Below are 108799 nucleotides of genomic sequence, written 5' to 3' on the forward strand. Positions count from 1 at the left end.
GGACCCGTCGTCCGCCGTCCGGGGGCGGCGCCCCCGGCAGACCCGGCGCGGCTGGAGGTCGCGCTGCGTGAGCGGGTCGACGGGGAGGTCCGGTTCGACGCCGGGAGCCGGGCGGCGTACTCCACGGACGCCTCGAACTTCCGGCAGACGCCGATCGGGGTGGTCGTGCCGCGCAGCCCCGAGGCGGCCGCCGAGGCGGTGGCCGTCGCGCGCGAGCACGGCGCGCCCGTGCTGTCCCGGGGCGGCGGGACCAGTCTGGCCGGGCAGTGCACCAACACGGCCGTGGTGATCGACTGGTCGAAGTACTGCAACCGCGTCGAGTCCGTCGACGCGGACGCCCGCACCTGCGTCGTCCAGCCCGGCATCGTCCTCGACGACCTCAACCGGCAGCTCGCGCCCACCGGTCTGCGGTACGGCCCCGAGCCCGCCACGCACGCCAACTGCACGATCGGCGGGATGATCGGCAACAACTCCTGCGGGGCGACCGCCCAGGCGTACGGGAAGGTCGTGGACAACGTCGCCCGTCTGGAGGTGCTGCTGTACGACGGCACCCGGTTCTGGTGCGGCGAGACGAGCGACGAGGAGTACGCCGAGATCGAGCGGCAGGGCGATCTGCGCGCCGCCGTCTACCGGCGGCTGCGCGCCCTGCGCGACGCCTGCGCGGACGAGGTGCGCCGCCGGTTCCCGGACATCCCGCGCCGGGTCTCCGGCTACAACCTGGACTCGCTGCTGCCGGAGCACGGCTTCGACGTGGCGGGGCTGCTGGTGGGCAGCGAGTCGACGCTCGTCACGGTGCTGCGGGCCGAGCTGGAGCTGGTGCCGGTGGTGCCGGAACGCGCGCTCGTGGTGCTCGGCTTCCCCGGCATCGACCGCGCCGGCGACGCCGTGCCGACGATCCTGCCGTACGAGCCGATCGCGCTGGAGGGCGTCGACGAGCGGCTGGTCCGCGACGAGCGGATCAAGCGCCTCAACCCCAAGGCGCTGGCGCAACTCCCGTCCGGGCGGGCTTACTTGATGGTGCAGTTCGGTGCGGACACCCTCGCGGAGGCGGAGGACCGGGCACACCGCATGCTGGCCGGGCTGCACGAGTCCGAGCACGATGCCGAGGTCGCCTTCCTGGACGACCCCTCCCACGAGGAGGAGTTGTGGCAGGTGCGGGAGGCCGGGCTCGGTGCGACCGCGCACACCCCGGGGCGGGCGGACACGTTCGAGGGGTGGGAGGACTCGGCGGTGCCGCCCGCGCGGCTGGGCGAATACCTGCGCCGACTGCGCGGCCTGTTCGCGGAGTTCGGGTACCAGAGCGACACCGGGCCCAGCCTGTACGGCCACTTCGGGCAGGGCTGTGTGCACACCCGCATCCCGTTCGACCTCTACAGCGCCGACGGGGTGGCGGCCTACCGGCGGTTCATGGAGCGCGCGGCCGACCTGGTGGCCGAGTTCGGCGGGTCCTTCTCCGGCGAGCACGGCGACGGGCAGAGCCGGGGCGAGCTGCTGCCGCGGATGTTCGGCGAGGAACTGGTGGAGGCGTTCGGGCGGCTCAAGGCCGTCTTCGACCCCGGTGACCGGATGAACCCGGGAAAGGTCGTGGCGCCGTACCGGCTGGACGAGAACCTGCGGCTGGGCGGCGACTGGGCCCCGCACGACCCGCGTGACCTGCACTTCCGCTTCCCGCACGACGGCGGGTCGTTCGCTCAGGCCGCCAACCGGTGCGTGGGCGTGGGCAAGTGCCGGCAGCTCACGAACCAGGGCGGTTCGGTGATGTGCCCGTCGTACCAGGTGACGCGGGAGGAGGAGCACTCCACGCGGGGGCGGGCCCGGCTGCTGTTCGAGATGCTCGACGGGCACGGGGACAGCGCGCTGTCGGACGGCTGGCGGTCGGACGCGGTCAGGGACGCGCTCGACCTGTGCCTCGCCTGCAAGGGGTGCAAGAAGGACTGTCCCGCCGACGTGGACATGGCCACGTACAAGGCGGAGTTCCTGTCGCACCATTACCGCGGGCGGCCGTGGCGCAGGCCCCGCTCCGACCTGTCCCTGGGCTGGCTGCCGGTCGTCGCCCGGCTGGTCGGCCGGGCGCGGCTCGGGCCGGCCGTCAACGCGCTCACGCACACGCCTCCGCTGTCGAAGGCGGCCGCCGCCGTGGCGGGGATCGAGGACCGGGAGGTGCCGCTGTTCGCGGACCGGACGCTGCGGCAGTGGTTCGCGGGCCGCCGCGAGCGGTACGGCGACGGCTCGCGCGGCAGCGTGCTGCTGTGGCCGGACACGTTCACGAACTTCTTCCACCCGCATATCGGGCAGGCCGCGGTGGACCTGCTGGAGCACGCGGGCTGGCGGGTGGAGATGCCGCGGGAACCGCTGTGCTGCGGGCTGACATGGATCTCCACCGGGCAGCTCGGCGTCGCCGAGCGCGTGCTGGCCCGCACCGTGCGCCGGCTCGCCGGGCACGTCCGGGCGGGCGGGCTGGTCGTCGGCCTCGAACCGAGCTGCACCACCGTCTTCCGCTCCGACCTGGGCGAGTTGTTCCCCGGCGACCAGGACGCGCGCAGGCTGACGGATCGGACGGTGACGCTCGCCGAGCTGCTCACCGAGCACAGTCCCGGCTACGAGCCGCCCCAGGTGCCGGAGCGGTCGGCGCGGGCGCTGGCCCAGGTGCACTGCCATCAGCACGCCGTACTGGGCTGGGACGCCGACCAGGAGCTGCTGCGCCGGGCCGGGGTGGACGCCGAGCGCCTGGAGTCCGGCTGCTGCGGGCTGGCCGGCAACTTCGGCTTCGAGCGCGGCCACCTGGACGTCAGCACCGCGTGCGCGGAGCGGGTGCTGCTGCCCCGGCTGCGGGAGGCCGACGCGCAGACCGTCGCCCTCGCCGACGGCTTCAGCTGCCGCACCCAGATCCACGAACTGGACAGCGGCGGGCACGAGGCCGTGCACGTGGCCGAGTTGCTGGCCTCGGCGCTGCCCGCCGACGCCCACGGCAGCGCCTACGGCGTCGCCCCCGGCGCCCGCCCCGTTCCCCCGGGCCGCCGCACCAAGGCCGCCGCGCTCGCCGCCGCGGGCCTGACCGGCGCCGGAATCGCCGCGGCGGGGGTAAGGGTGGGGGTGCGACTGGGCGTGCGGCGCTGAGCCCAGGCCGCGGTGCGCCGTGCGCCATGCCCTGGCCGCCGTGCGCCGGCCGCGGTGCGCCGTGCGCCGGCCGCCGTCCGACATGGTCACCACGCCGTCCGGCACGCGCACCCGCGCGCCGGACGGCGGCGCGCTGTGCGTCGGCGGCACGCTGTGCGTGGGCGACACGCTCTGCGCCGCCGGCGCCATCCAAGCTGCGGCCGGCGGCTGGCGGGCGGCGGGCGACCGGCGACCAGCGCTGACGGCCCGCCACTGAGGCGCAGAACGCGCCCGAACGCGCCCAACTCACCCGAAGGGGACGGCGGGTGACGGCAAGTGGGCGGTGGGAGGCGGCGGGACACCCGGCAGCCCTTCACAGGTAACCCGAACATCCCCCGGACAAGGGGTAACCGGCGGTAAGTTCTGCCCTGCGCAGTTCTGTCATGTCCCCAACTATCACCGCTCCAGGAGACTCCCCATGCGCAGACTCCTCGCCTGCCTGGCGACGGCAGCCGCCGTCCTCAGCGGGTTCACCGCGGCCGCCCCCTCCGCGGCGGCCGCCGACGGGGGCGCCTTCAGCGTCCTCAGCTACAACGTGGCCGGCCTGCCCGAGAGCCTGTCCAGCGCGCCGACTCCCCGCGAGCCGAGCACCACCGAGATCGGCAAGCGCATCGCGCCGTACGACATCGTCCACGTGCAGGAGGACTTCAACTACCACGCCGCCCTCTACGCCGGCGACACCTCGCACGCCTACCGCACCCCCACCAGCGGCGGCGCGGGCATCGGCAGCGGACTCAACACCCTCTCCAAGATCCCCTACGACGTCGACGACTTCGAGCGGGTGCGCTGGAACTCCTGCCAGTACGACTCCGGCGACTGCCTCACCCCCAAGGGCTTCACGTTCATGCGCGTGCGCCTCGCCGAGGGCGTCTACGTGGACTTCTACAACATCCACACCAACGCCGGCACCAACGACGGCGACCTCGCCTCCCGCGCCGACAACCTCAACCAGCTCAGCGGCTTCATCGCGACCCACTCCGCCGGCAACGCGGTCGTGGTGATGGGCGACACCAACACCCGTTACACGCGCACCGGCGACACGATCGCCGAGTTCGCCGCCGCCAACGGCCTCACCGACGCCTGGGTCCAGCTGGTCCGCGGCGGCACCCCACCCGCCAAGGGCAGCGACGCCCTGGTGTGCGACCAGTCCCAGCCGACGGTGCCCGACACCTGCGAGGTCGTGGACAAGGTCCTCTACCGCGGCAGCAGGCTCGTCTCGCTGAACGCCACCTCCTACGGCAACAAGCACGCCGGTTTCCTCACCGACGACGGGCTCATGCTCTCCGACCACGACCCGATCGCGGTGGGCTTCTCCTGGGCGCGCAACTCCGCCTACCAGCTGAGCGACCAGTTCGGCGGCCCGCACGGCGACTACTTCACCGACATCGACAAGGTTCCGGCGGGCGCCCGCGCCACCGCCGTCGGCCTGCGCGCCGGCTCCCGCGTCGACCAGCTGAACGTCACCCTGAGCGGCGGCACCACACTCGCCCACGGCGGCACCGGCGGCACCGCGTCCTCCCTCACACTGGGCAGCGGCGAATACGTGACCACCGCCTACCTGTGCCAGGGCGTGAAGGACGGCCACACCAGGATCTTCTACGCCAAGTTCACCACCAACCTCGGCCGCACCCTGGCCGGCGGATCGACCACCTCCGACTGCGTCACCCGCACCGCCCCCTCCGGCTGGCAGATCGCCGGGTTCCACGGCCGGACCGGCGACGAGGTCGACAAGATCGGCTTCATCTACACACAGCGGTAGGGGAGTTGACGGGCGTGGCCAGTGAGCGCGGAAATCACCTGAGACGGCTCAAGTGATTGACGCGCACATGGCCACGCCCTACCTTCTGACCGATCACCCGAACTCCGTTCGGTATATCGATCACAGCTAGCTGTCCAGCTGTCCTGCAGTCCTCAAGGGCCCCCCGCACACCCCCAGGAGCACGCATGGCAACGTCCCGCCGCCACTTCCTCGGCCTGGCGGCCACCACTCCCGTGGCCGTGTCCGGCGCGCTGAGCCTCGGCGCCGGTACCGCGCACGCCGCCGGCTCGGCGTACGTGATGTCCTACTTCACCGAGTCGACCAGCCTCGGCGACGGCACCGACTACGGTCTCCACCTGGCCGTCAGCACCGACGCGCTGAACTGGACGCCGCTGAACCAGAACAACCCGGTCGTCACGCCCACCGAGGGCGCGCTCGGGCTGCGCGACCCCTTCGTCCTGCGCAAGCAGGACGGCACCTTCGTCGTCCTGGCCACGGACCTCAAGGGCACCGACTGGAGCTACGTCAGCCAGTACGTCCACGTCTGGAACTCCACCGACCTGCGCACCTTCACCGGCTACCACCGGCTGAAACTGCACGACATGAACACGCACTGCTGGGCGCCCGAGGCGTTCTGGGACGCGGGCCGGGGCCAGTACGCCCTCATCTACTCCGCGGTGAACTCCAGCGGCCACAACGTGATCATGGTCAACCACACCACCGACTTCGTCACCGCCTCGGCGCCCCAGGTCTTCTTCGACCCCGGCTACGACGTCATCGACGGCGACATGGCCGTCGGCGTGAACGGGGTCAACTACCTCTACTTCAAGAAGAACCAGACCCTGGTGGGCGCGCGGTCCACCTCCCTGGACCCCGGGAGCTTCACGGAGTTCAGCACCCCGGCCGCCCACGGCGGCACCGAGGCCCCGACCCTCGTCAAGTCCCTCACGTCGAACACCTGGTACCTCTGGGGCGACACCTACACACCGAACGGCGTCTTCTACGCCTGGCAGTCCACCGACCTCGCGTCGGGCACCTGGACCGCGCTCGACCAGCGGACCTACACCCAGCCGGTCAACTCCAAGCACTGCGGCATCACGGCCATCAGCACGGCCGAGTACGACAACCTGGTCGCCGCGTGGGGCACGCCTGCCTGGAACCGCCTCAAGTCCTACAACTACCCGGCGCGTTACGTCCGCCACTCCAACTGGGTGGGCCGGATCGACGAGTACCCGATCGACCCGTACAAGGACACCCTGTGGAAGCTCGTCCCGGGCCTCGCGGACGCCTCCGGGGTCTCCTTCCAGTCGGTCAACTACCCGACCCGGTACCTGCGTCACTACGACTACCAGCTCCGGCTGGACGTCAACGACGGCACGTCGACGTTCGCCGCGGACGCCACCTTCCACCGCACGGCGGGCCTCGCGGACGCGGCCTGGACGTCGTTCCGCTCGCACAACTACCCCACCCGCTACATCCGGCACTCCGACTACGTCCTGCGCATCGACCCCGTCTCCACGGCCGCCGAGTCGCAGGACGCCACCTTCCGCGTCGGGTACTGACGCCCGCGGCCCCCGGGACGCGATGGCGTCCCGGGGGCCGGCGCACCCGAGGATGCGGCACGCGGAACGGATCAGGCGTACGGGAGGTGCAGCACGGAGCGGCTGCCCGTGCCCAGGGTGCTGGACTTGACGCCGATGGCGCTCCAGACCTTGGCCTGGACCGTGCCGCCGCGCAGGTCGCAGGCGGTGCCGGTGGCGGAGGCGAGCCCCGTGCTCTCGGTGTAGTGCTCCCAGCCGGGAATCGGGTCGGTGGCGAAGTAGCGGTAGGTCTCGGTGCGGTCCCAGGTGCCGTCGCCGGTGCAGTCGTAGGAGAGCTGCAACTGGACGGCGTTGCCCACCACGTTGTCGGCGTCGACCGCCAGGTCGAACGAGGTGTTGCCCGCGCCGCGCGTCAGGTCCAGTCCGGTGGCGGTGAAGGTGACCGGCTTGTACGGGGTGCCGTCGTGGTTGCTGCCGTCCGCTGAGGGCACCGTGACGCTGCCGGAGTCGCCCTGGGCCGCGGTCAGTTCACCGCCGGCCTGGAGGTACAGGGTCGGTGAGGATCCGCCGCCGGGGGGCGTGCTGGAGCCGGTGGGCGACGGCGAGTCGGTGGGCGTGGCCGAGCCGGTGGGGGACGGGGAGCCGGTGGGGGACGGGGAGCCGGTGGGGGAAGGCGAGTCGGTCGGGGAGGGGCTGCCGCCGCCCGTGGCGTTTCCTCCGCTCCATTTCTGGGCCCCGGTGGCGACGGTCCGGCCGGCGGGCACCTGGACCGCGGTGCCGTCGGAGAAGTGCACGGTCGCGTCCTGGCTCGTGACGTTGGCGGCGACGTAGGTGCGCTTGCCGTCCTTCACGAAGGCGGCCGCCAGCGGGCTGTCGGCCGTGACCGAGGTGTCGACGGTCCCCAGGGCGGCGAGGTTGCGGACCCAGTGGAAGGTGTGCGCCTTGCTCTCGCCCTCCTCGGAGGTGAAGGAGTTGTCGGCGCGGAAGGCGGAGAGTGCGGCGTCGCCGTCGCCGAGGGCCAGGTACTCGTACCAGATGTCGGTCCAGATGGTGGGCCGTGTCTTGCCGCTCTGGTCCAGCATCTCCTGGTAGTTGGCCTTGACGTAGTCCGGGTCGGCGCCGAGGTAGAGATGGCCGCCGGTCACCGGCAGCAGGTTGATGCCCTGGATCTGCTCGGGCGCGCTGGAGAACCAGGTGGAGTAGGCGCCGCCGTTGCCCCAGACCATGCCGACTTCCTTGTGCTTGAAGTCGGCGGGGTAGACGTCGTTCTTCGTGTCGAACCAGTAGTCCTGAATCGCGGCGGCCTGCGTGGTGTACATGTAGATGCCGGCGTCGCGGACGGTCTTGTTCCCGGTGGCGATGCCCCACTGGATCAGCGCGTTGTCGAAGTTCATGCCCTCCGACGACGACTCCTGGTTGTTGCCCGCGGCGAACGAGCCGTGGCCCGAGGCCCAGTCGTGGCCGCTGTAGATGTCGAAGTCACGCAGGTAGGGGAAGCGCTTGTCGGAGCGGTCGTAGTTGTTCGCGTCGCGGATGAGCAGGTCGACCATGCCGCCGTACTGGGCGGAGGCGGCCCAGGCCGGGTCGAACTTGGCGAGCGTCGCGGCGGCCGCGATGTAGTAGCCGTAGTGGAAGTGGTGGTCGTTGAGTTCCTGGTCGGAGCCGTAGGAGGCCGGGTAGCCGATCAGGGTGCCCCACTTGTCGTCGTAGTAGAACAGGTGCCCCGTCTCGTTCTGCGAGGCGGTGAACCAGTCCGTGAGTTTCGACTTGATGGTGGCCAGGGCCGCGTCGCGGACCTCGGTGTTGCCGGTCTGGTCGGCGATCTCCGCCAGGCGCGCGGCCCGTCCGAGCCCCTTGCCGGTCCAGTAGGTGTCGTCGCTCTGCTGCCGGGCCGGGTCGGCCTTCTCGGCGTTCAGGTAGTTCTGCAGGGTGGTGGCGTCGGCGCCGGAGCTGTCGGCGACCGCCGGGACCTCGGGCAGGACGCCGTGGAAGACCATGGAGGTGGTGAACGACCCGATGCCCGCGAGGATCTTGAGGGGGCCGCGGGAGGAGACGTAACTCTGCGGCAGGGGGCTGCCGGAGGCCAGGTTGCGCCACTGGTGCGGCAGCAGCGCGGCGACCGTGCCGGTCTCCGAGCCTTCCAGCGCGGTCGTGGTGTAGCGGTACTTCGTGGTGACCGTGGCGGTGGCCTCGTCGTAGCTGTAGGAGACGGCGGTGCCGGTCACGTGGTCGTACGCGTACTTCGCGAACTCGGCGGCGAGGGCGGCCCGGTCGGAGTCCGAGGTGGACGACGTGGTCGGCAGCACCGCGACGGAGAAGTAGTCCTTGCCGGCCAGCGAGGAGGTGAGGGTGGAGCCGCTCACGGACCAGGTGCCGCCGGTCGGCGCGAAGGCCGCGTAGTCATGGCCGTTGACCCGGTAGCCGATCATCTCGCCCGAGTGGGACCACACGCTGACGTCCGCCCCGGAGGCGGCCTGGATGCGGGCGTCGCCGCCGGTGGCGCGGAAGTAGGCGAACGGCAGCCCGGACCCGATGGTGGCCCGCAGCGTGTGGGCTCCGTCGGTGAGCAGCGGGCTGACGGTCCAGTCGGTCCAGTCGTCGACCTTCACCTCGGGGGCCGCGAGACCCGCGACGCCGACGGTGAAGTCCTCGGCGTAGTTGTAGTGGTACTCGCCGACGCCCTTGGCGCTGCCGGAGATCGCCGGGGTGGTGCTGTAGGAGACGCCGAGGCCGGCGGACTGGGCCCGGTAGCCGAGGGGCTGGGCGAACAGCGGCTCGCCGTATGCGCAGTTGGTGCGCTTCCACAGGATCGACGACCACCAGTCGTTGGTGGGCACGGCTCCGGAGGGCGCGTTCGAGGTCACCCAGTGGCGGGGGTTGGTCGACAGGTCCGAGCAGCCGGAGGGCAGCGGGCCCGGCGGCTGGGTGGTGTAGCTGCCCTGACCGACCGTGCCGGCGCTGGCGGCGTGCGGGGTGAGCACGGTCAGGACGGCGGCGAGCAGGGCGATCACGACCCCGGTCACCGTGGCGCGCGGATGGCGGAACACCCGCCGGGGACCCGGACTTCCCAGCGTTCTCAGCAGTCTCAGGGTTCTCAGCGGCGGGGCACTGTCTCTCAACATGCGGCATCTCCTGCGGGTGGACCGCCGGCGCGCGCGGCACGCGACGGTGACGGGGAGTCGTGCACGTGCGGGGAACAGCCGAGTGCGGAGGACGGCCGGAAACGGTGGTCGTGAGGCCGGGAGAACGGTCCGCACTCGTTTTTGAGAGCGCTCTCAAGACGGGGAGGCTAGGGACCGCCGCCGTCACGTGTCAACACTCCGCGCATCCCTCGTCCGCCTGGACGTCGGTCGGGCTTGAAGGCTCTCTGCGCAGAGACTCCGTCCACGACGCCCTCGCACCCTGCTCGGGCCAGGCAGCGGCGCCGCGCCTTCCGGAGCACGTCTAGAAGTGTCGACAAAAACGATTGCTGCCGGTGACAATAAATGCAAATCTGGCAGTATTGTCGACACTGACCTTCATGGAGTGCTGATGATGTCACTTCCCCCACAGGCCTGGGCCCATCGCCAGGGCCGGCTCGCGATGCGCGGACTACAGCGGGCCGACTTCGGCCCGGAGGCTCTGGCGGCGCGGGCCGGAATCGCGGACGCGTTCTACCGTTTCGGCATCGCGTACGACGAGGCGCAGATCGATGTGATCGCCGGCTGCTTCACCGAAGATGCGGTCTTCGAGGTGGCCGAGGGGCGGGCCGAGCCGTTCACCCGGTTCGAGGGGCGCGTCGAGATACACGATCGACTGGACCGGATCATCGCCGAGCAGGGCGACCAGCGACGGCATCTGATCAGCAACATCCTCGTCGACGAGCTCGACCTCGCCACGGGGGTCGCCGCGGCCATCGCCTACGGCGTGGTGACCGTGGCCGCCGACGGTCTCCGCCTGGGCGCCAGCGTCGTCTACGACGCCCGGCTGCGGCGCGAACAGGACGGATGCTGGCGCTTCTCGGCATTCTTCATCGGCATGGACGCTTACGAAGGCGTCAAGCCGGCCTCGGCCGCGGAGTGACCCCGTGCCTCCTCACAACCACCCGACCCGCCGGCGCCGCCAGGTCGGCGACGGTGAGCAGGCGACCCTCGCGGGCCGCCATCCGGCGGGCCTGCGGCAGCGCCTCGTCGACTTGAGCGTGCGCGAGGTCGAGACCAAGTGCCGACAGTTTGCCGGTGAGCGTATGTCCGCCGCCGCAGGGGCCGGCTGCTCCTCGACGATCGATGCCTCGATGCTGCCTCCCACATCCACGGTAAGGAAGGGGCATCGTAGGCCCCACTGGCCGATATGGCGGCCCCGACCAACTAGACCACTTGACACCCACAATGTGTCGACACTAGCGTCCATTTTCAGCCGGTGACGGTGCCCCCTGGCGCCCTCGTCCTGACAGCCGAAGGAGCCATCCTCATGACGAACAGCCGGATACTGCGTCGCTGCAAGCCAGTCGCAGCCACCCTGACCTACCGGTGGTGACCAACCTGGTGGCGGCGCCGCTGCCGCACTTCTGGTCCCGAGGCCGGCTGCCGCGCCGTCGTCGGCGCGAGGAAGTACGCCGGCTGATCGAGCAGTACGGGATCAAGACCGCGACGGTCGACCAGCCTCTGTCGTCACTGTCCGGGGCAACCAGCCCAACCGCATGACCATCAGGGACGCGTACGAGGCAGCCGACATGACATCCAGCGGACCTTGCGGGGATCGCCGGCAGTGGCTCGAAGAGCGCTGCGGCGGCTGACCAGGCTCCACAGAAGCAGACGACGCCGGTGGCGTCTTCGCACCCGAGGAAGAACCCATGACAAATGATCACCCGTCGGCCCTCAGGCGCTCCGCCGTGCTGGCGGTCGCCCCGTTCGATGTGCTCACCCGTGTGGCCCAGGACCTGGAGCGGCGCGGCGCCCACCGAATCTGGACCACCGAGCTTCCCGGCCGTGACGCCGTTCTACGGGCCATGCACATCGGCGCCGCGACGAGCACGGTGCACCTCGGCACCGGCATCGCTTACGCACCGACCCGCCACCCGGTGCTCGCTGCATCGTCGGCCCACGAGGCGAACCTGGCGACCGGCGGGCGGTTCACCCTCGGCATCGGCACCGGGGCGACGCCCGTCCGGCAGGCGATCGGGGCTGAGTTCGATCACCCCGGAGTGCGGCTCGCCGAGTACGTAGCGCTGGTCAAGGCCGCGCTGACGGCCCGCGACGGCCTGGAGTTCAAGGGTCGCTTCTACAACGTATCGTTCCCCGAGCTGCGCCTGGGCACGATCGGCGAGCCGCCGAAGGTGATCGCCTCGGGACTCAACCCCGCCGCCCTCAAGGCGGTCGCGCGGACCGCCGACGGCATCGCCCTGCACCCGCTCGCCCTGCTACAGCCCTACCTGGACGACGTGGTGCTGCCCGCCGTGGCCTCCGGACAGGGCGCCAACACCCCGGAACTGCTGGCCTGGTGCGTCACATCGGTCGACCACGACCGCGCCGCCGCCCGGGAGCGCGCCCGGGCCCGACTGGCGTTGTACCTCGCGAACCCGGGTTTCGCCCGACTACTCGTCGGCCACCGCTGGGAATCGGCGGGTGAGCGCATCCGGGCCGCCGCCGCGGCCGGCCACCGTCCGGACTGGAGTGACATATCCGGACTCGTACCGGACGACCTGCTCGACGAGCTGGCGCTCTCGGGCTCGCCCGACGAGGTGCGCGATCAGTTGACCGCCATGGAATCGAGGCTGGCCGGCCGAGGCATCACCGAAATCGCCCTGCAGGTGCCGGGTATGGGCGAGTCTCCCGCCGAACTCGACGATCAGCTGGGCGGGATCGGAGACGTCCTCGCGAGGCCCGCCTAGAGTGCCCCGGTCGAGGAGAAACCCTCAAGAGCCTGACCGGTGTGCCGACGGCGAGGCAGTTCATCACCGCACTGCCGGCAGCTCGGCCTCACCCGTATCCCTGAAAGGGATGCCTCCGGCCAGCGCGAGGATCGTGGTCGGCGTCGCCGGTACGCACTTCGGCATCCGGCATCATGCTTCACGGTGGCGTGACACGGGCACGAACCGGCCCCCAGGTGACCGCGTCCCGGGGACAGATGTCGATTGCCCGCACGTCAGGTGTCGACAGCCGGTTTGCGGACACTGCGGAGAACCGGCCTGCCCTAGGGTAGTGTCGACAGCGTTCGGACAGTTGTGAGACTGAGACGGTACGAAAACAGGGGGCGCGGCGAATGTCGGATCAGGAGACGCACCTGGTGCTGGATCGGCTGCTACGGCTCCGGGACCGCCGGGAGCCGCTGGTCGCACAGATCGCGGAGTGGGTGGGGTCCGGCATCATCGAGGGCCGGCTGGAGCCCGGCCAGGACCTCAACAGCGTCGACCTCTCTCGCAGATTCGACACCAGCCGCACGCCCGTACGCGAGGCCCTGATGCTCCTTGAGCAGGAGGGCCTGGTCGAGATGAAGGCGCGCCGCCGCCCCCGGGTAGCCGCTCCCTCCCTCGCCGACATCAGGGACATCTACCAGGTGCGCAGGCAACTGCTGTCCATGCTCGCGGGGCTTCTGGTCGAACGAGCCACCGAAGACCAGCTCGCCGAGCTGCGCACCCGGGTGGAGGCGATGCGCAAGCTCGCGGACGCCGGGGACGTGGACGCGTATTTCTGGAGCCACGTCCTGCTCCAGGAGCGGATGACCGAGATCGTAGGGAACGCCACCCTGAAGCAGATCCTCGACTCGCTCGCACTGCGCACCCTGATGCTGCGGCACCTGAGCCTGACCCGCCCGGGGCGGCTGGCCTACAGCATCGACGACCAGGAACGGCTGATCCAGGCCTGCGAGGAACGGGACGGTGAGCTCGCGTCCGCCCTGATCGCGGGGGCCACCGTGCGGGCACTGCGGGCGGTGGAGGACCAGATCGAACAGGACACCGCGGACAGCCGCAAGACGGCGCGCAAGCGCCGCTCCACGAGCTGACCCGCACGGGTTCCCGGCCGGCCCATCTACTTGGCGGGCACTCCGCCGTCCACAGGCAGGTTTCCGCCGTCCGCCACCCGCGCCGACTCGTCGGACACCAGGCAGACGGTGCACCGGAACGACGTCCTCCGGGCGGCCCGCCCCGCCCAACGAGGTGCGGCGAGCAGCGCCTGGTGGGCCGCCCGGGTCGGCACACGCCGACTCGGTGGCGGGCGTGCGCACCATGCCCGGCACAATGATGTGGGCGCGGATGCCAGGCGGGCCCCGTCCACGGCGAGCTGACGGGTCATTCCGAGCACGGCGGCCCGGACCGCGCAGAACGCGACGCTGTTCAGCCCGCGGCCGGGCCACGACGTGCGGCCGTGGGCCGGCGGTCCGTACCGCACGCCCCCCGTGTCCGCGAGACCGACATCCTGGCCGTGGCCGCCGTATGGGACTGCGACTTCCAGCGGTACGTGCACGGAACGACGGGCCTGGCCGCCCGACTCACGGACGCAGACGGGCGTGCCCTGCTGCGCCGGACCATGACGGGCGGGCCCGCTCAGCCGAGCGGCACGACCGGGTCCGCGTCGAGCAGCCGGCAGTCGATCGCGCCCAGGGGACCGCCATCCAGCCGGACGCGGTCACCAGGCTTCAGCCACGGGTACTGCTCCTGGCTGAACCGCGCGGACAGGTCCGCGATGCAACCGGTCCCCACCGTGCCGCTGCCGATGATGTCCCCGGGCCGGACCTCCGTACCGCGGGAGGCGTAACTGATCATCTGTCCGAAGGTCCAGTGGATGTCGCGGAGGCGGCCCTCGCTGTAGGGCCGTCCGTTGACGGCTGCGGTCAGCGTAACGTCCGGCGTCCGCGCCCCCGGTGCGACCGGCAGTTCGTCCGCCGTGACGAAGAACGGCCCGAATGAGGTCGCCCAGTCCTTGCCCTTGGCGGGGCCCAACCCGACCGGGCGTTCCTTGCGCTGCAGGTCGCGCGCGCTCCAGTCACACATGAGCAGATAACCGGCGATCGACTCCTGCCCCTGCTCCGGGGTGAGGTTGCGGCCCGGCCGGCCGATCACGGCCGCGAGCTCGAGTTCGTAGTCGAGCTGGGCTGCGCCCGGCGCGGCCCGGACATCGGTGTACGGCCCCATGACCGCGGCTGGATTGGTGAAGTAGAACGCCGGGATCTCGTACCACGCGGGGTCGATGGTCGCACCGCGTGCGGCCAGGATCGGCTTGAGGTGTTCCTCGAACGCCATGAAGTCACGGATGGACGGCGGCACCGGGATGGGAGCCTCGAGCGTCAGGTCTGTCAGCCGCCACCGCCGGCCGACGGACATGGCCTCGTCGGCCGCCGCCACGAGGCGGGAGCCGTCGGCGTCAAGGAGGTCGAGCAGGCGGCGGGCGGACGGGCATTCGGCGATCTGGTCTCCGTCGAGAACGCCGATGCGTGGCGTTGCGTCCATCGGGGACTCGTAAGCGGTCCAGCGCATGTGGACTCCTTCAGTTGTCAGGCGCGGTGGAGGTCAGCAGAGAAGACCGGCTGCCCAGCAGACGCCGCGCATTGTCGGTACGGATGGCTTCGCGGTCGGCGTCGTCGAGTCCCTGGACTTCGGCGAGGAACCTCTCCGGTTCGTCGACCCCCATGTCGAACGGGTAGTCGGTTCCGACGACCAGACGGTCGGCCCCGACGGAGTCGATGAGGGCGCGAGCACCGGCCGGGGAGTGGATCACGGTGTCGAACCACATCCGGCGCAGGTACCAGCTCGGCGGGTGCGCCATCGAGTGGCTGTCCGGCCGCACCCGGTAGGCGTGCTCGCTGCGGCCCGGGCAGGTGGGCAGGTAGCCGCCGCCGTGCGCGGCGCAGATGCGCAGACGCGGATGGCGGTCGAGGACGCCGGTGAAGATCAGGTGCGAGAGGGCGATCGTGGTCTCGACCGGCTGGCCGATGATGTTGTTCAGATAGGAGGGAGCGAGTCGGTCGGTCAGTTCCGGGCAACCCAGCGGGTGCAGGAAGACCACCGCTTCGTGCTGCTCCGCAACCTGCCAGAAGTCGTCGAGGCGACGGTCCGACAGGTCCATCCCAGCCGCATGGGAGGAGATCTGCGTGCCGACGAATCCCGGTCGGCGCATCAGGCCGTCGAGTTGCCCCGCCGCGAGTTCGGGGTGCTGCAGCGACACGTGGCCCAGAGCCGCCAGCCGGTCCGGCCGGCGGGAGATCAGCTGCGCCAGGTCCTCGTTGGTCGCGACGACCAGCGCCTCGGCCTCTACCGGGTCGGCCCAGTGGTGGTACTGGCCCGGGTTGACGGACACCAGCTGCGCGGCCACCCCGGCGCGGTCCATGTCGGCCAGGCGGGTGGGAAGATCACTCAGCCTGTGCGCCCAGACGCGCTCGATCCCGCGCATGTGCGTGGCGGTCCTCGGGTCGCGGTACCGGCGGGCGAGACCGGCCAGGTGCGCCTGGTATCCCGGCATGTCCTGCGCCAGCCGCTCGGCGGTCGGCGCGTGCGCGTGCGCGTGGACGTCGATGCTCACGGGCGGACCGGGTTCTCTTCGGTCACCGGTGTCTCCTGCACGCCCAGGCCGGTGATCGCTCCGGTCATCACGTCGCCGTCACGGAGGAACCGCCCGTGGTGCACGCCGTTGCCCGCCGGTGATCCGGTCAGCAGCACGTCACCCGCCCGCAGTTCGGCAAACCGCGACGTGTGTTCGATGAGCCGCGGGATGCCGAAGATCATGTCCGCGGCGCTCTCGTGCTGCATGGTCGTGCCGTTGAGTGTCAGCGTGATCATCAGCTCGGTGGGATCCGGAACGAACCGGGCCGGCACGACGAGCGGACCCAACGGGAGGAACGTCGGTGCGCCCTTGCAGGCCAGCCAGTCGGCACCGCGACTGCTGTCCCCGGTCGGGTAGAGCCAATCCCGCATCGTCACGTCGTTGACGATCGTGTAGCCGGCCACGTAGGACATCGCGTCGGTGGCCGATACGTAGCGCGCCCGTTGCCCCATGACGACGGCCAGCTCGAGTTCCCAGTCGCATTGGGCGGTGATCCGCGGGATCACGACGTCGGAGTACGGTCCTGTCACGCTCGTGGGCATGCCGGCGAACACGGTGGGAGTGCCGGAAGCCGCGCGCTGATCCATCAGAGCCGTCGCGATCTCGCGGCGTCGTGCTTCGTCCTCGTGCACGTGCTCCGGCCGCGGCGAGGCGACCATCAAGTCGATCACGTGCTTGCGGTAGTTCGCGGCCGCCTGGAAGATCTGCAGCGGCTCGACCGGCGGCAGCACGTCGGGGCGACGCAGGTCGAGCGGCGTGACCCCGGTCCGCCGTCCGGCCCCGACCCACTTCTGCAAGGCGTCGAGAACGTCGTCCCATCCGCCGAGCAGAGCCTGTAGCGCCGCCACCGGGCCATCGACGATCCCTGTGGCGGACAGGGGATAGGCGTCACCGTCGACCACCAGGGCGATGTCGGGTCCCTGCGCACCGAGGTAGCGGGCGAAGCCGAACCCGCCCGCTGGGAGGTTGTGCCAGATCTGCTCGCTCACTTCAGGTCCTTTCCGGCCGTTTCCGCCTCGGCGGACGCGGGTCGGGATCCGGCCTGACCGGTCCAGAAGTCGGCGTAGCGCCGGAGCAACTCCTCAAGGGCGGCGCGTTCCTCCGCGGTGAACGACTGCACTGACCCACGCTCGAGCCGAAGCACGCGCTCCCGAACCGATACGGCGGTCTCCCGGCCGCTGTCCGTGAGGCTGCTGGGGCGCTGCCGCGCCGAGACGTCGGACCGGGGGCGGCTCACCAGCCCGCGCCGTTCGAGGGCGTTGAGCGGCGCGCTCAGCGCCTGGCGGGTGATGAGGCAGCGACGCCCCAGCTCCGCAGCGCTCGTGGGCCCCCTCTCCAACAGCGTCTCGAGGATCAACGCCTGCGTTCCCGTCAGCTCCAGGTCGGACAGGGCGGACGCGACGACGTCGGCGGTGTGTACACGGATCCGGTTGAGCAGGTACATGATCCGCTCGGTCGTCTCGATCTGCTGGTCCTCGTGGGGCATGGCACCACTCCCTTCGGTTGGAACGCAGTGTTCCGCGTCAACTGCTTGACGTCAACCAATTGACATCACTGGATCGCTCGGAGACAGTCGTCACTCAGTCGTCACTCACCTTCAGCCGTTCAGGAGAGACATATGGTCCAGACCGAGCCGCACAGCGGCGGTGGCGGTGGCGGAGCCATCGTCGACGTCGAGCCACCCGTGTTCGTCCGGCGGGAGCTTCCGCCGTCGGCACCCCAAGGAGCAGAACCGGCCTCAGTGACCGCGGCGCGGTCGGCCTTGGCGGGCCTGCGTCATGTCGGGCTCGGCGTGCCAGACCTGGCGAGGGCAACCGCCTTCTACGAAGGCATCTGGGGGCTCTACAGGGTGGCTGAGGACACCGGAGTCGTGTTCCTGGGCTCCGTCGGCTCCGCCGAGCCTTACGTCATCCGGCTTCGCCAGGCTGCGTCGCAGCGCGTGGACGTCATCTCGTTCGCCGCGAAGAGCGCCACCGCCGTCGACGCGCTGTGCGAGAGCCTCGGCCGGGCTGGAGTGCCCATCGTCCGCGAGCCGGGAGTCCAGGACAGTCCCGGTGGCGGCTATGGCATGCGCTTCTTCGACTTGGACGGCCGGCTCGTCGAAGTCTCCTCCGACGTGCGCCCGAAGCCGTTCCGGGCCCTGGAACCGGGCGAGTCGGTGCCGCGGAAGCTGAGCCACGTCGTCCTCAACAGCACCGATGTACACGCCACTGTCGAGTGGTACCGCACCCACCTCGCCTTTCGCCTCTCGGACTGGCTCTCGGACCGGATGGCATTCCTCCGCTGTTCGGAGGAACACCACTGCCTGGCCATCGCCCAGCGGACCAAGGTCTCGTTGAACCACGTCTCCTTCGAGATGCGCGGGCTCGACGAGTACCTCCGCGGCACCGGTCGGCTCGTCCGGCACGGCCACAAGCCGCTGTGGGGCCCCGGGCGGCACAGCGCCGGTGACAACACCTTCTCCTATTTCGCCGACCCGCACGGCAACGTCGTGGAGTACACGACCGAACTCGAACGCATCGTCGACGAGGACGCCTGGCAACCGCGGATCTGGCCCGCGACGCCCGACTGGTACGACCAGTGGGGCACCGCAGGAGGTCTCGAGGACCTGTTCGCGCTCGACTCCGTGACCCAGCAGGACAGCGGGCTCTGGGTCCCCGCCCCGATCTGATGCCGATGCCATGCCGATGCCGATGCCGATGCGTGAAGAGACCACAATGACCACCAGGATCGAAGACGCCACCCTCCACGAAGTCGCGCCCGCGGTCTTCGCGTACGTCCAGCCCGACGGCGGCTGGTTCATCAACAACACCGGATTCGTCGTCGGTGACGAACATGTGCTCGTGGTCGACACGACAGCGACCGAGGCGCGCACGCTCGCCTTTCGCGACACGATCACCGCCACGTCGGGGCTGCCCGTCAGGGGGCTGGTCAACACCCACTGGCACACGGACCACACCAACGGCAACTACTTGTTCCCGGACGCGGCGGTCATCACGCACTCCCGGGCAAGACAGCCCATGCTCGAGCACGTGCCGACCGTGCCCGACCCCACCGGCCCCTTTCCCGACGTCGTCTGGGGTGACCTGCGGCCGACCCGCCCGGCCATCACCGTCGACGGACACGTGACCTGGTGGGCGAACAGTCTCGGCGTCGAGATCCGTGCGATGCCCACTCCTGCGCACACCACCGGTGACCTCGTGGTGTGGATCGAACAGCACGGTGTGCTGTTCGCCGGCGACCTGGCCTTCAACGGCAGCACCCCGCTCGTCTCGGCGGGCTCGATCAGCGGCTCCCTCGATGTGCTGAGCACCCTCATCGGCTGGCAGCCGGAGGTCGTCGTGCCGGGCCACGGTGAGCTCTGCGGTCCCGAGGTCTTCGAGGTGGGGATCGCCTACCTCGAGTTCGTCCTGGAGCTTGCCCGGGCCGGCCGCAAGCGCGGTCTGACGCCCCTGGACATCGCGCGCGCGAACCCCGGACATCCCTTCGCGCACCTCACCGACGGCGAGCGGCTCGTCGCCAATCTGCACCGCGCCTTCGCCGAACTGGACGGCGCCGCACCAGGACAGGAAATCGACCTGATCGCGACCCGTCGCGACATGATGGTCCTCAACGGCGGGAGGCCGCTGACATGTCACGCGTAGGAACACCCCCGCGCCGGGCGTTGATCGTCGGTGCCGGCATCGGCGGTCTGGCCGCCGGTGTCACGCTCGCGTCCACCGGCTGGACGGTCGAAGTCGTCGAGATCAAGGCGGTGAACGCCACCGTCGGTGTCGGGCTGAACCACCCGGCGAACGCGCTGCGGGCCCTGCGCGCCCTCGGCGTCTACGACGAGGTGCTGGCGCACGGCTACCAGTACCGCGGAATCCGCCGGTACGACTCCGAGGGGCGGCTGACCGCCGAGTTCACGCCGGTCGATCCGCCGGACGTACCGTTCCAGGTCTCCATGACGCGGGCCGACCTGCACCGGATCCTCACCGAAGCCGCCGAAAGGGCCGGGGCCACCGTGCGGCTCGGCACGACCTGGGAGAGCATCGAGGACGACGGCGTCGGCGTGGACGTCACCTTCACGGACGGATCGACGGCCCGTTATGACCTCGTCGTCGGTGCCGACGGCATCCGTTCCCCGCTGCGGAACCTGATGTTCGGCAACGACCACGACCCAGTGCCCACGGGATACGCGTGCTGGCGGGTGGCGGTCGACCGGTGCCCGGACATGGTGTTGAGCGAGTACTGGAACGGAAGCCTCGTCAAGGCGTCGGTGCTGCACCTCAACGAGAAGACCATGTACCTGCTGGTCGTCGAGGAAGGCGACTGGGATGCCGTTCCCGACCCGGCCACCATGATCCTCACGCTCAAGGACAAGCTCGTCGGCTTCGGCGGACTCGTCGGCCGTGCACGCGACGCGATCACCGCTGACAGCGAGATCCACTGGGCGCCACTGCAGGAGGTGTTCCTGCCGGCGCCGTGGCACAAGGGCAACATCGTCCTCATCGGCGACGCGGCCCACGCCGTCGCTCCGCACCTGGCACAGGGCGCCGCCATGGCCATGGAGGACGCCATCGTCCTGGCTGACGAACTCCTCGGCCAGGGCGTCCAGGACGCGCTCGCTTCGTTCATGCAGCGTCGCTACCGGCGAGTGAAGTACGTCCAGGACCAGGCACACGCGATCCTGCAGAACGAGATGGAGAGCGACATCGCACGCAAGGCGGCGTTCGCGGCCGGCCTGGGCGACCGCCAGACGGAGATCACTCGCTTGCTGGCGGACGCCCCGTGAAGGCATCGATCGTTCTCTCCACGTAGCCGTTCACGGCATGGACCGGTGGACCGACTCGTCCGAAGCACCGGCCCGTACCGGGTACGAGCGACCGGTACCCCGGCCGCGACGTCCCGGTGCGGGCGGTCCACGTCGCGGCGCGGCGTCGGTCCGTCCGGGTCGAGGACGGCATCGCGCGGCGACAGGCCATCCGGGCGGGCGTGCCTCAGGGCATCCTCCGGGCGGGCTGTCGGTCGCCTCCGCGGCAGGCGCCCCCAGGGCATCCGCCACGGCCGAAGCCCCTCTCGTCCGCTTCGGCGCCCCGGCGGCACGCAGTCTTCACCGCCGGAGACCGGGACAGGACGGACGCCGTGTTCCTGAGGCGCTCGTGCACCTGGTCAACCGTCGCAGGCTCACCGGACCGGCCGGCTGATCGCGGACAGGACCGACGCGCCCGGCTCCGCGCGAGCGGCATGGTCGAGGTCGCGCGGCAGAGCGCACGCGCGAGCGGCCCGGACGAAGAACTCCTCGGTCGAGGGGGGAATTCCCGAAGACACGGCGGGCCGCCCGCAACCTGATCCGTGCGGCAGCTGTGCGCCGGTCGAAGCACTCGACACTGCCTCTCAGAAGCGCAGCGGCGGGCCGGTACGTGCGGTGATGTCCTCGATGGTCACGCCGGGGGCGGTTTCGACGAGGACGACGCCGTCCGGGGTGATGTCGAGGACACCGAGGTCGGTGATGACGCGGTGGACACACTGCTCACCCGTGAGCGGCAGCGTGCACTTCTTGACGATCTTGGGGGATCCGTCCTTGGCGGTGTGCTCCATCAGGACGATGACGCGGCGGGCGCCGTGGACCAGATCCATCGCGCCGCCCATGCCCTTGACCATCTTCCCGGGAATCATCCAGTTGGCGAGGTCCCCCTTCTCCGACACCTGCATCGCTCCCAGGACCGCCGTGTCGATGTGCCCACCGCGGATCATTCCGAAGGAGAGCGCGGAGTCGAAGAAGGATGCGCCCGGCAGCACCGTGACGGTCTCCTTGCCCGCGTTGATCAGATCCGGGTCGACCTCGTCCTCGGTCGGATACGGGCCGGTGCCCAGGATGCCGTTCTCGGAGTGCAGCACGACGTGCACGTCCGGGGAGAGATGGCCGGGGATCAGGGTGGGCAGGCCGATGCCGAGGTTGACGTAGGAGCCGTCGGTGAGTTCGGCGGCGGCGCGGGCGGCCATCTGGTCGCGGGTCCAGCCCATGGGCGTGTTCATGTGCGTACGGTCCTCTTCTCTATCTGCTTGTCGGCGGCCTGAACCGGCGTCAGGGCGACGATCCTCTGGACGAAGACGCCCGGCAGGTGGACCTCCTCCGGCGCGATTTCGCCCGGTTCCACGAGCTCCTCGACCTCGGTGATCGCGATGCGTCCCGCCATCGCGGCCAATGGATTGAAGTTGGCGGCGGCCTTGTGGAAGACGAGGTTGCCGTGCCGGTCGGCCTTCGCCGCCCGGATCAGCGCGAAGTCGGTGGTGATGCCGTGCTCCAGCACGTAGGTGCGTCCGTTGAAGCGGCGGCTTTCCTTGTGCGGGGAAGCGATGTCCACCTCGCCGTCGCGCGTGTAACGCCAGGGCAGACCGCCCTCAGCGACCTGGGTGCCGACGCCGGCCGGGGTGTAGAAGGCGGGGATGCCCGCGCCGCCCGCCCGCAGTCGCTCGGCGAGCGTGCCCTGCGGGGTGAGTTCGACCTCCAGTTCGCCGGACAGGTACTGGCGGGCGAACTCCTGGTTCTCGCCGACGTACGAGCCGGTCACGCGGGCGATGCGCCCGGCGGCCAGCAGCACGCCCAGGCCACGACCGTCGACACCGCAGTTGTTCGACACGACCTGAAGCCCGGTGGCGCCCTGCTCGTACAGGGCCCGGATGAGGACGTCGGGAACGCCGCTGAGGCCGAAGCCGCCGACGGCCAGCGACGATCCATCGGCGATGTCGAGGACCGCCTCTGCGGCGGTCGCGCAAACCTTGTTCACGGTGCGGGCTCCTTGGCTCGCGGGGTTCGGTGCCCCGGTGGTCGCAGATGATCTGGGCCTCGTTCGGCCCGTGGTCGCGGGCTGCCCTCGCGCCCTGGGCGCGTTCGGCGTGGAGACGGCGAACAGGGGCGGTCGCAGGGCGGGGACGCAGGCGTCGACGAGTCCCGCGGCTCTCCCGGACGGGTTGGCGGGCGCAGCGCTCGAACCCGCCGTCCCAGACGGAGGTGAGCACGAGGACGGCTGCCTCCCGGACATGCGGCGACGGTTCGGTGCGGTAGAGGATCGCCGGGCCCAGGGCTCGCAGGACACCGGACGGGGCCGGGTGAGGGCGTAGCGCCGAAGCGCGCTGACGTGGGCCGCCGCCGGCGACGACGGCCTCGGCCTCTGCGGAGGCGCGGTCTACGACTCCCGGCCGCGGCGTGAGGAGGAAGAGGTGACTTGTTCCGCGAGCGCCGCCAGGCTCGCGTCGGTGAGCAGACGGCCTTCGCGGGCCATGATCTCGCGGGCCTGTCGCAGTACCTCGTCGATCTGGGCGTGCGTGAGGTCGGCACCGAGCGCCGCCAGTTTGTCGGTGAGCGTGTAGGGGCCGCTGTCGGGAGTGAACGGGACCTTGCGCTCGTTGCCCACGAACCCGGGTTCCAGGCAGTTGTGCAGCAGCGGGTCGACAGCGGTCTCCTGAGTGATGAAGTCCATACCGCCCCAGGAGAAGGCGTGCGTGCCGGTCACCGGGTGGTTCCAGGCGAGCTGGTAGCCGGTGAGCTCTTCCCCGGCGCGGGCCAGGGCGGTCAACTCCCGCGTGCGAATACCCGTACGGACCCCGTACAGCGCCTCGAAGGCCAGCGCGGTGGCGGCCAGGTCGGCGTTGCCCGGACCGCCGCAGTAGCCGTTGACGGACAGTTCGACGACGGCGGCACCGGCCCGGGCAGCACCGATCGCACACCCGACCGCCAGGCCGAAGGTGTTGTGCGGGTGCACTCCGACCTCGACCTCGGGCGCCAGTTCCTTCGTGCGGCGGACGACGTACGCGTACGCCTCCGGGCTCATCGCGCCCGGCCCGTCGAAGAGGGTGATCTCGGTGGCGCCGGCCCCGGTGAGCGCGGTGACGGACTCCTCCAGAACCTCTTCCGTGACGTAGGAGACCATCAGTATCGGCACGATGACGTCGAGGCCGAGGGAACGGGCGTGCCCGATGAGCGGGATCGCCCCGGCGAGCACGTCGGCGTGGCTGCGCGGGGTGTCGGGGGTACGCCAGTCCTCGCCCTTCCACGACCGCTGATAGACGGCCGGCTGGTAGATCAGCGCCGCCTCTCCCAGGAGGTCCACCCAGATCTGTACGCCGTCGTAACCGGCGTCGGCGGCACGGTCGATGTCCTGGATCGTCCGCATCAGGGGGCACACCGCCCGGCAGGCGGTGTCCCCGGTGACTCCGTTCTTGATGATGCCGACCTCTGCGCGCAGCGCCTCGTCGTCCCGCCCGGTGACCCCCGCGGTGACGATCTCGCCGACACCCGCGTCGACGAGCCGGCGCAGGTACGCCTCCTTGGCCTGGACGGAGGCGACGACGCCGGGCAGGGTCTCGACCGACCGGAGCGTGGCATCGCGCAGACGGACGGACCGCGGCAGAGGGCCGGTCACGTCCGGCCGCCGGTCGAGTGGGCTGACCGACCAGCGACCGGGCTCGTAGGCGCCCGGGGCGCGCTTCGCGGCCAGTTCGGCCCGGAAGCGGGCGATCTCCTCGGCGGTGAACACTGCCGGCTTGTCCATGAACCCTCCCGGGCGTCCGTTGTCCGTCGTCTGTCTTCCCTGGTGCGCCGCCGGACATCCGCGGTGCCCTGCTCGCCAAGGATGACTCATCCAAACATTCTGTCGACACTCATTGCAATACTCCGGGACGGTGTGGCTAATCTGTGGCTATAAATCCATCCGCTGTCGACACTAAGTGGATGTTGTCGGCAGTTGAACTCAGTTCCGACCGAGGAGAACCATCGTGAGCCAAGACGTCAGCGGAGTCCCCCGGCGCGGTCGGCTGGCGGGCCGGATCGCCGTCATCAGCGGTGCCGGCAGTGTCGGACCGGGCTGGGGCAACGGCCGCGCGACCGCCGTGGTCTTCGCCCGGGAGGGCGCCACCGTCTTCCTGACCGACCGGGACAAGGACTCCCTGGAGGTCACCGCCCAGCAGATCCGCGAGGAGGGTGGCACCGTCCACACGTCCGTGCTGGACGTCACCGAACCCACAGACGTCCAGGCCTACTTCGAGGAGACCGAGCGAAAGGCGGGCCGGATCGACATCCTCGTCAACAACGTCGGCGGCTCGCGCGCCGGCGGGGCCGTCCAGCTCAGCCTGGAGGACTGGGACAGCCAGCTGCGGACCAATCTCACCAGCGCCTTCCTGGCCTGCAAGCACGTCATCCCGGTGATGCGGCGCGGCGGAGGAGGGTCGATCGTGAACACCGCGTCGGCCTCGGGGCTGCGCTGGACGGGCGCCGCGCAGGTGGGCTACGCGGCCGCCAAGGCCGCGGTCATCCAGCTCTCCCGGGTGACGGCCGTCGAGTACGCCTCCGACGGTATCCGCGTGAACACGGTAGTCCCCGGACAACTGCACACCCCCATGGTCGAGGCACGCCTCGCCGGACAGCGCGCGGGCGGCGACGTGGAGAAGCTGCTGGCGCAGCGGCAGGCCCGGATCCCGCTCGGCTTCATGGGTGACGGCCGCGACACCGCGTACGCCGCGCTGTTCCTCGCCTCCGACGAGGCCCGCTTCGTCACCGGCACGGAGATCGTCGTCGACGGTGGAATGACGGCCCGCTGTGACTGAGTCCACCGTCACCGGGGCCGGGGTGGTCGCCCCGGCAGTGCCGTCGCCCGGCTGCCCGCCCCCGCACCCGGCGCCCCGCAAACCCGCCCTCGTGCTGCCGCCCGGCAGCTGCGACGCCCACTGCCATGTCTTCGGTCCGGCCGAGGTCTTCCCGTACGCCACCGACCGCACGTTCACTCCGGTCGATGCCCCCAAGGAGCAGCTCGGCGCCCTCCACAACCATCTCGGCCTGTCCCGTGCCGTGATCGTGCAGTCTTCGTGCAACGGCTCCGACCACCGGGTGCTGCTGGATGCCCTCGCGTCCGGCGGCGGGCGGCTGCGCGGGGTCGCGCTGATCGGCGAGCGGACCACCCGGGGGGAGATCGAGGAACTGCACCGCGCCGGAGTGCGCGCTTTCCGTCTCAACTTCCTTCCGCATCTGCGGACCGCACCGACCCGCGAGGAGATCGATTCCGTACTGGAGCGCGTGGACGGCCTCGACTGGGCCGCAGAAATCCATGTCAGCGGCCGGGGGGTGGCCGACCATGAGCACCTCATCCGGTCGGTCCCGGGCCGGGTGGTCATCGACCACCTCGCCCGCGTGGACATCACCGAAGGGCCCGGCGGCACCTCTCTGCGCAGCCTGCGCGCTCTGGTCGACACGGGCGACGTCTGGCTCAAGGTCAGCGGCGTGGACCGGATCTCCCGGCAGGGGCCGCCCTACGCCGACGCGGTGGCACTTGCCGCGTCCCTCGTGGCCTACGCGCCGGAGCGCGTGCTGTGGGGTACCGACTATCCCCACGTCAACATCGAGGGGGCCGCCCCCGACGACGGGTTGCTGGTCGACCTGCTGGCCGACATCGCCCCCGAACCCGAGCTGCTGCGCCGGCTGATGGTCGACAACCCGGCGGACCTCTTCGGCTTCCCGCCCGTCCCGTAGGCCGTCACGCACGACCCGCAGGCCTGCCCGTTCACCCCGCGCTGCCGTCCGACACGTCCTGATCGCCGAGGGCGACCGCGGCGTTCAAGAGCAGGCGGATGCAGCGGCGTGCGCCACGGCGGCCTGCTCGACGGCGCCAACCGCCGACCCGGCGTGCGCGCCGCCGTCGTGCAGACCGACGCAGCGGCGGCTGTGCTTCGCGAGCCTCTTTAGCAGCTGTGGGGCGCGAGAGCGCAGCACCGCGCCGGCGTTGCTCGGCAGACGCAGCGTTACCAAATAGTGTCGACAGATAAGTCAAAATGCATGCGATGCCCCTCTTGACCCCGAATTAGTGTCGACAGTAACGTCGCCGTATTGCACCGCCCGAGGAGACGAAGTTGTCCAGGTCAGCCGATTCGAAGCCTGCTCAGGCACTTGGTGGAGCCATCATCCGCCGTGGTGGGACCGATACGGAACACCCGTCCCGAAGCCGTGTGCAACGAGCCGAGCCCGATCGCCAGCCCGACGTCATCGCCAAGGCCGAGCGGGACGTGATCGGCGCCGTACGAATCGCCCCTGTCGAAGGGCTCCCGGTCTCCATCCGCTCGGGCGGCCGGAGCCGGGTGGGAAACCGCGCCCACGACCGCTGACTCGACAGCGATCCCGCCGATCGCTTCCCTCTCGGCCCCAGCCCCGGGCAGGCCGAAGTCCACCACCTGTGCCGCTTCCATCCGCGCACAGGCCGCACCCGCACACACCTGCCGAGAGTCGTACCCGTACAAAGGAGCACACCCTCATGACGAAGCGTTCGAGAACCCCGTGGGGCCGACTCCCCGCCGCTGTCGTGACGCTCGCCGTCGCCGCTCCGCTCGCCGCCTGCGGCTCGCAGGCGTCCACCTCCACGAGCAGTGGCGGCGGGGCCAGGATCACCGTCCTGCGCTCCACCGGCGCGATCTTCGAGCCACTCTACATCGCCCAGCAGCAGGGCTACTTCAAGGACGCCGGCCTGGACGTCTCCGTCAAGGCCGGCGCTCCGGACACCTCGCAGAACGCCCCCTCGGTCCTCAACGGCGAGGCGCAGTTCGCCATGACCGACGGCTCCGGCTTCCTCAAGGGCGCCGCCAAGAAGCTGCCCATCCGCATGGTGAGCGGACTGGTCTCGTCCACGGCGAAGGGCGCCCGCACCGAAGGACTGCTGGTGAAGAAGGGCAGCCCCATCAAGCGCTTCGCCGACCTGGAGGGCAAGACGGTCGGCCTGCCGGCCCTGGGCGGCAACGTCCACTTCGTCGCCGAGTACCTGGTCGAGAAGGACGGCGGTGACCCCAGCAAGGTGAAGTTCGTGGCACTGCCCGTCACCTCCCTCAACGACGCCGTCAGCACCGGCAAGATCGACGCCGCCTACACCTTCGGCGCCTTCTACGCGGCCGGCCAGGCGACGGGCCTGCGTTCCATGGGCAATGGCATGAACGAGTTGCCCGGCATCCCTCAGGGGGTGCTCTTCTCCAGCCAGAAGTACCTGTCGGCCAACGCCGCCACGGCCAAGAAGTTCATCGACGCCATCGCCAAGGCCCTGACGTACGCCAACGAACACCCCGACGCGGTCAAGACGATCGACAAGAAGTACACCCAGCTGCCCGCCGACTACATCGACAAGTCGTCGATCGCGCACTATGACAAGAACATCAACACCACACTCGTGCGGACCATGATCACCAAGATGAACGAGTACGGCCTGCTCACGAGCGCTCCCAAGGACGACGCTCTGTACTGGAACCAGGCGCCGACCGTCACATCCAGCAGCTGAGGCGGCGAAGGAAACGATGGCCACATCCACCGGCCGGGACGTCGCCCCGGCCACATCCACCGGCCGGGACCCCGCTGCGGCCCTCGCATCGCTCACCGGGCGCATGAGGGCCGGCGGCCGGGAGCGCGGCAAGATCATCCTGCTTCAGATGTCCGCCGTACTGGTCGTTCTCGCCCTGTGGGCGCTGATCGCCGCGGCCGGCCTGGTGAGTTCCACGGCGCTGCCCAGCCCTGGTGCGGTGTTCGCCGAGTTCCCCGGGCTCGTCTCCAGCGGCGCGTACTGGCAGGCGGTCGCCGACACCCTGCGCGGCGCGGTCACCGGCTTCGCCGCGGCCGTCGTGATCGGCGTCCCGCTGGGCCTGGCCACGGGGACGTACGCGGCTGCCGAGCAGTCCTCCCGGCTGCTGGTGGACATCCTGCGGTCGTTCCCGGTCATCGCGCTGCTGCCGGTGTTCCTGCTGGTCATGGGCTCGACGCCGTCGATGAAGGCCACGGTGGTCTTCATCGCCTGTGTCTTCCCCGTCTTCCTGCAGGCCCAGTACGGAGCCCGCGCGGTGACGCCGATGATCGCGGAGACCGTCCACAGCTACCGCATCCCCCGGCTGCTGAGCTTCCGCAAGGTGGTCCTGCCGAGCGCCACCCCGTCGATCATGACCGGGCTGCGGCTGGCCGCGACGACCTCCGTGCTGGTCGCCATCGGGGTCGAGGTGCTCACCACGCTGCCCGGCATCGGCCACCAGGTCGTCCAGGACCAGCAGGGCGGCGCGTCGGCGGAGGCGTACGCCTACATCCTCACCGCAGGGCTGATCGGCTACTCGATCAACCAGCTGTCCCAGCTCTTCGAATCCCGGCTGCTGCGCTGGCGTCCGCCGGCGCACACCGACTGAGGCGGGGAGAAGACCCATGCTCTCGAACCTGTCCGGGGCCTTCTGGAAGTCCCTGCTCAAGCAGCTGTGGCTGCCGCTGCTGGTGTTCGCCGTCCTGGTACTGGCCACCGCGGGCAGCACCAGCTTCTACTTCCCGCCTCTGACCGACGTGCTCACCGTCCTGTGGCGGGAACTCCTGCACGGCGGGCTCGTCGGCGACCTGCTGTTCAGCCTGCGCAACATCGCCGTGGGCCTTGCCGTCGCCACCGTCCTCGGTGTCGGGGCAGGCCTGGTGATCGGCGAGGTCAAGCTGCTGCGCCAGGCCACCGCCCCGCTGCTGGACTTCGCCCGCGCGACACCGACGGTGGCGTTCGTCCCCGTCATCATCCTGACTCTGGGCATCGGATCGGGCCCCAAGATCTTTCTCATCGCTCTGGGCTCCCTGTGGCCGATCCTGCTCAACACCGTCAGCGGAGTCCAGGGCATCAACCCGGCCGTCCACGAGACCGCGCACAGCTACCGCATCCCCTGGCGGCTGCGGCTGGTCAAGGTCGTACTGCCCGGCGCCCTGCCGCAGATCTTCGCCGGCATCCGCATCGCCCTGTCCATCGCCGTCGTCCTCATGGTGGTCAGCGAGATCTACGGATCCCCGGTCGGCCTCGGCAGCTTCATCCTGGAGAGCGGCTCCAGCTTCGCCGTCCCGGAGACCTGGGCCGGCACCATCCTGATCGGCATCCTCGGCTACGCGCTGAGTGTCCTTCTCCTGGCAGCCGAGTACGCGCTGCTCGGCTGGTACCACCAGCGTCCGCCCCGAACCCGGCGGACCCAGCACCGGAACGAGGTCGTCTCATCATGAAACGCGGATCCAGCCTGATCGTGGAGGACGTCTGCAAGTCGTTCGGTCACGGCGCGGACGAGCACCGGGTGATCGACGGACTGTCGCTGCGCGTCGACCCGGGGGAGTTCGTGTGCATCGTCGGCCCGTCCGGTGCCGGCAAGACCACCCTGCTGCGCTGCCTGTCCGGACTGACCCGCCCCACCTCGGGCACGGTCACCTACGGCGATCAGCCGCTCACCAGGCCGCTGGCCGACATCGCCGTCGTCTTCCAGGACTACCGCGGCTCCCTCATGCCCTGGCTGCGGGTGCGGGACAATGTGGCCTTCCCTCTCGAGGGGATGGGTGTGAAGCGGGCCGAGCGCAGGAAACGGGCCGACGAGTGCCTGGCCGCAGTCGGCCTTCCGGACGTGGGCGACAAGTACCCCTGGCAGCTGTCCGGCGGCATGCAGCAGCGTGTGGCCATCGCGCGCGGACTCGCCTACGAGGCGCCGGTGCTGCTGATGGACGAGCCGTTCGGGTCGGTCGACGCCCAGTCCCGCTTCGACCTGGAGGACCTCACCCTGTCGCTGCGCAGGAAACTCGGCATCACCGTCATCGTCGTCACCCATGACATCGACGAGGCCGTGTACCTGGGCGACCGCGTCATCGTCCTGGGCGGCAGGCCGACGGCCGTCATCGACAACCTCACCATCGACCTGGGCACCCGACGCGACCAGATCGGCACCCGGGCCGATCCGCTCTTCGCTGACCTTCGGACCCGCGTGCTGACCCAGATCCGAGGCGAGCAGCCGTCGTCGCCCGGCCGGAGGGCGGAGAGGACAGCCTCGGCGCCGGAGGAAACCGAGCCGGTGGGGATCTGACCAGTGGTGCACTTCGCACACGCGGGGACCCGGTACCCGATCCGGAGAGGCTGACCCCGCCCTCGGCGGCGACGCAGACCACGTGTTCCCTGTGCGCGAGCAGGCCAGAGACCGGGGACAGAGAGACGACACGGCCGCAACCGTCCGGCCCTGTCGGCGCCCCCCCCGTGACCGGAAGACGATCCGCTCCCCACTCGTCCGGGTCTTCGAGCACCCGGCGGCTGTCGTCGGCTCCCACCGCGAGCACGAGAGCCTCCAGCCCGCCGGGGAGCCAGCCGGACTCGGGAGAGCTTGGCCTGCTGGGTCCCATCGATGTCCATGACGATCACGGCGGCCCCGGCCCGGCGCGTTCGTGACGGCGGTTGGCGATGTCTCCGGCGTCGCCGGTCAGCGCACTCCCCGGTGTCGGTCCGCCCCAGAATGCCTGGCCGGGCCGGGACCCCGCAGAGGTGGGCCCAGACCATTCCGGGCACGGCCGCCGATCCTGCGTCGGGTCCGGAGAGCCTGACGAGCCCCGACACCGCTCACCAACCGGCCCAGCCGTCCCTGGTCGGCCGGACACCACTCACGAATGAGGGCCCCGCATGGCACGAATCCCGGAGACCGACGGCATCGGCGAGATCGCCGACCGCATCCGCGAGCGGCGCGGCGGAAACCTGCGTCCGCTCGACCACATGCTCCTGCACAGTCCGCAGTTGGCCGACGGCTGGAACAGCCTGCTCGGCGCCATCCGGCAGCGCATCGCCCTGCCCGCCGACATCCGGGAACTGGTGATCCTGCGGATCGCCGTCCTCAACCGAGCGCCCTACGAATGGGCCGCCCACGAGCGCCCGGCCCGTGAAGCGGGATGGGGGGAATCCCAGTTGGCGGCCGTGCGGGAGGAGAACCCGGCGCTCGACGCGCGCCTGCGTCGGGTCATCGCGTACACCGACGCGATGACCCGCGACGTTCAGGTCCCTGACGAGCTCTTCGACGCGCTGCGGGCCGACTTCTCGGACGCGGAGCTGGTCGAACTGACCGCCACCGTCGCCGCGTACAACATGGTGTCCCGCTTCCTGGTGGCCCTGGACGTCTGAGGGTGCGGTGGGTGCGGACATGGGCTCTTGTCCGTTTCGTGGTTGAGGTGTTCCCCGGGTGACCAGTCGTTTCAGTTCGGGGAGCGGATGCCTTCAGTGTTCTTCGGGAGGATCGGCAGGTCGCGGGGCCGGCAGAGGCCGAGGGCGCGCAGCGGCCGGCCCGCGCCGTCCAGGGCTGTGAGGATCTGCCGGCAGGCGGGGGGCCGGGATGTCGGGGCGGTCGAGCCAGATGGCGGGTGAGGCATGGCAAGGGTGAGGAGGATATTGCGGGTGATGCGCAGGTTCTCGATTTCCGCGTCGAGTTCGCCGAGTTGCCGGGTGAGTTCTTCGCTTCGTCTCTTACTTGCACGGGAATTCCTCGGCGGGTTCATCGGATCCGTACCACGCTCTCCGCTGCACAGTCATGGACGGGCGGGTATTCATGCCCGGGCGATCGCACGGACATCCGCAGATCGCCGGCCTTCCTGCCGCGACGCAGGTCACGCGACTGCGTACGCAACTGAAGTCGTGATCACCTTGTTCAGCGGAAAAGCCCGCGGCTGATCCGCCGGCCATCATCATCACCAATTGACCGCAAATAACGGCGGCCATTAAGAGTAAGGGAATTGTCGCCGAACAATCGACGAGCCAGAGTTCGGCCGGCTTGAATCACAGGACCATCAACGAAGGAATTCGACATGGATAATGGACAGGTAATACGCAGATCAGGGCCCAGCCGCCGTGCGCTGGTAGGCGGCGGCTGGGCGGCGGCCGCGTTGGCGGTCGCCGGTATCGGCACCGGGCGTGCCGCCGCCGGCCAGGACCGGGAGAGGGCCACCCGCGAGGCCGCGCCGTGGGAGCCCGTGCCCGTGCCGAAGCAGATGCCGGTGACCGAGCACAGGGTCCCGGTCGTCGGGGGCGGGAATCTGTGGTGCTGGGACACTGGCGGCAGCGGAGAGGCCGTCGTTCTGCTGCACCCCTTCTCCGGCAGCGGCGAGAGTTGGCCGTACCAGCAGCCGGTGCTCGCCCGCGCCGGGTTCCGGACGATCGGCTACTCGCGGCGTGGCGCCTACGGCTCGGTGGCCGGAAACCAGGCCGATGCGGATACCGCCTCCGGAGACCTGCAAACCCTGGCCGACCATCTCGGCCTTGACCGTTTCCACGTGGTCGCCTCGGCGGCGGGCGGTGCGGTGGCCGTCGACTACGCCCTGTCCCACCCGGACCGGCTGCGCAGCCTCACCATCTCCAACAGCGTCATGGGCATCTCCGACCCTGACTACACGCAGCTCTCCGCCTCGCTCCGGCCCGCCCCGTTCGATCAACTTCCAGTCGAATTCCGGGAATTGAGTCCCTCCTACCGGGGCGGCAACCCGGATGGCGTGGCGGCCTGGCTGGAGATCAACCGTCGGGCCAGGAGGGACGACGCGTACTCCCAGAGGTCCGCCAACAAGATCACCTGGGCGGCCCTGGAAACCATCGCCCTGCCGGTTCAGCTGATCACCGGCGACTCGGACCTTTGGACCCCGCCCTCTGTCAAGCGGCTCATTGCCCAGCATCTCCAAGATGCCGAGACGCACGTCATCGACGAGGCGGGCCACAATCCTCACTGGGAACAGCCCGACGCCTGGAACCGCGTCCTGCTCAGATTCCTGCGCCGTCACTGAGCACCCGCGCCGGCAGGGCCTCTCCGTGACACAGAGGGTGTCCGGGCACTGTTCATCGGGAGGGCCCTGTTCCGCAGTCAGATTGTCCTGAAGCCCGCATGGGCCGAGGGCCGTGGCGGCCGGCCGGAGGAGTACCGCCACCGGGACACACTCGACGCGATCGGGCACGTGGTGGACAACGGCGTGAAGTGGCCCGCGCTGCCTGCCGAATACCCGCCGTGGAAGGCGGTGCACCTGTTCTTCACCCGCTGGCTGAAGCACGGGCTGATCGATGAGTTCCACGACCGGCGCCGCGCCGCGACCCGTGAAGCACAGGGGCGGGATGCGGAGCCGACGGCAGGATTGATCGACTCGTAGTCCGCGAAACCGCTGCGGACACGCCCCCACGGCCCGAGCAGACCGCTGACGACGAACGGCACGGGCCACGGAAGAACGAACCGAACGAGCCAAGGACCACAGCATGACGAATCTCGACCAAGCCGCCGGCACCCGTTCCTCGACTCCCGCTGCAGCCGCTCGAAACGATCCCCATCGCCTCCCTGATGTGTCCGGCCTGATCGTCGGCATCCTCGGCGGCACCGGCCCACAGGGGCGCGGCCTCGCCTACCGGCTCGCCGGCGCGGGCCAACAGGTCATCATCGGCTCACGGAACGCCGCCAGGGCCGCCTCCACCGCCGCGGCCATCGGCGAGGACGTCCGCGGCGCTGACAACGCCACGACCGCACGGGAGAGCGATCTGGTGATCGTCGCCACTCCCTGGGAGGGACATGCCGAGCTGCTGACCACGCTCCGCGAAGAGCTCGTCGGCAAGATCGTGGTCGACTGCGTCAACCCGCTCGGCTTCGACAGGATGGGGGCCTACGCACTCCGGCCTGAGGAGGGCAGCGCCGCCCAGCAGGCTGCCGCACTGTTGCCGGACTCCCGGGTGACCGCCGCGTTTCACCATCTCTCCGCCGTCACTCTGGAAGACCGGCAGATCGACAAGATAGACACCGATGTACTCGTCCTGGGCGATGAGCGCGCCGCCACCGACACCGTCCAGGCACTCGCCTCACGACTCCCGGGCGCACGCGGCGTCTACGGCGGACGACTGCGCAACGCCCACCAAGTGGAGTCGTTGGTAGCCAACCTGATCTCGGTGAACCGCCGCTACAAGGCCCACGCCGGACTGCGCCTCAGCGACGTCTGAGTCACCACCACCTTCTGATGGGGTGCGTCGAGCACGGGCCGGGCGGCACCGGGGAGCCGGTGGCGGCCCTGCTCAGGCCGGGGAAGCGGGCTCGAACGCGGCCGCCGACCACATCACGGTCGTCCGACTGGCACTGGCCCAGCTTCCGAAGAAGTACCGGCGCGGGCGGCAGACCCTGATCCGCGCCGACTCCGCGGGCGGTACCCATGACTTCGTCGCCTGGCTGACCCGGCGGTGACGGTGGCTGTCCTACTCGGTCAGCATGGTGATCAAGGATGCGATCCACAGCCGCGTGCTGAAGGTTCCGGCCGCGGCCCGGACGCCGGCCGTCGAGGCGGACGGCGAGATACGCGGCGGCGCCTGGGTCGCCGAACTCACCGGCGACGTCATTCAGGGCTGGCCGAAGGGGATGTGGCTGATCGTCCGGAAGGAACGGCGGGTGCGCCGTGAGGCGCTGTTGATTCGAACGGAGGTGGGAGACCTTCGTCGCTGATCCTGTCGCAGCAGGACGGTGGAGCTGAGGGCAGTCCCATCCGGGTGGTACCGGTAAGGACAGGAAGCGGCCCTGACAAAGCCGGGCGTCGGCGTGCATTCCCCTTGAGCGGTAACTCGCACGGATCCGCCGGAAATCGAGGGACGAGAGGCTCCCGTGCCCGTCACTGCTATCGGCATTCTCAGACACGCAACAGATCCTCGCACCTCGACGCACCCGCCCAAGGATCCGGACACCACTCGGGCGAATCGAGTGGGATCGGCCGCCAGGGACTGCGGTCGACCCCCGGTCGACGTCGTGACAGCCGCGTAAGGAGCCGCTGCTCCGGGCTCCTTCGCAGCCGCCCTCAGCGCCCCTGCCCGTTACCCGTTCGCCTCCGGCGCCGCGGCCGTGGTCGTGGTCGTCGTGAACGGCAGGACCAGGCGGGAGGGGTGGGCGGCGTCGCGGTAGATCTTGTGGGTGACGGGGCGGCCCACCGGCAGGTGGAAGGCGTCCGGCGGCAGCAGCGCGTTGTGCGCGTCGGTCAGCGGCTCGTCGTTGGAGAGCTCCACCACCAGCCGGTGGCCCGGCAGGAAGGTCGCCGCGAACGGGTAGACCCGCAGCACGTACTCCTCGATCTTCCCCGGCTCGACCGGCACCGCGCGGGTGTGCGGGTGGTAGGGGTCGCCCTCGGTGGTGCGCTCCTCGTCCAGCTCGCGGTGGGAGGCCTTGAGGTAGGCGGTCGTGATGAGCTGCCGGCCGCCGCCGGGGGCCTCGTCCCACATGCGCAGGATGAAGTTGGTGTCGGGCTGGTCGATCTCGGCGAAGAGGTGCGCCGCGCCCTGGCCGATCATCTCGGTCGGCTCGGTGAACGGCTCCGTGCTCCAGCTGAGGATCTCCACCTTGTCGGTCACCGTCAGCGGCGCCTGGTAGAAGCCGTCGGGGGCGGCGTACTCGGCGCCCATCAGCTCGGGCTCGAAGGAGAGCTTGCGGCGCGGGCGGAAGTAGAGCGACCGGTGCTCGACCGGCTTCGGCGGCCACTGGGCGCCGGTGACGGTCTGGCGCGAGCCCTCGACGTGGACGGTGACGGCGGGCTCGTCCATGACCCCGTTGTCGATGCCCTTGATCCAGTACTCGTACCAGCGGAACATCTTGTCGTGCTCCTCGATGAAGGGGCGCGACTGCATCGGCGGGTACGGGCCGATGTCCAGCTTCTTCGGGCCCTTCAGCGAGTTGAACAGCTCGATGGTGCCGTCCAGCGTCCAGCCGCGGCCCTGGTCGATCTGGAGCCAGACCGGGATGTCGATGTTCGGCGCGAGGGTGACCGGGTTGCGCTCCTCGTACCACTCGCCGTCGACCTCGTTCAGCACGATGTCGAACCAGGCCTCGTGGTTCTTCGGGTAGTTGAGCACATGGACGAGATTCGGCCAGGCGGCCACGTCCGGGTCCTTCAGCCGTTCGGCGACGCGCTCCTTGATCTCCTCCGGTGAGAAGGTCTCCAGCATGCGGGACTTGACGCCGTCGGTGAACGCCCAGCCGGAGTCGCCGCCGCGGCCCTCGCGGGCGGCCCGCGGCATGAACCACATGACGCCACCGTGGTAGGTGGTCTCGTAGAAGTCGTAGTGACCGCCGCTGACGAAGATCGCCTTGAGGTGCGGGGGCCGCTCGGCGGCGGCGAGGACCTGCATGGAGCCGAAGTAGGAGATGCCGATCATGCCGACGTTGCCGTCGCACCACGGCTGCGCCGCGACCCACTCGATGAAGTCGTAGGCGTCCTGCCCGAGCGGGACCCCGCCGGCGTTGTAGTTGCCGATGTGCTCGCCCTCGGAGGCGCCGGATCCGCGCAGGTCGCCGATGACGTGGACGTAGCCCTCCTTGACGACGCGTGCGATGTCGCCGGCCTCGATGCACCCGTCCCACATCGGGCTGGGCCGGCGCTGCGGCGGCGTGGTGAGCGCGAGGGCCTGCAGTTCCTTGCCGTACGGGCTCAGCGCCACCAGCGCCGGCCGCGGCGTGTCGGCCACGCCGCTGTAGGTGTCGGCGGCCAGGGTGACACCGTCGCGCATCGGCACCCGGAGGTCCTTGCGGACGGCGATCTGCTGGTCGCCCGCCTGAATCTGCTGAAACTCACTCATGAGTGCGAAAGCTCCTGTGTCACAAGTTCTGCAAGTTCTGGTCGAGGCTCGTGCGGTAGCCGTGCATCGAGGTGAAGAACGGCGACGGCTCGAGCGTGGGGTCGCCGGTGTAGCCGAGCTCCTCGGCGACGGGGGCGAACGGGGAGTACGCCGAGTCGGTCTCCCGCAGCCCGGCCCGCAGGCAGCCGCAGGCCGCCTCGCCGACCCGGCCCTCGACCGCCAGGCTCTGGGTGATGGCCTCCTGGGCCTGGGCGGCGTCGAGTTCCACGCCGTACGGGGTCCCGTCGGCGCGGCGGTAGGGGTGCCCGAGGTACAGGTGACGTGGGCGGATCTCGTCGCGCAGGTACTCCAGGCCGGCGCGGTAGGCGGCCGGGTCGGTGTAGCCGGGGAAGCCGTTGGCGGCGCCGTGGACCTGTACGGCGTCGCCGACGAACACCGACCGCTGACCGTCGACGACGTAGGCGACCGAACCGGGCGTGTGGCCCGGCATCGCGTGCACGGAGACGGTGACGCCGCCGCCGAGGGAGAGGGTCTCCCCGCCCTTGACGAGGAGGGAGGGCTCCATCTCGCCGGAGATGACGGCCTGCCCGGCGGCCGTCACCTTCGCCTCGCCCTCGGGGTCGCGCAGGTACCGGCCGCGACCCGCGAGGTACTCCTCCACATGGGCCCGCCGCGAGCGGAGCATCGGCGCGTCGGCCTCGTGGATCACCACTCGCGCACGCCGGCCGGTGAGCTCCCACAGGGCGTACGCCCCGCCGACGTGGTCGATGTGACCGTGGGTCAGCAGGATCCAGCGCACGTCCTCGATGCGCCGCCCGATCGCCTCCAGCGCGGGAGCCATCCCCTCGGCGGGCGAGGAGGCGATCCCGGTGTCGACGACGGCCGGTTCGGGCGCGTCGATGAAGAAGCTGTAGAGACCGAACCGCCCCCAGGGCGAGACCAGGGGATGGATGTCGACTGCGTGCGTCATGGCTCTCTTTCCGAACTCGTACGCGGGCTGAACTCGTACGCGGGCTGAATTCGTACGCGGGCTGAACTCGTACGCGGGCCGGGTCAGCGCCGGCGCAGGAAGTCGCGCGTCTCCTCGAAGACCCGGTGGTACTCCGGGATCCAGGAGAAGTGCTGCACGAATCCGTGGCCCGCGCCGTCGTACCGGCTCACCGTCGCCTCCACCCCGGCCTCCCACAGCCGCCGGCCGTACAGCTCGCCCTCGTCGCGCAGCGGGTCGTACTGCGCGGTGACGATCAGGGCGGGCGGCAGCCCGGTGAGGTCGGCCCGCTTGACCGGCGAGACGAGCGGGTCGGCGGGATCGGCGCCGCTGTCCAGGTAGAAGGCGTTGAACGGCTTCAGCCCGGCCGTCTCCAGGCCGTAGCCCACGGCGTTCTCCCGCAGCGAGGCGTAGCGGTCGACGTCGAAGTCCAGGTCCAGGGAGGGGTAGTACAGGATCTGGTGGGTGATCCGGTCGAAGCCGTCGTCGTGCGCCCTGGCGACGACCGCGGCGACGAAGGTGCCGCCGGAGCTGTCGCCGGCGACGGCCAGCGTCATGCCGTCCCAGCCGAGGCCGGCGCCCTGCTCGGCGGCCCAGCGCACGACCGCGTAGCAGTCGTCGAGGCCGGCCGGGAAGGCGGCCTCCGGCGCCAGGCGGTAGCCGACGGAGACGACCTTGAGCCCGGTCTCCTTCGCCAGCGACCGCGCGACGTGGTCGTGCGTCTCCAGGCTGCCGAGGAAGAACGCGCCGCCGTGGAAGTAGACCAGCACGCCGTGGCGGTCGGCCTCGTCCGGGGTGTAGATCCGCACCGGCACGTCGCCCGACGCGGTCCGCGCGGTCACGTCGTCGACCGCATGCAGGGGCAGCCGCTCCGCGAGCGGGGCGACGTGCGCCTCGTCCGCGGCGCGCAGGGCGACCGGGTCGAGCGGGCCCGCGGGCGGGGCCGGCAGGCTCGCGAGGACCTTGGCGATCTCGGGATGCAGCGGCATGGGCGTCAGTCCTGCTGCGAGGCGTCCGCGGGCTTCTGCCCGGGGAAGACGTCGTTGATCTCGTCCTCGGTCCAGCCCTGGCGCGAGATCGCCTGGAGCTTGTCGGTCACCGGCTTGCGGGTGGCCTGGTAGAGGGCCAGCCCCTCCTTCACGGAGTCCGCCTGCCGCAGGGACTCGGCGAGCGCGCCGGCGTCCTCGATGGCCGAGTTGGCGCCCTGGCCCTGGTGGTGCAGCATCGAGTGGGCGGCGTCGCCGACGAGGGCGACACTGTCCGAGTGCCAGGTGTCGACGGGGTCGATGTCGTAGACCGCGCGGATGTTCACGGTGTCCATGTCGAGGTCGCGCGTGATGCTCACCAGGCGCTCGTCGAAGCCCTCCACGGTCTTCAGCAGGTCGTCCTTGGTGATCTGCGGCGCCCAGGTGCCGTCCGGGCACAGGGCGGTGATGTCGAACGACACCTGGCCGCGGTGGCGCAGCGGCAGCAGGTAGATCTTCGTGCCGCGGCCGATGTACATCCGCAGGTTGTCGTCGACGACCATGCCGTGGGCGTCGTCGACGGAGATGACCGCGCGGTAGGCGTGCTCGCCGGAGAACACCGGGGCCTTGTCGCTGAACAGCTGCCGGCGCACCACCGACTTGATGCCGTCGGCGCCGACGACCAGGTCGGCCTCGACGGTCTCGCCGTTCGCGAAGGTGAGGACGGAGCGGTCGCCCTTGTCCTGGACGGTCTCCAGCTTGTGCCCGAGCCGCACCATGCCCTCGGGGAGCACGCCGAGGAGGGCCTCGATGAAGTCGCCGCGGTGGATCAGATGGGTGTGGGTCTGCTCGCCGGCGGCCGGCCACGTCTCTTTCATGATCGGGTCGGCGGTGGCGGAGAGGATCTCGAAGTACTCGCTGGGCGAGCTGACCTTCGCGATCGCCTCGAAGATGCCCCACTGGCGGAACCAGTTCATGGTGGCCGGGCGCAGGCCGATGCCGGCGCCGACCTCGCGGATCTGGTTCGCCTGCTCGTAGACGCTCACGTCGGCGCCGAGCAGACTCAGGGCCTTGGCCGCGGCCGCGCCGCCGTATCCCGCGCCGACGACGGCGATCTTCAGGTTCTTCAGGTCTGAGGACTGCATGGGGGTTCTCTCTTACTTCTGGAGGGTCAGGAAGTCGGCGGGGTTGTCGACGAAGATCGTCTTGATGGCGGCCTCGTCGAGGCCGGCGGCGCGGAGGTCCGGGATGAGGTCCTCGAAGATGTAGTTGACGGTGTGTCCCTTGACGCCCGGCCAGCCCAGCGGGCTGCAGTTGGCGTCCGCGGAGGCGAGCACCTGCTTCAGCCGGCCCTCGCCGACGAAGCGCAGGAAGTGGTCGAGCCGCTCCTTGCGGGGGCGGGCCCAGAACGGCGGGTCCGGCAGCTCGGTCTCGTAGCCGAAGGTGTCGAAGCCGATGCGGCCGCCCTGCTCGGCGATCCAGACGTCGCGCGTCTTGTCGGCGTTCACGCCGTCGTCGACGTGCCCGAACAGGACGCGGTCCAGGGGAAGGCCCTCTTCATTGAAGATCGCGATCGCGTTCTCGGCGTCGATCGCGAGGTGGGTCAGGATGGGTACGCCGGTGGCGAGCGCGGCGCGGGCCGCGGCGCGGTAGATGCGCTTGTCCAGGTCCGTCATCCGGCCGCCGCGGCTGACCCCGACCTTGATGACGCCGGCCCGGCTGCCGGTGGAGCCGATGCCGACGGTGATCTCGTGGACGAACTGCCGGGTCAGGTAGTCCACGTCGGCGCGGGCGAAGTGGTGGAGGGCGGTGTCGCCGCCGACGAAGCCGGTGCAGGCGACGATGTGCACGCCGGCCTTCGCGGACAGGGACTTGTAGTAGTCGACGTCGCGGCCGTTGCAGATGCCGGTCGCGTCGACGAAGGTGCCGCCGCCGTACTCGTGGAACTTCCGCAGCTTCGGGACGGTCTCCTCGTACCGCTGCTCCGGGGTCTTCCACCACTGCGTGTCCAGCTCGGAGCCGGGCATGCCGTAGCCGATGTGCTCGTGGATGGCCACGAGACCCAGCTCCTCCGCCGGGATCGGCCCCAGCACGGTGTTCACTCTCGACACAACACTCACCTTTGAGAAAGAGACTCGACGGTCGTTCGCGCGCTGCGGGGCTCAGCGCACCGACAGCAGGTCGCGGGGGTTCTCGACGAGAATCCGCCGCACGTCCTCGTCGCTGAGCCCCTGCGCCTTCAGGAGCGGGACGAAAGCGGTCAGGACGTAGCTGTACGGCAGGTCGTTGGCGGGGTGGCCCTTCGCCACCCCGGTCGCGTTGCTCGAGAGCAGGACCCGGTCGCCGAAGCCGGCCCGGACCAGGCCGACGGCCAGGGCGGCCCGCTCGGCGTCGGTGACGTGGTCGTCGTCCGCCACGCCGACGTGGTCGAGGGCTGCGTAGGCGCCGCGGCGGGCGACCTCCAGGGGCGCCGCGGCGGCCACGGCGTCCTTGCGGTCGAGTCCGCCGACGACGACGCGGTCGGCCGGCAGCTTCTCGTCCAGGACGACGTCGAGGTCGTGGACGGCGTCGGCGCCGTAGCGGAGGGAGACGGGGACGCCGGTGGCCAGGGCGGTGCGGGCCGCGCCGCGGAACAGGCTCTCGTCGGTCGCGGTCATGCCCTCGCGGGTGGCGGTGGTGGCCACCAGCCCTGCGGCGCCGCGGCGCTCCACGCGGGGGACCACCATGCCCTCGGTGATCTCCTTGGTGAACAGGTCGGCGAACTTCTCGGCCGGCCAGGGCGTCGGCGGGTTGGTCTGCGGCGTGAGGAAGTAGCCGCCGAGCAGTTCCTCCGGGCCCTGTCCGGTCGAGGCGACGATGTGCACGCCGGTCGTGCGGGAGAGGGCCTCGTACAGCCGCACGTCCCGGCCGTGGAACATGCCGGTGCTGTCGACGACGGTGCCGCCGCCGTGGGTGCGGAAGTCCGTCAGCTTCGCGGCGAGGGTCTCGAAGATCTCGGCGCGGTCGAGGGTGATGTCGAAGGCGTACTCCGCGCCGGGAACCACCGAGAGCAGCGCCTCGTGGACCGCGACGGCGCCCAGCTCCTCAGCAGGCACCGGGCCCAGGACGGTGTTCACGGTGTTGCTCTTGCCGCTCATGCCTGCCTCACGTGTCCGGGGTGGGGTGCTCAGCACCCAGTGGCTTGCGGCCACCGTAGCGATTCGGTTTACACGTCGTCAATGAAATGAACACCAAGAAAAAACACTGAACTGATAGTCAGAAGAGCGGCGGCGAGCCGCGCCGACTGCCAGAGAACATGCACGTCATGCATGTCTGCCCATGCAAATCATTCATTTGATGCGTGTGAGGCCAGCCACTTCACTGGGGCGGCATGAGCACCCCACCCACCTCCGACATCGACCTCTTCGCCGACGAGGTCCTGCTCGACCCGTACCCCGCCTACGCCGAGCTGCGTGAGCAGGGCACCGTCGTCCACCTCCCCGCGAACGACGTCTACGCGCTGACCCGGTACGACGCCGTCCGCGGCGCCCTCGCGGACTGGGAGTCGTTCTCCTCCACGTCCATCGCCTTCAACCCGATGGCCAACGAGGCCCTGACCGGCACCTCGCTCGCCTCCGACCCCCCGGTGCACACCCGGCTCCGCGCCACCCTCACCGAGAACCTCTCGCCCCGCGCGCTGCGCGGCCTGAAGGTCCGCATCGAGGAGAAGGCGGACGCGCTCGTCGCGGAACTCGTCGACAAGGGCTCCTTCGAGGCGATCGACGCCCTCGCCCGCGCCTTCCCGCTGGAGGTCGTCGCCGACCTGATCGGCTTCACCGGACACGTGCGCGACAACATGCTCCGCTGGGGCCAGGCCGCCATGCAGGTCATCGGCCCGATGAACCAGCGCACGGCCGAGAACTTCCCCATCGCCGGCGAGCTGTACGGCTGGTGCTCCCAGGTCACCGCCGACGACCTGGCCGAGGGGTCGGTGGGCCGCGGCATCTTCGACGCCGAGGCGCGCGGCGACATCCCGCCGGACACCGCCGGACACATCATCCACCAGTACCTGGGCGCCGGCGTCGACACCACGATCGCGGCGATCGGCAACATCGTCGCCCTGTTCGCCGCGCACCCCGACCAGCTCGCCCTGGTCCGCGCGAACCCGGCGCTGGTGCCGGCGGCGTTCAACGAGGTGCTGCGCTTCTGGCCCCCCGTCAACGCCTGGGGCCGCCGCGCCACCAAGGACGTCGAGGTCGACGGCGCCGTCATCCCGGCCGGCGCGCAGATCGCGGTGCTGCTCGGCGCCGGCAACCGCGACCCGCGCCACTACGACAACCCGGACGCCTTCCTCGTCGAGCGCAACCCGGTCGACCACCTGTCGTTCGGCTACGGCCCGCACGGCTGCGCGGGCCAGGGACTCGCCCGCCTGGAGGCCCACGCCGTGATCGAGGCGCTCTCCCGGCGCGTCGGCCGCCTCGTCGTCGGACCCGAGGTCCGCGTCCCCAGCAACATCACCCGGAGCATCGAACAGCTCCCCGTCCTGGAAGTGATCCCGGCATGAAGATCGTTCTCGACCGCCCCCGCTGCGAGGGCCACGGCCTGTGCGAGGAGGCCGCGCCCCAGCTCATGCACCTCGACGACGAGGGCGAACTCGTCATCGACCGCGAGGAGATCGGCGAGGCCGACGCCGCCGCGGCGAACGCCGCCGCCCGGGTGTGTCCAGTCGCCGCGCTGAGGATCGTATGAGCGCCGGCACGGTCGGCCGCGTGGTGGTCGTCGGCAACGGGATCGCCGGGCTCACCGCGGCCGACACCCTGCGCGACGCCGGCTTCGACGGCGAGCTGACCATCGTCGGCGACGAACCGCACCCGGCCTACAGCCGCCCGGCCCTGTCGAAGGCGCTGCTGCTCGACGGCGACGACCTGTCGTCCCACGAGCTGCCGCCGGCCGGCCACGGGGCGACCGAGCTGCTGGGCGTGCGGGCGACCGGACTCGACCTCGACCGCCGGCTGGTCACCCTCGACGACGGCGCGGCCCTGCCGTACGACCGCGTGGTCCTCGCCACCGGCTCCCGGGCACGGCGGCTGTCCGGCCTGCCCGAGGAGCTGACCCTGCGCGGACTCGACGACGCGCTGGCCCTGCGCGGCCTGCTGGCGGCCCGGCCGTCGGTCGTCGTGGTCGGCGGGGGCCCGCTCGGCATGGAGATCGCCTCGGGGTGCCTGGCCGCCGGCTGCCGGGTAACCCTCGTCTCCCAGGGGCTGCCGCTGATCGTCCAGCTCGGTCCGCACCTCGCCGAGGTCTTCGTCAAGGCCGCGCTGGAGCGGGGCCTCACCATCGTCGAGACCGGGTCCGCCCGGCTCGAACGGCGGGCGGGCGAGGCCCGGGTCGTCCTCGACGACGGCGCGGTCCTGGAGGCGGAGGTGCTGCTGAGCGCCGTCGGGGACGTGCCCAACACCGAGTGGCTCGCGGACACGGGCCTCACCGTGAACGGCACCGTGCCCGTCGACTCCCGCGGGCTGGTCCGCCCCGAGGTCGCGGCCGTCGGCGACCTCGCGGCCTTCCCCACCCCGTCCGGCCTGCGCCGCGTCCCGCTGTGGAGCAGCGCGATCGAGCAGGCGAAGGTCGCCGCGCGGGCGCTGCTGCACGGCGACCAGGCGCCGCCGCTGGAGTTCCAGCCGTACTTCTGGACCGAGCAGTTCGGGCTGGCCCTGAAGGCGGTGGGCCACCTGCCGCAGGCCGGGGAGCCGGAGTACGTCGACGGCGGGCCCGGCGGCGGCCCGGCGCTGATGCGGTGGCCGCACGCGGACGGCACCGGCGTGGCCGCGGCGCTCAACTACCGCATCCCGATCCCGCGGCTGCGCCGCATGACCCGCCCGGCCGCGTAGGCAGCCGGGCGGGCCGCCGCGTAGGGTTTTCCGCATGGGCGACGACGGAGAGGGCACCCCGGCTTCCGGGCTCGACCGGCTGGCGTCGGTCAACCTCAACCTGCTGGTGCCCCTCCTCGCACTCCTCGAGGAACGCTCGGTGACCAGGGCCGCGCAGCGGGTCGGCCTCTCCCAGCCGGCGATGAGCCACGCCCTGACGCGGATGCGGCGCCTGCTGGGCGACGACCTCGTCGTCCGGCAGGGAGCCGGCGTCACCCTGACCCCACGCGCCCTGGAGCTGATCACGCCGCTGCGCGGTGCCCTCCAGCAGACGGCGCGCGTCGTGAACTTCCCCTGCTTCGACCCCGCCACGGACGAGCGCGTCATCACGGCCGCCATGACGACCAGCACCGCGTTCGTCATCGGCCCCCGCCTCACCCGGCTCGTCGCCGAGCGCGCCCCGCACGCCACGCTGCGCCTGCGCACGATCACGGTGCCGACCGAGGCCACCTTCACCGACATGGGCGTCGACGTCGTCCTCGTCTCCGAAGGGCACTTCTCGCCGTACCCGCGCGAACGGCTCTACAACGACCGGGTGGTGGTGGTCGCCTCCCCGGACACACCCCCGGACGCGACCGCGCTCGACCTGCTGACCACCCAGCCGCACGTCGTCGTCGACACCGACCGGCGGGTCTTCCCGTACTCGGTGCTGGAGGACCAGCAGATCCCTTACCGCGTCGGCCAGTTGATCTCCGACTTCCTGCTGGTCCCCTACCTGGTCGCCCGCGCGGGCGGCGTGGCCCTCCTCCGCCACCGGGTCGCCGTCACCATGCGCACCCTCGCCGACCTGCGCATCGAGGAGTTCCCCTTCCCGCTCCCCGGCCTCGGCATCGACATGGTCTTCAACCCCCGCCTGACCGACCAGTACTTCACCGAATGGCTCCGGGGCCTGCTGTTCGACGCGGCGGCGGGTCTATGACACGTACCGTGTCAGTCGCCCAGGCGTCCGCTCCTGACCGCCGCCACGAAGGAGGACCAGCCCCCGGCCGGGAACACCAGCACCGGGCCGTGCGGAACCTTGCTGTCCCGTACCGGGACGACGGCGGCGAAGTCGTCGGAGATCTCGACACACCGACCGCCGTCCGAGTTGCTGTAGCTACTCCTCCCCCAGGCAACGGCGCTCAGGTCGATGGTTCGCATGGCACTTCCTCCGACATGCCCGGGATGTACTTCCGCGACTCGTCCGGGGACAGCGCCAATTCGCGCACCGCATCGTACATTTGCTGGAGATTCTCGACTTGGGCAGCGGTCTCGACAAGGTCGCCCAGGCTCCCTGACGCATTCTTGTGATGCCTGGACTACGCAACGTAATACGCGCGGCGCAGTCGGGTGCCGGAATCCCACAGCAATGGACCGGCAAGGGTGACGATGCCCCCACACCACGACACCCGGAACACGCCACGGCGCTCGGCCACGCGGCCGTCCCGGACAGCCCGGCCCACAGCGGCCCTTCGTGACACCCGGGGCGTGGCCCGGCGGCCTCGCGACGCCGATCTTCCCCTGATCACCCCGGCCGCCGTGTTCGTCGAGGTGATCCACCCCCGGATCAATGACGCCGCGCTGAAATGGACGCTGTCCCGGGCGCGGGCCGGGGAGAGGCGCCGCCCAGGAACGTTCGCAAGCCGGTGCGCAGCGGTGCACTCTGGAGGACATGGGTTCCGGGCAGCGACGCTTCGCCGGCCTCGGGCAGCCGTGGCAGCCCAGTCACACGCTGCTGCTGATTCCGGTTGCGCTCATTGCCCTGATCACGGTCGCGGACATCGTGACCCCGAGCGACATCGTCCTCGGCCCCCTCCTGGTGATCGCGCCCGCGCTCACCGCCTGGTTCGAAGGACCCTGGATCACGGGCGGCGTCGGGGCCCTGGCGGTGGCGGCCCAGGCGTTCAGCGGCTGGCACGCCGGCCGGCTGTCCTCGCGGAACGTGATCGTGCAGGTGGCCGCCCTGGTGGTGCTCACGTTGCTGATCGTGGTCCTGTGCGCGGTGCGCGACCGGCACAGACGCCAACTGGCGCAGGTACGGTCGGTCGCCGAGGCCGCCCAGCACGTCCTGCTGTGGCCACTGCCGAGCCGGCTCGGCCCGCTGCAGCTGGCCTGTCTCTACCTGGCCGCCGAGGAGGAGGCCGAGATCGGCGGCGATCTGTACGCCGCCGCCCGCACCGACCGCGCGGCCCGCGTGATGATCGGTGACGTGCGGGGCAAGGGCCTGTCCGCCATCGGCGAGGCCGCCCTCCTGCTCGGCGCCTTCCGCGAGGCCGCCCACCAGCACGCCGCCCTGCCCGAACTGGCCGCCGCCCTGGAGCGGAGCATCACCCGCTACCTCGCCGACTTCGAACCCGACGACGAGACGGGCGAACGCTTCGTCACCGCGCTCCTGCTGGAGATCCCCGACGACGAGCCCGTCGTCCGCATGACCAGTTGCGGCCACCTCGCCCCGTTGCTGCTCGGACCGGGCAACGCCGTGACCGTCCCGGACCTCACCCCCGCTCCCCCGCTCGGAGTCGGCATGACGGACCCCGGCGACCGCACCCTGGACGTGCTGCCGTTCGGCTCCGCGGACACCCTGCTCCTGTACACCGACGGGGTCGTCGAGGCCCGCGACCGCGACGGCGTCTTCTACCCCCTCGCGCAGCGCTCCGCCCAGTGGGCCGGCAGCACTCCCCAGGCCCTCCTCCACCACATCCACCGCGACCTGCTCGCCCACACCGCCGGACGCCTCGTCGATGACGTCGCCCTCATCGCCATCCACCGCGCCCCCGCCCACCACCTCGGCCGACCGTCCAGCCCGGCGCGTCCCACCCCTGCGAAACCACCGGACCACCGATCTGCAGGGTCTCCGTGATCCGGTCGGGTAGGCGTTCTGCGGTCACCCGACTGTGCGGTTACAGTCGGTGTTGACAGACGGGGGAACTCTGTTGCCGCAGCTCGCGAGCCGTCTGCTACCCGGCCGTCGGCCACTGGAAGGTGACGCTTCCTTGTCCGCCCCGCATCCATCACCCACAGATCCCCCAGAGGCCCGCCCGCTCGGGTCGGCCCGTGGCAGAGGCGGGATTCCGGCGCGGAGTGCGTGGCGGCGGTGGGCTGCGTCGGCCACGGTCTGGTACCTGCGGCTGATGGCGGTGCTGAACCTGGTGGCGGTAATCTCGGTGCCCTTCCGCGAGGAGGTGCGCGAGCACCGCGCGAGTGAGTACTTCACCCCCTACTTGGCGACGGCGGGCCTGGTGGCGGTGCCTCTGTCGCTCTTCCTCGCGGTGGCCATGCGGCGCCGCAAGAGAGCCGCCTGGGTCTTCAACATGCTGCTGGCCGGCCCGCTGTTCGTTCTGTACCTGGTGGCCATGACCCAGGACGAGTACCGGCGGCACGGCTTCAACTGGTTCTCCACGGCGCTCACCGGTCTGTTCCTGCTGACGCTGGTGGTCGGCCGCAAGGAGTTCCGGGCAAGGAGCGGCGCCTGGAACCGCGGGCTGGCAGCCGTCGTCCTGCTGGCGGGCCTGGCGACCGCCGCTCTGGTGGGGACTCTGCTGGTGAGCGTGACGGCCACTGAGCCGGGGACACCGCTGACCGAGCGTGTCTCCTACGCCCTGCTGCGCGTGGTGACGCTCGGCCCGGCGTTCGGCACGGCCATCGCGGTGCACGCGCCACGCTGGGTCGATGTGGTGATCAATGTGCTGGCCGCGTTGCTGTTCCTGGTCCTGCTGTATGCCTGCTTCCGTGCTCCCCGCGGTCGGGAGCTGCTCACCGCCGAGGACGAGAAGCGACTGCGCGAACTGCTCGAACGGCACGGTGAGCGGGACTCGCTCGGGTACTTCGCGCTCCGTCGCGACAAGGCCGTGATCTGGTCACCGAGCGGCAAAGCCGCCATCGCCTACCGCGTGGTGGGCGGGGTGACCCTTGCCTCCGGCGATCCCCTCGGCGACCTGGAGGCATGGCCCGGAGCCATCGAGGAGTGGCTGCGAGAGGCGCGCGCGTACGCCTGGGTGCCGGCCGTCGTGGGGGCGAGTGAGGAGGCCGGCACCGTCTACGCACGGCACGGATTCGACGCCCTGGAACTCGGTGACGAGGCGATCGTGGAGCGCGGCGACTTCACCTTGGACGGTCGTGCGATGCGGGGTGTGCGCCAGGCGTACAACCGGGTGTGCCGAGCCGGGTACACGGTGCGCATCCGGCGGCACGAGGACGTCCCGCCGGAGGAGATGGCGGCCTTGCTGGACCGGGCCGATCGCTGGCGGGACGGCGAGACGGAACGGGGCTTCTCGATGGCGCTGGGGCGCCTGGGCGATCCGGCCGACGGGCGCTGCGTGATGGTCGAGTGCGATGACGGGGAGGGTGCGCTGCGGGCGCTGCTGTCCTTCGTTCCCTGGGGACGGCGCGGGCTCTCACTCGACCTGATGCGACGGGACCGCGAGGCGGACAACGGCCTGGTGGAATTCATGGTCGTCGAACTGCTGCGGCGAGGGGACGAGGTGAGCGTGGACCGTGTGTCGCTCAACTTCGCCATGTTCCGCGCCGTTTTCGAGCGGGGGGCCCGGCTCGGCGCCGGTCCGGTCCTGCGGCTGTGGCGCTCGGTGCTGACGTTCTTCTCCCGCTGGTGGCAGATCGAATCGCTGTACCGGGCCAACGCCAAGTACCGGCCGGTGTGGGAGCCCCGCTACCTGCTGTTCGAGAAGACCGGCGAACTGCCGAGGATAGGGCTCGCCAGCGCCCGTGCGGAGGGCTTCGTTACCGCGCCGAGCCTGCCCTCCCTGTTCGGGCGACGGCACCAGCGGCCCCCCGGACGCCCACCCGCCGGCATCGCCGGTGCGGCGCCCTTGCGGCACCCGCGTGCTCGTCCGGGGCGGGGACAGCGGCGTGACAGCGGGGTGCCGCACTCCTCCCCGTCGGCCGGTTCGTGGACAGACCGCGTCGTCCGTCTCATCCCCTCCGGCGGCGGACGCTCCGGGAAGCCCGAGCGCGCCTTTCGGCCAGCCAGGAGGCGGCGAGGAGGACGGGCAGGGCCGTCCCGATCAGCAGTGCGCAGCCGGTGAACGCGCTCGCCAGGAAATGGCCGCCCACCCGCGCCACACCTTGGTAGTAGCCGACCACGACGGCCATCAGCAGCAGGTAGCCGCCGACGGCGGTGCCGGCCACCTTGCGGATCAGGGCGGGCCAGCCCCGTTCACCGGGGGGCGCGGGAACGGGCCGTCGCGCGCCTGGACGCAGAAGGCGCAGGCCGAGCGCGAGGCACCCCATGACCAGCAGATAGCCGACCAGCATGAGGGTGACGTCCAGGCGGAGTGGGATCAGGGCAGGTCCCTCCCCCGGCGGACGGCTGGATCCGGACTGATCCGAACCGATCCGATTCTCACTGCCCGTCCCGGAGCAGGAAGTGCCACCCGCGGACGAAGGCGTGCCAGCCGAACCACAACCACAACGCGAACAGCGCCCACCGGCCCACCGGAAAACGCATGACTGCTCGCAGCGCGTCACTGAGGGTGGGGAATGCGTCGCCGGCCCGCAGCAGGCCGATCCCCTCCCAGGCGAACAGGGCGCCGAACAGGACCGCCCAGACCAGATAGCCGACCAACGGATGCTTCACCACCGAGACCTCCTTCACGCATGCCTCCCCGTCCGGCCGCCGTCCGCCACGGTTCCGCCTCGGCAACCGCCCGTGCGGACGGTCGCGCGTCGGCTGAGGCCGCAAGGGCGAAAGTGTTGCGCCGGGTGGCGCAGCCGCGGTCGGGGGAGGTCCTGGCCGGCGGGTAGTCCTCGTCGGGTGAACACCTTTCCGGGAGAGGGGCTGCCATGGCCGACGGACCGATGTACCCGGGGCGTGCCCTGTCCGCCCCCGTGGATCTGAGCGGCGCCGGACATTACCTCCACTGGGGCGTGGTGCAGATCTCCGTCGCGAACCTCGTGGTCTTCGCCCTGATGGTGACCGTCTTCGTGCTGGCGCTGCTGCTGCCCTTCCCGCGTGGCCGGCGGCAGCGGTGAACGGCGTGGCGCGAGAAGGCTCCCGGGGTCCGGACGATCACGCGGGCGGGTGGACGGGTGCCGTGCGGCGGCGCGCCCTGCGGGCGTTTCCCCCGGAGAGGCTGCTGCCCACCACCCAGCCGGAGTACGTGGCCTCCTGGATCTACGTGTTCGGCGTCCTCACGCTCTCCGGCCTGGTGGTCGTCGTCCTCACCGGCTGCGTGCTCGCCCTCAGGGGCCCTGCCTGGTGGCACGTCTCGGACGTCGGGAGGTACGTCAACAGCCTGCACCTGTGGAGTGTGGAACTGTTCATGTTCTTCATGATCGTCCACCTGTGGGGGCAGTTCTTCATGGCGGCCTGGCGCGGGCGCCGGGCGCTCACCTGGATCATCGGGGCGGTGGTCCTCCTCGTCTCGATGGGTACCGCCTTGACCGGCTATCTGGTGCAGCAGAACTTCGACTCCCAGTGGATCGCGGACCAGGCCAAGGACGGCCTGAACTCGGTGGGGGTCGGCGCCTGGTTCAACGTCCTCGACTTCGGCCAGATGTTCATGTGGCACATCGTGCTGCTGCCCCTGACCGTGGCTGTGCTGGCGGCGTGGCACATCCTGCTGGTGCGGCTGCGCGGGGTGGTGCCACCCATCGGGGCCACCCCCGAGCCGGTCCCCACCGGACCCGCCGAACCCGTGGGACCCGTGGGACCCGTGGGACCCGTGGGACCCGTGGGACCGGTGGGGCCAGCGGGGCCAGCGGGAGGAGGTGGCGCCGGATGACCGGACGGCGGGGCCGCCCGCACGGAAAGGGCAGCCGCCGAGCACCCATCCCCGATCCGGATTCGTTTCCGCAACGGCCGTACGACCTGGTCATGGAGTTCACCGTCGCGCTGACGGTGACCGTTCTGCTCGCCGCCGGCCTCGCGGCGGTCTTCTCCTCGCCCGACGAAGAGCCGGTCACCCTGGCGCGCTGGGCGAGGGCCGCGCCGGGCGACTTCACCGCCACCGCCGTCGCCGAACTGGGCCGCACCAGCGGCACGGCGCTCTACGGCCCCCCGTACAACGACACACCGGGTGCCGGGCAGAAGATCGGTCCGGTCAGCCTTCAACGCGCCGCCGGGGTGACCATCCCGATCGACACCGCACGCGACTTCGTGATCCGTCCGCTGGCCGACACGCCGGAACCCCCTGCCGTCACCACCGCCCTGGCCACCTGGCACGCCGCCTCCACCGCGCGGCAGCGGCAGTGGGCCGCCGCCTACGCCGACGCGCTCGGCAAGGCTCCGGGAGGCGACCCGGGCAGGGTCCGGCCGGGGGACTACGGGCCCGTCCCAGCCCTGACGGCCCGCCTGCTGGAACTGGCCCGGGCGGGCGCACTCGACGGCCGGCTGCGAGCTGCGGGCCGCTTCTACCAGACGGACTACACCAAGCCGCTGCTCTTCCTCGGCGACGGCTCGTACCTGGAGCGCCAGGCCCGCGCCCGGCACCTGGCCAGTGACCAGTGGGGGATGATGAACGAGACGGGCGACTGGCCCGGCCAGCCCTGGCTGGGGCTGTACACGTTGTGGTACCAGGTCGAGCCGTTCAGCAGCTCGGGCAATGTGGATGCCCTGGTCTGGGCGCTGATGGGGCTGCTCAGCCTGGTGTTCGTCCTGTTGCCGTTCGTCCCGGGCGTCCGCTCCGTCCCGCGGTGGATCGGCGTCTACCGCCTCGTCTGGCGCGACTACTACCGCGCGCACCGGCCGGACCGGCCGGACCGGAGCAGTGAATGACCGGTGCCGCACCGCTGCCCCTGCTGCCCGCCGCCCCGGTGTCCGTTCTCGGATGCGGTCGGTGTCGGTGTCGATGTCGATGTCGGCGACGGTCGGCGGCTGCGGTCGGCGTCCGGCTCACGGGTGTGGTGGGCGGGTGCTTGCCGGTCTGCGCCTCACCACAGGCGAAAAGGGCGGGACGGCGAAGGGCGGGACGGCGAAGGGCCGGACGGCAAAGGGCCGGACGGCCACATCTGCCGGAGGTAGGCGGCATTGTTGAAAGGAACGTTCGCCGCCCTGCGGGTGCCGAACTTCCGGCTGTTCTTCGCCGGCCAGTCCATCAGCCTGGTCGGCACCTGGATGCAGGCCGTGGCCCAGTCCTGGCTCGTGCTGGAACTGAGCCGGTCGGGCACCGTGCTCGGCCTCGTGGTCGCCGCCCAGTTCCTGCCCGTCCTGCTGGGCGGCCCCTACGCGGGTCTGATCGCCGACCGGGCGGACAAACGAAGACTGCTGATGGCCACTCAGACGTCCTTGGGCATCCTGGCCCTTGTGCTGGGCCTGCTGACGGTCACCCATGTGGTGCGGTTGTGGATGGTCGTGGTCCTCGCTCTCGCGCTCGGGGCGGTCAGCGCGGTGGACAACCCCACTCGGCAGGCATTCGTACCCGAGGTGGTCGGTCCCGGGATGCTGCGCAACGCGGTCAGCCTCAACAGCGTCATGGTCAACGCCGCCCGGGCCGTCGGCCCCGCCGTGGCCGGCGTCCTGATCGCCTCCGTCGGCGTGGGCGTGTGCTTCCTGACCAACGCCGTCAGCTTCGCCGCGGTACTGCTCGCCCTGCGCCTGATGCGCACCAGCCGCTTGCGGCCGGCTCCCGCGGTGGCACGCGGACCGGGACAGCTCACCGAGGGCCTGCGCCACGTGCGCGGCACCGCCGGGCTGTGGGTGCCGCTGGCGATGATGGCCCTGATCGGCACGCTCGCCTTCGAATTCCCGGTCGTGCTGCCCCTGCTGGCCCGCACCGGACTGCACGGCGACGCACGGACGTACGGCTTCATGACCTCCGCCATGGGGCTGGGCGCCGTGGTCGGCGGACTGGCGGTCGCCGCCTTCGGCCAGGCCGGTGTCGTCCCGCTGATCGGGGCGGCGGCCGGGTTCGCCCTCGCGCTGGCCGCGGCCGCCGCCATCCCCTGGCTGCCCTTGGAGTTGGCGGTCCTGGCCTGCGTGGGCGTCGGCAGTACCGTGTTCCTGGCGACCGGCAACACCACACTGCAGCTGGTCAGCGATCCGTCTTTGCGCGGCCGGGTCATGGCGCTGTGGTCGGTCACCTTCCTCGGCAGCACCCCCCTCGGCGGTCCCGTCGTCGGTGTCGTCGCCCAGCATCTCGGTCCACGCGCCGGACTGGCCCTCGGCGCCGGCGCCTGCCTGGCCGCGGCCGTCCTGGGTCTGCTCGCCCTGCCCCGCATCCCGCCGGAGCACCGCTTCCTCGAACGCCGAGCCGTACGAGAGCAGCCTCCACCGGCCGTCACCGAAACCGACCGGAGCTGAGACATCGACCGCGGCCGGCCTCCGCGCCATGTCCGGGAACCTCTCCGACGGCCTGTGACACGCATGCCGTCGACCACTCGGCCGTCGACCACTCGTCGCGACAACGGCCTGTTCTCGACGGCTGCTGTGCGACGTGGCGGCGCACCGCCGGCCGCTGCCGCCGCACGCGGGCACCGGACGGCGCGGTTCAGGCGTGGGCTACCCGCATGGTGATCTCGGCGATGCGCTCCGCGGCGAGGTCGGGCGGCAGGACCGGCTGGACGAGGTGACTGACCGTCAGGCGTACCACCGCTTCGACGGCCAGGTCACGTGAGTGGGTGTCGATCCCGGGCCAGGCTTCCGCCGCATAGGCGGTGAGCATGCCGATGGCGCTGTCCAGCAGGGGCTCGGAGCGGGTCGTCAGGTGGGCGAGCAGGTCCTCGTCGCCGCCCCGGCTGCTGGTCAGGATGGCCTTGAGCAGCGAATTGTCGGCGGCCGTGCGCAGGGTGTAGCCGATGGCGGCGGTGATGGCGGCCCTCATGTCGTCCGGGTGGGCGAGGAGTTGGCTCTGTATGCCGGTGAGGAAGCGTTCCACCTCGCGCATCACCAGTGCCTGGCCGATGGCCGACTTGGAGCCGTACTCGTTGTAGACGGTCTGCCGGCTCACTCCGGCGGCGGTGGCGACATGGGTCATCTTCAGCCGGTCCCAGCCCTCGGCCGCGACCCGCTCGTAGGCGGCGTCCAGGATCCGTTCCTTCAGCAGGGAGCGGACCGACTCTCGATAGCGCGTCATCTCGCCCCCATCCTAACGAGCACCGTCCATTCTATTGACACTCCATTCAGCACTGTCTAACTTCTGGACAGTTCGTGGGCAAAGTGTCCAATGAGGCAACGGAGGTGGGTCATGGCAGGGGCCGCTCATCCGCTCGGAGCGTCGGCGTCGCAAGTGACGTGGCGGGACGGCAAGCGCTACCTGTGGCTGCTCGGACTGGTGCTCCCCGCCTTCCCGTTCGCGGCGTGGGGACTGGCCACGGCCACGGACGGCTACTCCTGGTGGCTGCTGCCGCCGGTCGTCTTCGGTGTGATCCCGCTGGTGGACCTGATGGTGGGCAAGGACTCCGACAATCCGCCGGACAGCGTCCTCACCTGGCTGGAATCGGACCGGTACTACCGCTGGTGCACCTACCTGTTCCTGCCCCTCCAGTACGCCGGGCTGGTGCTGGCCTGCCGGCTGTGGTCCCACGGGGGCCTGTCGGCCGTGGACAAGGCCGGGCTGACCGTCACCGTCGGCATCGTCGCCGGGTTCGGCATCAACACCGCGCACGAACTGGGCCACAAGAAGGAAGGGCTGGAACGCTGGCTGGCCCGGATCGCCCTCGCCCAGACCTGCTACGGGCACTTCTACATCGAGCACAACCGCGGCCACCACGTGCGGGTCGCCACCCCCGAGGACCCCGCGAGCTCCCGACTGGGCCAGTCCTTCTGGGAGTTCCTGCCCCGCTCGGTGTACGGCAGCGCCCGCTCGGGCTGGCGCCTGGAGAAGCAGCGGCTCGCCCGGCTGGGCAAGAGCCCGTGGAACCCGCACAACGACGTGCTCAGCGCGTGGGCGATGTCGGCGGTCCTCTTCGCCGCGCTCACCGCCGCGTTCGGGATCGAGGTGCTGCCGTACCTGGCGGTGCAGGCGGTCATCGGCTTCTGCCTGCTGGAGGTCGTCAACTACCTGGAGCACTACGGGCTGCTGCGGCAGAAGACCGCTTCGGGCCGCTACGAGCGCTGCACCCCGCAGCACAGCTGGAACAGCGACGACATCGCCTCCAACATCTTCCTCTACCACCTGCAGCGGCACAGCGACCACCACGCCAACCCCACCCGCCGCTACCAGGCCCTGCGCCACTTCGAGGAGTCCCCGCAACTGCCCACCGGCTACGCCGGGATGATCCTGCTCGCCGTCGTGCCGCCGCTGTGGCGGCGGGTGATGGACCCCAGGCTCCTCGCCCACTACGACGACGAGGTCACCCGGGCCAACATCCACCCCCGCACCAGGGCCAGGGTCCTCGCCCGCCACGGGAGCCGCTGATGAGCCGCTACCTGTGCCCGGTCTGCGACTACGTGTACGACGAGAGTGCCGGCGCGCCCCGCGAGGGGTTCCCCGCCGGCACGGCCTGGGCGGACGTGCCCGACGACTGGCCCTGCCCGGACTGCGGGGTCCGCGAGAAGATCGACTTCGAGGAGCTGACGTGAAGGTCTGGGAATGCCTGGTGTGCGGTTTCGTCTACGACGAGGCGCTGGGCTGGCCCGAGGAGGGCATCGCCCCCGGCACCCGCTGGGAGGACATCCCGGACGACTGGTCGTGCCCCGACTGCGGTGCCGCCAAGGCCGACTTCCAGATGGCCGAGGCGTCCCGTGCCTGAGACGCCCGGGACCGCACCCCGCACCATCGCCGTGGTCGGCACCGGAATCGCCGGCGCGACCGCCGCGCTCACCCTGCGCGAGGAGGGCTTCGACGGCCGCATCGTCCTGGTCGGCGAGGAACCCCACCCCCCGTACCGGCGCCCGCCCCTGTCCAAGGACCTCGTCAAGCGGGTCCTGACGCCCGAGCGGCTCCGCCTGAAGCCGCCGACGGCCTGGCAGGAGCTGGGCATCGAACTGCGCACCGGCACCAAGGTCACGGGCATCGCCGGCGGCGTCCTGGAATGCGCCGACGGAAGCCGGCTGCCGTACGACCGGCTGCTGCTGGCGACCGGCGGACGCGCCCGCACCCTGCCGTACGCCGCCGGGGACGAGCATGTGCACACCCTGCGCGGCCTCGGCGACGTGCCCGCGCTCCGCGCCGACCTGGAGTCCGGCGGCCCGCTGCTGGTCATCGGCGCGGGACTGCTCGGCCTGGAGGCCGCCGCGAGCGCCCGGGCGGCGGGCCTCGACGTCACCGTCCTGGAAGCCGGGGCGGAACCCCTGCGCCGGGTGCTGCCCGCCCGTCTGCGCCACGCCGTGCTGGAACTGCACCGCGCCCACGGAACCCGGGTCCACACCGGGGTCACGCTCACCGGACTCGCCCGCCAGGACGGCACGCTCGTCGCGACCGCGCGGGACGGAAGGAGGTGGACGGCGCACACGGTGCTGGTCGCCGCCGGCCTGCGGCCCGACGTCGAGCCGGCCGCCCGGGCGGGCCTGGACGTGGAAGACGGCATTCTCGTCGACGCCCTCGGCAGGACCAGCGACCCGCACGTCTTCGCGGCGGGGGACGTGGCCCGGTATCCCGACCCGCACCTCGGACGACGGATGCGCGTCGAGCAGTGGAACCACGCCCAGCAGCACGCCGCCGCCGTCGCGCGGAACATGCTCGGCGCCGGGACGCCGTTCACCGCGGTGCCGTGGTCGTGGACCGAGCAGTACGGCGTCATGCTGCAGATCGCGGGGCATTTCACCGACGTTGACTCCCTGGCGGTGCAGGGCGACATCGCCGACTTCGACTTCGCCGCCCTGGCGACCGCGGACGGACGCCCCGTGGGAGCCGTGGCGGCCGGCAGACCCCACGACTTCCGCTCCCTGCGGACGGTCCTCGACCGCCGTGACCGCCGTGACCCCCATGACCGCCATGACCGCCATGACCGCCATGACGACTCTGACCGCCATGAAGACTCTGACCGCCTTGACCGCCGTGACGGCAGCCCGCCCCGAACCGCGGCCCGGACGCCGACGGCCCCGCACACCCTTCTCGCGGGCGGGCTCCCGGGCGCGCCGGGCAACGCGGACACCCCGGGCATCGCCGGATCACCCGCTGCCGCGGGGTGACGCCCCGGCCGACGCGCCCGCTGCGGTGCCGGGGCGGCTCCGTCACGGGCTGCCCTGTCTGCTGCGGGCGTTGGCCTCGGCCACCAGGGCGCTCAGCAGCTCGTCCTGACTCAGGGTCCGGACGTCGCGCGGGTCCGCGTCCCATGCGGGGCCACCGCCGAGCGGCCGGATGTGGAGGCAGGGGCCTTCGTGCCCCGTGACCCTCCCGACCCGGTCGCGCGCGGTGTCGCGGACGGCCTCGCCGACGCCCGGTACTTCGCCGCCGCCCTGGGTCACTTGCCGATCCCCTTCAGGATCACGTCCGCGAGCATGAGCGCCACGGGCGCGGAACACACCCCGAGGTGGACGAGGGCGTACCGGATGTCGCCCTCGTGGTCGTCCGCCCACGGAGTCCGGATGTCCATCGCGGGGAGCTGGATGCCTGCCTGACTGAGGGCGTAGGCGAGGGCGTCACGGGCGGCGAGGGCCTCCTGCACGGTCGTGGTCGTGGTGCCGGTCGTGCTGGTGCTCGTCGTGCTGTGCGGGTGGTGCGGTGTGGGGGGCATGAGCGTCCTCGTCGGTCAGTGCTGCGGATCGGATTCCGTGCCCCGGCCGCGCTGGGAGAATTACGCTGCGTAGTCCGGGTGTCACCACAATGAGGCGGGATCCGGTCGGCCAGAATGTGGACGAGTTCATGCTTCCCCGTGCTCCGGAGGTCGTTCCACACCTTCCACGCCTTCTACGCCGTCCGCGCGAGGGTCTCGGAGGGGGCCGGCCGCATGCCGTCGTGGCTGCCTGGTTCGCGGTGCCGGTATCGTCCGGTCTCCCGACCCGCCGTACCAGCGGCCGACGTTCAGAGGGCGACGCACATGACCAGCCGGCAAGCGACGACGACCCTGTGGCGCCCTACCGGCCCCAAGGAGCTGGACCTGGTCCGGGAGCTGAACTGGCGCGCGTGGCCGCCCCGGCTGCCCGAGCAGCCGATCTTCTACCCGGTCCTCAACGAGGACTACGCGATCAGGATCGCGCGGGACTGGAACGTGAAGCACGATGGCGCCGGCTTCGTCACTCGTTTCGAGGTCGAGTCGGAGTTCTTGAGCCGGTATCCCGTCCAACAGGCGGGCGGGCGGACAATCCTCGAACTCTGGGTCCCCGCCGAGGAACTGGACGACTTCAACGCCCACATTGTCGGTGAGATCCAGGTGGTCCACGAGTTCCACTGAGGCGGGCAAGCCTGCTGACAGGGCGGGTCACGCAACCTTGCGATGCGCCGCCACTGGCGCCTCGAACGCGCCCTCACACAACCAGTGCGCACAGCTCGGGAATGCTCCGTACAGCCGCTCCCCCGGCGGCTGTACGGGCCGGCGGCCTGACGGCCCATCGGAAAGCATGACTCAGCTTCGCATGGCGCCGGTCAGCGGAGCCAACACACGCCATCCCACCGTCTCGTGCAGAGCCCGGCCCTCCGGTGTCGCGACCGGGACGCCTGCCACAGCCCCCTGTTCCGCAACGATGTTGACGAGCGCCTGCATCACCAGGCTTCCCAGACCGCGGCGTTGATGAGCGGGGTCGGTCTCGGCCTGATCGACGACGAAAGCACGCCCGGTGATGGCGACTTGACCGCGCGCGGCGAAGGCACCGTCGACGGTGCGGACCAGGGCTCGGGCGACGCCTGCCCGGGTCCAGGTGTCCAGCCGGTAGCCGTCGGCGGTCGCTGGTGGCGCCTCCGCATGGGCGGAGCCCAGCGTGGTGGACATCAGGTAACCGCGTCCGCCGGCGAGGGACCAGCCGGGCCCGAGCCAGGGTCGAGCGTTTCCGGTGGCGCGGGCGCTTTCAGCCATATGCCGGGTGCGGTCGTGTTCTCGGTGATCTTGCAACGGCCGTTTCGTCCGGAGCCGACAGTACGTGGCGCACGACGTGCCCGGGGAGGCCGACGTCAACGGTGAAACCCCAGGGAGTGGGGACAGGGACAGCCGCGCCACGCGAAACGGTCCAGCCGTGGATCCACGCTTGCACGGCCTCGGCCACGTTCATGAGAGGCAACCTCCGGCGGGGGGTCATGGCTGACCGGGATGCGCATCCCGTGCACGAGGAATGTCGGTTGCGCAGCCCGGTCGAGGAGGCGGGGCGGGCCGGGAGGCGCAGTGGGCTTCCCGGCCCGTGGGGTCCGGTGGTCTCCGGTGCCGTCGGTCAGGTACTGGCTGCCGCGGCGAACCGGGCGGCGACGTCTTCCCAGCTGACCAGGTCCCACAGTTTGGTGACGTAGTCGGGGCGGACGTTCTTGTACTGCAGGTAGTAGGCGTGCTCCCAGGCGTCGAAGACCAGCAGCGGGGTGCTGCCCTGGCCGACGTTGCCCTGGTGGTCGTAGACCTGTTCCACGATCAGGCGCTTGCCGAGGGGCTCCCAGGCGAGCACACCCCAGCCGGAGCCCTGGACGGACGTCGTCGCGACGGTGAGCTGCTTCTTGAACGCCTCGAAGCCACCGAGGTGTTCGTCGATGGCGTCGGCGAGGGAGCCGTCGGGACGGTCGCCGCCGTCCGGGGAGAGGTTCTGCCAGAAGATCGAGTGCAGGACGTGGCCGGAGAGGTTGAAGGCGAAGGTCTTCTCCAGCCCGACCAGCGAAGTGGGCGTGATCTGGTCCTTGTCGCGGACCTCGGCGATCTGTTCCAGGGCGTCGTTGGCACCCTTGACGTAGGCGGCGTGGTGCTTGGCGTGGTGCAGTTCCAGGATCTGCCCGGTGATGGCCGGCTCCAGCGCGGCGTAGTCGTAGGGCAGGTCGGGAAGCGCGTAGGTGCCCATCAGGCACGACCCCTTTCCGGGTGGGTGATCGTCCGGGGACAGCCTATGCCCTTGTTGCGAATTACTTGCAACAACTTCGAAGGTGCATCAGTATGGTCCGTAGCGGGGTCGACCCGTCAGTCTTCGGTGTCCGAGCGCCTTCCGTCCGTCGGCGCCTCCTTCCTGGAGAGTGATCGTCTTCTCACCCGGCGCCCGCCGGTCCCGGCCGACCCCGCTGCCGCATTTCTGGACGAGCCGTTCGCGGTTTTGGGCGCCCGGGACGTGCACCGCCGTCCGCAGGGGCAAGCAGGGCGGCCGGCCGCCAGTTGGGCGGACGTCCGGGACCTGCTCCTTCCGACAGGAAACCGTGGCGTACAACCAGGACGGTGGCGGCGCTTGCATCGCCCGGAACTCCCCCTCGTCCAGTGCGTGCAGCAGACCGCCCTCGGCGGACGCCCCCCGGGACCAGGCCGCGGGGCACTCCTCGGCGCCCAGGATGCGCGGACCCGGCGTTCGGCACCGAGGCGCGCCTCGCGGAACGGGCTGCCGGGGCCAGAACCTAGGAGCGGATGAGCGTGCGGGCTTGCTCGATCCACCCCGACACGGCCTTGGCACCGCAGCTCTCGGCGACCGACTCGGCCTCGTCGAGGTGGTGGAACGCCGCCGACCGGTCGCCGGTTTCGGCCACGAGGTAGGCCAGCGCCACCAGGCCAGCCGCTTCCCCGGCCCGGAAGCCGATCTCCCGGCGCAGCGTCACCGATTCGTTCAACCGCTCGCGGGCCTGATCGAAGCGGCCCCCTTCCTTGTCGGCGAAGGCGAAATGCCGAATCGCATAGGACATCGTCATCCGGTCGTCGACGGCCTTCGCCAGCTCGTACGACCGCTCGAAGTACGGCCTGCCGGTGACGCCGTCGCCCTTGACCACCTGATGCCAGCAGCCGACCCAGAACAATGCGTCCGCCTCACCCGACGCGTCCCCCAGCCGCTCGTACAACTCGGCCGCGCGCTCAAACAGCACCAGCTCCTGGCTGTTCTCTTCGCGGTCGTTCAGGAAACGGACGTGCAGTATCTTGCCCCGCGCCATGCAGAGCGGCGCCTCGATCGCGTCCAGCATGTCATCGGACCGGTCCGGCGCGGACGCGTCCCCGCCGAACATCGCTGCTTCGAAGAGCTCTCCCGCGCGTTCGATCCACTCCTGCTCTTGCATACTGCGACCCCGCCCCGTCGGACGATGGCAGTGCCGAGGCCATCTCCGCGCTTTCGGCGCAACGCGGGAATTTCGGGACGGGGGCTCTCGAACACCCTGGCCGGCTCGATCGCTTCCTGACGGGCCGTCGGGAGGTTTCCCGCAGCCACGGCTCGCCGCATCGTCGTCCTTGTCGGTCCAGTTGTGAGGATTCCACACCCCTGCTGCGCTGCGTGAATTACGCTGCGTGGCAAGGGCGTTACGGAGGCGCGCCGGGATCCGGGCGGCCGAGCTGTGCAACGGGTTCGTGGTTCCTCTTGCCCCGACGGTCGTTCCACATCTTCCACACCGTCCATCTGAGCCTCTCGGAGGGGAGCCAGCCGTATGCCGCAGCGTCGCGTCGTCACCGGCCGCAGCCAGGAACCACGTCAGCGCTTCGCCGAGGAGCTGAGAACGCTGCGGGCGGGCAGCGGGACCAGCCTGCGGCAGCTCGGGGAACGGCTGGGCTGGGACTGGTCCCTGTTCGGCAAGATGGAGAAGGGCGAGACGCTGGGCAGCCCGGAGGTCGTCCAGGCCCTCGACACCCACTACGGCACGCCCGGACTGCTGCTCGCCCTCTGGGAGTTGGCCGCCGGGGACCATACGCAGTTCCGGGAGCGGTACCGGCGGTACATGGCGCTGGAGGCGGAGGCGGTGAGCCTGTGGCACTTCGCGGTGAGCGTCCTGCCAGGACTGTTGCAGACGCCGGGGTACGCGCGTGAGGTGCTGGCCGCCGGTGGGTTGAAGGGGAAGGAACTGGAGCAGCAGGTCGAGGCCCGGATGGGGCGGCGGGAGCTGCTGGAGGGGGAGGATGCGCCGCCGTTCCGGACGATCCTGTCGGAGGCGGTGCTGCGGACGCCATTGCGGGACGCGGGAGAGTGGCGGGGGCAACTGGAGTACCTGAGGGAAGTCACGGAGCGCCCGAACGTCACCGTCCAAGTGCTCCTGCAGAGCGCTGGGTTGCATGGTCTGCTGGGGGTGGACGTCTGGTATCTGCTCCTTCCGCAGGGGAGAACCGTGGCGTATACGGAGAATGGATACTGGGGCGAACTCATCGAGGATGCCGGTCAGGTTGTACGTCTGCAGAAGACGTACGATGCGGTGCGCGACCTGGCGCTCACCCCGACGGAGTCGCGCAAGGTCATCCTGCGGATGTTGGAGGAAGCGACGTGCGATCCATCGACCTGAGTGCCGCATCTTGGCGTAAGAGCAGCTACAGCAACCAGGACGGTGGTGCCTGCGTCGAGGTCTGCGACGATCTCGACGCCGTCGTTCCGGTGCGGGACAGCAAGGTCCCGCACGGGCCGGTGCTGGTGTTTCCGGCCGGTGGGTGGTCGTCCTTCGTGGCGGCGGTCAGGAGCGGTCGTCTGAGCGACTGACCCGGCCGGCATCACGTTCGGCCGTGACGAAGGCCGCGGCCACGCGGGCGACGGCGCGGTCGTCGTCGTGGGCCAGCCGTCGCAGGACATCACGCGCGGCGGGGCGCGGCAGCTCGACCAGGGACTGCGTCAGACGGATGCGTGTCGCGGAGTCCGCGGTGGGGGCGGCGAGTTCGCCGGCCAGCGCGGCGGTGATCCGGTCCGCGCATTCGGGGTCCTGGGACAGCGTTCCCAGGATCTCCGCCGCTTCGACGTCGTTGGTGCCCTCGACCACCATGCCGACCAGCGTCGGTACGGTCTCGGTCACGCCGCGCCTGCCCAACGCCAGTGCGGCGTGCCTGCGTACCGTCGGGTCCGGGTCCCCCAGCGCGTCCGCGAGCAGCTCGGCCGCACCCGGCGCCTCGGCCATCTCGGCGATCGCCAGCACCGCGCGCCGCCGGATGCCGGCGTCCTCCGACCGCGTGCCGGCGGCCAGTGCCGCCACGCCGTCGCCGCCCGCCCGGGCGAGCGCCCAGCGCAGGGCGCCGGCCACGTTGGGGTCGGATTCGGCCAGGACCGCACCGGCCAGCAACTCGGCGGGCGCCTCCGTACCCTCCGGCCGGGCCAGGACGGTCTGCTGCCTGCGCGCGGCACTGGTCGAGTTCAGCCCCTGCATGAGTTCGACGATGCGCAGGACGTCCTGCCAGCCGGTGGGCACCGACGCGTCGACGGCGCGGAGCCGATCCAGGAGCTCCTGCTCCCGCGCCAATCGGTCTTCGGTCCACCGGATGAGGTCGCTGATCAGGGCGGACGGCGTGAAGTCCGGGTCCTCCAGGGCGCGCCCGATCTGCTTGAGCGAGAGCCCGAGGGACCGCAGGCTCTCCACGTGGAAGATCCTACGGACGTCCTCGTCCGAGTACTCGCGGTAGCCGCCGACGGTACGACCTGTCGGCCGCACCAGGCCGAGGGCGTCGTAGTGCCGGAGCATCCGGGGGCTCACCCCGGAGTGGCGGGCCACCTCGCCGATCAGCAACGTCCGGTCTCCATGGTCTCCGCGGCGGCAGCGGCTCGTTCCGGGCCGAGTGCGACGGTTCGCTTCGCCGCGTCGACGGCCGCGTCGAAACCCGTCTCCGGGTGCCGCCGGAGCAGCTCGGTGGCACGGGCGTGCGCGGCCGTCTCCGGGTCGGGGCTCGCCGCGGCCTTCTCCAGGGCGGGCCCGGTCACGTCGCCGAGGTCGACGAGGGCCCGGCTCAGGCTCAGCCGCAGACCGCGGTCGCCGCGGCCGAGCTGCCCGGCCAGTTCGTCGGCCAGGTCCTTCCTCTCGTCCTCGTCCTCGGGCGCGAGGGCGACCGCGACGCGCCACGCGGTCCGCGCGACCTCGTCGTCGGCGTCGCGCAGCAGGTCGCGCGTGATCCAGGACCGGGCGCTCCTGTCGCCGATCTTGGAGAGCGTGTGCAGCGCCTGACTGCGGGCCTGAGCGCGCCCGGAGTCGAGTTCACGGCGCAGCCGGGGCAGGGTGATCTCCGGCGAGAGGCGGGTCAGCGCCCAGGACAGCATGTCCCGCACGAAGAAGTCCGGCTCGACCGCGCACCGCTCGACGAGCGTCTCCAGGAAGCCGGGGTGGGGGTGCGAGCCGGCCGCCAGGGCCGCCTGGAGCCGGACCGACGGGTCCCCGGCGCTCAGGGTGTCGGCCACGCGGTCGTTCTGCGGGGTTCTGTTTCTCGGGTTGATCGAAACCACCTCCTGCAATTCAGGGGACACCCTGTCACCGTGTCAAGGTCAAGCCGTGACACGGGGTGAGGAGACGTGCCGTCCCAGGACATGGCCGGAACGCGCCGTGCCCGCTCAGCGCCAGCCTGGCGCACGGTGGCTGATCTACTCGCGTAGCTCAGCGTGATCGGAGCCTTTCGTCCGACAGTGATCCCTGGTTATGTGGCTGGAAATGACTGCGGAAAAAGGTCAACCGATCTTCCTCGCCGAGCCGCCCGCCACCGCCCGGGGCCAGATCCAGTTCTGCGTCTCCGCGTTGCGCCGTCGCCTCGACGAGGTCGGCGCCGGGGACCTGATGGAGACCCGCCGCCCCGGCTACCTGCTCCGCGTCGTCGGACACCGCTTCGACGCGAACGACTTCGAGGCGCGCGCCCGCGGCCTGGGGGCGCTGATCGGCACCCGCACCTGGGGAGGCGCCATCGCCACCTGGCCCCGGCACCGTCTCGTCGACGGCACCCTCACCACCCAGCCGGAGTTCTGCTACCACCTCACCGGTGTCGGAGCGGGCCTGGAGAACCGCGGGGTGGAACCCGACATCACCGTCGAGCTGCCGCCCGCCGGACCGGACCTCCCGCACCCCGACCCGCAGCTCGCCGCGGCCGTCGCCCACCTGCTCGGTTCCCTGCCGCCGCCGACCGCCCCGGCCACCCCGCGCCCGGGCGGCCGCCCGGCACTCGTGCCCAGCGCCCGCCACCCCAGGACACTCCATGACCTCCGGGCCCGCCCTCACCGCCAGCGCCCTCGCCACCACCGCGCGCGCCACCACCGCTCCGCCGGCCCCGCTCGCCCCGCCGGCCCCCGGCGTCTGCGACCTGTGGTTTCTGACTGTCCGCCACCGTCCTTCCTGGATACCGCTGTTGTCCCCCCGGGAACGCGACCGTCTCACCGTGCTCGGCGCCACGCCCTCCGGCGCCTCGCTGGTGACCTCCCGCGCCGCGCAACGCCTCGTCACCGCCCGCTACCTCGGCGTCCCCCCGGAGACCGTCCGCCCGGTCCGCCGCTGCGAGCGCTGCGACCACCCCTCGCACGGCCGGCCCCGCGTCCCCGGCGCTCCCTTCGACTACTCGGTCTCCCACTCCGAGGAGTGGCTCCTGATCGCCGTGGTCGGTTCGGGGCGGGTCGGCGCGGACCTGGACACCGTCGGCCCGCACCGCGACGTGGAGGGTCTCGCCCGTACCGCCCTCACCTCCGCCGAGCACCGCGCCCACCTCAGGCTCCCCGCCGAGGCCCGCAGGTCCGCCTTCCTCACCGCGTGGGCCCGCAAGGAAGCCGCCATCAAGCTCACCGGGCACGGCCTTGCCGCCCCGCCCGTCCTGGTCGACGTCGCCGGTCCCCGGGCCACCGCGCCGCGCGTCCCCGACCGGCCCCGCTCCGCCCCCTGGCTGACCGACCTCCCGGCACCCCCCGGCCACGCCGCGGCCCTCGCCACCTCCGAGCCCCTGACCACCCTCCGGCACCGCGCCGAAGCCCTGGACCTCTGACGCGGTGCCGTCATCCGGTGGTCCGGATCAGCGGATCAGCGGACCACGAACGTCATCGCGCTCCGAGCGGGAAGCGAGACGGTGAAGGAGCCGTTCGACACGCCGGTCGTGCCCTGGGGCGCGACGTTCCTGCTCGCGTCGGTCAGCCAGGACGAGACGGTGGACGCGGTGCTGTTCGCCAGGGTGAACTGCTGACTCACCGCGGCGGTCGCCTTGTTGACGGCGACGACGACCGTGGAGCCGTCGCCCCGGTACGCCGACACGTAGACGTTCGACGCCGGCTGCGCCGTCGCCTCGACCCGCACATACCCGGGCCGCACGAACCTGGCGAAGTGCGCCATCATGGCGCCGCGCTTGCTGATGTTGCCGTCCTCGCGCATCGGGCCGTAACTGCGCCGGATGTACCACCAGATGTACGCCTGGAACCCGCCCTCCACCATGGCGTGGTGGAGGTGCTCCCCCACGTCGAGCGCCTGGGGCCAGAGGTCCGCCGAATCCGTGCTGTTGGGGTAGTAGACCTCCGTCATCCAGAGTTCCTTGCCCGCGCCCTTCTGCTGGAAGAGGGGGTAGGGGAAGTTGGCGAACGGCGTGCCGTAGAGATGGGTGCCGATCACGTCCACGTTGGCGAGCGCCGCCGGGTCGTTGAGGATCGGGTCCGTCGTGCTCCGGAGGTACTGGAAGGACTCCGGCGCGATGACCCTGGTGCCGATCGAGCCGGCGTTCTCCCGCAGGAACCGGACCATTTCGGTGGGGGTCCACCACGTCCAGTCGTAGGCGTAGTCGGGCTCGTTCTGCACGGATATGCCGTACAGGTTCACCCCGTTGTTCCGCAGGTACGTGGTGAAGTCGTTCAGGTGCTGGGCATAGGCGCCGTACATGTCGTACCTGAGACGTCGCGCGTTGGTCTGGCTGCCGCGGACGAAGGTCTCGGCCATGGAGGCGGGAGGGTTCCACGGCGACGCGATGACGCTCACCCCGAGCTCGGCCGCGCGCTTCGCCGTCGCCAGATCGCGGCTCCAGTTGGCCCGATCCTCGGGCACGGGGATCCGCAGCAGGGAGAACCCCAGCCGTCCGTCGCCGGTGCCGAACGCCGTGTCCCGCTGGGCCGCCGTCAGGTCGCCGGCCCAGGCCGCGTGGCTCATGCCGCCGAAGCCCCGGATCGTCTGCCGCGTCGCCGACGGATCGACGACCGCCGCGGCGGCGGCCGGCACGGCCGCGGCACCGGAGGCCGCGGCGTCGGAAGCCCCCACGACCGATGCCGCGGCCGTGAGCACGGGCAGGGCCCCCATCGTCGCCAGGACGGCCCTCCGGCTCGGCGCTCTCCGCTCCCCGCTCACGGGCTCGTTCCGACTCTGCGTCATGTCCCCTCCTCTTGGCTGCTGGTCCTGCTCCGACTTATGGGAGCGCTCCCACGGGCCGGAACGACTACACACGTGCCGTTTTCTACGAGAGGTGCTGTTCGGATGTCGCCCGGCCTGCGCTCAGCGGCTCGGCAAGGCACGAACGCGTTCGACATCACGAACGGTGTCCGAGTGGCAGACGTCTCGAAAGTTAACGAGGCCACGCACCACGGTCAACCCCCTCGCATCGCCGACCGTGAGACCGTGCCGGCGGGCGCCCGAGGTCTTCAGGACGTGGACGCCGTCGGCAGGTCCTGGTGTTCCGGTCGCCGTTCCGGGGCCGTCGGCACGGCGAGGACCATGGTCAGGCCGCCGCCGGGCGTGTCCTCGGCGGTGAGCGTGCCGCCGATGGCCTCGGCGAAGCCGCGCGCGACGGCCAGGCCGAGGCCGACGCCGAGACCGCGGGGCGAATCGCCGTACCGCTGGAAGGCTTCGAAGATGCGGTCCTTCGCCTCGTCCGGGACGCCGGGGCCGCGGTCGACGACCCGTACCTCGACCCGGTCGGCGAGGGCGCTCGCCGACACGAGGACCTTTTCGCCCGCCGGGCTGTACTTGACGGCGTTCTCGACGATGTTGGCGACGGCTCGCTCCAGCAGGCCCCGGTCGACGTGGACCATGGGCAGCGTCTCGGGGATGTCGAGCTCCACGCCCGTCTCGGGCACGCCGCCGAGTGCCATGGGCACGACCTCGTCGAGGTCGGTCTCGCGGATGATGGGGGTCACCGTGCCCGTCTGCAGGCGGGACATGTCCAGCAGGTTGCCGACGAGATGGTCGAGCCGGTCGGCGCCTTCCTCGATGGCCTCCAGGAGCTCCGCCTGGTCCTGTTCGGACCACTCGACGTCGTCGGAGCGCAGTGAGGACACGGCGGCCTTGATGCCGGCGAGCGGGGTGCGCAGGTCGTGGCTGACGGCGGCGAGCAGAGCGGTGCGGATGCGGTTGCCCTCGGCCAGTTCCTTGGCCCGGTCGGCCTCCAGCTGCAGGCGCCGGCGTTCCAGGACGACGGCGGCCTGCGCGGCGAACGCGGCCAGTACCCGGCGGTCGGCGGCGGGCAGCACCCGGCCGCGCAGCGACAGTGCCATGTGGTCGCTGACGGGGACGTCGACGTCCGCGTCCTCCGGGATCTTCGCGGGCCAGGGTCCCACACTGCCGGCGCAGGTCCAGGGAGCGGTCTCGCCGGTTCGCTCCAGCAGGGCCACCGATTCCATGCCGAAGGTCTCGCGGACCCGTTCCAGCAGCGCCTCCAGCGTGGTCTCGCCGCGCAGGACGTGTCCGGCGAGGAAGGAGAGGATCTCCGACTCGGCACGCAGGCGCGCGGCCAGATGGGTGCGGCGGGCGGCGAGGTCCACCACCGAGGCCACCGACACGGCGACGCCGACGAAGATCGCGATGGCGAGGATGTTCTGCGGGTCGGCGATCGTCAGGGTGTGCGTGGGCGGGGTGAAGTACCAGTTGAGCAGCAAGGAGCCGGCCAGCGCCGAGGCCAGCGCCGGGAGGAGCCCGCCCAGCAGGGCCGCCGCCACCGTCAGAGCCAGGAACAGCAGCATGTCGTTGGCGAGGCCGATGTCCGCGGTGGCGCCGATGAGGAGCCCGGCGAGCAGGGCGGGGCCGAGCAGACCGACGAGCCAGCCCCAGATGACCCGGGACCGTCCCAGGCGCGCTCCGCGCGCCATCGGCAGTCCGCGGCCCTTGCCCGCCGCGTCGTGCGTGATGAGATGGACGTCGAGATCGGGGCCGGACTCGCGGGCGACCGTGGCGCCGACTCCGGGGCCGAAGACGTACTGCCAGTTCTTGCGCCGGGAGACACCCAGCATGACCTGGGTGGCGTTGGCGCCCCGGGCGAAGTCGAGCAGGGCGGCCGGGATGTCGTCGCCGACGACGTGGTGGAAGCTGCCGCCGAGGTCCTCGACCAGGGTGCGCTGAAGGGCCAGTTCCTCCGGGGAGGCGGCGGTGAGGCCGTCGCTGCGGGAGATGTAGACGGCCATGAGCTCACCGCCGGCGCCCTTCTCCGCCAGCCGTGCGGCCCGCCGGATCAGGGTGCGTCCCTCGGGGCCGCCGGTCAGGCCCACCACGATCCGCTCACGCGAGCCCCAGATGGTCGTGACGTGGTGTTCGCTGCGGTACTCCTTCAGGTACTCGTCGACCCGGTCGGCCACCCACAGCAGCGCCAGTTCCCGCAGCGCGGTCAGGTTCCCGGGCCGGAAGTAGTTGGACAGGGCCGCGTCGACCTTGTCCGGCCGGTAGATGTTGCCGTGCGCCATGCGCCGCCGCAGCGCCTCCGGTGACATGTCGACCAGTTCGATCTGGTCGGCCCGGCGTACGACCTCGTCGGGGACGGTCTCCCGCTGCCGCACCCCGGTGATCGATTCCACCACGTCGCCGAGCGACTCCAGGTGCTGGATGTTGACGGTGGCGACGACGTCGATGCCGGCGGCGAGCAGTTCCTCCATGTCCTGCCAGCGCTTGGTGTTGCGGGAACCGGGGACGTTGGTGTGGGCGAGTTCGTCGACCAGGGCTACGGCGGGGGCACGCCGCAGGACGGCGTCGACGTCCATCTCGGTGAAGACGCTTCCCCGGTACTCGATCTCCTTGCGCGGCACCTGCTCCAGGCCGTGCAGCATCACTTCGGTGCGTGGCCGGTGATAGTGCTCGACGAAGGCGACCACGCAGTCGGTGCCCCGCTCGATGCGGCGGTGTGCCTCCGACAGCATGGCGTAGGTCTTGCCGACGCCGGGGGCCGCGCCGAGGTAGATCCGTAGCTTGCCGCGCGCCATGTCAGCCCTCGAAGCGATAGCCCATGCCGGGCTCGGTGATCAGGTAGCGGGGGTGGGAGGGGTCCGTCTCCAGTTTGCGGCGCAACTGGGCCATGTAGACGCGCAGATAGTTGGTCTTGTTGCTCTGGGGAAAGCCCCACACCTCCTGGAGGAGGTACTTCTGCGTGATCAGCCGGCCCGGATTGGTCACCAGGATCTCCAGCAGGTGCCACTCGGTAGGGGTCAGCCGGATGTCCCGCCCGTCCCGGACGACCTTCTTGGCGAGCAGGTCGATGTGGAAGTCCTCCGTTTCGACCAGGGCGGTCTCGGGGGTGATCGGCGCTTCCTCGGTCCGCCGGACGGCGGCCCGCAGCCGGGCCAGCAGTTCGTCCATGCTGAAGGGCTTGGTGACGTAGTCGTCGGCCCCGGCGTCCAGCGCGGCCACCTTCTCGTCGGACGCCTGCCGGGCGGACAACACCAGGATCGGCACCCGGCTCCAGCCCCGCAGGCCCTTGATGACGTCGACGCCGTCCATGTCGGGCAGACCGAGGTCGAGCAGGATCACGTCGGGCTGACGCGCGGCGGCGAGCCGGAGTGCGGTGGCCCCGTCGGGGGCGGCGTCCACGCCGTAGTGACGTGCCTGCAAGTTGATGACGAGGGCCCGGACGAGCTGCGGGTCGTCCTCCACCACGAGCACCCGGGTCATGGCTGTGCCTTTCCTGTCGTACGTCGTGCCGTCCTCGCTGCGAGCGCGGCAGGCTCCATGGCGGCGGGAGCCGACGGAACCCGGCATGCCTTCCGGGCCGTCGGCCGCCGTGCGGATGCCCGAGGCCCTCAGTGCTTCGACACGAGGTCCTCGAGCGCGATGTTGAGTTCCAGGACGTTGACCCGGGGCTCGCCGATGAAGCCCAGGGTACGGCCCGTTGTGTGGTCCCTGACCAGCTTCTCCACCCGTGTGGCGGACAGGCCGTTGCGCGCGGCGACGCGGCGGACCTGGAGTTCGGCGTAGGCCGGGGAGATGTCCGGGTCGAGGCCGGAGCCCGATGAGGTGACGGCTTCGGCGGGGACGTCCGATGCCTTGACGGTGTATCCGGACACGGAGTTGTCCCGGACCACCGCGGCCTTGGCGGCCTGCACCTGCTCGATGAGGGTCCTGTCATCGGCGGACAGGTTGGTGGCACCGGAAAGGATCAGCTTGTACCGGGTGTTGAGGCTGTTGCGGCCGAGCCCGTTGGCCGGGCGGCCCTGGAACCATTTCAGGTCCGGGTCCGGGGTGTCCTGGCCCTTCTTCAGCGGCAGGTTGTACGACTGCCCGATGAGGGACGATCCGACGACCCTGCCGTGCGCCTCGACCGCGGAGCCGTTGGCCTTGCCGTGGAACAGCCCCTGGGCGATGCCGGTGACGACCAGCGGGTGGACGACACCGGTGACCAGCGTCAGCGCGAGAAGAGCGCGCAGGCCCGCCCCGAGCAACCGGGCGGTGTTCGTTACGGAGTTGTTCATGGTGATCAGCACGCCTTTGAGAAGTCACAGCCCGGGGATGAGGGAGACGAGCAGGTCGATGATCTTGATGCCGATGAAGGGCGCGATCAGTCCGCCGATGCCGTAGAGGACGAGATTGCGCCGGAGCATCCTGTCGGCGCTCATCGGCCGGTAGCGCACGCCCTTCAGGGAGAGCGGCACCAGCGCGACGATGATCAGCGCGTTGAAGACGACGGCCGACAGGATCGCGGAGTCCGGCGAGGACAGCTGCATGATGTTCAGCTTGTCCAGGCCCGGGTGGACCGCCGCGAACAGCGCCGGGATGATCGCGAAGTACTTCGCGACGTCGTTGGCGATGGAGAACGTCGTCAGCGCGCCGCGAGTGATGAGGAGCTGCTTGCCGATCTCCACGATCTCTATCAGCTTCGTCGGGTCGGAGTCGAGGTCGACCATGTTGCCGGCCTCCTTGGCGGCCGACGTACCGGTGTTCATCGCCACGCCGACGTCCGCCTGGGCCAGGGCCGGCGCGTCATTGGTGCCGTCACCGGTCATCGCGACCAGCCTGCCGCCCGCCTGCTCCCGCTTGATGAGAGCCATCTTGTCCTCGGGCGTGGCCTCCGCGAGGAAGTCGTCCACGCCCGCCTCCTCGGCGATCGCCTTCGCGGTCAGCGGATTGTCGCCCGTGATCATCACGGTCCTGATGCCCATGCGACGCAGCTCCTCGAACCGCTCCCGCATGCCGTGCTTGACGACGTCCTTGAGGTGGACGACGCCGAGCACGCGGGCGCCCTTGTCGTCGTGGACGGCGACCAGCAGCGGGGTGCCACCGGCCTCGGAGATGCGGCCGGCCGTGCCGTCCGCGTCCGCGGCGACCGTTCCGCCCCTCTCCTCGACCCAGGAGGCGACCGACCCGGCCGCGCCCTTGCGGATCCTGCGCCCGTCGACGTCCACACCGGACATCCGGGTCTGGGCGGTGAACTCGATCCACTCGGCGCCGACGAGCTCGCCCTGGTGGCGTTCGCGCAGCCCGTACCTCTCCTTGGCCAGTACGACGATGGAGCGGCCCTCGGGCGTCTCGTCCGCGAGGGACGACAGCTGGGCCGCGTCGGCGACCTCCGCCTCGGTGGTGCCCTTCACCGGGACGAACTCGGCGGCCCGCCGGTTGCCGAGGGTGATGGTGCCGGTCTTGTCCAGCAGCAGCGTGGAGACGTCACCGGCGGCCTCGACCGCCCGGCCCGACATCGCCAGCACGTTGCGCTGCACCAGGCGGTCCATGCCCGCGATGCCGATCGCGGACAGCAGGGCGCCGATCGTGGTCGGGATCAGGCAGACCAGCAGTGCCACCAGCACGACCGTCGTCAGATGCGTGCCAGCATAGTCGGCGAGCGGCGGCAGGGTGGCGCAGGCCAGCAGGAACACGATGGTCAGCGAGGCCAGCAGGATGTTCAGCGCGATCTCGTTCGGCGTCTTCTGCCGGGCGGCGCCCTCGACCAGGTTGATCATCCGGTCGATGAAGGTCTCGCCCGGCTTTGTCGTGATCTTGATGACGATCCGGTCGGACAGCACCTTCGTGCCACCCGTCACCGCGGACCGGTCACCGCCGGACTCGCGGATGACCGGGGCGGACTCGCCGGTGATCGCCGACTCGTCCACCGAGGCGACGCCCTCGACGACGTCACCGTCACCCGGGATGATGTCGCCTGCCTCGCAGACCACCAGGTCGCCGATGGTCAGCGCGGTGCCGCGGACCTGCTCCTCCGACGTGCCGTCGGTGAGCAGCCGACGGGCGACGGTGTCGGTCCTGGCCTTGCGCAGGGTGTCGGCCTGGGCCTTGCCCCGGCCCTCCGCGACCGCCTCCGCCAGGTTGGCGAACACGACGGTCAGCCACAGCCAGGCGCTGATGGTCCAGCCGAACCAGTCGCCCGGGTGCTGGAAGGAGAAGACCGTGGTCAGCACGGAGCCGATCCACACCACGAACATCACGGGCGACTTGACCATCACCCGCGGGTCGAGCTTGCGGAAGGCTTCCGGCAGCGACTTGAGCAGCGCCCTTGGGTCGAAGAGGCCGGCTCCGACACGGCCCCCGGCGGGCTTGTGCCCGGTGGGTGCGTCCTGGTGGGGCGCAAGGGTGGGAGTGGACATCGCGTCCTCGTGGCTTTCCGTTCGCATCGTCATGACGCCAGCCCCTCGGCCAGCGGGCCCAGCGCGAGGGCCGGGAAGTACGTCAGCCCGGTGATGATCAGGACGGCGCCGACGAGCAGGCCGGTGAACAGCGGTTTCTCGGTGCGCAGGGTGCCGGCGGTCACCGGGACCGGCCTCTGCCCGGCGAGCGAGCCGGCCAGCGCCAGTACGAAGATCATGGGCAGGAAGCGCCCGAGGAGCATCGCCAGCCCGGTCGTCGTGTTGAACCAGTCGGTGTTCGCGTTCAGGCCGGCGAAGGCCGAGCCGTTGTTGTTCGCGGCGGACGTGAACGCGTACAGCACCTCGGACAGGCCGTGCGCACCGGAGTTGAGCATCGAGTGCGGCGGGGTCGGCAGCGCCATGGAAGCCGCCGTGAGGACCAGCACCAGGGCGGGGGTGATGAGGATGTAGCAGGCGGCGAGCTTCATCTCGCGGGCGCCGATCTTCTTGCCCAGGTACTCGGGCGTGCGGCCCACCATGAGACCGGCGATGAACACCGCGATCACCGCCATGATCAGCATGCCGTAGAGGCCGGAGCCGGTGCCGCCGGGGGCGATCTCGCCCAGCATCATGCCCAGCATGGCGATCCCGCCGCCGAAGCCGGTGAAGGACGAGTGGAAGGAGTCCACCGCGCCGGTCGACGTCAACGTCGTCGACACCGCGAAGATCGACGAGCCGCCCACTCCGAAGCGGACCTCCTTGCCCTCCATCGCGCCGCCCGCCGCCTGCAGCGCCGGGCCGTGGTGGGCGAACTCCGTCCACATCATCAGCGCGACGAAGCCCAGCCAGATGGTGAACATCGTGGCGAGGATCGCGTAACCCTGCTTCACGCTGCCGACCATCAAGCCGAAGGTGCGGGTCAGCGAGAACGGGATCACCAGGATCAGGAAGATCTCGAAGAGGTTGGTGAAGGGCGTCGGGTTCTCGAACGGGTGAGCGGAGTTGGCGTTGAAATAGCCGCCGCCGTTGGTTCCCAGCTCCTTGATGGCCTCCTGCGAGGCGACCGCGCCACCGTTCCACTCCTGCGAGCCGCCCATGAACTGGCCGACCTCGTGGATCCCGGAGAAGTTCTGGACGACCCCACAGGCGACGAGGATCAGCGCGGCGACCGCCGCGCCCGGCACCAGGATCCGCAGCGTGCCGCGCACCAGGTCGGACCAGAAGTTGCCCAGCTCGCCCGTGCGGGAGCGGGCGAAACCGCGCACCAGTGCCACCGCGACGGCCATGCCCACGGCGGCGGAGACGAAGTTCTGCACGGCCAGACCGGCGGTCTGCACGACGTGCCCCATGGTCTGCTCGCCGTAGTAGGACTGCCAGTTGGTGTTGGTCACGAAGGACACGGCCGTGTTGAACGACTGCGCCGGGCTGACCGAGGAGAAGCCGAGCGAGCCGGGCAGGATGCCCTGGAGACGCTGCAGCAGGTAGAGGAAGAGGACGCCGACGGCCGAGAAGGCGAGGACACCGCGCAGATAGGCGGGCCAGGTCATCTGGGTGTCGGGATCGGCGCCGATGGCCCGGTAGATCCAGTGCTCGACGCGCAGGTGCCGCTTCGAGGAGTAGACCCGGGCGAAGTAGGCGCCGAGGGGGGCGTGGACGAGCGCCAGCGCGCCCACGAGGGCGAGCAGCTGGAGCACGCCGGCGAATGCGGGACCCATGTCGGCGCTCAGAACCTCTCCGGGAAGAGCAGGGCGAGGACGAGATATCCCAACAGGGCGACGGCCGTGGCCAGGCCGACGGCGTTCTCGGCGGTCACAGCTTCGTCACCCCCTTGGCGACGAGTGCCACCAGCGCGAAACCGGCGAGCACGGTGACGACGAAGGCCAGATCGGCCATCGCGGACTCCTGGAATGAGGTGCGGACGGAACGGACGGTCAGAGAAAACCGCCTTCGCGGCCGGGGCAGCAGGTCCGTTGACGGCCCTCTTACGGCGGTCCCCGGGATTTTGACGGAGGCCTTACGCCCCCCGCCCCGCAGCAGTGGGCAGGGGGTGTCGCGGCCGCCCCGGACGCCACCCGTCCCAGCACCCGGACGCGAGCAGCCCGCGGACCGGCCCGCCCTGACCGCAGCACGACAAGGACTGAACGCATGACGTGACGCTGTGTCTCTCCCCCAGGTCCGGCGGCCGGCCGGAGAGTCCGCATGGCGAAACAGCGGCGCAAACCGCGAGGACCTCCCCTTTTGCCGCGTGACGGGCATGCACCCGGCAATCCCCTAACGGTTTCCTAGCGCGCGCCGAGCATTCTGCTGTGGGCTTGTGCGTCACTCTCTGCTTACGCTGGTGCGGCCGTCCGCGTGATGGCCGAAATGCACCGTTGAGCCGTACGCCAGGAGAGCACACCGATGGTCACCACCGGACATCCGCCGTCCAGCCGCCTGCGGACGTGGATGCTGGAGGGGCTGTCGGACATGGGCCGGCAGGGCGGCCACACCGGGCCGCACGCCGTACCCGAGCCCCCGCACAAGGGCCAGCGCTGGTGGCGGGTGATGTGCCTGACCGGTGTCGACTACTTCTCCACTCTCGGCTACCAGCCGGGCATCGCGGCCCTGGCCGCCGGTCTGCTGTCGCCGATCGCCACCGTCGTGCTGGTCATGGTCACTCTGGCCGGCGCCCTGCCGGTCTACCGCCGGGTGGCGAAGGAGAGCCCGCACGGCGAGGGCTCCATCGCGATGCTGGAGCGGCTGCTGTCGTTCTGGCAGGGCAAGCTGTTCGTCCTGACCCTGCTGGGCTTCGCCGCCACCGACTTCCTGATCACCATCACTCTCTCGGCGGCGGACGCGTCGACCCACCTGGTGGAGAACCCGCACCTCACCAGCGCGCTGCACGGCCACCAGATGCTCATCACCCTCTTCCTGGTGGCCCTCCTCGGTGCGGTGTTCCTCAAGGGCTTCCTGGAGGCGATCGGCGTCGCGGTCGCCCTGGTCGGCATCTACCTCGCGCTCAACGTGGTCGTCGTGATCACCGGCCTGTGGCACGTCCTCACCGCCGCTCACCTGGTCACCGACTGGACCGGTGCCCTGACCGCGCAGCACGGCAACATATTCGTCATGATCGGTCTGGCCCTGGTCATCTTCCCGAAGCTCGCCCTGGGCCTGTCCGGCTTCGAGACCGGCGTCGCCGTCATGCCGCACGTCCGGGGCGACGCCGGCGACACCGAGGAGCACCCCGCGGGCCGCATCCGCGACACGAGGAAGCTGCTCACCACCGCCGCGCTGATCATGAGCGCCTTCCTGATCGCCACCAGCTTCATCACCACGGTGCTGATCCCGGAGAAGGAGTTCAAGGCGGGCGGCCAGGCCAACGGACGCGCGCTCGCCTACCTCGCGCACGAATACCTCGGTGGCGCCTTCGGTACGGTCTACGACGTCTCCACGATCGCCATCCTGTGGTTCGCGGGCGCCTCCGCCATGGCCGGCCTGCTCAACCTGATGCCGCGCTACCTGCCCCGCTACGGCATGGCCCCGCACTGGGCGCGTGCCGTCCGCCCCATGGTCATCGTCTTCACCCTCATCGCCTTCCTGGTCACCTGGATCTTCGACGCCAACGTCGACAAACAGGGCAGCGCCTACGCCACCGGCGTGCTGGTGCTGATCAGCTCCGCCGCCATCGCGGTGACCATCGCGGCGCGCAAGGCCGGACAGCACGGCTGGACCGTCGGGTTCGGCGTGATCTCCGTGGTGTTCCTCTACACGACCGTCGTCAACGTCCTCGAACGCCCGGACGGCGTCAAGATCGGTGCCTGCTTCATCGCGGGCATCATGCTGGTCTCGCTGCTGTCCAGGCTGGCCCGCGCCTTCGAGCTGCGCGTGACCGGCGTGACGCTCGACCCGCTGGCGGAGCGGTTCATCCGGGACATGGCCCACCGCCGTCTCCGCTTCATCGCCAACGAGCCCGGCCATCGCGACAAGGCCGAGTACCGCGACAAGATCGAGCAGATCCACGCGGACAACGACATGCCGGAGCGGGACGACTTCGTCTTCGTCGAGGTCACGGTCACCGACCCTTCCGAATTCGAGGCGGGCCTGACCGTCCACGGCGAAGTGCTGCACGACCGCTACCGCGTGCTGACCCTGCACTCCGCCTCGATCCCGAACGCCCTCGCCGCTCTGCTCCTCCACGCCAGGGACATCACCGGCTGCATCCCGCACATCTACTTCGAGTGGACCGAGGGCAGCCCGTTCGCCAACTTCCTGCGCTTCTTCCTCTTCGGCCAGGGCGAGGTCGCCCCGGTCACCCGCGAGGTGCTGCGGGAAGCGGAACCGGACCCCGCCCGCCGCCCTCGCGTCCACACCGGCTGAGGACCGGCTCCGGCGGAGGACCGGCTCCGGCGGAGGCGTCAGGATCCCGTCAGAATTCGACCCCCCGATGCCAGGGCTCCGTAAGCAGCGGTCGCCGCGCCCGTCGCAGCCGCCTAGCGTCAGGGGCATGCGTCGGAGCGGACCCGCAGGCCCCGTCGGCGACCGCCACTGGCGCGGCAGCGCCCGGCTCGCCGGAAGCTGCGCCCTGACGTTCTGCGGACTGAGCCTCCTGGTGGACTGGTGCGCGGGAAGCCTGACGCTTCCCCGCGTTCTGCTCTGGGTGACCCTGTCGGTGGCGCTGGGCGCCGTCCTGCTCCCCCAGCGGGTGAGTGCGGGCCCCGGCTGGCTCGCCGCACGCACCCCCTGGCGCCGGTACATCGTCCGCACGGATGCCCTGGCCGCCGTACGGCAATGCGACGGCGTCTGCTCCCACCTGGTACTGCGGGACGTCTACGGCCACCGGCTGGAACTCGATCCCCGGATCCTGGCGGCCAACCCCCTGCTCTGGCACGAGTTCGACACGGGAGTCCGCCGCTCCCTGCGGCGCGGGACGCTGCGCGCGGGCGCCGATCTCCTCGACCGGCTGGGCCACCGCATCGACGAGGAGTCGGCGCGGGCCGTGTTCCGGGCGTCGGGCCTTTCCACGGCAAGGACGAGCTGTACGCCACCGCCGCCGCCCACGGACTGACCGCTGGTGGCCGAGACCGCGCCCCGCACCGGCCCGCCGCCGCACTCGCCTGCGGTCGCCGATCAGCGGAACCACCTCCACACCTTGAGCACAAATTACCCACAACCCTCTCCGCATACCGGCCCCGATGGTCTAGATTGACCATGCTTCTCCTGATCGAAGACGAGGCGACCCGTAATGATCTAGGTCCGGCGCCGCGGAGGGCCAGCATTCACCTCCCCGGCGCCAGACGTGGGGGTGATCAATTCTTGGAGCCCTGGAGGGCATCGGGTGCGGGGAGCACCCGCGGTCTCGACGGGATCCCGTGCGCCCAGAGGGCCTGGCAGGGCAGGCAAGTCCGCTGCCGCCAGGGCCAGTTGTCCAAGCACCTCTGAGACAGCCGGGATTTCACGCAAGGGGAGGGCGGGGGCCTCCCAAGGGGAGGGACAGCGCGGCGTCGGGGGGCGGCGGCCTCCCGAGGCGAGGAACAGTGTTGGGCGAACACGTCGAATCACTGGGGACCTGGGGGGGTTCTGTGCGGCAAGGGGGACAAGTCAGCCCGTTTCCGCCCGCGCGCGGGCGTCTGGCGAACGGGGCGATCGGCCGGCCCGCGATCGACTGGGAGCAGCGGTACCGACATGCTGTGATCACCAGCGATACCGTGGCCACGGCCTCCGTGGTGACCGCGATCGGCGACTTCTTCGGGGCCCGGGACGCGGCCAACTGGCACGAGAAGTGGGGAATTCTCGCTTTCGGCACCGAGCTGCTGGTGCTGGGGTCCCTCGCGGTGAGCCGGTCGTGGGCTCCGGCCGTGCTCGGCCAGGGGGCAGAGGAATTCCGCCGGCTCGGCCGCTCTCTGTTCACGGCGACCGTCGTGCTCGCGCTCGGCGGGATCGCCCTCACCTCACGCAACATCAAGCTCTGGATCTTCGTCGCGATCCCCGCGATAGCGCTGGTCACCATGGCCGCGCGGTATCTGCTCCGCCTGTGGCTCCACAAACAGCGCAAGGAAGGAAGATGCCTGAGGCCGGTGCTCGCCGCCGGCAGCCCGGCCACCGTGCGCGACCTGATCGCCCGGACCCGCAAGTTCCCGCACCTCGGCTGGCGGGTGGACGCGGTGTGCACACCGGACGGTCGCGGGGCCGACGACGACCAGCTGGACGGAGTGCCGGTCGTCGGCCGGCTGTCCGACGTCGCCAAGCACGTCCGCCACGACGGCTACCGCGTCGTCGCGGTCACGCCGGACGCGCACTGGTCACCGGACCGGCTGCGGCGGCTGGCCTGGAACCTCGAAGGCAGCGATGCCGAGATGGTCGTGGCCCCGGTGCTGATGGAGGTGGCCGGCCCGCGGCTGCACGTCGACGCGGTGCTCGGGATCCCGCTGCTGCGGGTCAGCATGCCGACCTTCAGCGGGGGCCGCCGGGCGATCAAGGAGGTCGTCGACCGGGTGGGCGCCGCGGTCCTGCTGGTGCTCTTCGCGCCGCTGATGGTGCTCGTCGCGCTGCTCGTGCTGGCGGACAGCCGGGGTGGGGCGTTCTACCGCCAGCGCAGGGTCGGCAAGGACGGCCGGGAGTTCACCATCGTCAAGTTCCGCACCATGGTCGTCGGGGCCCACGGGGCACGGGCCGAACTGGCCGGCCTCAACGAGGGCGCGGGCCCGCTGTTCAAGGTCCGCCGGGATCCGCGGGTGACCCGCGTGGGAGCGGTGCTGCGCCGGTACTCGCTCGACGAGCTCCCGCAGCTGTTCAACGTGCTCACCGGATCGATGTCACTCGTCGGACCGCGGCCTCCGCTGCCGGAGGAGTCCGCCGCGTACGGACCGGACATCCGGCGGCGGCTGCTGGTCAAGCCCGGGCTCACCGGCCTGTGGCAGATCAGCGGACGCAGCGACCTGCCGTGGGACGAGGCGGTCCGCCTCGACCTGCGGTACGTCGAGGACTGGTCGCTCGCCCTGGACACGGTGATCTTGTGGAAGACGCTGCGTGCCGTGCTCCACGGGCAGGGGGCCTACTGATGCGCGCGGGTCGCCCGACCGGCGCGCGGACCGCAGGCCGCAGGGGCCTGCCTGGGGGGAGAGACGGAGCATGAGAGTCAGCGTTTTCGGGCTCGGCTACGTGGGCTGCGTATCAGCCGCCTGCCTGGCCAGCATGGGGCACGAGGTCATCGGGGTGGACGTCAACCAGGTGAAGGTCGACCTGGTCAACGACGGCAAGGCCCCGGTGGTCGAGGAGCGGATCGGCGAACTCATCGACGAGGTCGTGCGGACCGGAGCGCTGCGCGCCACCGGCGACGTCCGCGAGGCGATCATGGGCAGCGAGGTGTCGCTGGTCTGCGTGGGCACGCCCTCGGAGCCCAACGGCAGCCTGTGCACGACGTACTTGGAGCGGGTCACCGAGCAGATCGGCGCCGCGCTGGCCGAGCGGGGCGGGCGGCAGACCGTCGTGTTCCGCAGCACCATGCTTCCGGGGACCTGCCTGAACCTGCTGGTGCCGATCCTGGAGAAGAGCACCGGCGGCACGGCCGGGGTGGACTTCGGAGTCGCGGTCAACCCGGAGTTCCTGCGCGAGGGCACGAGCGTGCGGGACTTCTTCGACCCGCCCAAGACCGTCATCGGCCAGCTCGATCCGGCAAGCGGCGACGCGGTGGCGGCGCTGTACGAGGGCTTGCCCGGCGAGGTGTTCCGGGTGCCGGTCCCGACCGCCGAGGCGGTCAAGTACGCGGACAACGCGTTCCACGGCCTCAAGATCGGCTTCGCGAACGAGCTGGGCGCGGTGTGCCAGGCGCTCGGCGTGGACTCGCACCAGGTGATGGACGTGTTCCTGGCCGACCGCAAGCTGAACATCAGCCCCGCCTATCTGCGGCCCGGCTTCGCCTTCGGTGGCTCCTGCCTGCCCAAGGACCTGCGCAGCCTGGTCCACGCGGCGCAGCGGGCCGACGTCTCGGTGCCCATCCTCTCCCACGTGCTGGCCTCCAACGCCGACCATCTGCAGCGCGCGGTGGACATGGTCGAGCGCACCGGCAAGCGCCGGGTGGGCCTGTTCGGGCTGTCCTTCAAGCCCGGCACCGACGACCTCCGCGAGAGCCCGCTCGTCGAGCTGGCGGAGAGGCTCTTCGGCAAGGGGTACGACATCAAGATCTACGACGCCAATGTGAGCCTCTCCCGGCTGCTCGGCGCGAACCGCGAGTACATCGAGAACCGGCTGCCGCATCTCGCGCAGCTGCTCGCGGACTCCGTCGACGAGGTGCTCCAGCACGCCGAGGTGTGCCTGGTCGGGACCAGGGATCCGGCGGTGCTGTCGTCGCTGCCCCATGAGGACGGACCGCTGATCGTCGACCTCATCCGCCTTCCCGACGCCGAGGCGCGCCGGGCCGAACCGAGGTACATGGGCCTTGCCTGGTAACACGACCAGCGGCGACGGGGCGGGCCGGCGCGCGCTGATCCTGGTGGAGAACCTGTCGGTGCCGTTCGACCGGCGGGTGTGGCAGGAGTGCACGACGCTGCGCGACGCGGGCTGGGAGGTGCACGTCATCTGCCCCCGGGGGGAGAAGCGGGACACGGAGCCGGAGGCGGTGATCGACGGGGTGCGGATCCACCGCTACCCGTTGCGCGCGGCCACCGGGGGGCCGGCCGGCTACCTGCGGGAATACGGTTCGGCGTTGTGGCACACGGTCCGGCTGGCCCGCAAGGTCGGCCCGGTCGACGTGGTCCACGCCTGCAACCCGCCCGATCTGCTGTTCCTGCCGGCGCTGTGGCTGAAGCGGCGCGGCGCGCGGTTCGTCTTCGACCAGCACGACCTGGTACCCGAGCTGTACCTCTCCCGGTTCGACCGCGGCGAAGACCTGCTCTACCGCGCGGTGTGCGCGCTGGAACGGCGGACCTACCGGGCCGCGGACATCGTGCTCGCCACGAACGAGAGCTACCGGGACGTCGCGCTGCGCCGTGGCGGCCGGCGGCCGGAGGACGTCTTCGTGGTGCGCAGCGCGCCCGCCGTCGACCGGTTCCGGCCGGTGCCGCCGGAGCCGGAGTTGAAGCGCGGCAAGCCTCATCTGTTGTGCTACCTCGGCGTCATGGGCCCGCAGGACGGCGTCGACTACGCCTTGCGGGCCCTCGCGAAGCTGCGCGACGAGCTCGGGCGGACCGACTGGCATGCGGTGTTCGTCGGCGCCGGCGACGCCTTCGACGCGATGGTGGAGCTGTCGCGGCGGCTCGGTCTCGGCGAGCAGGTGCAGTTCACCGGGCGCATCCCGGACGCCGACCTGGTGCGCTATCTGAGCACCGCGGACGTGTGCCTCTCTCCCGACCCGCGCAATCCGCTGAACGACGTGTCGACCATGAACAAGGTCCTGGAGTACATGGCGATGGGGCGGCCGATCGTCTCGTTCGACCTCCGGGAGGCGCGCGTCTCCGCCGGTGACGCCGCCGTCTACGCCCCCGCCAACGACGAGGCCGCGTTCGCCGGGCTCATCGCGCTGCTCCTCGACGATCCGGAGCAGCGGGCCCGGATGGGCAAGATCGGCCAGGAGCGGATCAGCGGCCCGCTGTCCTGGCGCAATTCGCAAGCGTCGCTGCTCGCCGCCTACGCCGCCGCCTGCCGGGACCATGCCCCGGTGTCGGCACGTGGGCCGGTCCGTACGGGGAAGAGGCCGCTTCATTGAACGACGACACGATCCGCCTGGTCACGATCGGACGGATTCTAGGCCGGCGGTGGCGGCTTCTCGCCGTGCTCGCCGCGGTGGGTGCGCTCGTCGGCTACGGCACCTCGGTGCTGGTGTTTCCGCCGCGGTACACGGCGTCGGCGTCGGTACTGCTGCCGGGGCTGTGGGAGGAGCGCGAACTGCTGACCCAGGTGGACATCGCGACCAGCTCGGCGGTGGTCGACCGCGCGGCCGCCACGCTCGGCTGGAAGGGCGTCAGCGGCGTCGAACTGCGGGATCAGGTGAGCGCCAAGGCCGCCGACGGGAACATCATCAAGATCTCGGGTACCGCCGACACCCCGGAGCGCGCGCAGCGGCTCTCCGACCAGATGGCCCAGCAGTTCGTCACCTTCGCCACGCGGATCACGGACGGCTCCACCGCCCCCGAAGCGGTCACCGGAACCGAGGCGCTGCGGAAGAAGGTGGCGGAGACCAACCGCCGCATCACCGAACTGGCCGATGCGGCCGACCCGGGGCGGACCGTGGAGAGCGTGCAGGCCCGCACCGAGCTCGAGAAACTGCGCACCGCGCTGCAGGACGCCATGAAGAAGCTGGACGAGGCCGACCCGGCGACCGACAAGGCCGGCATGGTCGTCATGGGGCCGGCGGCCCGGCCGACGGGCGAGGCACCGCCGACCAGGACGCAGCTCGTCGTCGCCGGGGCGCTGGTGTTCTTCCTGCTCGCGGTCATCGGCCATCTCGTCGCCGCACGGACGAATCGCCGGCTGCGCGCCGAGCCGGAGATCGCCGCGGCGCTGGGCTCGGCGCTCCTCGGCACCGTCGACGTGCCGGGTGAACGGCGCGCCTACCGGCCGGAGAAGACCGGCGCACGGGCCCGGATCCGCCGGCTTCTCGGCGCCGACACCCGGTGGGACCTGCCGGCCCCGCAGTGGTCCGGCGAGGCCGACAGGCAGATCCGCTGCCGACGGGTGTGCGCCCGCCTCCGGGACAGGCTGCCGGTCCCCCGCCGGCTGCTGGTCGTCGTACCGGAAGGCGACGAGGTCGCCCGCCGGGCCGCCGGGCAGCTGGTCGCCGAGGCCGGGAGCGATCCGCTGCTGCGGGTGGTGGAGGTCTCGGTGGACCGGCCGATCGTGCCGGACCGCGAAACGGAGTCCGGTGCCCTGGTCGTCCTCAGCGCGGGCAGCCGGACCGCGGACGAGCTCGCCGGCATCGCCGGGGCGTGTGCGGACGGCGGGCACGAGGTCGTCGGCGTCGTCGTCGCCGGCACGGTCCGCACCCGTCCGACGCGGACCGCCGGCCGTCCTTCGGACGAGGCCGCCATGGCGTTCGCGGGTCGCGGCCACGCGACGGGAGGTTCAGTGTGACGACGAGTACGACTTCTCAGTCGCCGGCCGCCACTCCGCTCATCGACCTGCAGGCGCTGGTGGTCGCGGTCCGCAGGCGCCGCCGTCTCTGGTGCGGCCTGGCGCTGACCGGACTGCTGATCGGCGCGGCGGTGGCGGTCCTGCTGCCGCCGTCGCCGTCCGCGGTGGCCAAGGTGCTGGTCGCGCATCAGGAGGACCAGCCGAACGACACCGGAACGCTGATCCGCACCGACGTCCAGCTGCTGCAGACCACGCAGATCGCCGACCGGGCCCTGCGGTCCCTGAAGTCCCCGGAGAAGCCGGAAGACTTCATGAAGGAGTACCGGGGCACCGGATTGTCCAACAACGTGCTCCAGATCGACGTCACGGGTGACACCGACGCGGAAGCCGTGGCCCGGGCCGAGGCACTGGCCGAAGCGTTCGTCGCGGACCACGCGCAGCGGATACGGGACATCTCGGACGCCGAGGCCAAGGGCCTGCTCGACCAGCGGGACCGCCTGCAAAAGCAGCTCGCCGACGTCAACAAGGAGATCGGCGGCCGGTCGGCGGCCAGCGACCCGAAAGCGGCGGCGAGCCTCGAGTCGCTCTTCGCCCGCCGGGCCGACCTCACTTCGCGGATCGCCGACTTCGGCCAGCGCGCCGAGGAGGCGCGCATCGGCGCGCCGCAGCTCATCGCCGGCACCCAGATCGTGGACGCCCCGCGCGCGGTGCGGCACTCCCTGCCCAAGGCCGCCGTCACCGACGCCGTGATCGGGCTCGTCCTCGGGCTCTTCCTCGGGCTCGCGCTGGCCGCGGTCGGCGCGGTGGTCGCCGACCGCCCCGTGCTGCGCCGGGACATCGCGGCGAACCTCGGCGCCTCGGTCATCGCGGAGCTGCCCCGCCGGCCGGGCAGGCGGTGGCAGCGCCGACGGACCCGGCTCGCACGCGAACGGCTCACCACGACGCTGGCCCGCACCGTGCGCGGCTCCGCGGAACCGGTGTCGCTGCTGGAACTGGGCTGTGCGCGCAGCGCGAGCATGATCGCCCTGGACCTCGCCCGGGCCCTGGCGGCGGAGGGGCCGCTGGTCGTCGTCGACGGTCTGCCGGGCCCGCAGCTCGCAGGCCGGCAAAAGCCAGGAGACCCCACCGTGGTCAGCGGTGAACGTGCCGCGGCCGTATCGCCCCGGGAGCGCCGGATCGGCGTCGGCTCGGTGGCGCCCGGCACGGCGTGGACGGACCTGAGGTATCTCGGCACCCGGACCGTGCTCGTCGTGCGGGCCGGGCACGGCAGCGCCGCATGGCTGCACACGGTGGCGCGGCAGCTCGCGGACCAGCGCATACCGGTGATCGGTGTGGTGCTGATCGACCCCGATCCGCGTGACCGGACCGACGGCACGCTGTGGGACGGGCTGGGCACCGCGCTGCGCGGCCGGAGCGAGCGGCCGGCCCGGCCGAACGGCGGGGGTGCCTCCCCCGCCGTTCAGGCAGTGGGAGAGGGCCGGCGGCCCGCGGAGCGGCAGCCGATGCCGGCCGCACGGGTCCCGGACAACGACCAGGAGGTGCGGTAGGACATGTGTGGCATCGCGGGCACGTACCGATGGCCGGACGGAAAGGTCCTGACCGACCGCCTCACCGACACCCTCGCCCACCGCGGCCCGGACGGTGCGGGCCGCTACGGTCACCCCGTCGGTGACGGCGAAGTGCAGCTCGGGCACCGTCGGCTGTCCATCATCGACCTGTCGGAGACCGGCGCCCAGCCGATGGTCTCGGACGGCCTCGCCCTGACGTACAACGGCGAGCTGTACAACGCGCCCGAGCTGCGTGCCGAGCTGGCGGCCTCAGGGGTGCGCTTCCGCGGCACCTCCGACACGGAGGTGCTCCTTCAGGCCTGGCGGCGCTGGGGCACGGACTGCCTGCCCCGGCTGCGCGGCATGTTCGCGTTCGGCGTCTTCGACGAGCGGACCGGTGACCTGGTGCTCGCCCGCGACCAGCTCGGCATCAAGCCGCTGTTCCTGCTCCGGCGCGGCGGGGGCCTGGTGTTCGCCTCCGAGCTCAAGGCGCTCGCCGCCGCGACCGGCGGGACGCTGGAGGTGGACCATGCGGCGCTGGTGGCCTCACTGCTGTACTACTGGGTGCCGGACTCGCGGTGCGCGTTCCGCGAAGCGGAGAAGCTGCCGCCGGGGACCTGGCTGAGGTGCCGGCCCGACGGCCGGGTGGAGCGCGGCCGGTTCTGGAACCTGAAGGACGTCGCCGCCGAGGGCCGGGAGCGGGCCCGGAGCGGCGAACAGCCGGACCTGGCCGCCGTCGTCGAGGAGTCGGCCCGGCGTCACCTGCTCTCCGACGTCCCCGTGGCGACCTTCCTCTCCGGCGGCCTCGACTCCAGTTACCTGACCGCGCTGGCGGCCCGCAGCCGGCCCGGGATCTCCGCCTACACGATCGGCTTCCGCGCCGAGGACGCCAGGTTCGAGGCGATGCCGGACGACCTGCGCTACGCCCGGCAGGTGGCCGAGCGGTTCGGCGTCGACCTGCACGAGATCGAGATCGCCCCGAACGTGCTCGACCTGCTGCCGCGGATGACGTACCACCTGGACGAGCCGATCGGCGACCCCGCCGCGATCAACACGTACCTGATCTGCTCGGCCGCCCGGGAGGCCGGGGTCAAGGTGATGCTCTCCGGGATGGGCGCCGACGAGCTGTTCGCCGGGTACCGCAAGCACCTGGCCAACCTGCTCGCGCTGCGTTACCAGCGCGTCCCGCGGCCACTGCGCCGCGCGGTGTCCGGAGCCGTGGACCGGCTGCCGGTCGCCACGTCCCGCCGGGGGTACCGGTCGGTGCGCTTCGCGAAGCGGTTCCTCTCCTTCGCCGATCTGCCGGAGGAGACCGCGTTCCGGCGCAGCTACACCATGTACGACCGGGACGAGTTGCTCGCCCTTGTCGATCCCGACCTGGCCGGGACGGTCGACGAGGTGCTGACCGAACATGCGGACGTCTACCGGGACAACGACCTCGACGACTTCGTCAACCGCATGTGCCTGACCGATGCCCGGATGTTCCTGCCGGGCCTGAACCTCGCGTACACGGACCGCTCCAGCATGGCCGCGTCGACCGAGGTGCGGGTGCCGTACGTGGACGTCGAGGTGGTCAAGGCGGCGTTCGCCGTGCCCGGTGACCGCAAGATCGTCGGACGGCAGGGCAAGGCCGTCCTCAAGGAGGCGGCCGCCTCGGTCCTGCCCCGGGAGATCGTCTACCGGCCCAAGGGCCTGTTCAGCGCGCCGCTGCGGGCCTGGATGAGCCGGGATCTGGCGCCGCTGGTACGCGAGGTGGTGCACGACGGCGCGCTCGTCAGCTCCGGGCTGCTGCGCCGCGACGCGCTCGCGCGCATGGTCGCCGAGGACGCCGCCGGGCAGCGGGACTTCTCCAAGCATCTGTGGCATGTGCTGACGCTCGAGTACTGGTACCGCGACGCGACGCCCGGGTCCGGCCGGGGTGCTCGCCCGGCGGCGTGAAGACGTAGAAACAAGGGGACTTCGGGTGAAACAGGTTGTGCAGAACTACAAGAGCGGCGAGCTGGCGGTGCTCGACGTGCCGGTGCCGGGGTGCAAGCCGGGGGGTGTGCTGGTCCGTACCGCCTACTCGCTGATATCCACCGGGACCGAGCTCATGAAGGTCTCCGAGGCCGGCATGTCGATGCTGGGCAAGGCCCGCTCCCGGCCGGACCAGGTGGCCAAGGTGATGCAGAGCGTGGCCACCAACGGGGTGCCGGCCACGTACCGCAAGGTGATGGGCAAGCTGGACTCCTACACGCCGCTGGGCTACTCGCTGTGCGGGGTGGTCGAGCAGGTCGGCGCCGGGATCGACGACGTGAAGACCGGCGACCTGGTGGCCTGCGCAGGCAACGAGCACGCGTTGCACGCCGAGTTCAACTGGGTGCCGAAGAACCTCTACGTCCCGGTGCCGGACGGCCTCGCGCCGCGGCACGCCGCCTTCGGCACGGTCGGGTCGATCGCGTTGCAGGGCGTCCGCCAAGGCGAGCCGCAGCTCGGCGAGGTGGCGCTGGTCATCGGCCTCGGGCTGATCGGGCAGCTGGTGGTGCAGTTGCTCGCCGCCTCGGGGGTCCGGGTGGTCGGGGTCGACCCCGACCCGGCGCGCTGCGAGCTCGCCGAGCGGCTGGGCGCCGCGGCCTGCGGCGACCCCGCGTCCGCGGCCGTGGAGGCCGCGGTCGCCGAACTCACCGACGGTCACGGCGTGGACCAGGTGTACCTGGCCGCCGGCGGCGGCAGCAACCAGCCCGTCGAGCTGGCCGCCCGGCTGAGCCGGGACCGCGGCCGGGTCGTCGACATCGGCAAGTGCCGCCTGGACCTGCCGTGGAACGCGTACTACGAGAAGGAGCTCGACGTCCGGTTCTCCCGCAGTTACGGCCCCGGGCGCTACGACCCGGAGTACGAGCTCGAGGGCCGGGACTACCCGATCGGCTACGTGCGCTGGACCGAGCGCCGCAACCTGGCGTGCTTCCTCGACCTCGCCGCCCGGGACAGGATCGACGTGGAGCCCCTGGTCTCCCACATCGCCGACTTCGATGACGCGGCCGAGACGTACCAGCGCCTGAAGGACGGCGACCTGAAGGCCGTGGCCGTGCTGTTCCGGTACCCCGAACAGGCGGGGGAAGCGGAGGAGGCCGGGGCCCCGGCGGTCGCCGTGCCCGCGGTGCAGCGCCCCGGCGACGGTGTGTCCGGGCCGGCCCGGGCGGCCAGGACGCCGGTGCGCCTGGCGTTCGTCGGCGCGGGGAACTACGCGACGTCGATGCTGCTGCCGCACCTGGCACAGCGCGACGGCGTCGAACTGTCGGCGGTCGTCACCACGACGGCGCTGTCCGCGGCCAACGCGCAGCGGAAGTTCGGCTTCGCCGAGGCGACGACCGATCTCGACGCCGTGCTCGGCGACGAGTCCATCGACGCGGTGTTCGTGGTGACCCGGCACAGCTCGCACGCCGAACTGACCCGGAAGGCACTGCTGGCGGGCAAGTCCGTGTTCGTGGAGAAGCCGCTGGCCCTCACCGAGGACGAGCTGGCCGGCGTACTCGCGGCGGTGGAGGAGTCCGGCAACGACCGGCTGCAGGTGGGCTTCAACCGCCGGTTCGCTCCGCTGCTGCGGGAGGCCAGGAAGCGGTTCGGCGCCCGGACCGGTCCGGCCAGCCTGCGCTACCTGGTCAACGCGGGCCGGCTGCAGCACGGCAGCTGGTACCTCCGGCAGCAAACCGAGGGCTCGCGGTTCGCCGGCGAGGGCGGGCACTTCATCGACACGGCGAGCTGGCTGCTGGACGCCGACCCGGTCTCGGTGTACGCGGTCGCCACGTCCGGCAACGAGGACCTGCAGGTCGTCCTGCGCTACCCGGACGGCTCCACCGCCACCATCAGCTACGTCACCACCGGCGCGCCCGGCTTCCCCAAGGAGACGCTGGACCTGGTCGCGGACGGCAAGGTGCTGCGGCTCGACGACTTCGTCCGCGCCTCGGTCTACGGCCGCAAGCGGTGGGTCAGTTCGCGGCTGCCCAAGGCACGGGACAAGGGCCAGTCCGCCGAGCTGGCCGCTTTCCTCAAGGCCGTGCGGACCGGCGGGCCGATGCCGGTGCCGCTGGAGTCGCTGGTCGCCACCACCTCGGCCACCCTCGCCGTGCAGACCGGCCTGGCCGGCGGTGCGCCGGTGACGTTGGCGAGGGCGCGATGACTGTGATCTCGGGGAGTGCGGGCTGGTACCTGCGGCGGCTGTCCCGGATGGGGCCGCGGGAGGTCGGCGGCCGGGTGGGCGACGCGGTGCGCAGGCGGCGGTGGCGGTCGGCGCGGCCGGACTGCCCGGGCGTGAGCGGCGCCCGGTTCACCGCGGTCCTGCCCGCGGGGACGATCGCCGCGGTGCCTCCGGACGCCGCGAAACGGCTAGTCGCCGAGGCGGACCGGCTGATGTACGGGCACGCCGAGTACTTCGGGGTGGTCCGCGAGGACCTGGCCGACCCGGACTGGTGCTGGGACCCGAAGACCGGGCGCCGGGCCCCGTCGGGTTACGCCTTCGACGTGCCGTACCGGAACGAGGACGCGGTCGGGGACATCAAGCAGATCTGGGAACTGTCCCGGCACCAGTACCTCACCGTGCTCGCCGCCGCCTACGCGATCACCGGGGACGAGCGGTACGCCGAGCGCGTGGCCGAGCACCTGCGGTCGTGGTGGGCGGCCAGCCCGCCGCTGCGCGGCGTGCACTGGATCAGCGGTATCGAGCTGGGCATCCGGCTGCTGTCCTGGGTGTGGATCCGCCGGCTGCTGGACGGCTGGCCGGGCGCGCCCGGGCTGTTCGAGGACAACCCGGTGGCGCTGAACCAGATCTGGCACCACCAGCGCTGGCTGGCCGCCTTCCCCAGCCGGGGATCTTCGGCGAACAACCACGTCATCGCCGAGGCCGCCGGGCAGTTCGCCGCGGCCTGCGCGTTCGGATGGTTCCCCTCCTCGGCGCGCTGGCGGGCCGACGCGCTGCGGTCGCTGGAACGGCAGCTGCGCGGCAACACCTTCGACTCCGGCCTCAACCGCGAGCTGGCCACCGAGTACCACGGACTCGTGCTGGAACTCGGCCTGGCCGCGGTGGCCGAGGCGGATGCCGCCGGCGTGCCGGTCCCCGCGTCGGTCCGGCTGGTGCTGCTGCGGATGACCGACGCGCTCGCCGCCGTCGTGGACAGCCGGCTGCGGCCGCCGCGCCAGGGGGACGCGGACGACGGGCACGGTCTGGTCGTGGACGGCGCGGGCACCGACCGCTGGGCCTCGCTGCTGGCCACCGGCGACGCCGTGTTCGGCCGGCTCGAATGGTGGCCGGCGGTGACCGGCGCCGATGTGCGCACCCCGCTGCTGGCCGCGCTCATCAAACCCACTGAACTGTCGGTGAGCCGCCCGACCGGCCGACCGGCGCACTTCGCCGACGCGGGCATGACGATCCTGCGGGGCCCTGGCGAGATCTGGTGCCGCTGCGACGGCGGTCCGCACGGCTTCCTGTCCATCGCCGCGCATGCCCACGCGGACGCGCTGTCCGTGGAGGTCCGGCACGACGGGGTCGACGTGCTCGCCGACCCGGGGACGTACTGCTACCACGGGCAGCCCGAGTGGCGGCAGTACTTCCGGTCGACCCTCGGCCACAACACCCTGCAACTGGACGGCGGTGACCAGTCCGTCTCCGGCGGCCCGTTCCTGTGGACCCGGCATGCCCGCAGCCGCGTCCTGGTCGCGGACGCGTCCGGCGAGGGGGTGGCCCGCTGGTGTGCCGAGCACGACGGCTACCAGGGCTCCGTGCACCGCCGCCGGGTGGAGCTGACGGCCGCGAGCCGGGAGCTGCGGGTGGTCGACGAGGTGCGCGGCCCGCGCCGGGCCGCGCACCTGGCGTTCCACCTCGGACCGGCGATCACCGCGGACCTGGCGGGGCACCGGGCGGTGCTCACCTGGACCCGGGACGGTGAGGGACGTTCCGCGGAGCTCGAGCTGCCCGGGCAGCTGTCCTGGCGGGCGCACCGCGGCGAGACCGACCCGCCGCTGGGCTGGTACTCCGCCGGATTCGGGCGCAAGGAACCCGCCACGACCCTGGTCGGGACCGGCTTCACCGACGGCGCGGACGGGTTCACCACCGTGCTCAGGTTCCGCGGCTAGGGGGGCGCGTGGGGTTCAAGAGGCGGCACTGGGCGTCGGCGGCGGCACCGCTGGCGCTGGCGCTGGCCCTGCTGGCGACCGGCTGCGACAGCACGTCGAGTGCCGGGGCGGAGCCGAAGGCCGCGCCGACCGCGTCCGCGGCCCCGCCCGTGGCACGGGTGTGCGCCGAGCCCGGGGCCGGGCCGGCGAAGGCGCCGGCGGGCGCGGTGACGGTCGACCCCGCGGTGGTCGGTGACCTGGCGGCGAAGACGAAGAGCAGCCCCCCGAACACCACGTTCTGGCTTCGGCCGGGCAGGCACCGGCTCGCCCCGGACCGGTACGCCCAGGTCATCCCCAAGGAAGGGGACCGCTACCTCGGTGCGCCCGGCGCGGTGCTGGACGGCCGGAAGAAGAACCAGTACGCGTTCGGCGGCAGCGCCCGCGACGTCACCATCCGCTACCTGACCGTGGAACGTTTCGTGGCGCCGCTGAACGAGGGCGTGGTCAACCATGACTCGGCCGACGGATGGGTGATCGAGCACGCGACGATCCAGAACAACTCCGGCGCCGCGCTGATGGCCGGCGCCCGCCAGCAGGTCCGCGCCAGCTGCCTGCGCCGCAACGGCCAGTACGGCATGAACGCGTACAAGGCCGACGGCCGGATCAGCGGCCTGGTGGTCGAGGGCAACGAGATCGTGGGCAACAACACCGACGGCTGGGAGCGGCGGCGCAAGGGCTGCGGCTGCACCGGAGGCATCAAGTTCTGGGCCGTCAACGGCGCCGACGTGCGCGGCAACTGGGTGCACGACAACCACGGAACCGGCTTGTGGGCGGACACCAACAACAACGACTTCCTCATCGAGGACAACGTGCTGGAGGCCAACGACGGTGCCGCGCTGATCTACGAGATCAGCTACAACGCGGTCATCCGGCACAACACGATCCGGCGGAACAACTGGGTCGAGGGACGCAGGGCGGCCGAGAGCGGCGACAACTTCCCGTTCGCGACCGTCTACCTGTCCGAGTCCGGCGGCGAACCGCGGATCCCGGCCCGCACCGGCAAGATCGAGATCTACCGGAACGTGCTGGAGGACAACTGGTCCGGGATCACCCTGTGGGAGAACGCCGACCGATTCTGCAACAGCCCGGCCAACACCTCGTCCGGTGAATGCACCTTGCTGGTCCGGGACACCAAACGCTGTGCCAGGCCGGCGATCGCCAAGGCGCCGCTCTACGCCGACTGCCGGTGGAAGACACAGCGGGTGGACATCCACGACAACCGCTTCGTGCTGGACGAGTCCGTCGTCAAGTGCACGGAGAAGTGCGACCGAATGGCTCTCCTCGCCAACTACGGAACCTATCCGGACTGGTCGCCGTACAAGGGCGAGCGGGTGGCCGACGCGATCACCACCGAGCAGCACAACCGCTGGCACGACAACGTCTACGTCGGGCCGTGGAAGTTCGTGGCCCAGGACACGAGCCGGGTGCTCGACTTCCTGGAGTGGCAGGGCACGCCGTACCGGCAGGACGCGGGCAGCACCCTCGACCCCCTGGCCGGTGGTTGAGATGGGCGGAGAACAGAAGCCGGCCGGGCTGCCGGGCGGACCCGACACGGCGGGAACACGCCCCGGCGCCGCGTCGCGCCCCGTCGGCACACCGCGGATCGTCGGGATCGTCTGGGGGCTGCTCGTCCTCAACACGCTCGGCTCCGCCGGGGCGAAGACCATCGTCCCGCTGCCCCGCTCCCTCATCCAGATGGTCACCATGGGCGCGCTGGTCGCCGCGTTCACGCTGGCGCTCACGGTCAATCTCCGGCTGCGCATCCGAGCGAGCGCCTACCTGTTCCTGCTCACCGTGCTGCTGGTGATGAGCGTGGTCTCCAGCGCGAACCTGGAGTCCGGGTTCGGCGCGCTGTTCCGCTGCTTCCGGCTGGCTCTCTTCGTCGGCACGCTGTGGCTGCTCAGCCGCTGGTGGGACGGCAGCATGACGTTCGTCCGGCACCACATCCGGATGTACTTCGCGGTGCTCGGATCGGTGGCCGCCGGCCTCGCCGTCTCACCGGGCGCGGCCCTGCCCGACCTCTACGGCGGACGCCTCGTCGGCGCGTTGTGGCCGCTCACCCCGCCGCAGATCGGACAGTACGCCGCGGTGATCATCGGGCTCACCGTGCTGCTCCTGCTGGGGCGCAGGACCGACAGGGCGAGCGCGGCCGTGGTCATCGTGCCGTCACTCGTCCTGCTCGCACTGACCCATACCCGGACGGCCACGCTCGGTCTGCTCCTCGGGCTGGCGCTGGCGATCGGCTCGCTCATGCTGACCAGCGCCGCGGCCCGCCGGTTCTTCACCTGGGCGGTGCTGTGCGCCGTGGTGGCCGCGGTGGGGTTCGCCTCCGCGCTGCAGACGTGGTTCCTGCGCGGGCAGAGCAAGGAGAACTTCTCCAGTCTCACCGGCCGGGCCAAGGTCTGGGACGCCCTGCTGGCGGCGCCCCGGTCGGCCTCGGAGCAGTGGTTCGGCGTGGGCCTGGGCGACAAGTCGTTCGGCGGGCTGCCGATCGACAACAGCTGGCTGGCCGTCTACAACGAACAGGGTCTCATCGGCGTCACCCTCGTCGCGGCGTTCCTCATCGTGCTGGGCGGCGTCGCGCTGCTGCGGCCACCGTCGCTGCGGAGGGCCTGCGCGATCTTCCTGATCAGCTACTGCGCGATCGCGTCGTACACCGAGGCCGGTCTCGGCGACGCCTCGCCGTATCTGCTGCATCTGGCCCTGGCCGCCTCGCTGCTCGCGGCACCCGCCGAGGCCGCTCCCCCCTCGACGCCCGAAGTCCCACGACGACGCGTCCCGCGCTGGGCCCGCAGACCGGAGGTGACGTGAGCATGCACGTCCTGGTGGTGCACAACCGCTACGCCTCGGCACAGCCGAGCGGGGAGAACAAGGTCGTCGACCAGGAGGTGGAGCTGCTGCGCGCGGGCGGCCACCGGGTCGGGGTGTTCGAGCGGCGCAGCGACGACATCGCCGCCCGCTCCCTCCTCGGCAAGGCCGCGCTGCCGTTCCTCGTGCCGTGGAACCCGGCGGTGCGCGCGGAGCTCACCGCCCGGCTGCGTGCCGAGCGGCCGGACGTGGTGCACGTGCACAACGTCTTCCCGCTCCTGTCGCCCGCGGTGCTGGCCGCCTGCGCCGACGCCGGGGTGCCCGCCGTCGCGACGCTGCACAACTACACCCAGGTCTGCCCTCCCGGCACGCTGCAGCGCGACGGCCGGCCCTGCACGGAGTGCGTCGGATCGGCGCCGCTGCCCGCCGTCCGGCACGGCTGCTACCGCGGCTCCCGCCTCGCGACGGTGCCGCTCGCGGTCAGCCTCTCGGTCAACCGGCGGCGGTGGTGGTCCGGCGTGGAGCGGTTCCTGTGCATCTCCGCGGCGCAGCGCGACGTCCTGGTGCGGTCCGGCATGCCGGCCGAACGGCTGGCGGTGAAGCACAACTTCGTTCCCGACCCGGGCACCTGCCGAGTGGGCGGCGGAGAGCATCTGCTGTATCTCGGCCGGCTCGCGGAGGCCAAGGGCGTGCGGCTGCTCATGGCCGCCTGGGACGAGATCGCGGCGAGCGGCGGTGTGGGCGTCCCGCTCGTGATCGCCGGCGCTGGGCCGCTGGAGCGGGAGGTGACCGCCTGGGCGGCGGGCCGCGACGACGTGTGCCACGTCGGCCTGTTGGACCCGGCGGAGTGCCGGAAGGCCATCGCGCGATCGGTCGCCGTGGTGGCTCCCTCGACGTGGCTGGAGGCATTCGGTCTGGTGGTGGTGGAGGCGATGGCGGCCGGGGTCCCGACCGTCGCCGCCGGTCACGGCGCCTTCGTCGAACTCGTCGAGGACGGGGTGACCGGGCTGCTGCACCAGCCGGGCGACGCCGCCTCGCTCGCGTCCCGCATACGCCGGATCGCGGCCGAACCGGTCCGCAACCGGGAGATGGGCCAGGCGGCCCGGCGCCGTTACGAGCAGGGCTTCAGCCCGGCCGTCGGTCTCGAGCGCCTGGTGGAGGAGTACCGCACCGCGATCGCGGGTCGGTCAGCACTGGCTCGCGGCGGGGACACCCGCGCGAGCAGGGGGGATGGGGACAGCAGATGACACGATGCCGACTCTGCGGCTCGGAAGCGATGGCGAGCGTCGTCGACCTGGGGGCGACGCCACCGTGCGAGAGCTTCCTGGCCGCGGACCAACTGGACCAGCCGGAGCCGGCGTACCCGCTGCACCTGCGGGTCTGCACCGACTGCTGGCTCGCGCAGATCCCTCCGCTGATCACGCCGGAGGAGACGTTCAAGGAGTACGCGTACTTCTCCTCGTACTCCACCTCCTGGGTGGAGCACGCGCGCACGTTCGTCGCCGACGCCGTGGAGCGCCTCGCCCTCGGTCCCGATTCCTTCGTGGCCGAGGTCGCGAGCAACGACGGGTACCTGCTCAGGCACGTGGTGGACCGGGGGATCCGCTGCCTGGGCATCGAGCCGTCGGTGAACGTCGGTGCCGCGGCGCGGGAGGCCGGTGTGCCCACGCTCACGGAGTTCCTGAGCCCCGACACCGGCGCGGCGGTCCGCGCGGAGCACGGCCCGGCGAACCTGGTCGTGGCCAACAACGTGTACGCGCACATCCCCGACGTGGTCGGGTTCACCCGCGGGCTGCGCGCCCTGGTCGCCGACGACGGCTGGGTCTCCATCGAGGTGCAGCACCTGCTGACCCTGATCGAGGAGAACCAGTACGACACGATCTACCACGAGCACTTCCAGTACTACACGGTCGCGTCCGCGGCCCGGGCCCTGGCGAGCGGCGGACTCACGCTCGTGGACGTCGAGCTGCTGCCCACGCACGGCGGCTCCGTCCGGCTGTGGGCCCGGCCGGACGAGGTGGCCGGCGAGCCGACCCGGCGGGTGGCCGACGTCCTCGACCGGGAGAAGGCCGCCGGGCTGCAGGAGCTGTCCGGGTACACCGAGTTCTCCGCCCGGGTGGCCAAGGTGCGCCGGGATCTGCTGCGGTTCCTCATCGAGGCGGCCGAGCGCGGCGAGACGGTCGTGGGCTACGGCGCCCCGGGCAAGGGCAACACCCTGCTCAACCACTGCGGGATCCGGCCCGACCTGCTCCCGTACACGGTCGACCGGAACCCGTACAAGCACGGCAGGTTCACCCCGGGCACCCGTATCCCCATTCTGCCGCCCGAGCGGATAGCCGCCGACAAGCCGGACTACGTCCTCGTCCTGCCGTGGAACCTGCGGGCCGAACTGGTCGAGCAGTTGTCCTTCGTGCACGGCTGGGGCGGCCGGCTGGTCTTTCCCATCCCGGAACTGAGCATTGTCGAGGTGGAGTCATGAAGGTCGTCCTGTTCTGCGGCGGTTACGGGATGCGGATGCGCAACGGAGCCTCCGACGACGTGCCCAAGCCGATGGCGATGGTCGGGCCGCGACCGCTGATCTGGCACGTCATGCGCTACTACGCGTACTTCGGGCACAAGGAGTTCATCCTGTGTCTCGGCTACGGGGCGCATCACATCAAGAACTTCTTCCTCAACTACGAGGAGACGACGTCCAACGACTTCGTGCTGCGCGGCGGGCGGACCGAGCTGCTGTCCACCGACATCGCCGACTGGACGATCACGTTCGCGCAGACCGGCATCGAGTCGCCGATCGGGGAGCGGCTGCGCCGGGTGCGGCACCACCTGGACGGCGACGAGATGTTCCTCGCCAACTACGCCGACGTGCTCACCGACGCCCCGCTGCCGGAGATGATCGAGAACTTCGCCCGGCGGGACGCCGGCGCGTCGATGATGGTGGTGCCGCCGCAGTCCTCGTTCCACTGCGTGGACCTGGGCGAGGACGGCCTGGTGGGGGGCATCACCGCGGTCAGTGAACTGCCGCTGTGGGAGAACGGCGGCTACTTCGTGCTCCGCCAGGAGATCTTCGACCACATCCCCGAGAACGGGGACCTGGTCGCCGACGGATGTGCCCAGCTGGCCAAGCGCGGGCGGCTGGTGGCACACCAGCACCGCGGCTTCTGGAAGCCGACCGACACCGTGAAGGAGCGGGCGGCGCTCGATGACGCCTACGCCCGGGGCGACCGTCCGTGGGCCGTGTGGGAACGGGACGGCGCGGGGACCAACGCCGGGGTGAGGACCGCATGATCAAGCTCAGCGCCGGGCGCCCGGAACGGATCGTCGCGGTGGGCGCGCACTGCGACGACATCGCCATCGGCGCCGGCGGCACGCTGCTGACACTGTGCGGCGCGCGGCCGGGCATCCGCGTCGACGCGCTGGTGCTCTCCGGCGGCGGCACCGACCGGGAGCAGGAGGAGCGGGCCGCGCTCGCCGCCTTCTGCCCGGGCGCCGACCTGCGGCTGACCGTGCACAAGCTGCCGGACGGCCGGTTCCCGGCCCACTGGGAGGAGGCCAAGTCCGCGGTCGAGGAACTGCGTGCGCAGACCGACCCGGACCTCATCCTCGCCCCGCGCACGGACGACGCGCACCAGGATCACCGCGGACTGGCGCGGCTGCTGCCCACCGCGTTCCGCGACCACCTCGTGCTCGGCTACGAGATCGTCAAGTGGGACGGCGATCTCGGCCGTCCGTCGGTGTACCAGCCGCTGTCGCCGGAGACCGCCGAACAGAAGGTGCGACTGCTGCAGGAGCACTACCCCTCGCAGCGGCACCGGCCCTGGTACGACCGGGAGGCATTCCTCGGCCTTGCCCGGATCCGCGGCATCGAATGCCACGCCCGCTACGCCGAGGCGTTCGCCGTCACCAAACTCACGCTCGATCTGGGGGACTGAACCATGCGCGTACTGCTGACCGGACACCAGGGCTACCTGGGCACCGTGATGGCCCCGGTCCTCGCGGCCGCCGGGCACGAGGTCGTCGGCCTCGACGCCGGCCTGTTCGCCGACTGCGTGCTGGGCGAACCGCCCGCGGACCCGTCCGGGCACCGGGTGGACCTGCGCGACGTCACGGCCGAGCACGTGGCCGGGGTGGACGCCGTGATCCACCTGGCCGCGCTCTCCAACGACCCGCTGGGATCGCTGGCGCCGGACCTCACCTACGACATCAACCACCACGCGTCCGTACGGCTCGCCCGGCTGGCCCGCGACGCCGGCGTGCGGCGCTTCCTGTACGCGTCCACCTGCTCGGTCTACGGCGCGGCCGGCGGCGACGACCTGGTGACCGAGGACGCCCCGCTGCGCCCGGTGACGCCGTACGCGGAGTCCAAGGTGCGGGTGGAGGACGACCTGCACGCGCTGGCCGACGGCGACTTCACCCCGGTGTTCATGCGCAACGCCACCGCCTTCGGCTACTCGCCCCGGCTGCGCGCCGACATCGTGCTGAACAACCTGGTGGGCCACGCCCTGCTGTCCGGCGAGGTGCTGGTGCTCTCCGACGGCACCCCCTGGCGCCCGCTGGTGCACGCCGCCGACATCGCACGGGCCTTCGCGGCCGCGCTGACCGCGCCGCGGGAAGCGGTGCACGACCGGGCGTTCAACATCGGCAGCGAGACCAACAACGTCACGGTCGCCGAGATCGCCGGACAGGTCGCCGAGGCGGTCTCCGGCGCGAAGGTGGTGATCACCGGGGAGACCGGTGCCGATCCGCGGTCGTACCGGGTGGACTTCTCCCGGTTCCGCGCCGCGATACCCGGCTTCGACTGCGAGTGGACGGTGAAGCAGGGGGCGCTCGAACTCGCGGACGCCTACCAGAAGTTCGGGCTGACCCGGGAGGACTTCGAGCGACGCTTCACCCGCCTCGCCGTGCTGCGCGCGGCGTCCGACGCCGGCGCCGTCGACGACACCCTGCGGTGGCGCCGATGACCGGGACCGGCCGGCAGATGCACGCGCTGGTGGAGCGGCTGTACCCGCTGTGCCGGAGCATCACCGGCGACGGCGTGCGCGCCACCCTGGACATCGTCGGCGAGTACGTCCCGCTGCGGGTGCACGAGGTGCCGACCGGGACGCAGGTGCTCGACTGGACCGTGCCGCAGGAGTGGAACATCCGCGACGCCTACATCGCCGACTCCGCCGGCAACCGGGTGGTCGACTTCGCCGCGTCCAGCCTGCACGTGCTCGGCTACAGCGTGCCGGTGTCGGCCACCATGCCGCTGTCCGAGCTCCGCGCGCACCTGCACACCCTGCCGGACCACCCGGGTTGGGTGCCGTACCGCACCAGCTACTACAAGCCGGAGTGGGGGTTCTGTCTGGCCCAGGAGACCCTGGACGCGCTGCCGGACGGCGACTACGAGGTACGCATCGACTCCACGCTCGAAGACGGCCACCTCACCTACGCCGAGCATGTGATCCCCGGTCAGGTCCCGGACGAGGTGATCGTCTCCTGCCACGTCTGCCACCCGTCGCTGGCCAACGACAACCTGGCCGGCATCGCGGTGGCGACGTTCCTGGCCCGCGCGCTGGCGCAGCAAACGCCGTACTACACCTACCGGTTCATCTACGCGCCCGGCACCATCGGGGCGATCACCTGGCTGGCCCGCAACGCGGAGCGGGTGGAGCGGGTCAAGCACGGCCTGGTGCTGGCCTGCGCCGGGGACCGGGGCCAGTTGACGTACAAGCAGAGCAGACGCGGCGACGCGGAGATCGACCGGGTGATGCGGCATGTGCTCACCGCATCCGAACGCCCCCACTCCATCAACGAGTTCACTCCGTACGGCTACGACGAACGGCAGTACTGCTCGCCCGGCTTCGATCTCGGCGTGGGCTCGCTCAGCCGGACCCCGTACGCCGGGTACCCCGAGTACCACACCTCGGCGGACAACCCGGACTTCGTCTCCCCTGAGGCGATGGAGGACACCCTCGCGGTGTGCCGCGAGGCGTTCGCCGTCCTCGACCGCAACCGGCGGTACCTCAACCTCAGCCCGTACGGCGAACCGCAGCTGGGCCGGCGCGGGTTGTACGACGCGCTCGGCGGCCGCAGCGACACCAAGGAAGCCCAGATGGCCATGCTCTGGGTGCTCAGCCTCTCCGACGGCGAGCACAGTCTGCTGGACGTCGCCGAGCGGTCCGGGCTGCCGTTCGACACCGTCGCCGTAGCGGCCGACGCCCTGCACGGCGCCGGACTGATCAAGGCGTGACGCCGATGACCGTCGAGGGGGAGAAGACGACGCCGAGGGCGGCGACGGCCAGGAGGGCCCTCGTCGGCCGGCTGTCCTGGGGACTGGCCGACCAGGCGGCCTCCAGCATCAGCAACTTCGCGGTGGGCGTGTACGTGGCCCGCTCGCTGGGGGTGACCGCGTTCGGCGTGTTCAGCCTGGCCTGGGTGACCTACGGCGTGATTCTCAACGTCTCCCGCGGCCTTGCCACCGACCCGCTCGTGGTGCGCTTCAGCGGCGTGCCGGACGCGTCCTGGCGCGGGGCGGTGGCCCGGTCGGCGGGTACCGCGCTCGGCGTCGGTGCCGCCCTCGGCGCGGCCTCCGTGGTGGCCGGCCTGGCCCTCGGCGGCCGCGTGGGGCCCGCGTTCGCCTGCCTCGGCGTCATGCTGCCGGGGCTGCTGCTGCAGGACGCCTGGCGGTTCGCGTTCTTCGCCGCCGGCACCGGGCGGAAGGCGTTCGTCAACGACGTCGTGTGGGCCGTCGCGCTCGTCCCGGCCATGGTGGCGGCCGCCCGCGTGGGCACCGTGGCCGCCTTCGTGCTCGCCTGGGGCGCGTCCGCCACGGTGGCGGCGGGGTACGGCTACCTCCAGTCCGGCATCCGGCCCCGGGTGACCGAGGCGCGCGGGTGGCTCCGCGAACAGCGCGACCTCGGCTACCGGTACCTGGTCGAGAACACCTGCCTCAGCGGCGCGAGCCAGCTGCGGGCGTACGGGCTCGGCGCGATCGTCGGGGTCGGTGCGGTGGGTGCGGTGCGGGGCGCCGAGCTCCTGATGGGGCCGTTCCTCGCCGTGCTGATGGGGCTGTCGCTGGTCACCGTCCCGGAGGCGGCACGGGTGCTGCGGCAGGCCCCGCAGCGGCTCGGGAAGTTCTGCCTCCTCCTCGGCGGCGGGCAGGCCGCCGCCGCGCTGCTCTGGGGCGGGGCGCTGCTGCTGATGCCGGACCGGCTCGGCGAGCTGGCGCTCGGCAGCGTCTGGCACTCCGCCTCGCAGCTCATCGTGCCGATCACCCTCGGCGTCGCGGGCGCCGGCCTCGGCACCGGCGCGGCGGCCGGGCTGCGCGCGCTCGGCGCGGCCCGGCGCAGCCTGCGCTGCCAGCTGTTCGCCTCCGTCTGTTACGTCGGCGGCGGGCTCGGCGGGGCGGCCACGGCCGGCACGGTCGGCTCGGCCTGGGGCGTCGCCGCCGCGACCGTCAGCGGCTCGGCCGTGTGGTGGCTGCAGCTGCGGTCGGCCCTGCGCGAGCACCACCACGACCCCATCCGCGAAGTGAGGACCTCATGACCGACCGACCCAGGCTGAGCATCGGCCTGCCCGTGTACAACGGCGAGGAGTACCTCGCCGAGTCGCTCGACGCCCTGCTCGGCCAGACCTACGAGGACTTCGAGCTGGTCATCTCCGACAACGCCTCGACGGACGGGACCGAGGACATCTGCCGCAAGTACGCGGCGCAGGACTCTCGTATCCGGTACGTCCGGCTGCTCCGGAACGTCGGCGCCACACCGAACCACAACTACGTGTTCACCCAGTGCCGCGGCGAACTGTTCAAGTGGGCCTCGCACGACGACCTCTACGCCCGCGACCTGCTGCGGCGCTGCGTGGAGGCGCTGGACGAGCGGCCGGACGTGATCCTCGCGCACGCCGACCAGGCGGTCATCGACGGCGACGGCCAGGTGAAGGTCCCCTACGAGTACACGCTCGCCACCGGCTCGCCGCACCCGCCGGAGCGCTTCCGCAGCGTGCTGTTCGAGCCCGGCGGTGACGACTTCTACGGGGTGATCCGGGCCGACGCGCTGCGCCGGGTGAGGCCGATGGACAGCTACCACCACGCGGACCGCACGTTCGTCGCCGAGATCGCCCTGCACGGGCGCTTCCACCAGGTGCCGGAACTGCTGTACTTCCGCCGCGACCATCCCACCCGCGCCGAGCGGGCGAACCCGTCCAAGCGCGCCCGGTGCGTCAACCTGGACCCGCGCCGGGCGGGCCTGCTGCACCCGACGCCCCGGCTGCTCGCCGAGTACGTCTGGGGCTTCGCCTCGGCGATCCGGCGGGCGCCGCTCTCCCCTGCCGAGCGGCGCGAATGCTACCGCCACCTGGCCGCGTGGATGACCAGCCGGGTCCGGCCGGGCGCCGGCGAGCGGGTCGAGGACCGCGCCCCGGTCGATCCGGCCAAGCTCACCGTCTCCGTGGACGCCCTGGTCGCCGGGCGTGAGGGCCGGGACGGGAGGCACGCATGACGTCCGCGGACGAAACCCCGGTGCGCGTAGGGGTGTTCGGCCTGCTCGGCTCCGGCAACCTCGGCAACGACGGGTCACTCGAGGCCGTCCTCGGCCACCTCCGCGCCGAGCACCCGGAGGCGGTCGTGGACGCGCTGTGCGGCGGACCCGAGGCCGTCACCGCCCGGTTCGGGATCCCCGCGACACGGCTGCACTGGTACCGCGGGGAGTACCGGACCGCGTCGCGTGCGGGCGCGATCGCGGCGAAGGGTCTGGGAAAACTCGTCGACGTCTTCCGCACCGCCGCCTGGGTGCGCCGGCACGACGTGGTGATCGTGCCGGGCATGGGCGTCCTGGAGGCGACGCTGCCGCTGCGGCCGTGGGGGTTCCCGTACTCGCTGTTCCTGCTCTGCGCGAGCGGCCGGCTGCTCGGCACCCGGGTCGCGCTGGTCAGCGTCGGCGCCGCCGCGATCCGCAACCGGCCGACCCGGGCCCTGGTGCGGTGGTCGGCACGACTTGCCACGTACCGGTCGTACCGGGACGCCCAGTCCCGGGACGCGATGCGGGCGATGGGCGTGGACACCGCGCGCGACCAGGTCTACCCGGACCTGGCGTTCTCCCTGCCGACGCCGCCGGCGAGCCCGGCCTCCGGCTCGCCGGGCACGGTCTGCGTCGGGGTCATGGACTTCCACGGCGGCAACGACGACCGCGCCCGGGCCGATGAGATCTACCGGCGCTATCTCGACGGGACGATCCGGTTCGTCCGCACGCTGGTCGAGGAGGGCAGGCCCATCCGGCTGCTCACCGGCGACGACTGCGATGCGTCGGTGGTCGCCGCGATCCTCGACGCGGTGGACTCTCCGCTGGTCACCGCGGCCGAACCGGCCTCACTGGCCGACCTGATGAAGGAGATGGCGGCCGCCGACACCGTGGTCGCGGTCCGCTACCACAACCTGATCTGCGCGCTGAAGACCGGCACACCGGTGCTCGCCCTCAGCTATGCGGCGAAGAGCGACGCGCTCATGGACCGGATGGGCCTCGGCGCGTTCTGCCACCCGGCCCGCGAGGTCGACGCCGACCGGCTGCTCGAGCAGTTCCGGGCGCTGGAGCAGCGTTCGGCCGAGCTGCGGCAGACCCTCACCGAGCGGAACCTGGCCGCCGCCCGGCAACTCGAGCACCAGTTCGCCGCCTTGACCGCGGCCCTGTTCCCGGCGGCCGACCACGCCCACGTGCATCAGGAGGCTCGATGAAGGCGACCGAAGTCCCGGAGATCGACGGCGCGTACCTGTTCGAGCCGACTCCGTACGCCGACGAACGCGGCTTCTTCTGCCGCACCTTCGACGCCGACGTGGTCCGCTCGGTGGGCCTCGACCCGAACGCCTTCGTCCAGGACAGCCTGTCCCGCTCGGTCCGCGGCGTGGTGCGCGGCCTGCACCTGCGCTCCGGCGCCGGTGAGGCCAAGCTGGTGCGCTGCTCGTACGGGAGGGTCTTCGACGTCGTCGTGGACCTGCGCCCGAGCTCGCCGACGTACCTGGGCCGGGCCTTCTTCGAGCTGTCCGGCGAGACGCAGGCGACCGTGTACATCCCGGCGGGCTGCGCGCACGGCTTCCAGGCGCTGACCGAGACCGCCGACACCTCCTACCGGATCGACCGCCCGCACGATCCGGCCGAGGACGTGACGATCGCCTTCGACGACCCGGAGCTCGCCATTCCCTGGCCGCTGCCGGTCACATCGATGTCCCAGCGGGACCGGGAGGCGCCCAGCCTCTCCGAGGTCCTGAAGCACAGAGAAAGCTGAGGTCCCCGTGGACACCGAAGAACTCCACCTGCCCCGGTCGAGGGCGGCCAACGAGCGGCTGCACGCCATGATCCCCGGGGGCGCGCACACCTACGCCAAGGGCGACGACCAGTACCCCGAGAACCTGGCCCCGGTCATCAGCCACGGCCGCGGTGCCCACGTGTGGGACGTCGACGGCAACCGCTACATCGAGTACGGCTCCGGCCTGCGGTCGGTCAGCCTCGGCCACGCCCACCCGCGCGTCATCGAGGCGGTGCGGCGGGAACTCGACCGCGGCAGCAACTTCGTCCGGCCGTCCATCGTGGAGGTCGAGGCCGCGGAACGCTTCCTGGCCACGGTGCCGACCGCCGAGATGGTGAAGTTCGCGAAGAACGGCTCCGACGCCACCACGGCCGCGGTGCGCCTCGCCCGCGCCGCCACCGGGCGCTCGCGGGTGGCCATCTGCGCCGACCACCCCTTCTTCTCCGTCGACGACTGGTTCATCGGCACCACACCGATGTCCGCCGGCATTCCGGCGCAGACCAACGAGCTCACCGTGGCGTTCCCCTACGGAGACCTCGCCGCCACGGAGGAACTGCTCACCCGGTACGAGGGCGAGGTCGCCTGCCTGATCCTCGAACCCGCCACCCACACCGAGCCGCCGCCCGGGTACCTCGCCGGCCTGCGCGAACTGGCGGACCGGCACGGCTGCGTCCTGATCTTCGACGAGATGATCACCGGCTTCCGCTGGTCCGAGGCGGGCGCCCAGGGCCTGTACGGCGTCGTCCCCGACCTCTCCACGTTCGGCAAGGCGCTGGGCAACGGATTCGCCGTCTCCGCGCTGGCCGGGCGCCGCGAGCTGATGGAGCGGGGCGGGCTGCGCCACACCGGCGACCGGGTGTTCCTGCTGTCCACCACGCACGGTGCGGAAACGCACTCCCTGGCGGCCGCGATGGCCGTGCTCACCACCTACGTCGAAGAGGGCGTCACCGCGCGGCTGCACACCCTCGGCGAGCGGTTGGCCGCCGGGATCCGCGACGCCGCGGCCGCCATGGGCGTCGGCGACCACCTCGTCGTCCGGGGCCGGGCCAGCAACCTGGTGTTCGCCACCCTCGACGAGAACCGGCAGCCGTCGCAGGAGTACCGCACCCTGTTCCTGCACCGGCTCCTCGCGGGCGGGGTGCTGGCTCCCTCGTTCGTGGTGAGCAGCGCGCTCGACGAGGCCGACATCGATCACACCGTCGACGTGGTGGCTCAGGCATGTGCGGTGTACCGGAAGGCGCTGGACGCCGCTGACCCGACCCCCTGGCTGGCCGGACGGCCGGTGAAGCCCGTGTTCCGCCGCTCGGCGTGACCTGACGTGACGTCAGCGGCGCTCCGGACGGCCGGCGTCGGCCGTCCGGCCGGCCGGCCGGTCAGCCAGCCGGTCGACCAGCCACGCGGTGGCCGGGATCACCGCCAGCGCGGTGCACCAGCCGCCGAGGACGTCGGTCGGGTAGTGCGCGCCCAGGGCGACCTGCGCCCAGCCCATGGCGGCGCCGGCAACCAGCGCCGCCGCCAGCACGAGTGACGTGCCGGCCGTCCTGCCGAGGCCGAGCCGGCCGGTCACGAGCCGCGCCGCCACGAGGGCGAGCGCGGTGAAGAAGGCGGTGTGCCCGCTCGGGTAGGACAGGTTGTCGCCGTGGATGGTGCGTCCCACCAGGTGCTTGAGCAGCGTCGCCGTCCCCACGGCCACGGCGGCGCCGGCCACGACGAGCACCGCCGCGCGGGGACACCGAAGCAGCAGGCAGCCCGCCACGCACGCCGCGATCAGCAGCACCGATCCCGCGGGTTCCCCCAGGAAGTCGAGCGCCAGGGCGACGTGCCGCCACGGCGGACGCACACCGTCCGCCGTCGGCCGTATGATCCACCTGTCCACCCTGCCGGGCTCGCCGTGGCCGGCGTACAGGACCCCGAGCCCGACGACCGCCAGCGCGGCGAGGGCCGCGATCAGCCCGAGCGGCACACGCAGCGACGGGGGCAGCGCCGCGGGCCCCGACCGGCCGGTCACACGCCCACCGCGTCCGGTCGCCCGTCGCAGAGCATCCGGCGGATGCGACGCGCCTCCCCCACCAACGAGCCCCCGTCGTGTCTGACTCGGCCCGCGCGGGAGCCATCAGCCTGTGCATCGGAATCGGTCTCTGCCCGCCACCCTAACCAACGATGCGGTCGCGGCAAACCGCCGTCGGAAGGTCCATGTGTCAACACTTCGCGAAGTTCGGCCCTGGATCGCCTTTCCGTGCGGAGCTGAGAGGAACCCCGGCCGCCGCACGGCCGGAGTCCCTCAACCGGGAAGGTCAGCGTTGCAGGGTGAGGACGCCCGGCCGCCAGGGCAGCTGGTCGTAGGGGCCGCTCGCGGTGGGGGACTTGCCCTGGTAGAGGAACTGCAGGTTGCAGGGGTCGACGGTCATGGTCTGGTCGGGGTTGTCGCGGACCA

At 71.2% G+C, this 108799-nt stretch carries 96 protein-coding genes and 5 pseudogenes (1 of these 101 running past the window's edge); 63 read left to right on the forward strand and 38 right to left on the reverse strand.

Going from position 1 to position 108799, the window contains the following annotated elements:
- The 4 genes from AB0G63_RS11635 to AB0G63_RS11650 all read left to right on the forward strand — a co-directional run.
- On the forward strand, nucleotides 1-3117 hold the 3' portion of the coding sequence (locus AB0G63_RS11635; protein ID WP_360747969.1) for an FAD-binding and (Fe-S)-binding domain-containing protein. 21 nt of this gene lie to the left of the window's left edge; the window shows 3117 of its 3138 coding nt (coding positions 22-3138); its start codon lies beyond the left edge, outside the window; it ends in the stop codon at nucleotides 3115-3117.
- 19 nt (nucleotides 3118-3136) lie between these two features.
- Complete coding sequence (locus tag AB0G63_RS11640; RefSeq protein ID WP_360747972.1) at nucleotides 3137-3373, forward strand: hypothetical protein; 237 nt, start codon at nucleotides 3137-3139, stop codon at nucleotides 3371-3373.
- 201 nt (nucleotides 3374-3574) lie between these two features.
- Nucleotides 3575-4915 carry a jacalin-like lectin gene (locus tag AB0G63_RS11645; protein WP_360747975.1) on the forward strand — a complete coding sequence of 447 codons (1341 nt, stop codon included), beginning with the start codon at nucleotides 3575-3577 and terminating at the stop codon, nucleotides 4913-4915.
- Nucleotides 4916-5100: 185 nt separating this feature from the next.
- Nucleotides 5101-6477 carry a glycoside hydrolase family 43 protein gene (locus AB0G63_RS11650; protein ID WP_360747978.1) on the forward strand — a complete coding sequence of 459 codons (1377 nt, stop codon included), beginning with the start codon at nucleotides 5101-5103 and terminating at the stop codon, nucleotides 6475-6477.
- 71 nt (nucleotides 6478-6548) lie between these two features.
- On the opposite strand, the gene AB0G63_RS11655 is transcribed toward AB0G63_RS11650, so the two are convergent.
- Nucleotides 6549-9578, reverse strand: coding sequence for a glycosyl hydrolase (locus AB0G63_RS11655; RefSeq protein ID WP_360747981.1), 3030 nt, complete (start codon nucleotides 9576-9578; stop codon nucleotides 6549-6551).
- Between the two features lie 328 nt (nucleotides 9579-9906).
- Here AB0G63_RS11655 and AB0G63_RS11660 point away from each other — a divergent pair, with 328 nt between their 5' ends.
- From AB0G63_RS11660 to AB0G63_RS11675, 4 genes are all read left to right on the forward strand, one after another.
- Complete coding sequence (locus tag AB0G63_RS11660) at nucleotides 9907-10518, forward strand: nuclear transport factor 2 family protein (RefSeq protein WP_360747984.1); 612 nt, start codon at nucleotides 9907-9909, stop codon at nucleotides 10516-10518.
- 449 nt (nucleotides 10519-10967) lie between these two features.
- Nucleotides 10968-11138, forward strand: a complete 171-nt coding sequence (locus tag AB0G63_RS11665) for a hypothetical protein (RefSeq protein ID WP_360747987.1) — start codon at nucleotides 10968-10970, stop codon at nucleotides 11136-11138.
- 149 nt (nucleotides 11139-11287) lie between these two features.
- Nucleotides 11288-12325 (forward strand): LLM class flavin-dependent oxidoreductase, encoded by a 1038-nt coding sequence (locus AB0G63_RS11670; RefSeq protein WP_360747990.1) that lies wholly within the window; start codon nucleotides 11288-11290, stop codon nucleotides 12323-12325.
- Between the two features lie 371 nt (nucleotides 12326-12696).
- Entirely contained in the window at nucleotides 12697-13437 is a 741-nt protein-coding gene (locus AB0G63_RS11675) for a GntR family transcriptional regulator (protein ID WP_360747993.1), read from the forward strand.
- Nucleotides 13438-13978: 541 nt separating this feature from the next.
- Here AB0G63_RS11675 and AB0G63_RS11680 read toward each other — a convergent pair.
- Genes AB0G63_RS11680 through AB0G63_RS11695 form a run of 4 tightly spaced genes read right to left on the reverse strand, consistent with a single transcriptional unit; the run spans nucleotide 13979 to nucleotide 17457 of the window.
- Nucleotides 13979-14908 (reverse strand): fumarylacetoacetate hydrolase family protein, encoded by a 930-nt coding sequence (locus tag AB0G63_RS11680; RefSeq protein WP_360747996.1) that lies wholly within the window; start codon nucleotides 14906-14908, stop codon nucleotides 13979-13981.
- A 10-nt stretch (nucleotides 14909-14918) separates the two neighbouring features.
- A complete protein-coding gene (locus AB0G63_RS11685; protein WP_360747999.1) occupies nucleotides 14919-15950 on the reverse strand; it encodes an amidohydrolase family protein in 1032 nt (343 codons plus the stop codon).
- On the reverse strand, nucleotides 15947-16960 hold the full coding sequence (locus AB0G63_RS11690; protein WP_360748002.1) for a fumarylacetoacetate hydrolase family protein: 1014 nt from the start codon (nucleotides 16958-16960) through the stop codon (nucleotides 15947-15949). Before AB0G63_RS11690 ends, AB0G63_RS11685 begins: the two co-directional genes overlap by 4 nt.
- Nucleotides 16957-17457 carry a MarR family transcriptional regulator gene (locus tag AB0G63_RS11695; protein ID WP_360748005.1) on the reverse strand — a complete coding sequence of 167 codons (501 nt, stop codon included), beginning with the start codon at nucleotides 17455-17457 and terminating at the stop codon, nucleotides 16957-16959. Before AB0G63_RS11695 ends, AB0G63_RS11690 begins: the two co-directional genes overlap by 4 nt.
- 276 nt (nucleotides 17458-17733) lie before the next feature.
- On the opposite strand from AB0G63_RS11695, the gene AB0G63_RS11700 reads away from it, so the two are divergent.
- From AB0G63_RS11700 to AB0G63_RS11710, 3 genes are read left to right on the forward strand one after another with little or no spacing between them, the layout of a single operon-like run.
- Entirely contained in the window at nucleotides 17734-18642 is a 909-nt protein-coding gene (locus tag AB0G63_RS11700; RefSeq protein ID WP_360748251.1) for a VOC family protein, read from the forward strand.
- Nucleotides 18643-18688: 46 nt separating this feature from the next.
- Entirely contained in the window at nucleotides 18689-19615 is a 927-nt protein-coding gene (locus AB0G63_RS11705) for an MBL fold metallo-hydrolase (protein WP_360748008.1), read from the forward strand.
- Nucleotides 19603-20748 carry an FAD-dependent monooxygenase gene (locus AB0G63_RS11710; RefSeq protein ID WP_360748011.1) on the forward strand — a complete coding sequence of 382 codons (1146 nt, stop codon included), beginning with the start codon at nucleotides 19603-19605 and terminating at the stop codon, nucleotides 20746-20748. Before AB0G63_RS11705 ends, AB0G63_RS11710 begins: the two co-directional genes overlap by 13 nt.
- 602 nt (nucleotides 20749-21350) lie before the next feature.
- Here the strand turns inward: AB0G63_RS11710 and AB0G63_RS11715 are convergent.
- From AB0G63_RS11715 to AB0G63_RS11725, 3 genes are all read right to left on the reverse strand, one after another.
- Nucleotides 21351-21980 (reverse strand): CoA transferase subunit B, encoded by a 630-nt coding sequence (locus AB0G63_RS11715; RefSeq protein WP_360748254.1) that lies wholly within the window; start codon nucleotides 21978-21980, stop codon nucleotides 21351-21353.
- A gap of 8 nt (nucleotides 21981-21988) precedes the next feature.
- Complete coding sequence (locus tag AB0G63_RS11720) at nucleotides 21989-22744, reverse strand: CoA transferase subunit A (protein WP_360748014.1); 756 nt, start codon at nucleotides 22742-22744, stop codon at nucleotides 21989-21991.
- A 399-nt stretch (nucleotides 22745-23143) separates the two neighbouring features.
- The gene (locus AB0G63_RS11725) at nucleotides 23144-24508 is read right to left on the reverse strand and encodes a hypothetical protein (protein ID WP_360748017.1); all 1365 of its coding nucleotides are present in this window, start codon (nucleotides 24506-24508) and stop codon (nucleotides 23144-23146) included.
- Between the two features lie 223 nt (nucleotides 24509-24731).
- Between AB0G63_RS11725 and AB0G63_RS11730 the strand changes: the two genes are divergently transcribed.
- Nucleotides 24732-25559 (forward strand): SDR family NAD(P)-dependent oxidoreductase, encoded by an 828-nt coding sequence (locus AB0G63_RS11730; protein ID WP_360748020.1) that lies wholly within the window; start codon nucleotides 24732-24734, stop codon nucleotides 25557-25559.
- Nucleotides 25552-26478 (forward strand): amidohydrolase family protein, encoded by a 927-nt coding sequence (locus AB0G63_RS11735; RefSeq protein ID WP_360748023.1) that lies wholly within the window; start codon nucleotides 25552-25554, stop codon nucleotides 26476-26478. The genes AB0G63_RS11730 and AB0G63_RS11735 overlap by 8 nt, the downstream gene beginning before the upstream one ends.
- Nucleotides 26479-26864: 386 nt before the next feature.
- Here the strand turns inward: AB0G63_RS11735 and AB0G63_RS11740 are convergent, their stop codons facing one another.
- Complete coding sequence (locus AB0G63_RS11740) at nucleotides 26865-27188, reverse strand: hypothetical protein (protein ID WP_360748026.1); 324 nt, start codon at nucleotides 27186-27188, stop codon at nucleotides 26865-26867.
- Between the two features lie 65 nt (nucleotides 27189-27253).
- On the opposite strand from AB0G63_RS11740, the gene AB0G63_RS11745 reads away from it, so the two are divergent.
- The 5 genes from AB0G63_RS11745 to AB0G63_RS11765 all read left to right on the forward strand — a co-directional run bounded on the left by AB0G63_RS11745 (nucleotide 27254) and on the right by AB0G63_RS11765 (nucleotide 31900).
- Nucleotides 27254-28261, forward strand: coding sequence for an ABC transporter substrate-binding protein (locus tag AB0G63_RS11745; protein ID WP_360748030.1), 1008 nt, complete (start codon nucleotides 27254-27256; stop codon nucleotides 28259-28261).
- Nucleotides 28262-28277: 16 nt separating this feature from the next.
- A complete protein-coding gene (locus AB0G63_RS11750) occupies nucleotides 28278-29147 on the forward strand; it encodes an ABC transporter permease (protein WP_360748033.1) in 870 nt (289 codons plus the stop codon).
- A gap of 16 nt (nucleotides 29148-29163) precedes the next feature.
- Nucleotides 29164-29982: an ABC transporter permease gene (locus tag AB0G63_RS11755; protein WP_360748036.1), complete on the forward strand. Its 819-nt coding sequence runs from the start codon at nucleotides 29164-29166 to the stop codon at nucleotides 29980-29982.
- The gene (locus AB0G63_RS11760; RefSeq protein ID WP_360748039.1) at nucleotides 29979-30824 is read left to right on the forward strand and encodes an ABC transporter ATP-binding protein; all 846 of its coding nucleotides are present in this window, start codon (nucleotides 29979-29981) and stop codon (nucleotides 30822-30824) included. The genes AB0G63_RS11755 and AB0G63_RS11760 overlap by 4 nt, the downstream gene beginning before the upstream one ends.
- Before the next feature lie 584 nt (nucleotides 30825-31408).
- Complete coding sequence (locus AB0G63_RS11765; RefSeq protein WP_360748042.1) at nucleotides 31409-31900, forward strand: carboxymuconolactone decarboxylase family protein; 492 nt, start codon at nucleotides 31409-31411, stop codon at nucleotides 31898-31900.
- Between the two features lie 71 nt (nucleotides 31901-31971).
- Here AB0G63_RS11765 and AB0G63_RS11770 read toward each other — a convergent pair whose 3' ends face one another.
- Nucleotides 31972-32271, reverse strand: a complete 300-nt coding sequence (locus tag AB0G63_RS11770; RefSeq protein ID WP_360748045.1) for a hypothetical protein — start codon at nucleotides 32269-32271, stop codon at nucleotides 31972-31974.
- A 306-nt stretch (nucleotides 32272-32577) separates the two neighbouring features.
- Between AB0G63_RS11770 and AB0G63_RS11775 the strand changes: the two genes are divergently transcribed.
- The 4 genes and pseudogenes from AB0G63_RS11775 to AB0G63_RS11790 all read left to right on the forward strand — a co-directional run.
- Entirely contained in the window at nucleotides 32578-33543 is a 966-nt protein-coding gene (locus AB0G63_RS11775) for an alpha/beta hydrolase (protein WP_360748048.1), read from the forward strand.
- A gap of 54 nt (nucleotides 33544-33597) precedes the next feature.
- Complete coding sequence (locus AB0G63_RS11780; RefSeq protein ID WP_360748257.1) at nucleotides 33598-33900, forward strand: transposase; 303 nt, start codon at nucleotides 33598-33600, stop codon at nucleotides 33898-33900.
- A gap of 103 nt (nucleotides 33901-34003) precedes the next feature.
- Nucleotides 34004-34732, forward strand: a complete 729-nt coding sequence (gene npdG, locus AB0G63_RS11785; protein ID WP_360748051.1) for an NADPH-dependent F420 reductase — start codon at nucleotides 34004-34006, stop codon at nucleotides 34730-34732.
- Nucleotides 34733-34758: 26 nt separating this feature from the next.
- Nucleotides 34759-35168, forward strand: a pseudogene (locus AB0G63_RS11790) (transposase); the annotation flags it as partial.
- A 419-nt stretch (nucleotides 35169-35587) separates the two neighbouring features.
- On the opposite strand, the gene AB0G63_RS11795 reads toward AB0G63_RS11790, so the two are convergent.
- The 6 genes from AB0G63_RS11795 to AB0G63_RS11820 all read right to left on the reverse strand — a co-directional run bounded on the left by AB0G63_RS11795 (nucleotide 35588) and on the right by AB0G63_RS11820 (nucleotide 42429).
- Nucleotides 35588-37339, reverse strand: coding sequence for a CocE/NonD family hydrolase (locus AB0G63_RS11795; protein ID WP_360748054.1), 1752 nt, complete (start codon nucleotides 37337-37339; stop codon nucleotides 35588-35590).
- A 19-nt stretch (nucleotides 37340-37358) separates the two neighbouring features.
- Nucleotides 37359-38309: an MBL fold metallo-hydrolase gene (locus AB0G63_RS11800; RefSeq protein WP_360748057.1), complete on the reverse strand. Its 951-nt coding sequence runs from the start codon at nucleotides 38307-38309 to the stop codon at nucleotides 37359-37361.
- Between the two features lie 83 nt (nucleotides 38310-38392).
- A complete protein-coding gene (locus AB0G63_RS11805) occupies nucleotides 38393-39316 on the reverse strand; it encodes an alpha/beta hydrolase (RefSeq protein ID WP_360748060.1) in 924 nt (307 codons plus the stop codon).
- A 5-nt stretch (nucleotides 39317-39321) separates the two neighbouring features.
- The gene (locus AB0G63_RS11810; protein WP_360748063.1) at nucleotides 39322-40437 is read right to left on the reverse strand and encodes an NAD(P)/FAD-dependent oxidoreductase; all 1116 of its coding nucleotides are present in this window, start codon (nucleotides 40435-40437) and stop codon (nucleotides 39322-39324) included.
- Between the two features lie 12 nt (nucleotides 40438-40449).
- Entirely contained in the window at nucleotides 40450-41403 is a 954-nt protein-coding gene (locus AB0G63_RS11815; protein WP_360748066.1) for a phosphotriesterase, read from the reverse strand.
- Between the two features lie 51 nt (nucleotides 41404-41454).
- Complete coding sequence (locus AB0G63_RS11820; protein ID WP_360748069.1) at nucleotides 41455-42429, reverse strand: phosphotriesterase; 975 nt, start codon at nucleotides 42427-42429, stop codon at nucleotides 41455-41457.
- Nucleotides 42430-42662: 233 nt separating this feature from the next.
- Here AB0G63_RS11820 and AB0G63_RS11825 point away from each other — a divergent pair, with 233 nt between their 5' ends.
- From AB0G63_RS11825 to AB0G63_RS11840, 4 genes are read left to right on the forward strand one after another with little or no spacing between them, the layout of a single operon-like run.
- Nucleotides 42663-43835, forward strand: coding sequence for a cytochrome P450 (locus AB0G63_RS11825; RefSeq protein WP_360748072.1), 1173 nt, complete (start codon nucleotides 42663-42665; stop codon nucleotides 43833-43835).
- The gene (locus AB0G63_RS11830; RefSeq protein WP_360748075.1) at nucleotides 43832-44020 is read left to right on the forward strand and encodes a ferredoxin; all 189 of its coding nucleotides are present in this window, start codon (nucleotides 43832-43834) and stop codon (nucleotides 44018-44020) included. The genes AB0G63_RS11825 and AB0G63_RS11830 overlap by 4 nt, the downstream gene beginning before the upstream one ends.
- Nucleotides 44017-45159, forward strand: coding sequence for an FAD-dependent oxidoreductase (locus AB0G63_RS11835; protein ID WP_360748078.1), 1143 nt, complete (start codon nucleotides 44017-44019; stop codon nucleotides 45157-45159). The genes AB0G63_RS11830 and AB0G63_RS11835 overlap by 4 nt, the downstream gene beginning before the upstream one ends.
- Nucleotides 45160-45193: 34 nt before the next feature.
- Nucleotides 45194-46117, forward strand: a complete 924-nt coding sequence (locus tag AB0G63_RS11840) for a LysR family transcriptional regulator (protein WP_360748081.1) — start codon at nucleotides 45194-45196, stop codon at nucleotides 46115-46117.
- Nucleotides 46118-46128: 11 nt separating this feature from the next.
- On the opposite strand, the gene AB0G63_RS11845 is transcribed toward AB0G63_RS11840, so the two are convergent.
- Nucleotides 46129-46338, reverse strand: coding sequence for a DUF397 domain-containing protein (locus tag AB0G63_RS11845; RefSeq protein WP_360748084.1), 210 nt, complete (start codon nucleotides 46336-46338; stop codon nucleotides 46129-46131).
- Nucleotides 46320-46463 (reverse strand): annotated as a pseudogene (locus AB0G63_RS11850) (XRE family transcriptional regulator); the annotation flags it as partial. The pseudogene AB0G63_RS11850 and the gene AB0G63_RS11845, both read right to left, overlap by 19 nt.
- Nucleotides 46464-46680: 217 nt before the next feature.
- On the opposite strand from AB0G63_RS11850, the pseudogene AB0G63_RS11855 reads away from it, so the two are divergent.
- The 3 genes and pseudogenes from AB0G63_RS11855 to AB0G63_RS11865 form a co-directional block, all read left to right on the forward strand.
- Nucleotides 46681-46785 (forward strand): annotated as a pseudogene (locus AB0G63_RS11855) (DNA-binding protein); the annotation flags it as partial.
- A gap of 64 nt (nucleotides 46786-46849) precedes the next feature.
- Complete coding sequence (locus tag AB0G63_RS11860) at nucleotides 46850-48037, forward strand: PP2C family protein-serine/threonine phosphatase (protein WP_360748087.1); 1188 nt, start codon at nucleotides 46850-46852, stop codon at nucleotides 48035-48037.
- Between the two features lie 208 nt (nucleotides 48038-48245).
- Nucleotides 48246-49934, forward strand: a pseudogene (locus AB0G63_RS11865) (phosphatidylglycerol lysyltransferase domain-containing protein); the annotation flags it as partial.
- Nucleotides 49935-50106: 172 nt separating this feature from the next.
- Here AB0G63_RS11865 and AB0G63_RS11870 read toward each other — a convergent pair.
- Nucleotides 50107-50448 (reverse strand): DUF6256 family protein, encoded by a 342-nt coding sequence (locus AB0G63_RS11870; protein ID WP_360748090.1) that lies wholly within the window; start codon nucleotides 50446-50448, stop codon nucleotides 50107-50109.
- An 88-nt stretch (nucleotides 50449-50536) separates the two neighbouring features.
- Nucleotides 50537-50773 carry a DUF6186 family protein gene (locus AB0G63_RS11875; RefSeq protein WP_360748093.1) on the reverse strand — a complete coding sequence of 79 codons (237 nt, stop codon included), beginning with the start codon at nucleotides 50771-50773 and terminating at the stop codon, nucleotides 50537-50539.
- 454 nt (nucleotides 50774-51227) lie between these two features.
- Here AB0G63_RS11875 and AB0G63_RS11880 point away from each other — a divergent pair, with 454 nt between their 5' ends.
- From AB0G63_RS11880 to AB0G63_RS11890, 3 genes are all read left to right on the forward strand, one after another.
- Nucleotides 51228-51917: a cytochrome b N-terminal domain-containing protein gene (locus tag AB0G63_RS11880; protein ID WP_360748096.1), complete on the forward strand. Its 690-nt coding sequence runs from the start codon at nucleotides 51228-51230 to the stop codon at nucleotides 51915-51917.
- A gap of 92 nt (nucleotides 51918-52009) precedes the next feature.
- A complete protein-coding gene (locus tag AB0G63_RS11885) occupies nucleotides 52010-52909 on the forward strand; it encodes a hypothetical protein (protein WP_360748099.1) in 900 nt (299 codons plus the stop codon).
- A gap of 255 nt (nucleotides 52910-53164) precedes the next feature.
- Nucleotides 53165-54433 carry an MFS transporter gene (locus tag AB0G63_RS11890; RefSeq protein WP_360748102.1) on the forward strand — a complete coding sequence of 423 codons (1269 nt, stop codon included), beginning with the start codon at nucleotides 53165-53167 and terminating at the stop codon, nucleotides 54431-54433.
- A 187-nt stretch (nucleotides 54434-54620) separates the two neighbouring features.
- Here the strand turns inward: AB0G63_RS11890 and AB0G63_RS11895 are convergent, their stop codons facing one another.
- Complete coding sequence (locus AB0G63_RS11895; RefSeq protein WP_360748105.1) at nucleotides 54621-55205, reverse strand: TetR family transcriptional regulator; 585 nt, start codon at nucleotides 55203-55205, stop codon at nucleotides 54621-54623.
- A 111-nt stretch (nucleotides 55206-55316) separates the two neighbouring features.
- On the opposite strand from AB0G63_RS11895, the gene AB0G63_RS11900 reads away from it, so the two are divergent.
- Genes AB0G63_RS11900 through AB0G63_RS11915 form a run of 4 tightly spaced genes read left to right on the forward strand, consistent with a single transcriptional unit; the run spans nucleotide 55317 to nucleotide 58204 of the window.
- Nucleotides 55317-56489: an alkane 1-monooxygenase gene (locus AB0G63_RS11900; protein WP_360748108.1), complete on the forward strand. Its 1173-nt coding sequence runs from the start codon at nucleotides 55317-55319 to the stop codon at nucleotides 56487-56489.
- Entirely contained in the window at nucleotides 56489-56653 is a 165-nt protein-coding gene (locus tag AB0G63_RS11905; protein ID WP_360748111.1) for a rubredoxin, read from the forward strand. The genes AB0G63_RS11900 and AB0G63_RS11905 overlap by 1 nt, the downstream gene beginning before the upstream one ends.
- Entirely contained in the window at nucleotides 56650-56823 is a 174-nt protein-coding gene (locus AB0G63_RS11910; protein ID WP_360748114.1) for a rubredoxin, read from the forward strand. The genes AB0G63_RS11905 and AB0G63_RS11910 overlap by 4 nt, the downstream gene beginning before the upstream one ends.
- The gene (locus AB0G63_RS11915) at nucleotides 56816-58204 is read left to right on the forward strand and encodes an FAD-dependent oxidoreductase (RefSeq protein WP_360748117.1); all 1389 of its coding nucleotides are present in this window, start codon (nucleotides 56816-56818) and stop codon (nucleotides 58202-58204) included. The genes AB0G63_RS11910 and AB0G63_RS11915 overlap by 8 nt, the downstream gene beginning before the upstream one ends.
- Nucleotides 58205-58246: 42 nt before the next feature.
- Here AB0G63_RS11915 and AB0G63_RS11920 read toward each other — a convergent pair whose 3' ends face one another.
- Both AB0G63_RS11920 and AB0G63_RS11925 read right to left on the reverse strand, forming a co-directional pair.
- On the reverse strand, nucleotides 58247-58480 hold the full coding sequence (locus AB0G63_RS11920) for a hypothetical protein (protein WP_360748120.1): 234 nt from the start codon (nucleotides 58478-58480) through the stop codon (nucleotides 58247-58249).
- Nucleotides 58477-58749 carry a hypothetical protein gene (locus AB0G63_RS11925; protein ID WP_360748123.1) on the reverse strand — a complete coding sequence of 91 codons (273 nt, stop codon included), beginning with the start codon at nucleotides 58747-58749 and terminating at the stop codon, nucleotides 58477-58479. Before AB0G63_RS11925 ends, AB0G63_RS11920 begins: the two co-directional genes overlap by 4 nt.
- Before the next feature lie 303 nt (nucleotides 58750-59052).
- On the opposite strand from AB0G63_RS11925, the gene AB0G63_RS11930 reads away from it, so the two are divergent.
- Entirely contained in the window at nucleotides 59053-59406 is a 354-nt protein-coding gene (locus AB0G63_RS11930) for a hypothetical protein (protein ID WP_360748126.1), read from the forward strand.
- A gap of 171 nt (nucleotides 59407-59577) precedes the next feature.
- Here the strand turns inward: AB0G63_RS11930 and AB0G63_RS11935 are convergent, their stop codons facing one another.
- From AB0G63_RS11935 to AB0G63_RS11945, 3 genes are all read right to left on the reverse strand, one after another.
- Complete coding sequence (locus tag AB0G63_RS11935) at nucleotides 59578-59940, reverse strand: GNAT family N-acetyltransferase (RefSeq protein WP_360748129.1); 363 nt, start codon at nucleotides 59938-59940, stop codon at nucleotides 59578-59580.
- A gap of 433 nt (nucleotides 59941-60373) precedes the next feature.
- On the reverse strand, nucleotides 60374-60982 hold the full coding sequence (locus AB0G63_RS11940) for a superoxide dismutase (protein ID WP_360748132.1): 609 nt from the start codon (nucleotides 60980-60982) through the stop codon (nucleotides 60374-60376).
- A 538-nt stretch (nucleotides 60983-61520) separates the two neighbouring features.
- Entirely contained in the window at nucleotides 61521-62168 is a 648-nt protein-coding gene (locus tag AB0G63_RS11945; RefSeq protein ID WP_360748135.1) for a tetratricopeptide repeat protein, read from the reverse strand.
- Between the two features lie 363 nt (nucleotides 62169-62531).
- On the opposite strand from AB0G63_RS11945, the gene AB0G63_RS11950 reads away from it, so the two are divergent.
- Together AB0G63_RS11950 and AB0G63_RS11955 are read left to right on the forward strand one after the other, a co-directional pair.
- A complete protein-coding gene (locus AB0G63_RS11950; RefSeq protein WP_360748138.1) occupies nucleotides 62532-63374 on the forward strand; it encodes a helix-turn-helix transcriptional regulator in 843 nt (280 codons plus the stop codon).
- The gene (locus AB0G63_RS11955; protein WP_360748141.1) at nucleotides 63356-63565 is read left to right on the forward strand and encodes a DUF397 domain-containing protein; all 210 of its coding nucleotides are present in this window, start codon (nucleotides 63356-63358) and stop codon (nucleotides 63563-63565) included. The genes AB0G63_RS11950 and AB0G63_RS11955 overlap by 19 nt, the downstream gene beginning before the upstream one ends.
- Here the strand turns inward: AB0G63_RS11955 and AB0G63_RS11960 are convergent.
- The 3 genes from AB0G63_RS11960 to AB0G63_RS11970 all read right to left on the reverse strand — a co-directional run bounded on the left by AB0G63_RS11960 (nucleotide 63540) and on the right by AB0G63_RS11970 (nucleotide 65924).
- Nucleotides 63540-64577 (reverse strand): MerR family transcriptional regulator, encoded by a 1038-nt coding sequence (locus tag AB0G63_RS11960; protein ID WP_360748144.1) that lies wholly within the window; start codon nucleotides 64575-64577, stop codon nucleotides 63540-63542. The genes AB0G63_RS11955 and AB0G63_RS11960 overlap by 26 nt on opposite strands.
- The gene (locus AB0G63_RS11965; protein WP_360748147.1) at nucleotides 64571-65239 is read right to left on the reverse strand and encodes a HEAT repeat domain-containing protein; all 669 of its coding nucleotides are present in this window, start codon (nucleotides 65237-65239) and stop codon (nucleotides 64571-64573) included. The genes AB0G63_RS11960 and AB0G63_RS11965 overlap by 7 nt, the downstream gene beginning before the upstream one ends.
- Nucleotides 65240-65432: 193 nt before the next feature.
- Nucleotides 65433-65924, reverse strand: a complete 492-nt coding sequence (locus AB0G63_RS11970) for a hypothetical protein (RefSeq protein WP_360748150.1) — start codon at nucleotides 65922-65924, stop codon at nucleotides 65433-65435.
- 97 nt (nucleotides 65925-66021) lie between these two features.
- Here AB0G63_RS11970 and AB0G63_RS11975 point away from each other — a divergent pair, with 97 nt between their 5' ends.
- A complete protein-coding gene (locus tag AB0G63_RS11975) occupies nucleotides 66022-66795 on the forward strand; it encodes a 4'-phosphopantetheinyl transferase superfamily protein (RefSeq protein WP_360748153.1) in 774 nt (257 codons plus the stop codon).
- Between the two features lie 35 nt (nucleotides 66796-66830).
- On the opposite strand, the gene AB0G63_RS11980 is transcribed toward AB0G63_RS11975, so the two are convergent.
- The 7 genes from AB0G63_RS11980 to kdpF form a co-directional block, all read right to left on the reverse strand.
- The gene (locus tag AB0G63_RS11980) at nucleotides 66831-68156 is read right to left on the reverse strand and encodes a glycoside hydrolase family 30 beta sandwich domain-containing protein (RefSeq protein WP_360748156.1); all 1326 of its coding nucleotides are present in this window, start codon (nucleotides 68154-68156) and stop codon (nucleotides 66831-66833) included.
- Nucleotides 68157-68422: 266 nt separating this feature from the next.
- Complete coding sequence (locus AB0G63_RS11985; protein WP_360748159.1) at nucleotides 68423-70966, reverse strand: ATP-binding protein; 2544 nt, start codon at nucleotides 70964-70966, stop codon at nucleotides 68423-68425.
- A 1-nt stretch (nucleotide 70967) separates the two neighbouring features.
- Nucleotides 70968-71651: a response regulator gene (locus tag AB0G63_RS11990; protein ID WP_360748162.1), complete on the reverse strand. Its 684-nt coding sequence runs from the start codon at nucleotides 71649-71651 to the stop codon at nucleotides 70968-70970.
- A 128-nt stretch (nucleotides 71652-71779) separates the two neighbouring features.
- Nucleotides 71780-72448, reverse strand: a complete 669-nt coding sequence (locus AB0G63_RS11995) for a potassium-transporting ATPase subunit C (RefSeq protein ID WP_360748165.1) — start codon at nucleotides 72446-72448, stop codon at nucleotides 71780-71782.
- 24 nt (nucleotides 72449-72472) lie between these two features.
- Entirely contained in the window at nucleotides 72473-74602 is a 2130-nt protein-coding gene (gene kdpB / locus AB0G63_RS12000) for a potassium-transporting ATPase subunit KdpB (protein ID WP_360748168.1), read from the reverse strand.
- Nucleotides 74599-76263 (reverse strand): potassium-transporting ATPase subunit KdpA, encoded by a 1665-nt coding sequence (kdpA, locus tag AB0G63_RS12005; protein ID WP_360748171.1) that lies wholly within the window; start codon nucleotides 76261-76263, stop codon nucleotides 74599-74601. The genes kdpB and kdpA overlap by 4 nt, the downstream gene beginning before the upstream one ends.
- Nucleotides 76264-76271: 8 nt before the next feature.
- Complete coding sequence (gene kdpF / locus AB0G63_RS12010) at nucleotides 76272-76361, reverse strand: K(+)-transporting ATPase subunit F (RefSeq protein ID WP_360748174.1); 90 nt, start codon at nucleotides 76359-76361, stop codon at nucleotides 76272-76274.
- A 587-nt stretch (nucleotides 76362-76948) separates the two neighbouring features.
- Here kdpF and AB0G63_RS12015 point away from each other — a divergent pair.
- From AB0G63_RS12015 to AB0G63_RS12125, 23 genes are all read left to right on the forward strand, one after another.
- Entirely contained in the window at nucleotides 76949-78904 is a 1956-nt protein-coding gene (locus AB0G63_RS12015) for an amino acid transporter (RefSeq protein WP_360748177.1), read from the forward strand.
- A gap of 127 nt (nucleotides 78905-79031) precedes the next feature.
- Nucleotides 79032-79592 (forward strand): hypothetical protein, encoded by a 561-nt coding sequence (locus tag AB0G63_RS12020; RefSeq protein ID WP_360748180.1) that lies wholly within the window; start codon nucleotides 79032-79034, stop codon nucleotides 79590-79592.
- 514 nt (nucleotides 79593-80106) lie between these two features.
- A complete protein-coding gene (locus AB0G63_RS12025; RefSeq protein WP_360748183.1) occupies nucleotides 80107-81585 on the forward strand; it encodes a sugar transferase in 1479 nt (492 codons plus the stop codon).
- A gap of 70 nt (nucleotides 81586-81655) precedes the next feature.
- Nucleotides 81656-82972: a nucleotide sugar dehydrogenase gene (locus AB0G63_RS12030; protein WP_360748186.1), complete on the forward strand. Its 1317-nt coding sequence runs from the start codon at nucleotides 81656-81658 to the stop codon at nucleotides 82970-82972.
- A complete protein-coding gene (locus AB0G63_RS12035; protein ID WP_360748189.1) occupies nucleotides 82962-84227 on the forward strand; it encodes a glycosyltransferase family 4 protein in 1266 nt (421 codons plus the stop codon). Before AB0G63_RS12030 ends, AB0G63_RS12035 begins: the two co-directional genes overlap by 11 nt.
- Complete coding sequence (locus tag AB0G63_RS12040; RefSeq protein WP_360748192.1) at nucleotides 84224-85591, forward strand: polysaccharide biosynthesis protein; 1368 nt, start codon at nucleotides 84224-84226, stop codon at nucleotides 85589-85591. Before AB0G63_RS12035 ends, AB0G63_RS12040 begins: the two co-directional genes overlap by 4 nt.
- Nucleotides 85588-87138: a Wzz/FepE/Etk N-terminal domain-containing protein gene (locus AB0G63_RS12045; RefSeq protein ID WP_360748195.1), complete on the forward strand. Its 1551-nt coding sequence runs from the start codon at nucleotides 85588-85590 to the stop codon at nucleotides 87136-87138. Before AB0G63_RS12040 ends, AB0G63_RS12045 begins: the two co-directional genes overlap by 4 nt.
- A gap of 3 nt (nucleotides 87139-87141) precedes the next feature.
- The gene (asnB, locus tag AB0G63_RS12050; RefSeq protein ID WP_360748198.1) at nucleotides 87142-89076 is read left to right on the forward strand and encodes an asparagine synthase (glutamine-hydrolyzing); all 1935 of its coding nucleotides are present in this window, start codon (nucleotides 87142-87144) and stop codon (nucleotides 89074-89076) included.
- A 25-nt stretch (nucleotides 89077-89101) separates the two neighbouring features.
- Nucleotides 89102-91294 carry a bi-domain-containing oxidoreductase gene (locus AB0G63_RS12055; RefSeq protein WP_360748201.1) on the forward strand — a complete coding sequence of 731 codons (2193 nt, stop codon included), beginning with the start codon at nucleotides 89102-89104 and terminating at the stop codon, nucleotides 91292-91294.
- Nucleotides 91291-93243: an alginate lyase family protein gene (locus AB0G63_RS12060; RefSeq protein ID WP_360748204.1), complete on the forward strand. Its 1953-nt coding sequence runs from the start codon at nucleotides 91291-91293 to the stop codon at nucleotides 93241-93243. The genes AB0G63_RS12055 and AB0G63_RS12060 overlap by 4 nt, the downstream gene beginning before the upstream one ends.
- Nucleotides 93244-93251: 8 nt before the next feature.
- The gene (locus tag AB0G63_RS12065; RefSeq protein ID WP_360748207.1) at nucleotides 93252-94787 is read left to right on the forward strand and encodes a right-handed parallel beta-helix repeat-containing protein; all 1536 of its coding nucleotides are present in this window, start codon (nucleotides 93252-93254) and stop codon (nucleotides 94785-94787) included.
- Nucleotide 94788: 1 nt separating this feature from the next.
- The gene (locus tag AB0G63_RS12070; RefSeq protein ID WP_360748209.1) at nucleotides 94789-96093 is read left to right on the forward strand and encodes an O-antigen ligase domain-containing protein; all 1305 of its coding nucleotides are present in this window, start codon (nucleotides 94789-94791) and stop codon (nucleotides 96091-96093) included.
- A 2-nt stretch (nucleotides 96094-96095) separates the two neighbouring features.
- Nucleotides 96096-97337 carry a glycosyltransferase gene (locus AB0G63_RS12075; RefSeq protein ID WP_360748260.1) on the forward strand — a complete coding sequence of 414 codons (1242 nt, stop codon included), beginning with the start codon at nucleotides 96096-96098 and terminating at the stop codon, nucleotides 97335-97337.
- Nucleotides 97334-98569, forward strand: a complete 1236-nt coding sequence (locus AB0G63_RS12080; protein WP_360748212.1) for a class I SAM-dependent methyltransferase — start codon at nucleotides 97334-97336, stop codon at nucleotides 98567-98569. The genes AB0G63_RS12075 and AB0G63_RS12080 overlap by 4 nt, the downstream gene beginning before the upstream one ends.
- On the forward strand, nucleotides 98566-99375 hold the full coding sequence (locus tag AB0G63_RS12085; RefSeq protein ID WP_360748215.1) for a glucose-1-phosphate cytidylyltransferase: 810 nt from the start codon (nucleotides 98566-98568) through the stop codon (nucleotides 99373-99375). Before AB0G63_RS12080 ends, AB0G63_RS12085 begins: the two co-directional genes overlap by 4 nt.
- Nucleotides 99372-100019: a PIG-L deacetylase family protein gene (locus AB0G63_RS12090; RefSeq protein WP_360748218.1), complete on the forward strand. Its 648-nt coding sequence runs from the start codon at nucleotides 99372-99374 to the stop codon at nucleotides 100017-100019. Before AB0G63_RS12085 ends, AB0G63_RS12090 begins: the two co-directional genes overlap by 4 nt.
- Before the next feature lie 3 nt (nucleotides 100020-100022).
- Complete coding sequence (locus tag AB0G63_RS12095) at nucleotides 100023-101048, forward strand: SDR family oxidoreductase (protein ID WP_360748221.1); 1026 nt, start codon at nucleotides 100023-100025, stop codon at nucleotides 101046-101048.
- Nucleotides 101036-102319 (forward strand): DUF4910 domain-containing protein, encoded by a 1284-nt coding sequence (locus tag AB0G63_RS12100; protein WP_360748224.1) that lies wholly within the window; start codon nucleotides 101036-101038, stop codon nucleotides 102317-102319. Before AB0G63_RS12095 ends, AB0G63_RS12100 begins: the two co-directional genes overlap by 13 nt.
- 5 nt (nucleotides 102320-102324) lie before the next feature.
- A complete protein-coding gene (locus tag AB0G63_RS12105; protein WP_360748227.1) occupies nucleotides 102325-103614 on the forward strand; it encodes a hypothetical protein in 1290 nt (429 codons plus the stop codon).
- Nucleotides 103611-104567 carry a glycosyltransferase family 2 protein gene (locus tag AB0G63_RS12110; protein ID WP_360748230.1) on the forward strand — a complete coding sequence of 319 codons (957 nt, stop codon included), beginning with the start codon at nucleotides 103611-103613 and terminating at the stop codon, nucleotides 104565-104567. Before AB0G63_RS12105 ends, AB0G63_RS12110 begins: the two co-directional genes overlap by 4 nt.
- Nucleotides 104564-105796 carry a polysaccharide pyruvyl transferase family protein gene (locus tag AB0G63_RS12115; RefSeq protein ID WP_360748233.1) on the forward strand — a complete coding sequence of 411 codons (1233 nt, stop codon included), beginning with the start codon at nucleotides 104564-104566 and terminating at the stop codon, nucleotides 105794-105796. The genes AB0G63_RS12110 and AB0G63_RS12115 overlap by 4 nt, the downstream gene beginning before the upstream one ends.
- Complete coding sequence (gene rfbC / locus AB0G63_RS12120) at nucleotides 105793-106344, forward strand: dTDP-4-dehydrorhamnose 3,5-epimerase (RefSeq protein WP_360748236.1); 552 nt, start codon at nucleotides 105793-105795, stop codon at nucleotides 106342-106344. The genes AB0G63_RS12115 and rfbC overlap by 4 nt, the downstream gene beginning before the upstream one ends.
- A 7-nt stretch (nucleotides 106345-106351) precedes the next feature.
- The gene (locus AB0G63_RS12125; protein WP_360748239.1) at nucleotides 106352-107677 is read left to right on the forward strand and encodes a glutamate-1-semialdehyde 2,1-aminomutase; all 1326 of its coding nucleotides are present in this window, start codon (nucleotides 106352-106354) and stop codon (nucleotides 107675-107677) included.
- A 12-nt stretch (nucleotides 107678-107689) separates the two neighbouring features.
- Here the strand turns inward: AB0G63_RS12125 and AB0G63_RS12130 are convergent, their stop codons facing one another.
- Both AB0G63_RS12130 and AB0G63_RS12135 read right to left on the reverse strand, forming a co-directional pair.
- Nucleotides 107690-108373: a phosphatase PAP2 family protein gene (locus AB0G63_RS12130; protein ID WP_360748242.1), complete on the reverse strand. Its 684-nt coding sequence runs from the start codon at nucleotides 108371-108373 to the stop codon at nucleotides 107690-107692.
- Nucleotides 108374-108659: 286 nt separating this feature from the next.
- Nucleotides 108660-108799, reverse strand: a pseudogene (locus AB0G63_RS12135) (alpha-L-arabinofuranosidase); the annotation flags it as partial.

The organism is Streptomyces sp. NPDC020996 (assembly GCF_040641355.1).
Lineage (GTDB): Bacteria > Actinomycetota > Actinomycetes > Streptomycetales > Streptomycetaceae > Streptomyces.

What these genes read in the sequence shown, in the direction of transcription:
- AB0G63_RS11995 (WP_360748165.1), bottom strand. Translation starts at nt 72,448, where the DNA reads ATGAACAACTCCGTAACGAACACCGCCCGGTTGCTCGGGGCGGGCCTG.
- AB0G63_RS11655 (WP_360747981.1), bottom strand. Translation starts at nt 9,578, where the DNA reads ATGTTGAGAGACAGTGCCCCGCCGCTGAGAACCCTGAGACTGCTGAGA.
- AB0G63_RS11835 (WP_360748078.1), top strand. Translation starts at nt 44,017, where the DNA reads ATGAGCGCCGGCACGGTCGGCCGCGTGGTGGTCGTCGGCAACGGGATC.
- AB0G63_RS11695 (WP_360748005.1), bottom strand. Translation starts at nt 17,457, where the DNA reads ATGCCCCACGAGGACCAGCAGATCGAGACGACCGAGCGGATCATGTAC.
- AB0G63_RS11680 (WP_360747996.1), bottom strand. Translation starts at nt 14,908, where the DNA reads ATGCGCTGGACCGCTTACGAGTCCCCGATGGACGCAACGCCACGCATC.
- asnB (WP_360748198.1), top strand. Translation starts at nt 87,142, where the DNA reads ATGTGTGGCATCGCGGGCACGTACCGATGGCCGGACGGAAAGGTCCTG.
- kdpA (WP_360748171.1), bottom strand. Translation starts at nt 76,263, where the DNA reads ATGGGTCCCGCATTCGCCGGCGTGCTCCAGCTGCTCGCCCTCGTGGGC.
- AB0G63_RS12015 (WP_360748177.1), top strand. Translation starts at nt 76,949, where the DNA reads ATGGTCACCACCGGACATCCGCCGTCCAGCCGCCTGCGGACGTGGATG.
- AB0G63_RS12105 (WP_360748227.1), top strand. Translation starts at nt 102,325, where the DNA reads ATGACCGTCGAGGGGGAGAAGACGACGCCGAGGGCGGCGACGGCCAGG.
- kdpB (WP_360748168.1), bottom strand. Translation starts at nt 74,602, where the DNA reads ATGACGATGCGAACGGAAAGCCACGAGGACGCGATGTCCACTCCCACC.
- AB0G63_RS11795 (WP_360748054.1), bottom strand. Translation starts at nt 37,339, where the DNA reads ATGAGTGAGTTTCAGCAGATTCAGGCGGGCGACCAGCAGATCGCCGTC.
- AB0G63_RS11675 (WP_360747993.1), top strand. Translation starts at nt 12,697, where the DNA reads ATGTCGGATCAGGAGACGCACCTGGTGCTGGATCGGCTGCTACGGCTC.
- AB0G63_RS12090 (WP_360748218.1), top strand. Translation starts at nt 99,372, where the DNA reads ATGATCAAGCTCAGCGCCGGGCGCCCGGAACGGATCGTCGCGGTGGGC.
- npdG (WP_360748051.1), top strand. Translation starts at nt 34,004, where the DNA reads ATGACGAATCTCGACCAAGCCGCCGGCACCCGTTCCTCGACTCCCGCT.
- AB0G63_RS12030 (WP_360748186.1), top strand. Translation starts at nt 81,656, where the DNA reads ATGAGAGTCAGCGTTTTCGGGCTCGGCTACGTGGGCTGCGTATCAGCC.
- AB0G63_RS12115 (WP_360748233.1), top strand. Translation starts at nt 104,564, where the DNA reads ATGACGTCCGCGGACGAAACCCCGGTGCGCGTAGGGGTGTTCGGCCTG.
- rfbC (WP_360748236.1), top strand. Translation starts at nt 105,793, where the DNA reads ATGAAGGCGACCGAAGTCCCGGAGATCGACGGCGCGTACCTGTTCGAG.
- AB0G63_RS11650 (WP_360747978.1), top strand. Translation starts at nt 5,101, where the DNA reads ATGGCAACGTCCCGCCGCCACTTCCTCGGCCTGGCGGCCACCACTCCC.
- AB0G63_RS11645 (WP_360747975.1), top strand. Translation starts at nt 3,575, where the DNA reads ATGCGCAGACTCCTCGCCTGCCTGGCGACGGCAGCCGCCGTCCTCAGC.
- AB0G63_RS11775 (WP_360748048.1), top strand. Translation starts at nt 32,578, where the DNA reads ATGGATAATGGACAGGTAATACGCAGATCAGGGCCCAGCCGCCGTGCG.
- AB0G63_RS11800 (WP_360748057.1), bottom strand. Translation starts at nt 38,309, where the DNA reads ATGACGCACGCAGTCGACATCCATCCCCTGGTCTCGCCCTGGGGGCGG.
- AB0G63_RS11825 (WP_360748072.1), top strand. Translation starts at nt 42,663, where the DNA reads ATGAGCACCCCACCCACCTCCGACATCGACCTCTTCGCCGACGAGGTC.
- AB0G63_RS11745 (WP_360748030.1), top strand. Translation starts at nt 27,254, where the DNA reads ATGACGAAGCGTTCGAGAACCCCGTGGGGCCGACTCCCCGCCGCTGTC.
- AB0G63_RS11740 (WP_360748026.1), bottom strand. Translation starts at nt 27,188, where the DNA reads ATGGAAGCGGCACAGGTGGTGGACTTCGGCCTGCCCGGGGCTGGGGCC.
- AB0G63_RS11980 (WP_360748156.1), bottom strand. Translation starts at nt 68,156, where the DNA reads ATGACGCAGAGTCGGAACGAGCCCGTGAGCGGGGAGCGGAGAGCGCCG.
- AB0G63_RS11705 (WP_360748008.1), top strand. Translation starts at nt 18,689, where the DNA reads ATGACCACCAGGATCGAAGACGCCACCCTCCACGAAGTCGCGCCCGCG.
- AB0G63_RS11990 (WP_360748162.1), bottom strand. Translation starts at nt 71,651, where the DNA reads ATGACCCGGGTGCTCGTGGTGGAGGACGACCCGCAGCTCGTCCGGGCC.
- AB0G63_RS11940 (WP_360748132.1), bottom strand. Translation starts at nt 60,982, where the DNA reads ATGGGCACCTACGCGCTTCCCGACCTGCCCTACGACTACGCCGCGCTG.
- AB0G63_RS11725 (WP_360748017.1), bottom strand. Translation starts at nt 24,508, where the DNA reads ATGGACAAGCCGGCAGTGTTCACCGCCGAGGAGATCGCCCGCTTCCGG.
- AB0G63_RS12085 (WP_360748215.1), top strand. Translation starts at nt 98,566, where the DNA reads ATGAAGGTCGTCCTGTTCTGCGGCGGTTACGGGATGCGGATGCGCAAC.
- AB0G63_RS11975 (WP_360748153.1), top strand. Translation starts at nt 66,022, where the DNA reads ATGACCTCCGGGCCCGCCCTCACCGCCAGCGCCCTCGCCACCACCGCG.
- AB0G63_RS11760 (WP_360748039.1), top strand. Translation starts at nt 29,979, where the DNA reads ATGAAACGCGGATCCAGCCTGATCGTGGAGGACGTCTGCAAGTCGTTC.
- AB0G63_RS12080 (WP_360748212.1), top strand. Translation starts at nt 97,334, where the DNA reads ATGACACGATGCCGACTCTGCGGCTCGGAAGCGATGGCGAGCGTCGTC.
- AB0G63_RS11805 (WP_360748060.1), bottom strand. Translation starts at nt 39,316, where the DNA reads ATGCCGCTGCATCCCGAGATCGCCAAGGTCCTCGCGAGCCTGCCGGCC.
- AB0G63_RS11755 (WP_360748036.1), top strand. Translation starts at nt 29,164, where the DNA reads ATGCTCTCGAACCTGTCCGGGGCCTTCTGGAAGTCCCTGCTCAAGCAG.
- AB0G63_RS12075 (WP_360748260.1), top strand. Translation starts at nt 96,096, where the DNA reads ATGCACGTCCTGGTGGTGCACAACCGCTACGCCTCGGCACAGCCGAGC.
- AB0G63_RS11765 (WP_360748042.1), top strand. Translation starts at nt 31,409, where the DNA reads ATGGCACGAATCCCGGAGACCGACGGCATCGGCGAGATCGCCGACCGC.
- AB0G63_RS11820 (WP_360748069.1), bottom strand. Translation starts at nt 42,429, where the DNA reads ATGAGCGGCAAGAGCAACACCGTGAACACCGTCCTGGGCCCGGTGCCT.
- AB0G63_RS11945 (WP_360748135.1), bottom strand. Translation starts at nt 62,168, where the DNA reads ATGCAAGAGCAGGAGTGGATCGAACGCGCGGGAGAGCTCTTCGAAGCA.
- AB0G63_RS11870 (WP_360748090.1), bottom strand. Translation starts at nt 50,448, where the DNA reads ATGCTGGTCGGCTATCTGCTGGTCATGGGGTGCCTCGCGCTCGGCCTG.
- AB0G63_RS11925 (WP_360748123.1), bottom strand. Translation starts at nt 58,749, where the DNA reads ATGCCCCCCACACCGCACCACCCGCACAGCACGACGAGCACCAGCACG.
- AB0G63_RS11810 (WP_360748063.1), bottom strand. Translation starts at nt 40,437, where the DNA reads ATGCAGTCCTCAGACCTGAAGAACCTGAAGATCGCCGTCGTCGGCGCG.
- AB0G63_RS12070 (WP_360748209.1), top strand. Translation starts at nt 94,789, where the DNA reads ATGGGCGGAGAACAGAAGCCGGCCGGGCTGCCGGGCGGACCCGACACG.
- AB0G63_RS11935 (WP_360748129.1), bottom strand. Translation starts at nt 59,940, where the DNA reads ATGTCCACCACGCTGGGCTCCGCCCATGCGGAGGCGCCACCAGCGACC.
- AB0G63_RS11860 (WP_360748087.1), top strand. Translation starts at nt 46,850, where the DNA reads ATGGGTTCCGGGCAGCGACGCTTCGCCGGCCTCGGGCAGCCGTGGCAG.
- AB0G63_RS11830 (WP_360748075.1), top strand. Translation starts at nt 43,832, where the DNA reads ATGAAGATCGTTCTCGACCGCCCCCGCTGCGAGGGCCACGGCCTGTGC.
- AB0G63_RS11905 (WP_360748111.1), top strand. Translation starts at nt 56,489, where the DNA reads ATGAGCCGCTACCTGTGCCCGGTCTGCGACTACGTGTACGACGAGAGT.
- AB0G63_RS12020 (WP_360748180.1), top strand. Translation starts at nt 79,032, where the DNA reads ATGCGTCGGAGCGGACCCGCAGGCCCCGTCGGCGACCGCCACTGGCGC.
- AB0G63_RS11710 (WP_360748011.1), top strand. Translation starts at nt 19,603, where the DNA reads ATGTCACGCGTAGGAACACCCCCGCGCCGGGCGTTGATCGTCGGTGCC.
- AB0G63_RS12110 (WP_360748230.1), top strand. Translation starts at nt 103,611, where the DNA reads ATGACCGACCGACCCAGGCTGAGCATCGGCCTGCCCGTGTACAACGGC.
- AB0G63_RS12060 (WP_360748204.1), top strand. Translation starts at nt 91,291, where the DNA reads ATGACTGTGATCTCGGGGAGTGCGGGCTGGTACCTGCGGCGGCTGTCC.
- AB0G63_RS12095 (WP_360748221.1), top strand. Translation starts at nt 100,023, where the DNA reads ATGCGCGTACTGCTGACCGGACACCAGGGCTACCTGGGCACCGTGATG.
- AB0G63_RS11930 (WP_360748126.1), top strand. Translation starts at nt 59,053, where the DNA reads ATGACCAGCCGGCAAGCGACGACGACCCTGTGGCGCCCTACCGGCCCC.
- AB0G63_RS11845 (WP_360748084.1), bottom strand. Translation starts at nt 46,338, where the DNA reads ATGCGAACCATCGACCTGAGCGCCGTTGCCTGGGGGAGGAGTAGCTAC.
- AB0G63_RS11885 (WP_360748099.1), top strand. Translation starts at nt 52,010, where the DNA reads ATGGAGTTCACCGTCGCGCTGACGGTGACCGTTCTGCTCGCCGCCGGC.
- AB0G63_RS11750 (WP_360748033.1), top strand. Translation starts at nt 28,278, where the DNA reads ATGGCCACATCCACCGGCCGGGACGTCGCCCCGGCCACATCCACCGGC.
- AB0G63_RS11950 (WP_360748138.1), top strand. Translation starts at nt 62,532, where the DNA reads ATGCCGCAGCGTCGCGTCGTCACCGGCCGCAGCCAGGAACCACGTCAG.
- AB0G63_RS11895 (WP_360748105.1), bottom strand. Translation starts at nt 55,205, where the DNA reads ATGACGCGCTATCGAGAGTCGGTCCGCTCCCTGCTGAAGGAACGGATC.
- AB0G63_RS11670 (WP_360747990.1), top strand. Translation starts at nt 11,288, where the DNA reads ATGACAAATGATCACCCGTCGGCCCTCAGGCGCTCCGCCGTGCTGGCG.
- AB0G63_RS11985 (WP_360748159.1), bottom strand. Translation starts at nt 70,966, where the DNA reads ATGGCGCGCGGCAAGCTACGGATCTACCTCGGCGCGGCCCCCGGCGTC.
- AB0G63_RS11715 (WP_360748254.1), bottom strand. Translation starts at nt 21,980, where the DNA reads ATGGGCTGGACCCGCGACCAGATGGCCGCCCGCGCCGCCGCCGAACTC.
- AB0G63_RS11840 (WP_360748081.1), top strand. Translation starts at nt 45,194, where the DNA reads ATGGGCGACGACGGAGAGGGCACCCCGGCTTCCGGGCTCGACCGGCTG.
- AB0G63_RS11770 (WP_360748045.1), bottom strand. Translation starts at nt 32,271, where the DNA reads ATGAACCCGCCGAGGAATTCCCGTGCAAGTAAGAGACGAAGCGAAGAA.
- AB0G63_RS11900 (WP_360748108.1), top strand. Translation starts at nt 55,317, where the DNA reads ATGGCAGGGGCCGCTCATCCGCTCGGAGCGTCGGCGTCGCAAGTGACG.